General features: G+C 67.1%; 94 protein-coding genes (1 of these 94 only partly in view). 53 read left to right on the forward strand and 41 right to left on the reverse strand.

Annotated features, from left to right (window positions below; genetic code table 11):
• The first annotated feature begins 246 nt into the window (after positions 1–246).
• The 4 genes from ACM0PB_RS05625 to gnd all read left to right on the forward strand — a co-directional run bounded on the left by ACM0PB_RS05625 (position 247) and on the right by gnd (position 5,421).
• Positions 247–2,424 carry a carboxy terminal-processing peptidase gene (locus ACM0PB_RS05625; protein ID WP_005419368.1) on the forward strand — a complete coding sequence of 726 codons (2,178 nt, stop codon included), beginning with the start codon at positions 247–249 and terminating at the stop codon, positions 2,422–2,424.
• Between the two features lie 234 nt (positions 2,425–2,658).
• On the forward strand, positions 2,659–3,249 hold the full coding sequence (locus tag ACM0PB_RS05630; RefSeq protein WP_164230294.1) for a DUF2242 domain-containing protein: 591 nt from the start codon (positions 2,659–2,661) through the stop codon (positions 3,247–3,249).
• Between the two features lie 17 nt (positions 3,250–3,266).
• Positions 3,267–4,505 carry a hypothetical protein gene (locus ACM0PB_RS05635; protein WP_134955848.1) on the forward strand — a complete coding sequence of 413 codons (1,239 nt, stop codon included), beginning with the start codon at positions 3,267–3,269 and terminating at the stop codon, positions 4,503–4,505.
• A 10-nt stretch (positions 4,506–4,515) separates the two neighbouring features.
• Complete coding sequence (gnd, locus tag ACM0PB_RS05640; RefSeq protein ID WP_164230296.1) at positions 4,516–5,421, forward strand: phosphogluconate dehydrogenase (NAD(+)-dependent, decarboxylating); 906 nt, start codon at positions 4,516–4,518, stop codon at positions 5,419–5,421.
• Between the two features lie 184 nt (positions 5,422–5,605).
• Here the strand turns inward: gnd and ACM0PB_RS05645 are convergent, their stop codons facing one another.
• Positions 5,606–6,649 carry an oxidoreductase gene (locus tag ACM0PB_RS05645; RefSeq protein ID WP_065196480.1) on the reverse strand — a complete coding sequence of 348 codons (1,044 nt, stop codon included), beginning with the start codon at positions 6,647–6,649 and terminating at the stop codon, positions 5,606–5,608.
• Between the two features lie 171 nt (positions 6,650–6,820).
• Between ACM0PB_RS05645 and ACM0PB_RS05650 the strand changes: the two genes are divergently transcribed.
• The 4 genes from ACM0PB_RS05650 (at position 6,821) to ACM0PB_RS05665 (ending at position 11,208) form a co-directional block, all read left to right on the forward strand.
• Entirely contained in the window at positions 6,821–7,207 is a 387-nt protein-coding gene (locus ACM0PB_RS05650) for a BON domain-containing protein (protein WP_053498227.1), read from the forward strand.
• A gap of 230 nt (positions 7,208–7,437) precedes the next feature.
• Positions 7,438–9,255 (forward strand): sensor histidine kinase, encoded by a 1,818-nt coding sequence (locus ACM0PB_RS05655; protein ID WP_005419357.1) that lies wholly within the window; start codon positions 7,438–7,440, stop codon positions 9,253–9,255.
• Positions 9,252–9,692: a response regulator gene (locus ACM0PB_RS05660; RefSeq protein WP_005411057.1), complete on the forward strand. Its 441-nt coding sequence runs from the start codon at positions 9,252–9,254 to the stop codon at positions 9,690–9,692. The genes ACM0PB_RS05655 and ACM0PB_RS05660 overlap by 4 nt, the downstream gene beginning before the upstream one ends.
• Positions 9,693–9,696: 4 nt before the next feature.
• Positions 9,697–11,208, forward strand: a complete 1,512-nt coding sequence (locus tag ACM0PB_RS05665) for an ATP-binding response regulator (protein ID WP_005419354.1) — start codon at positions 9,697–9,699, stop codon at positions 11,206–11,208.
• Positions 11,209–11,282: 74 nt separating this feature from the next.
• Here the strand turns inward: ACM0PB_RS05665 and ACM0PB_RS05670 are convergent, their stop codons facing one another.
• The gene (locus tag ACM0PB_RS05670; protein WP_065178043.1) at positions 11,283–12,026 is read right to left on the reverse strand and encodes a proteasome-type protease; all 744 of its coding nucleotides are present in this window, start codon (positions 12,024–12,026) and stop codon (positions 11,283–11,285) included.
• 89 nt (positions 12,027–12,115) lie between these two features.
• On the opposite strand from ACM0PB_RS05670, the gene folK reads away from it, so the two are divergent.
• Complete coding sequence (gene folK / locus ACM0PB_RS05675) at positions 12,116–12,601, forward strand: 2-amino-4-hydroxy-6-hydroxymethyldihydropteridine diphosphokinase (protein WP_005419350.1); 486 nt, start codon at positions 12,116–12,118, stop codon at positions 12,599–12,601.
• Positions 12,602–12,666: 65 nt separating this feature from the next.
• On the opposite strand, the gene ACM0PB_RS05680 is transcribed toward folK, so the two are convergent.
• Positions 12,667–13,404, reverse strand: a complete 738-nt coding sequence (locus tag ACM0PB_RS05680; protein WP_005419347.1) for a pteridine reductase — start codon at positions 13,402–13,404, stop codon at positions 12,667–12,669.
• A 59-nt stretch (positions 13,405–13,463) separates the two neighbouring features.
• Between ACM0PB_RS05680 and ACM0PB_RS05685 the strand changes: the two genes are divergently transcribed.
• Positions 13,464–14,648, forward strand: a complete 1,185-nt coding sequence (locus ACM0PB_RS05685; protein ID WP_005419345.1) for a class I SAM-dependent methyltransferase — start codon at positions 13,464–13,466, stop codon at positions 14,646–14,648.
• On the forward strand, positions 14,645–15,037 hold the full coding sequence (locus ACM0PB_RS05690) for a VanZ family protein (protein WP_065178046.1): 393 nt from the start codon (positions 14,645–14,647) through the stop codon (positions 15,035–15,037). Before ACM0PB_RS05685 ends, ACM0PB_RS05690 begins: the two co-directional genes overlap by 4 nt.
• Positions 15,038–15,155: 118 nt before the next feature.
• On the opposite strand, the gene ACM0PB_RS05695 is transcribed toward ACM0PB_RS05690, so the two are convergent.
• The 3 genes from ACM0PB_RS05695 to ACM0PB_RS05705 all read right to left on the reverse strand — a co-directional run bounded on the left by ACM0PB_RS05695 (position 15,156) and on the right by ACM0PB_RS05705 (position 21,448).
• Positions 15,156–17,513 carry a family 20 glycosylhydrolase gene (locus ACM0PB_RS05695; RefSeq protein ID WP_139727674.1) on the reverse strand — a complete coding sequence of 786 codons (2,358 nt, stop codon included), beginning with the start codon at positions 17,511–17,513 and terminating at the stop codon, positions 15,156–15,158.
• 111 nt (positions 17,514–17,624) lie between these two features.
• The gene (locus ACM0PB_RS05700; RefSeq protein ID WP_134956066.1) at positions 17,625–20,288 is read right to left on the reverse strand and encodes a TonB-dependent receptor; all 2,664 of its coding nucleotides are present in this window, start codon (positions 20,286–20,288) and stop codon (positions 17,625–17,627) included.
• A gap of 143 nt (positions 20,289–20,431) precedes the next feature.
• Positions 20,432–21,448 carry a glucokinase family protein gene (locus tag ACM0PB_RS05705; protein WP_139727670.1) on the reverse strand — a complete coding sequence of 339 codons (1,017 nt, stop codon included), beginning with the start codon at positions 21,446–21,448 and terminating at the stop codon, positions 20,432–20,434.
• Positions 21,449–21,823: 375 nt separating this feature from the next.
• On the opposite strand from ACM0PB_RS05705, the gene ACM0PB_RS05710 reads away from it, so the two are divergent.
• The 6 genes from ACM0PB_RS05710 to ACM0PB_RS05735 all read left to right on the forward strand — a co-directional run bounded on the left by ACM0PB_RS05710 (position 21,824) and on the right by ACM0PB_RS05735 (position 30,799).
• The gene (locus ACM0PB_RS05710) at positions 21,824–23,116 is read left to right on the forward strand and encodes a sugar MFS transporter (protein WP_005419333.1); all 1,293 of its coding nucleotides are present in this window, start codon (positions 21,824–21,826) and stop codon (positions 23,114–23,116) included.
• A gap of 39 nt (positions 23,117–23,155) precedes the next feature.
• Positions 23,156–24,223 carry a LacI family DNA-binding transcriptional regulator gene (locus ACM0PB_RS05715; protein WP_005411045.1) on the forward strand — a complete coding sequence of 356 codons (1,068 nt, stop codon included), beginning with the start codon at positions 23,156–23,158 and terminating at the stop codon, positions 24,221–24,223.
• A gap of 7 nt (positions 24,224–24,230) precedes the next feature.
• Positions 24,231–25,259 (forward strand): SIS domain-containing protein, encoded by a 1,029-nt coding sequence (locus ACM0PB_RS05720; protein ID WP_005419331.1) that lies wholly within the window; start codon positions 24,231–24,233, stop codon positions 25,257–25,259.
• Positions 25,259–26,407, forward strand: a complete 1,149-nt coding sequence (gene nagA, locus ACM0PB_RS05725; RefSeq protein WP_134956164.1) for an N-acetylglucosamine-6-phosphate deacetylase — start codon at positions 25,259–25,261, stop codon at positions 26,405–26,407. Before ACM0PB_RS05720 ends, nagA begins: the two co-directional genes overlap by 1 nt.
• The gene (locus ACM0PB_RS05730) at positions 26,407–27,474 is read left to right on the forward strand and encodes an acyltransferase family protein (RefSeq protein WP_065196476.1); all 1,068 of its coding nucleotides are present in this window, start codon (positions 26,407–26,409) and stop codon (positions 27,472–27,474) included. Before nagA ends, ACM0PB_RS05730 begins: the two co-directional genes overlap by 1 nt.
• A 298-nt stretch (positions 27,475–27,772) precedes the next feature.
• Entirely contained in the window at positions 27,773–30,799 is a 3,027-nt protein-coding gene (locus tag ACM0PB_RS05735) for an autotransporter family protein (RefSeq protein ID WP_065196475.1), read from the forward strand.
• A 102-nt stretch (positions 30,800–30,901) separates the two neighbouring features.
• Here the strand turns inward: ACM0PB_RS05735 and ACM0PB_RS05740 are convergent, their stop codons facing one another.
• Positions 30,902–31,336 carry a hypothetical protein gene (locus tag ACM0PB_RS05740; RefSeq protein WP_065178053.1) on the reverse strand — a complete coding sequence of 145 codons (435 nt, stop codon included), beginning with the start codon at positions 31,334–31,336 and terminating at the stop codon, positions 30,902–30,904.
• Between the two features lie 415 nt (positions 31,337–31,751).
• On the opposite strand from ACM0PB_RS05740, the gene ACM0PB_RS05745 reads away from it, so the two are divergent.
• The 6 genes from ACM0PB_RS05745 to ACM0PB_RS05770 all read left to right on the forward strand — a co-directional run bounded on the left by ACM0PB_RS05745 (position 31,752) and on the right by ACM0PB_RS05770 (position 35,479).
• Positions 31,752–32,795 (forward strand): S41 family peptidase, encoded by a 1,044-nt coding sequence (locus tag ACM0PB_RS05745; RefSeq protein WP_065196474.1) that lies wholly within the window; start codon positions 31,752–31,754, stop codon positions 32,793–32,795.
• Positions 32,792–33,130: a hypothetical protein gene (locus tag ACM0PB_RS05750; protein WP_065178055.1), complete on the forward strand. Its 339-nt coding sequence runs from the start codon at positions 32,792–32,794 to the stop codon at positions 33,128–33,130. Before ACM0PB_RS05745 ends, ACM0PB_RS05750 begins: the two co-directional genes overlap by 4 nt.
• A gap of 49 nt (positions 33,131–33,179) precedes the next feature.
• Positions 33,180–33,482, forward strand: coding sequence for a type II toxin-antitoxin system HigB family toxin (locus tag ACM0PB_RS05755; protein ID WP_065178056.1), 303 nt, complete (start codon positions 33,180–33,182; stop codon positions 33,480–33,482).
• A complete protein-coding gene (locus ACM0PB_RS05760) occupies positions 33,479–33,838 on the forward strand; it encodes a helix-turn-helix domain-containing protein (protein ID WP_061479618.1) in 360 nt (119 codons plus the stop codon). Before ACM0PB_RS05755 ends, ACM0PB_RS05760 begins: the two co-directional genes overlap by 4 nt.
• Before the next feature lie 78 nt (positions 33,839–33,916).
• A complete protein-coding gene (locus ACM0PB_RS05765; protein ID WP_005419309.1) occupies positions 33,917–34,351 on the forward strand; it encodes an SseB family protein in 435 nt (144 codons plus the stop codon).
• Positions 34,352–34,495: 144 nt separating this feature from the next.
• Positions 34,496–35,479, forward strand: a complete 984-nt coding sequence (locus ACM0PB_RS05770) for an RHS repeat-associated core domain-containing protein (RefSeq protein ID WP_081280455.1) — start codon at positions 34,496–34,498, stop codon at positions 35,477–35,479.
• Between the two features lie 222 nt (positions 35,480–35,701).
• On the opposite strand, the gene ACM0PB_RS05775 is transcribed toward ACM0PB_RS05770, so the two are convergent.
• Both ACM0PB_RS05775 and ACM0PB_RS05780 read right to left on the reverse strand, forming a co-directional pair.
• Positions 35,702–36,934: a multifunctional CCA addition/repair protein gene (locus ACM0PB_RS05775; protein ID WP_065196472.1), complete on the reverse strand. Its 1,233-nt coding sequence runs from the start codon at positions 36,932–36,934 to the stop codon at positions 35,702–35,704.
• Between the two features lie 192 nt (positions 36,935–37,126).
• A complete protein-coding gene (locus tag ACM0PB_RS05780; protein WP_139728147.1) occupies positions 37,127–39,112 on the reverse strand; it encodes a transglycosylase SLT domain-containing protein in 1,986 nt (661 codons plus the stop codon).
• 150 nt (positions 39,113–39,262) lie between these two features.
• On the opposite strand from ACM0PB_RS05780, the gene ACM0PB_RS05785 reads away from it, so the two are divergent.
• Positions 39,263–39,670: an ExbD/TolR family protein gene (locus ACM0PB_RS05785; protein ID WP_065178060.1), complete on the forward strand. Its 408-nt coding sequence runs from the start codon at positions 39,263–39,265 to the stop codon at positions 39,668–39,670.
• 9 nt (positions 39,671–39,679) lie between these two features.
• On the opposite strand, the gene ACM0PB_RS05790 is transcribed toward ACM0PB_RS05785, so the two are convergent.
• Positions 39,680–40,021, reverse strand: coding sequence for a hypothetical protein (locus tag ACM0PB_RS05790; RefSeq protein WP_154351422.1), 342 nt, complete (start codon positions 40,019–40,021; stop codon positions 39,680–39,682).
• A gap of 411 nt (positions 40,022–40,432) precedes the next feature.
• Between ACM0PB_RS05790 and ACM0PB_RS05795 the strand changes: the two genes are divergently transcribed.
• Entirely contained in the window at positions 40,433–43,243 is a 2,811-nt protein-coding gene (locus ACM0PB_RS05795) for a TonB-dependent receptor (RefSeq protein ID WP_414603824.1), read from the forward strand.
• A gap of 133 nt (positions 43,244–43,376) precedes the next feature.
• Here ACM0PB_RS05795 and fhuE read toward each other — a convergent pair whose 3' ends face one another.
• The 3 genes from fhuE to ACM0PB_RS05810 form a co-directional block, all read right to left on the reverse strand.
• On the reverse strand, positions 43,377–45,539 hold the full coding sequence (gene fhuE, locus ACM0PB_RS05800; RefSeq protein ID WP_414604679.1) for a ferric-rhodotorulic acid/ferric-coprogen receptor FhuE: 2,163 nt from the start codon (positions 45,537–45,539) through the stop codon (positions 43,377–43,379).
• 176 nt (positions 45,540–45,715) lie between these two features.
• Positions 45,716–46,267: a M23 family metallopeptidase gene (locus ACM0PB_RS05805; protein WP_065185389.1), complete on the reverse strand. Its 552-nt coding sequence runs from the start codon at positions 46,265–46,267 to the stop codon at positions 45,716–45,718.
• A gap of 77 nt (positions 46,268–46,344) precedes the next feature.
• Positions 46,345–46,827, reverse strand: a complete 483-nt coding sequence (locus ACM0PB_RS05810; protein WP_065185388.1) for an Lrp/AsnC family transcriptional regulator — start codon at positions 46,825–46,827, stop codon at positions 46,345–46,347.
• Positions 46,828–46,899: 72 nt separating this feature from the next.
• Here ACM0PB_RS05810 and ACM0PB_RS05815 point away from each other — a divergent pair, with 72 nt between their 5' ends.
• Positions 46,900–47,775 (forward strand): EamA family transporter, encoded by an 876-nt coding sequence (locus ACM0PB_RS05815; RefSeq protein ID WP_065185387.1) that lies wholly within the window; start codon positions 46,900–46,902, stop codon positions 47,773–47,775.
• An 82-nt stretch (positions 47,776–47,857) separates the two neighbouring features.
• On the opposite strand, the gene ACM0PB_RS05820 is transcribed toward ACM0PB_RS05815, so the two are convergent.
• The 4 genes from ACM0PB_RS05820 to ACM0PB_RS05835 form a co-directional block, all read right to left on the reverse strand.
• Positions 47,858–48,595, reverse strand: a complete 738-nt coding sequence (locus tag ACM0PB_RS05820) for an endonuclease/exonuclease/phosphatase family protein (protein ID WP_005419292.1) — start codon at positions 48,593–48,595, stop codon at positions 47,858–47,860.
• 53 nt (positions 48,596–48,648) lie between these two features.
• Positions 48,649–49,485 (reverse strand): thiol:disulfide interchange protein DsbA/DsbL, encoded by an 837-nt coding sequence (locus tag ACM0PB_RS05825; RefSeq protein WP_053500287.1) that lies wholly within the window; start codon positions 49,483–49,485, stop codon positions 48,649–48,651.
• Between the two features lie 106 nt (positions 49,486–49,591).
• A complete protein-coding gene (locus ACM0PB_RS05830) occupies positions 49,592–50,242 on the reverse strand; it encodes a thiol:disulfide interchange protein DsbA/DsbL (protein WP_005419285.1) in 651 nt (216 codons plus the stop codon).
• A 106-nt stretch (positions 50,243–50,348) separates the two neighbouring features.
• Positions 50,349–51,149, reverse strand: a complete 801-nt coding sequence (locus ACM0PB_RS05835) for a c-type cytochrome (RefSeq protein WP_065185386.1) — start codon at positions 51,147–51,149, stop codon at positions 50,349–50,351.
• 156 nt (positions 51,150–51,305) lie between these two features.
• Here ACM0PB_RS05835 and yihA point away from each other — a divergent pair, with 156 nt between their 5' ends.
• Positions 51,306–51,908 (forward strand): ribosome biogenesis GTP-binding protein YihA/YsxC, encoded by a 603-nt coding sequence (gene yihA / locus ACM0PB_RS05840; RefSeq protein WP_049414655.1) that lies wholly within the window; start codon positions 51,306–51,308, stop codon positions 51,906–51,908.
• A gap of 73 nt (positions 51,909–51,981) precedes the next feature.
• Here the strand turns inward: yihA and ACM0PB_RS05845 are convergent, their stop codons facing one another.
• The 3 genes from ACM0PB_RS05845 to ACM0PB_RS05855 form a co-directional block, all read right to left on the reverse strand.
• A complete protein-coding gene (locus ACM0PB_RS05845) occupies positions 51,982–52,953 on the reverse strand; it encodes an MBL fold metallo-hydrolase (protein ID WP_164093298.1) in 972 nt (323 codons plus the stop codon).
• Positions 52,954–53,600: 647 nt separating this feature from the next.
• Positions 53,601–54,425 (reverse strand): helix-turn-helix transcriptional regulator, encoded by an 825-nt coding sequence (locus ACM0PB_RS05850; RefSeq protein ID WP_065185384.1) that lies wholly within the window; start codon positions 54,423–54,425, stop codon positions 53,601–53,603.
• Entirely contained in the window at positions 54,422–55,126 is a 705-nt protein-coding gene (locus tag ACM0PB_RS05855) for a VIT1/CCC1 transporter family protein (RefSeq protein WP_005419279.1), read from the reverse strand. Before ACM0PB_RS05855 ends, ACM0PB_RS05850 begins: the two co-directional genes overlap by 4 nt.
• A gap of 152 nt (positions 55,127–55,278) precedes the next feature.
• On the opposite strand from ACM0PB_RS05855, the gene ACM0PB_RS05860 reads away from it, so the two are divergent.
• Positions 55,279–56,643 (forward strand): glutamate--cysteine ligase, encoded by a 1,365-nt coding sequence (locus tag ACM0PB_RS05860; protein WP_139727650.1) that lies wholly within the window; start codon positions 55,279–55,281, stop codon positions 56,641–56,643.
• Positions 56,644–56,765: 122 nt separating this feature from the next.
• On the opposite strand, the gene ACM0PB_RS05865 is transcribed toward ACM0PB_RS05860, so the two are convergent.
• The gene (locus ACM0PB_RS05865) at positions 56,766–57,824 is read right to left on the reverse strand and encodes an NAD(P)-dependent alcohol dehydrogenase (protein ID WP_061479602.1); all 1,059 of its coding nucleotides are present in this window, start codon (positions 57,822–57,824) and stop codon (positions 56,766–56,768) included.
• A gap of 107 nt (positions 57,825–57,931) precedes the next feature.
• On the opposite strand from ACM0PB_RS05865, the gene ACM0PB_RS05870 reads away from it, so the two are divergent.
• Positions 57,932–58,816 (forward strand): LysR family transcriptional regulator, encoded by an 885-nt coding sequence (locus tag ACM0PB_RS05870; RefSeq protein ID WP_065185382.1) that lies wholly within the window; start codon positions 57,932–57,934, stop codon positions 58,814–58,816.
• Between the two features lie 126 nt (positions 58,817–58,942).
• Here ACM0PB_RS05870 and ACM0PB_RS05875 read toward each other — a convergent pair whose 3' ends face one another.
• Positions 58,943–59,377 (reverse strand): VOC family protein, encoded by a 435-nt coding sequence (locus ACM0PB_RS05875; RefSeq protein ID WP_065185381.1) that lies wholly within the window; start codon positions 59,375–59,377, stop codon positions 58,943–58,945.
• Positions 59,378–59,473: 96 nt separating this feature from the next.
• On the opposite strand from ACM0PB_RS05875, the gene ACM0PB_RS05880 reads away from it, so the two are divergent.
• Positions 59,474–60,151 carry an SMI1/KNR4 family protein gene (locus ACM0PB_RS05880; protein ID WP_065196465.1) on the forward strand — a complete coding sequence of 226 codons (678 nt, stop codon included), beginning with the start codon at positions 59,474–59,476 and terminating at the stop codon, positions 60,149–60,151.
• A gap of 49 nt (positions 60,152–60,200) precedes the next feature.
• On the opposite strand, the gene ACM0PB_RS05885 is transcribed toward ACM0PB_RS05880, so the two are convergent.
• Positions 60,201–61,304 carry an alkene reductase gene (locus tag ACM0PB_RS05885; RefSeq protein WP_414604007.1) on the reverse strand — a complete coding sequence of 368 codons (1,104 nt, stop codon included), beginning with the start codon at positions 61,302–61,304 and terminating at the stop codon, positions 60,201–60,203.
• 129 nt (positions 61,305–61,433) lie between these two features.
• Between ACM0PB_RS05885 and ACM0PB_RS05890 the strand changes: the two genes are divergently transcribed.
• The 6 genes from ACM0PB_RS05890 (at position 61,434) to ACM0PB_RS05915 (ending at position 66,693) form a co-directional block, all read left to right on the forward strand.
• On the forward strand, positions 61,434–62,339 hold the full coding sequence (locus ACM0PB_RS05890; RefSeq protein ID WP_065185379.1) for a LysR family transcriptional regulator: 906 nt from the start codon (positions 61,434–61,436) through the stop codon (positions 62,337–62,339).
• Between the two features lie 70 nt (positions 62,340–62,409).
• The gene (frmR, locus tag ACM0PB_RS05895) at positions 62,410–62,685 is read left to right on the forward strand and encodes a formaldehyde-responsive transcriptional repressor FrmR (RefSeq protein ID WP_005411009.1); all 276 of its coding nucleotides are present in this window, start codon (positions 62,410–62,412) and stop codon (positions 62,683–62,685) included.
• Positions 62,686–62,743: 58 nt separating this feature from the next.
• Positions 62,744–63,853, forward strand: coding sequence for an S-(hydroxymethyl)glutathione dehydrogenase/class III alcohol dehydrogenase (locus tag ACM0PB_RS05900; protein WP_053500575.1), 1,110 nt, complete (start codon positions 62,744–62,746; stop codon positions 63,851–63,853).
• Between the two features lie 8 nt (positions 63,854–63,861).
• A complete protein-coding gene (locus ACM0PB_RS05905) occupies positions 63,862–64,206 on the forward strand; it encodes a YqcC family protein (protein WP_005419244.1) in 345 nt (114 codons plus the stop codon).
• Positions 64,207–64,228: 22 nt separating this feature from the next.
• Entirely contained in the window at positions 64,229–65,059 is an 831-nt protein-coding gene (gene fghA / locus ACM0PB_RS05910) for an S-formylglutathione hydrolase (RefSeq protein WP_005419242.1), read from the forward strand.
• Between the two features lie 188 nt (positions 65,060–65,247).
• Positions 65,248–66,693 (forward strand): GGDEF domain-containing protein, encoded by a 1,446-nt coding sequence (locus ACM0PB_RS05915; protein WP_065196463.1) that lies wholly within the window; start codon positions 65,248–65,250, stop codon positions 66,691–66,693.
• A 114-nt stretch (positions 66,694–66,807) separates the two neighbouring features.
• Here ACM0PB_RS05915 and ACM0PB_RS05920 read toward each other — a convergent pair whose 3' ends face one another.
• The 5 genes from ACM0PB_RS05920 to ACM0PB_RS05940 form a co-directional block, all read right to left on the reverse strand.
• Complete coding sequence (locus ACM0PB_RS05920; RefSeq protein ID WP_006469105.1) at positions 66,808–67,146, reverse strand: hypothetical protein; 339 nt, start codon at positions 67,144–67,146, stop codon at positions 66,808–66,810.
• A gap of 77 nt (positions 67,147–67,223) precedes the next feature.
• Entirely contained in the window at positions 67,224–68,165 is a 942-nt protein-coding gene (locus ACM0PB_RS05925; RefSeq protein ID WP_005419233.1) for a DegV family protein, read from the reverse strand.
• A 95-nt stretch (positions 68,166–68,260) separates the two neighbouring features.
• Positions 68,261–68,893, reverse strand: coding sequence for a 2-hydroxychromene-2-carboxylate isomerase (locus tag ACM0PB_RS05930; RefSeq protein WP_065185376.1), 633 nt, complete (start codon positions 68,891–68,893; stop codon positions 68,261–68,263).
• A 25-nt stretch (positions 68,894–68,918) separates the two neighbouring features.
• Positions 68,919–70,181, reverse strand: coding sequence for an amidohydrolase family protein (locus ACM0PB_RS05935; RefSeq protein ID WP_065196462.1), 1,263 nt, complete (start codon positions 70,179–70,181; stop codon positions 68,919–68,921).
• A complete protein-coding gene (locus ACM0PB_RS05940) occupies positions 70,181–71,590 on the reverse strand; it encodes an amidohydrolase (RefSeq protein ID WP_065185374.1) in 1,410 nt (469 codons plus the stop codon). The genes ACM0PB_RS05935 and ACM0PB_RS05940 overlap by 1 nt, the downstream gene beginning before the upstream one ends.
• Before the next feature lie 253 nt (positions 71,591–71,843).
• On the opposite strand from ACM0PB_RS05940, the gene ACM0PB_RS05945 reads away from it, so the two are divergent.
• From ACM0PB_RS05945 to ACM0PB_RS05955, 3 genes are all read left to right on the forward strand, one after another.
• Positions 71,844–75,437, forward strand: a complete 3,594-nt coding sequence (locus ACM0PB_RS05945; RefSeq protein ID WP_414604680.1) for an autotransporter domain-containing protein — start codon at positions 71,844–71,846, stop codon at positions 75,435–75,437.
• Positions 75,438–75,562: 125 nt separating this feature from the next.
• Positions 75,563–76,339, forward strand: a complete 777-nt coding sequence (locus ACM0PB_RS05950; protein WP_049415280.1) for an AMP nucleosidase — start codon at positions 75,563–75,565, stop codon at positions 76,337–76,339.
• Positions 76,340–76,382: 43 nt separating this feature from the next.
• The gene (locus ACM0PB_RS05955) at positions 76,383–76,922 is read left to right on the forward strand and encodes a DUF924 family protein (protein ID WP_005419210.1); all 540 of its coding nucleotides are present in this window, start codon (positions 76,383–76,385) and stop codon (positions 76,920–76,922) included.
• A 122-nt stretch (positions 76,923–77,044) separates the two neighbouring features.
• On the opposite strand, the gene grxD is transcribed toward ACM0PB_RS05955, so the two are convergent.
• Positions 77,045–77,971 carry a Grx4 family monothiol glutaredoxin gene (gene grxD / locus ACM0PB_RS05960; protein WP_065185372.1) on the reverse strand — a complete coding sequence of 309 codons (927 nt, stop codon included), beginning with the start codon at positions 77,969–77,971 and terminating at the stop codon, positions 77,045–77,047.
• Between the two features lie 59 nt (positions 77,972–78,030).
• Here grxD and ACM0PB_RS05965 point away from each other — a divergent pair, with 59 nt between their 5' ends.
• The gene (locus tag ACM0PB_RS05965) at positions 78,031–78,810 is read left to right on the forward strand and encodes a polysaccharide deacetylase family protein (protein ID WP_065196458.1); all 780 of its coding nucleotides are present in this window, start codon (positions 78,031–78,033) and stop codon (positions 78,808–78,810) included.
• A gap of 124 nt (positions 78,811–78,934) precedes the next feature.
• On the opposite strand, the gene ACM0PB_RS05970 is transcribed toward ACM0PB_RS05965, so the two are convergent.
• Genes ACM0PB_RS05970 through ACM0PB_RS05980 form a run of 3 tightly spaced genes read right to left on the reverse strand, consistent with a single transcriptional unit; the run spans position 78,935 to position 81,554 of the window.
• Positions 78,935–79,654, reverse strand: coding sequence for a methyltransferase domain-containing protein (locus ACM0PB_RS05970; RefSeq protein ID WP_005419203.1), 720 nt, complete (start codon positions 79,652–79,654; stop codon positions 78,935–78,937).
• Positions 79,655–79,658: 4 nt separating this feature from the next.
• On the reverse strand, positions 79,659–80,276 hold the full coding sequence (locus ACM0PB_RS05975; protein WP_005419202.1) for an SGNH/GDSL hydrolase family protein: 618 nt from the start codon (positions 80,274–80,276) through the stop codon (positions 79,659–79,661).
• A gap of 3 nt (positions 80,277–80,279) precedes the next feature.
• Positions 80,280–81,554, reverse strand: a complete 1,275-nt coding sequence (locus ACM0PB_RS05980; protein ID WP_065185367.1) for a pyridoxal phosphate-dependent aminotransferase — start codon at positions 81,552–81,554, stop codon at positions 80,280–80,282.
• Between the two features lie 114 nt (positions 81,555–81,668).
• Here ACM0PB_RS05980 and rsgA point away from each other — a divergent pair, with 114 nt between their 5' ends.
• Together rsgA and ACM0PB_RS05990 are read left to right on the forward strand one after the other, a co-directional pair.
• The gene (gene rsgA, locus ACM0PB_RS05985) at positions 81,669–82,778 is read left to right on the forward strand and encodes a ribosome small subunit-dependent GTPase A (RefSeq protein ID WP_065196455.1); all 1,110 of its coding nucleotides are present in this window, start codon (positions 81,669–81,671) and stop codon (positions 82,776–82,778) included.
• A gap of 183 nt (positions 82,779–82,961) precedes the next feature.
• Positions 82,962–84,215, forward strand: coding sequence for a flavohemoglobin expression-modulating QEGLA motif protein (locus ACM0PB_RS05990; protein ID WP_065185365.1), 1,254 nt, complete (start codon positions 82,962–82,964; stop codon positions 84,213–84,215).
• 446 nt (positions 84,216–84,661) lie between these two features.
• On the opposite strand, the gene ACM0PB_RS05995 is transcribed toward ACM0PB_RS05990, so the two are convergent.
• The 4 genes from ACM0PB_RS05995 to ACM0PB_RS06010 all read right to left on the reverse strand — a co-directional run bounded on the left by ACM0PB_RS05995 (position 84,662) and on the right by ACM0PB_RS06010 (position 90,470).
• Positions 84,662–86,959 (reverse strand): TonB-dependent receptor, encoded by a 2,298-nt coding sequence (locus tag ACM0PB_RS05995; protein WP_414604775.1) that lies wholly within the window; start codon positions 86,957–86,959, stop codon positions 84,662–84,664.
• Positions 86,960–87,161: 202 nt separating this feature from the next.
• The gene (gene phbB / locus ACM0PB_RS06000; RefSeq protein ID WP_005419193.1) at positions 87,162–87,902 is read right to left on the reverse strand and encodes an acetoacetyl-CoA reductase; all 741 of its coding nucleotides are present in this window, start codon (positions 87,900–87,902) and stop codon (positions 87,162–87,164) included.
• Between the two features lie 24 nt (positions 87,903–87,926).
• Positions 87,927–89,255, reverse strand: coding sequence for a CitMHS family transporter (locus ACM0PB_RS06005; RefSeq protein WP_235649184.1), 1,329 nt, complete (start codon positions 89,253–89,255; stop codon positions 87,927–87,929).
• Positions 89,256–89,330: 75 nt separating this feature from the next.
• Positions 89,331–90,470: an OprO/OprP family phosphate-selective porin gene (locus ACM0PB_RS06010; protein ID WP_065196452.1), complete on the reverse strand. Its 1,140-nt coding sequence runs from the start codon at positions 90,468–90,470 to the stop codon at positions 89,331–89,333.
• A 242-nt stretch (positions 90,471–90,712) separates the two neighbouring features.
• Here ACM0PB_RS06010 and ACM0PB_RS06015 point away from each other — a divergent pair, with 242 nt between their 5' ends.
• The 4 genes from ACM0PB_RS06015 to ACM0PB_RS06030 are packed head-to-tail and all read left to right on the forward strand — an operon-like array spanning position 90,713 to position 94,517.
• Positions 90,713–91,402 (forward strand): response regulator transcription factor, encoded by a 690-nt coding sequence (locus ACM0PB_RS06015; RefSeq protein WP_005419188.1) that lies wholly within the window; start codon positions 90,713–90,715, stop codon positions 91,400–91,402.
• On the forward strand, positions 91,395–92,786 hold the full coding sequence (locus ACM0PB_RS06020; RefSeq protein ID WP_414604776.1) for a sensor histidine kinase N-terminal domain-containing protein: 1,392 nt from the start codon (positions 91,395–91,397) through the stop codon (positions 92,784–92,786). The genes ACM0PB_RS06015 and ACM0PB_RS06020 overlap by 8 nt, the downstream gene beginning before the upstream one ends.
• On the forward strand, positions 92,783–93,838 hold the full coding sequence (locus tag ACM0PB_RS06025) for an ABC transporter substrate-binding protein (RefSeq protein WP_095377943.1): 1,056 nt from the start codon (positions 92,783–92,785) through the stop codon (positions 93,836–93,838). The genes ACM0PB_RS06020 and ACM0PB_RS06025 overlap by 4 nt, the downstream gene beginning before the upstream one ends.
• Before the next feature lie 28 nt (positions 93,839–93,866).
• The gene (locus ACM0PB_RS06030; RefSeq protein WP_065185360.1) at positions 93,867–94,517 is read left to right on the forward strand and encodes a response regulator; all 651 of its coding nucleotides are present in this window, start codon (positions 93,867–93,869) and stop codon (positions 94,515–94,517) included.
• 558 nt (positions 94,518–95,075) lie between these two features.
• Here ACM0PB_RS06030 and ACM0PB_RS06035 read toward each other — a convergent pair.
• Both ACM0PB_RS06035 and ACM0PB_RS06040 read right to left on the reverse strand, forming a co-directional pair.
• Positions 95,076–97,718, reverse strand: coding sequence for a hybrid sensor histidine kinase/response regulator (locus ACM0PB_RS06035; protein WP_414604777.1), 2,643 nt, complete (start codon positions 97,716–97,718; stop codon positions 95,076–95,078).
• Positions 97,719–97,784: 66 nt separating this feature from the next.
• Positions 97,785–98,954 carry an OprO/OprP family phosphate-selective porin gene (locus ACM0PB_RS06040; protein WP_005419152.1) on the reverse strand — a complete coding sequence of 390 codons (1,170 nt, stop codon included), beginning with the start codon at positions 98,952–98,954 and terminating at the stop codon, positions 97,785–97,787.
• A 332-nt stretch (positions 98,955–99,286) separates the two neighbouring features.
• Here ACM0PB_RS06040 and ACM0PB_RS06045 point away from each other — a divergent pair, with 332 nt between their 5' ends.
• Positions 99,287–100,630, forward strand: a complete 1,344-nt coding sequence (locus ACM0PB_RS06045) for a dicarboxylate/amino acid:cation symporter (protein ID WP_005419151.1) — start codon at positions 99,287–99,289, stop codon at positions 100,628–100,630.
• Positions 100,631–100,860: 230 nt separating this feature from the next.
• Entirely contained in the window at positions 100,861–103,152 is a 2,292-nt protein-coding gene (locus ACM0PB_RS06050; RefSeq protein ID WP_005419150.1) for an NADP-dependent malic enzyme, read from the forward strand.
• A 546-nt stretch (positions 103,153–103,698) separates the two neighbouring features.
• Here ACM0PB_RS06050 and ACM0PB_RS06055 read toward each other — a convergent pair.
• Together ACM0PB_RS06055 and ACM0PB_RS06060 are read right to left on the reverse strand one after the other, a co-directional pair.
• Positions 103,699–104,442 carry a basic secretory protein-like protein gene (locus ACM0PB_RS06055; protein ID WP_053499096.1) on the reverse strand — a complete coding sequence of 248 codons (744 nt, stop codon included), beginning with the start codon at positions 104,440–104,442 and terminating at the stop codon, positions 103,699–103,701.
• A complete protein-coding gene (locus ACM0PB_RS06060) occupies positions 104,439–107,783 on the reverse strand; it encodes a GH92 family glycosyl hydrolase (RefSeq protein WP_414604778.1) in 3,345 nt (1,114 codons plus the stop codon). Before ACM0PB_RS06060 ends, ACM0PB_RS06055 begins: the two co-directional genes overlap by 4 nt.
• Before the next feature lie 418 nt (positions 107,784–108,201).
• On the opposite strand from ACM0PB_RS06060, the gene ACM0PB_RS06065 reads away from it, so the two are divergent.
• The 4 genes from ACM0PB_RS06065 (at position 108,202) to ACM0PB_RS06080 (ending at position 111,429) form a co-directional block, all read left to right on the forward strand.
• The gene (locus tag ACM0PB_RS06065) at positions 108,202–108,399 is read left to right on the forward strand and encodes a zinc-finger domain-containing protein (RefSeq protein ID WP_005410967.1); all 198 of its coding nucleotides are present in this window, start codon (positions 108,202–108,204) and stop codon (positions 108,397–108,399) included.
• A gap of 15 nt (positions 108,400–108,414) precedes the next feature.
• Positions 108,415–109,530 (forward strand): glycosyltransferase, encoded by a 1,116-nt coding sequence (locus tag ACM0PB_RS06070; protein WP_164093540.1) that lies wholly within the window; start codon positions 108,415–108,417, stop codon positions 109,528–109,530.
• Positions 109,511–110,842, forward strand: a complete 1,332-nt coding sequence (locus tag ACM0PB_RS06075) for an O-antigen ligase family protein (protein ID WP_164093539.1) — start codon at positions 109,511–109,513, stop codon at positions 110,840–110,842. Before ACM0PB_RS06070 ends, ACM0PB_RS06075 begins: the two co-directional genes overlap by 20 nt.
• Positions 110,843–110,979: 137 nt before the next feature.
• The gene (locus ACM0PB_RS06080; protein WP_065178338.1) at positions 110,980–111,429 is read left to right on the forward strand and encodes an REP-associated tyrosine transposase; all 450 of its coding nucleotides are present in this window, start codon (positions 110,980–110,982) and stop codon (positions 111,427–111,429) included.
• A gap of 108 nt (positions 111,430–111,537) precedes the next feature.
• Here ACM0PB_RS06080 and ACM0PB_RS06085 read toward each other — a convergent pair whose 3' ends face one another.
• The gene (locus ACM0PB_RS06085; protein WP_065185354.1) at positions 111,538–112,455 is read right to left on the reverse strand and encodes an LpxL/LpxP family Kdo(2)-lipid IV(A) lauroyl/palmitoleoyl acyltransferase; all 918 of its coding nucleotides are present in this window, start codon (positions 112,453–112,455) and stop codon (positions 111,538–111,540) included.
• Positions 112,456–112,515: 60 nt separating this feature from the next.
• Here ACM0PB_RS06085 and waaA point away from each other — a divergent pair, with 60 nt between their 5' ends.
• A protein-coding gene (gene waaA / locus ACM0PB_RS06090) for a lipid IV(A) 3-deoxy-D-manno-octulosonic acid transferase (protein WP_065178339.1) crosses the window boundary here: on the forward strand, positions 112,516–112,952 show its 5' portion. 862 nt of this gene lie beyond the right edge of the window; the window shows 437 of its 1,299 coding nt (coding positions 1–437); it begins with the start codon at positions 112,516–112,518; its stop codon lies off the right edge, out of view.

Raw genomic sequence — 112,952 nt, forward strand, 5'->3', positions numbered from 1 at the left:
GGGGGGGCGCCCGTTGGGCCCCCACACCTCTGCCTGCGGTAGAGCCGAGCCCATGCTCGGCTGCTTGCTGCCGGCCAGCCGAGCATGGGCTCGGCTCTACATGCATTCACAATTTGCTACACCGGCCCCGCTAGGCTGGTTTTCCACCGAGCGCGGCCGGGTGACAAACCCGGCAACTTTCGGCACTGTCGGGGTGTCTGAACACCCTGCAGTCTCCCCCTTGGCAAGGCGCCTTCGAGCACGTCAATGAAATTCAAAGCCCCCGCATTCCTGATGGCCCTGGCGCTGGTCGCGCCGCTGGCGCTGGCGGCCAAGGCCGACTCGCCTGCATTGCCCGCTGCGGCGACTGCCGATCAGGTGACCACCTCCAAGCTGGTGTATGGCCTGTTGTCCGACAGTCGTTACGCCTACCGCCCGCGTGCGCTGGACGAGGCCACCTCCAAGGACGTGTTCAAGCGCTATCTGGAGACGCTGGACGGCGCCAAGCAGTATTTCACCCAGGCCGACGTGGCGCGCTTCGCGCCCTTCGAAGCCAACATCTCCTCGGCCATCCGTGGCGGCGAACTGGAACCGGCGTTCCAGGTGTTCGCGGTCTACAAGCAGCGTGTCGGCGAACGTGTGGCCTTTGCGCGCAAGCTGCTCAAGCAGGAGCCGGACTTCACCACCGACGAGCGCTTCGAGTACGACCGCAAGAAGGTGCCGTGGGCGGCCAGCAGCGCCGAGCTGGATGAGCTGTGGCGCAAGTCGGTGAAGAACGACTGGCTGCGCCTGAAGCTGGCAGGCAAGAAGCCGGACGATATCCGCAAGACGCTGGACAAGCGCTACGCGACGCTGGAAAAGTCGGTCAACGAGCTGAAGGGCGAAGACGTCTTCCAGTTCTTCATGAATTCGTACACCAGCGCGGTTGATCCGCACACCGATTACTTCACCCCGCGCACGGCCGAGAACTTCAACCAGGCGATGTCGCTGTCGCTGGAAGGCATCGGTGCGCAGCTGCAGCGCCAGGACGACGTGGTGGTGATCCGCGAGATCATCGCCGGCGGCCCGGCTGCGGTGGACGGCACGCTGAAGCCGGGTGACCGCATCGTTGGCGTTGGCCAGGGCAAGTCTGGCCAGGTCGAGGACGTGATCGGCTGGCGCATCGACGATGTGGTCGCCAAGATCCGCGGCGCCAAGGACACCCAGGTCAAGCTGGAGTTCATTCCGGCTGCCGAAGGTGCCGATGGCAAGCACCACACCCTGGTGCTGACCCGGCAGAAGGTGCGCCTGGCCGAACAGGCCGCCAAGGGCGAGACCATGACCATTCCGGCCGCCAACGGCGAGCCGGCACGGAAGATTGGTGTGATCAAGCTGCCGACCTTCTACCAGGATTTCGAAGGCCGCCGCCGCAACGCCGCCGACTATGCCTCGGCCACCCGCGACGTGGCCAAGCTGCTGGCTGGTTTCAAGAACGACAAGCTGGACGGCGTGGTGCTGGACCTGCGCAACAACGGCGGCGGTTCGCTGGATGAAGCCATCGAACTGACCGGCCTGTTCATCGAGCAGGGCCCGGTGGTGCAGGTGCGCGAGTCCGGTGGCCGCGTCACCGTCAACAGCGACCGCAACCAGGGCGTGGCGTGGGATGGCCCGCTGGCGGTGCTGATCAACCGCGGTTCGGCTTCGGCCTCGGAGATCTTCGCTGGTGCGATCCAGGATTATGGTCGTGGCCTGGTGATCGGTGAAACCAGCTTCGGCAAGGGCACCGTGCAGAACATCGTCGACCTCGACCGCTGGCCGAGTGGCGAGACCCAGCGCTTCGGCCAGGTCAAGCTGACCATCGCCCAGTTCTTCCGCATCAGCGGCAGCAGCACCCAGCACAAGGGCGTGGTGCCGGACCTGGCCTTCCCGGCCAGCGTCGATGCCACCGAGTTCGGCGAGAGCACCTACGATAACGCCCTGCCGTGGACCCGCATCGCCGCCGTGCCGCACACCCAGTACGGCAACTTCGCGCCGCTGCTGCCGAAGCTGGAGGCCCGCCACGACGCGCGAATCGCCACCGACAAGGAATTCCAGTGGTGGAACGAGGACGTGCAGCAGTTCCGGACCGAGGCGGCGAAGAAGTACATCTCGCTCAACGAGGCCACCCGTCGCGCCGAACGCGAGCGCCAGGACGCCCAGCGCAAGGAACGCCAGCTGCAGCGCAAGGAGCTGGGCCTGGCCCTGGACCCGCTGGCCGATGACAGCAGTGATGATGGCCTGACCGGCAACGAGCGCGACATCGTGAAGGATGCCGCCCGCGAAAAGGCCGCCGAAAAGCGTCCGGACCCGCTGCTGCGCGAGTCGGCCTCGATCCTGGCCGACGCGGTGAACCTGCTGGCCAATGACCGTCCGCTGTCGGCCCAGGTGCTGCCGCAGTCCACCGGCGCGGGGCGTTGGGCGGACTGAGCCGGAGACGGCGCGCGACATTCGCAGGGGCCGGCATTGCCGGCCCCTTCTTGTTTGGGAAGCCCATTCCCGGTCGCGCCGGGCCATGTCCGGACCAGTGAAGTGCCGCAAACGACTTGATCCCCTCCGTCCCCTTTTACGTGCATGAACCGGGAGCAACGTGGGGGGCCATATCGACCTGCCGCACACGGGGGCGGGACTACCCTTGGTGCTTCCGTTCTCGCAGGAGTACCCATGCGGGCCTCCCGTCTTTCCAGCGCTGCCGTGGCGTGCGCCAGCGCCTTGATCCTTTCGGCCTGTGGTGGCCGCGCCGCCGACAGCACCGTGCTGCGCGAGTCTTTCGATTCCGGCGATACCTTCTCGCGCACCGTTGAGGGACGCCCCGGCGAAGCCTGCGAGGCCGCGCGCCGCACGCTGCTCAGCCAAGGCTATGCCATCGCCCGTTCCGATGATGCACAGGTGGAGGGCAGCAAGAACTTCCAGCCGCGCGAGGATGACCATGAGCAGCTGGTGCTGCGCATCTCGTGCGCCCCGCGCGGCAGCCAGACGCTGGTATTCGTCAGTGCCGTGCAGGACCGCTACGCGCTGAAGAAGAGCCCGACCTCGGCCAGTGTCGGCGTGGGTGCGCTGGGCTCGGTGTCGCTGCCGTTCGGCAGCAACGACGACTCGCTGGTGAAGGTGGCCAGCAGCACGGTCACGGATGCCGAGTTCTATCGTCGCTTCTTCCAGCGCCTGCAGCAGTATCTGCCGGCCGCGGCGGGCACGCCATCGCCATCGCCGGCCGCGGCGCCGGAACCCGCACCGGCGGTTACGGACCAGGGCTGAGAGTGCGCGGCAGGTGGCTGATTGCAGCCCTGCTGCTGGCGCCCGCGTGGGTCGTGGCAGCGCCATCCCCGGACTGTACGCAGGGCCTGCTGCAGCGGTTGGGGTGGCGCTTCGAAGAAGCGTCCCTCACCGCGCCGCAGGTGCGCGGTGGTCCCGTATGTACGCGTGCCTCGCTGGCTGATTCACAAGCGGCCGGCGACCTGCAGGTGCGGTGGCCGACGGCGTTGCCCGCTGCTGCTCGGCACGCACTTCTGCAGCAGCTGCTGGATGACCCCGCCACCGTCTGCGCCTATGCCTTTGAGCTGGGGGCGGCCACGCGGCGCGCGACTTCGGCATTGCAGGGCAATCCCACGTTCCGCTTCTCCGGCCCGCAGCTGGGATGGATCGGCTTCGGATTGCAGGGCGCACCGGCACAGGGTTGGCAGCGTACACGCAGTTTCGGTCGTGGCTTCGTGCCCCGCGCGGGCAACAGCCATGCGCTGGAGGCGTTCTACAGCGGTGCCGTGCGTGCCGAATGCGGTGTCGGCCGCCAGGTCGCACAGCTGGCCACCCAGCGCGAGCTGTATGGCGATGCTGCGTTCGACACAGGGTTCGCAGCGGAGGAACTGTCGATCGGCACCTTCCTCGCGCTGCACGACACCGACAGCATCCTGCTCGGCGCGCATGCGGGCGACTTCTTCGCCGATGGCAAGGCGGTGCGCACCTCGGCGATGGGGCGGCAGGCGTTCGTGGGCGTGCCCGGTTTCATCGAACATGTGTACGACAAAGGCACGCTGGACGACCTGAGCAACCAGGCCGAGAACTTCGTGGTGGTCGAGGTGGGCGAGGGCGCTGCGCAGGCGCTGGCACTGCACGCTGGCCTGGCCTGGTACGACCAGCGCAATGCCGAGCTCTGGAAACTGGCGCAGGACATCCCGCGCATCGGCCAGCGCTATTTCGAGCGCCTGCTGTTCGAGCGCGATCCACAGCTGCGCGCGCGCCTGGCACCGCGCTACCACGCGGCTCTGGTGCGCATGGATCAGCTGCTGGACGATCCGTTCTACCAGCAGTTCGTGATCTACGTGCATCCGCGCGGTATACGTCCTATCGGCTACCACATCGTCCGCCTGCTCGATCGCAACCCGAGAACGCCGTTTTCGATCGACCTGGCGGTGCACAATCTGCATACCACGCTCTACCGGCGTTGGCGCGAGGCGCAGCTGCGCCACTGCGCGGCTACCGGCAGGCCAGGCAGCCTGACCCTAGACCCCAACTGAAGGTGAAACAATGGATATTGCAATGATCGGCCTCGGCCGCATGGGCGCCAACATGGCCCAGCGCCTGCATCGCGGCGGCCACCGCGTGGTCGGCTACGACCCGGGCGAAAGTGCGCGCCAGCGTGCTGCAGAGGCCGGCCTGGAGGTGGTTGATTCGCTGGCCGCCGCCGTGGCCGCGCTGCCGGTGCCGCGCGTGGTGTGGCTGATGGTGCCGGCGGGTGAAACCGTCGACCAGACGCTGGGACAGCTGACCCCGCACCTGGCCGAGGGTGACATCGTCATCGACGGCGGCAACTCCAACTACCAGGACTCGATCCGTCGCGCCAAGGCGCTGGCGGAGGACGATCTGGGCTACGTCGACTGTGGCACCAGCGGCGGCGTGTGGGGCCTGCAGGAAGGCTACAGCCTGATGGTCGGTGGCGAAGCGCCGGTGGTGGAGCAGATCGCACCGCTGCTGCGCACGCTGGCACCGGCTGAAGATCGTGGCTGGGCGCGTGTTGGTCCATCCGGCGCCGGCCATTTCACCAAGATGGTCCACAACGGCATCGAGTACGGGATGATGCAGGCCTATGCCGAAGGCTTCGCGCTGATGGAGCGCAAGCAGGAGATGGCGCTGGACCTGGCCCAGGTAGCCGAGGTGTGGCGTCACGGCAGCGTGGTGCGCTCGTGGCTGCTGGACCTGAGCGCCGAAGCCCTCAAGCGCAATCCGTCGCTGGATGGCATCGCGCCATACGTGGAGGATTCCGGCGAAGGCCGCTGGACCGTGGCCGAAGCCATCGCACTGGACGTGCCGGCACCGGTGATCACGTTGTCGCTGCTGGAACGCCTGCGTTCGCGGGAATCCAATTCGTTCACCGACCGCCTGCTGTCGGCGATGCGCAATGAATTCGGCGGCCACGCCATCAAGAAGTCGTAAGCACTGCGGTGGGGTCAGAGCCCTTCGGCGTTGCCGAAGGGATCCGACCCCGGGCAGATCAGGGTGGGATCCCTTTCCGCAGGAAAGGGTTCTGACCCCATACAGCCAGTCGAGCATGGCTCGACTCTACAAAAGCCGTCTCCGATCGTTGCCACGTCATCCACGCATGGCGTGGATCTACTGGTCAGTGCAACGCGATCCGCCGCCCTTCGCGCGCGCTGTCCATGCCGGCCTGCAGCAGCCGCATCAACTGCAATGCCTGCATCGGGCTGACCGTCGCTTCGCCGTCGCCGTGCATCGCCGCTGCGAACTGCGCATACAACCGACGATAGTCGCCGGGCAGGTTGTCGACGGTGCTGCGCAGAACATTGTCTTCTGCATCACAGTGCACCAGTTCGCCATGCCGGGGATCGATGCCCCATCCGGGCGCACCCGGCGCTACGCCGCGGCGCAGCTGGGCCTCCTGCACATCCAGGCCGTACTTGATCCAGCTGGCCTTGCTGCCATGCACGCTGAAGTGCGGGGCAGGGGCAGCCACCAGCGAACCGGCATGCACGATGGCGCGATGCCGTGGGTAGTGCAGTACGGCGTGGAAGTAGTCGATGCCGGCGCCACCTTGGCGCTGCACGGCCAGATCCGCATCGATGGCGTCGGGCCAGCCGAACAGCACCAGCATCTGGTCCAGCAGGTGCGGGCCGAGGTCGTACCACAGGCCACTGCCTGGCCCGTCCTGTTCGCGCCAACGGTCGCGCACCTGCGGCCGGTAGCGGTCGAAATGCGCATGGCATTCGGCCACCTCGCCCAGCGTGCCTTCGGACAGCAGCGCCTGCAGCGTGAGGAAGTCGGCATCGAAGCGCCGGTTCTGGAACACGGTGGCGATGCGGCCGGCGTCGCGTGCTGCGGCCAGTACTGTTTCCGCTTCGGCCACATCCAGCGCAAAGGGTTTGTCGACCAGCACGTGCTTGCCGGCGGCCAGCGCGGCCATCGCCAGCGGCGCGTGCTGTTCGTTCGGCGTGGCGATCACCACCGCATCCACCGCTGGATCGTCGAACACGTCCTGTGGCGTTGCACGCACGTGTACGTTGCTGAACGTGCGCAGCAACGTGTCGCGCTGCGAGCTGACGATGCTGTGCAGGACAAGGCCGGGCGTGTGCTGGATCAGAGGGGCATGGAAGACGCGGCCGGCGAGGCCGTAGCCGATCAGGGCCAGGTGCAGGTCGGGGCGCATGGCAGAGCTCCGGCAGGGGGGAAGGGCAGGGTAAACGACAGATGCGGACAGCCCAAAACTGAACCGTTGCCGTTGGAAACGCTTCGATTCACGGCGGCATGACCACGACGCCACGCCTGCTCCACGTGCGCTTGTCCAGACTGGCAGCACATCCCGAAGGAGAACGACACGATGAGCAATACCACTCGCACGCTGATTGCTTCTGCCCTGACGCTGGGCCTGGCACTGTCCTCCTCGGCCGCATTCGCCAAGGACCCGGCCGCGAAGAGCCCGCCGACCACCAGCGCACATCCGGCTACCCACGCGGATCGCCATGATTCCAACGAACCGGTGACCGACAGCTGGATCACCACCAAGGTGAAGGCGGACCTGCTGACCAGCAGCAACGTCCCGGGCACCGAGATCAAGGTGGAAACGGTGAACGGCGTGGTCAGCCTGAGCGGCACCGTGGCCACCCAGGCCGAGAAGGACAAGGCGGTCACCACCGCCAAGGGCATCAAGGGCGTGACCCGCGTCGATGCCGCCGCATTGAAGGTCAGCGCTGCCGCCAAGCGCTGAACCGGTTGGGCGCCCCGCGTGGGGCGCCCGCTGACCTGTAGACCCGAGCCATGCTCGGCTGGCACTCCAAGGCAGCCGAGCATGGGCTTGGCCCTACAGGTCTGATTGCCAACCCGTTCAGCCGACCGCGCTGGAAATTCCAGAGTTGTGACCGCCTGCGCTATATTGCCGGTTCCGCCGCAACCGGGCTCGACCCGGCCAACGCGTCGCGGCAGAGCTGACGAGGAACTATGGCGCTGGTTTTCAGTGACGACATCTGGGACCGCTGGCGGTTGCCGGCCTTGGCGCTGGCCGCCGCCGCGATCATCGTGGTGCCGTGGTTGACCCTGCGTAAACTGCAGCAGGACAGCGAACAAGCGATGGCCTGGGTCAACCACACCCAGGCCGTGGGCGTGGCACTGCAGCAACTGCAGGCCGATGTGCGCGATGTCGAATCGGCCGCGTTGACCCTGTCCAAGGGCGTGGATGCCCCCGGCCTGCGCGAACGCATGGCCCGGGCCGATGAAATTCCCGGGCGCCTGGCCGAACTGGGCCGGATGACCCGCGACAATCCCGACCAGCTGATCCGCATCGGTCGGATCGAATCGATGCTGGAAGGCCGCATGGCACTTGCCCGCGAGTTGGCCAGGTCCGAACCGAACAGCGACCAGCGCGAGCTGGTGCAGGACCTGAGTACGCGCTATCCCATCCGCGGGCTGGTGGAAGAACTGCAGGCCAGCGAGCAGAAGCTGCTGGCGCTGCGCGCCGAGCAGGCGGCACGCCAGCGCAAGCAGACCGAACTGGTGTCGTGGAGTTCGCTGGTGATCCAGCTGGCGCTGCTCGGCCTGGTGCTGTGGCTGCTGCAGCGGCAGATCGGCCGTCGCCTGCATGCGGAGCGGCAATCGCTGCGCTCGGCTGCACGTGCGGCGTCGGTGCTGCAGACCGTGCGCGAACCGATCGTGCTGCTCGACCGCGACCTGCGCGTGCAGCTGCACAATCCAGCATTCGCTGAGCTGTACGGCCTGCAGGACGAGCGCGCCGACGGCCTGCTGCTGGAAAACGTTGGCGACAACGCATGGCAGGACCCGGTGGTCCGGCAGCGCCTGGCCGACGTACTGTCGCGCGGTCGCGAACTGTGGGACTTCGAGCACGAGCAGCGCACCGCCGACGGCATGGTGCGCTACATGCTGCTCAACGCGCGGCGCATGCCGCTGCCCGACAGCGATGACGAGGTGGTGCTGCTGACCATCAGCGACGTCACCATGCAGCGCGCAGTGCAGCTGCGCGTCGAAGAGCTGAACCGCCAGCTGGAAGGCAAGGTTGCGCAGGTGTCCGAGGTCAACCGCGAGCTGGAGGCCTTCAGCTATTCGGTCTCGCATGACCTGCGTGCACCGCTGCGCCACGTGGCAGGATTCTCCGACAAGCTGTCGCGCCACCTCGGCGACCAGGCTGATGACAAGAGCCGCCACTATCTGGACGTGATTTCCAGTTCGGCCCGGCGCATGGCAGCGTTGATCGACGACCTGCTGGTCTACTCGCGACTTGGCCGTGCGGCGATGCGGCAGCAGGCGGTGGACATGCAGTCGCTGGTGGCCGACACCCGCGCCATGCTCGATTCCAATCTGCAGGCCGAGGCCGAGAACAGCGGCCATGCGCACCAGGTGGAGTGGAGCATCGCGCCGCTGCCGATCGTGGTGGGCGACGAAAACATGATCCGCCAGGTCTGGCTCAACCTGCTCGGCAACGCAGTGAAGTACTCGGGCAACCGCGAACCGGCGAAGATCCGCGTTGACTACCAGCAGCAGCCCGACGGCGGCCATCAGTTCACGGTCAGCGACAATGGTGCAGGCTTTGACATGGCCTACGCCGGCAAGCTGTTCGGTGTGTTCCAGCGCCTGCACAAGGCCAGTGACTACCCGGGGACCGGCATCGGCCTGGCCAGCGTGCGCCGCGTGCTGACCCGCCATGGTGGCCGTATCTGGGCCGAGGCCGAACCGGACGTCGGCGCTGCTTTCCACTTCTACCTGCCCCCCGCGACCGACGCGGACAAACAAGGTCCCTCTGCATGACGACTCTGCGCACCATTCTTCTCGCCGAAGACAGCCCGGCGGATGCCGAAATGGCGATCGACGCCCTGGAAGAAGCGCGTCTGGCCAATCCCATCGTGCACGTCGAGGACGGCGTGGAAGTGATGGACTACCTGCTGCGCCGCGGCGCCTTCGCCAACCGCGAGGAAGGCTTGCCGGCGGTGCTGCTGCTGGACATCAAGATGCCGCGCATGGATGGCCTGGAAGTGCTGCGGCAGATCCGCGAGCACGAAGAACTCAAGCGCCTGCCGGTGGTGATCCTGTCGTCTTCGCGCGAGGAAAGTGACCTGGCCCGCAGCTGGGACATGGGCGTGAACGCCTACGTGGTCAAGCCGGTGGACGTGGACCAGTTCTTCGGCGCGGTGCAGACGCTGGGCAAGTTCTGGGCATTGATCAACCAGGCACCGGAACTCGAGTGAGCCCATGCCCCTGACCGGTCCCGCCCTGGGGGCGCTGCGCATCCTGCTGGTGGAAGACTCACCGGAAGATGCCGAGCTGATGTCCGAACAGATGCTCGACGCGGGCCTGGAGGCCCGCTTCGAGCGTGTGGAGAGCGAGGCGGAACTGCGCCAGGCACTGGCTGTGTTCCAGCCGGACATCGTGCTGTCCGACCTGAGCATGCCGGGGTTCTCCGGTGACGACGCGCTGCGTATCGTGCGCGAGACCTCACCGGAGGTGCCCTTCATCTTCGTCTCCGGCACGATGGGTGAGGAGAATGCGGTAGCGGCGCTGCAGAAGGGCGCCAACGACTACATCATCAAGCACCAGCCTGCGCGCCTGCCTTCGGCGGTCGCGCGTGCGATCCGCGATGCACGCAGTGCGGTCGAGCGCGCACGCGTGGAAACCGAACTGATGCGTGCGCAGCGCCTGGAAAGCCTGTCCCTGCTTGCCGCCGGGCTCAGCCACGACCTGCGCAACATCCTGCAGCCGTTGCTGATCATGCCGGACCTGCTGAAGGCCCGCACCGAGGATCCGCAGCTGCACCACCTGGCCGACGTCATCGCCGAGTGTGGCCGCCGCGGCCATGAGATGGCCGAGTCGATGCTGTCGTTCGTGCGTGGTTCGCGCAAGCCGAGCGAGCGCATCGAGATCGACGGCCTGTTCGACGCGGTGGCGCTGCTGTTGCGCAGCAACGTGCCCGATGCCGTGCGCCTGGAACTGCAGGTGCTGGACGAAGGCCTGGTGGTCGACGCCAACTACACCGAACTGCAGCAGGTAATGCTGAACCTGGCGCTCAACGCGATCCAGGCGATGCCCAACGGTGGCCGCCTGAGCCTGACCGCCAGCCATGCCGGGCAGCGCGATGGCGTGGACTGGATGCAGATCTGCGTGTCCGACGAAGGCATCGGCATGGATGCGGACACGCTGTCGCACCTGTTCAATCCGTTCTTCACCACCAAGGCCGATGGCACCGGCCTGGGTCTGATTTCCTGCAAGCGCATCGTCGAAGGCGCCGGCGGCAGCATCCATGTCAGCAGCCAGCCGGGGCAGGGCACCTGCTTCGAGCTGCGCTTGCCGATGCACGAAGCCAGCGACGGCAGCGAGCCGATCGAGCAGCTGGTGGCCCTGGGCAGTGGCCAGTCGATCCTGGTGGTCGACGGCGAAGCTACGCGCCTGTCGCTGCTCGGCAACGCGCTGTCCAGCCAGGGGTATCAGCTGCAGCTGGCCTCCGATGGCCCGGCGGCGCTGCGCTGGATGCAGCAGGAGGCGATGCCGGCGCTGGTGATTGCAGACGCCGGCTCAAAGCTGCTGCCGGCCAGCCAGCTGCTGGGCGAGATGGCTGCGCTGGGCTATCGCGGCCCGGCGCTGGTGCTGGAGGATGCGGCGGTGGCGGTGCCTGCCGATGCCTTCCCGGCCGGCGTGGACGTCCATGTACTGCGCAAGCCGCTGCAGATGCAACAGGTGTTCCGCGCAGTGGCCGAGGCGCTGGGCTGACAAAGGGTAGTGCCGGCCGCTGGCCGGCATCCCCGTGCGGTGGGATCATTGCGGTTGCCGGCCAGCGGCCTGCACTACCGGTCCAGCGTTTCCCAGGGGAACCGCGGCAGGGCGTCCACCGCCTGTTCCAGGCGCCGTGACCAGTTCTGGTGGATATCGGCGTACAGCGCTGAATCCGCGCCCAGCCGCAGTTGCTGGCCGATGCGCAGTTCACCGTCGCGCAGCAGCGCCAGGTCGATCGGCAGGCCTACCGACAGATTGGAACGGATGGTGGAGTCCAACGAGACGATCGCCGTGCGGGCGGCATCCTCCAGGCGCGTGGCGGGGCTGAGGATGCGGTCGAGGATCGGCTTGCCGTACTTGGATTCACCGATCTGCAGGTAGGGCGTCTCCGGTGAGGCGGCGATGGCGTTGCCGAGCGGGTAGATCATGTACAGCCCAGGCCGCTCACCGGCAATCTGGCCGCCGAAGATCAGCGTGGCCTGGGTATTGACCCCATCGTGGCCATGTTCACTGTGGCTGCTGTGCACCTGGCTGTCCACCAGCAACTGGCCAACGTACGCGGCGGCCTCGAAAAGGTGAGTCATGTCGCGCAGGTTGGGTGAGCGCCGTTCGTCGGCATCGCGCCCCAGGCGCGACACCAGCAACTGGGTGGTGGCCAGGTTGCCAGCCGCCATCAGCACGTAGGCTGCCTGGCCGGGATATTCGAACACGTGCAGCTTGCGATGCACGCGTACATCGTCCAGCGAGGCATTGGTCCGGGTGTCGGCAGCGAAGACCAGGCCCTCGTCCACCTCGATTCCAACGCAATAGGTCATGTCGGTGCCCTATCATGTGCGTCCCGGATTGTAGGCAGGCCGCCGTGACGACGGCATGTCCACGCCCCCATCGCTGCCACCTGAACCGCATGACGACCGTGCTCCTGAGCCTGGGCAGCAATGTCCAGCCCCGCCGCTACCTCCACGCCGCGGTGGCGGCCCTGCGCGAGCGCTTCGGCGCGCTGCAGGTCTCGCCGGCCTACCGTACCGCCGCGGTCGGCTTCGACGGCCCGGCCTTCCTCAACAACGCGGTGGCGATCGAGACGGACTTGCCGCTGCAGGAACTGGACGACTGGCTGCATGCGCTGGAAGACGCGCACGGCCGCGACCGCAGCGGGCCGCGCTTCTCCGACCGCACCCTGGATATCGACGTGGTGTTCTACGGCGACCTGGTGGTGGAAGGTCCCGGCCACCTGCGCATTCCCCGTCCCGAACTGAAGCATGCCTTCGTGCTGAAGCCGCTGGCCGACATCGCGCCAGACTTCATCGATCCGGTCAGCGGGCTGGACCTGGCCACGCTGTGGCGCGCGCACGCGCAGTTTGGCGAGGCGTTCGAGGTGGTTGACCTTGAGTGATGGGGTCAGATCCCTTTTCCCGGCGGGAAAAGGGATCTGACCCTGTTGTGGATCCCGGCAGCGCCTCAACTTACCGTGCGCCCGCCATCCACGCGCAATGTGTGGCCGGTGACGAAGCTGGCTTCGGCCACCAGCCAGTACACCGCTTCGGCAATCTCCTCGACCGTACCGATCCGCGCCAAAGGCGTGCGCGCCAGCAGCGCCTCGCGGGCGAAATCGTCCTTGCCCTGTTCGGGCCACAGGATCGCGCCGGGCGCCACCGCATTGACCCGCACTTTCGGCGCCAGCTCCAGCGCCAACGAACGGGTGGCCATCTCCAGCGCGGCCTTGGCCATCGTGTAGGCGATGTGGTCGCGCATCGGATCGGTGCCGTGCAGGTCGGTCAGGTTGACGATGCAGCCCTGCTGGCGGCGCAGGTAGGGCGCGGCCGCCTGTGACAGCAGCAGTGGCGCGCGCGCATTGACCGCATACAGCTCGTCCATCGCCTCGGCCGTGACCTGGCCGAGCGGGGTGGCATAGAAGTTGGAGGCGTTGTTGACCAGCGCGTCCAGGCGGCCGAAGTGGGTAACGGCCTGTTCCACCAGGTCGGGCAGGGCGTCGGCGTCACGCAGGTCGGCCTGCAGCGCAAGCACGCTGCCCGGCCGCACATTGTCGAAATCGAACGCGGCCTGCTGCAGTTCGGCGCTGGAGGTGTTGGCATGCAGTACCACCGACCAGCCACAGGCGTGGAACTGGCGGGCGATGGCCGCACCGATCCGGCGCGCGCTGCCGGTGATCAGGACCACGGGGTGGGTATCGCTCATCGAGGGTCCTCCAAGGCTCGGCTATCCTGTGCACCATTGTCACCGCATTCGAAGACGCCATGCAGCCCACCTTCCCCCTGCCCGAAGCCGATGCCCTGGCCCACAGCGACCAGCTGGCGGCCGCCCTGCGTGCCGAAATCCTTGCGCAGGGCGGGGCGATGCCGTTCTCGCGCTTCATGGAGCTGTGCCTGTACACCCCCGGCTGGGGCTACTACAGCGCCGGCGCCAGCAAGTTCGGTGGCAGCGGCGACTTCACCACCGCACCCGAGCTCGGCAGCCTGTTCGCCGGCAGCGTGGCCAATGCGCTGGCGCCGGTGTTCGCGCAGCTGGGCGCGCAGGCCCGCATGCTGGAACTGGGGGGCGGTACCGGCGCATTCGCCGAGGCCGTGCTGCTGCGCCTGGCCGAACTGGACGCGCTGCCGTCGCGCTACGCCATCCTCGAACCCAGCGCCGACCTGCGCGAGCGCCAGCAGCAGCGCCTGCAGCAGAACCTGCCGGCCGAGTTGGCCGCGCGCGTGGACTGGATCGACCGCCCGTTCGAGGAGGAGTGGGAGGGCGTGGTGTTCGCCAACGAGGTGATCGACGCGCTGCCGACCCCGCGCTTCCTGATCCGGGACGGCGAGGTCTACGAGGAAACCGTCGAGCTTGATGGCGAAGGCAACTTCATCCGTGGCGCGCAGCCCGCTGACATCCTGCTCAACGGTGCGGTGCGCCACATCGAGCGTTACCTGGAAAAGCCCTTTGCCGACGGTTACCGCTCCGAGGTGCTGCCGCAGCTGCCGTACTGGCTGCAGGCAGTGGCTGGCGGCCTGCAGCGTGGTGCGATGCTGTTTGTCGATTACGGCTACAGCCGCAGCGAGTTCTACCAGCACGACCGCGACGATGGCACGGTCCGCGCGTTCTACCGCCACCACGTGCATAACGACGTGCATCGTTGGCCCGGCCTGCAGGACATCACCGCGTCGGTGGATTTCACCGCGATGGCCGAGGCGGGCATGCACGGTGGTTTCGAATTGGCGGGGTACTGCAGCCAGGCCAGTTTCCTGCTCGGCAACGGCCTGGACCAGGTGCTGCTGCTGGCCGAAGAGCGTACGGATGAGGTCGGCCGCATCCAGCTGCGTGACCAGGTGAAGAAGCTGACCCTGCCGACCGAGATGGGCGAGCGCTTCCAGGCCATCGGCCTGCAGCGTGGTGTCGATTTCGAGCCGGCGTTCGAACTGGGCGACCTGAGCTGGCGCCTGTGAGCAATGCGTTGCCGCTGATCAAGCCGCTGCGGCGGCAGCGGCTGTGGACCGCGCTTTGGACATTGGCGGTGTTGCTGGTGATCGTGGTCTGCCTGATCCCACCACCGCCGATCCCGCTGCCGGAAAACAGCGACAAGGGCGAGCACTTCCTCGCCTACTTCATCCTGGCCGGCAGCGCGGTGCAGCTGTTCCGGCCGGGGCGCCCGCTGCTGTGGGTGGGCGTGGGGCTGGTGCTGATGGGCGTCGGCATCGAGTTCGCGCAGGGTGCGCTGACCAGCAACCGCACTGCTGACCCGATGGATGCGCTGGCCAACACGATCGGCGTGCTGGCCGGCATGGCCACGGCGCTGACCCCGTTGCGCGATCTGCTGATGCGCTGGCGGGGCTGAGGTTCCTGTAGAGCCGAGCCCGTGCTCGGCTCCCTCCCGAAAGGCAGCCGAGCATGGGCTCGGCTCTACAGTAGATCCACGCCATGCGTGGATGGATTGCGCCAGGACAGGCTTGCGGTTACTTCTTCAGCGTGACCTCATCCAGCACCCACATCGCCGGGCGCGTATCGCCGGTGAAGTTGATGCACAGGTCACCCGTGCCCTGCGTGCCCTTCGGCAGCGCCGCACGCAGGGTCACGAAGCCACCGGCATCGGGCGTGGCCGGCAGCGGTACCTGAGCCAGCACCTTGCCCGTGCAATCACCGCGGCGGATCAGCATTTCGCCATGTGCGCTCCGGGCCTTTTCGAAGCGACGCTTGGGTTCATCGTGGGCCAGCTGGAAGTAGTACGGAATGCGGCCCGCGCGGACCTCCACGCTGCCGATGCCGTCCAGCTGCGCCTGCGGCCAGCGCCAGCATGGCTGGAAGATGTCGACGTTGAACACCGCACGCGTTCCCTCGCGCGGGCCGTCGTCTTCCAGGCGCAGCACCAGCCCCTTCTTGCCCACGCAGCTGAGCAGCGCATCGCTGCGGCGGCTGAGCAGCGACTGCGCGGTGAACGTGGCGATGGTCGGCTTCGCGGCCAGCATCTGGCCCTGGTAGAACGCGGCGGCCTGCACGGTGGTCGGCAGCGTCGCGGTCAGCGGCTGCTGGTACAACGGCGACTGCCCGGTCACCGGCTGGCCATCGGTGCTGTAGCGCACTTCATAGCCCAGCGGGTTGGCCAGCGATAGGGTCACGGAGTTTTTCGCGCGATCATCGGTGTAGTCCACGCCCACTTCGAACGGGGTCTGCGCGTAGGCCAGGCCCCAGGCACGGTAGCGCTGCAGCTGCGCGGGCAGGCGCGCGAGGAAATCGCGGAAGTCGCGATGTTCCGGCGTACTCCAGCCGGTCTCGGCCACGGCGGCCAGGCGCGGGAACAGGTTGTGCTGCAGGCGCGCGTAGGTGCGCGTGTGCTCGGTAAACATGTTGGCCTGCAGGCCGAGAATGTGCTGGCGCTTGTCGGCCGCCAGCTCGGCCGGCACCGGCTCGAAGTTGTACAGCTTGCCGAGGTTGACCTGGGTCGGGCGGCCCGGCGGTTCATTCGGCGAGGCCGTCTGCAGGTAATCCAGGTACAGGTACCCCACCGGCGACATGACCACGTCATGGCCGGCACTGGCTGCAGCCAGGCCACCTTCGGTGCCCTGCCACGACATCACCGTGGCCTGCGGTGGTAGGCCGCCTTCGAGGATTTCGTCCCAGCCGATCAGGCGCCGGTCGTGCTGCTCCAGGAAGGTCTCCAGGCGCTTGATGATGTGGCTCTGCATGGCCATTTCATCCTTGATGCCCAGCGCACGCATGCGCTGCTGCACCTGTTTCGAGGCTTCCCACTGGTCCTTGACCGCCTCGTCGCCGCCGACGTGCACGTACTTCGCAGGGAACAGCGCGATCACTTCTTCCAGTACGTTCTCGAGGAAGGTGACGGTGCTGTCCTCCACGTTGAACAGGTTCGGGAACACGCCCCATTCGCTGATCGGCTTCAGCGGGGTGTTGATCGAACCCAGTTCCGGGTACGCGGCGATCGCCGCGGTGGCATGGCCGGGCACATCGATTTCTGGAATCACCTGGATATGCAGCCTGGCGGCATAGGCGATCACTTCGCGGATCTGCTCCTGCGTGTAGAAGCCGCAGTAAGGATGCTCCTTGCCACTGGCCAGATCGATGCCACTGTCGCCGGCCGGCAGGCGGCAGCTGCCCACCTCGGTCAGCTTCGGGTAGCGCTTGATCTCCATGCGCCAGCCCTGGTCATCGGTGAGGTGCCAATGGAAGGTATTGAGCTTGTGCGCGGCCATGGCATCGAGCACATGCTTGATCTCGTCCAGGCTCTGGAAGTGCCGCGCCGAGTCGAGCATGAAACCGCGCCAGCCGAAGCGCGGCGCGTCCTGGATCTGCACCGCCGGCAGCACGCCGTTGCTGCCACCCGTGGCCAGCTGGGCAAGCGTGGTTGCGCCGTAGAACAGGCCGGTTTCGTTGCCGGCCTGCACCAGCACGCCCTGCGCGGTGCTTTCCAGCGTGTAGCTCTCACCACTGTCGCGGAAGGTCGGGATGATCTGGAAGCGGATGCTGCCCGACGTGCCTGCCGCCTTGCCTTGGGCCGGCGTAAGGCGCGGACCGCCGCTGCGGGCCAGCAGGTCGGCGAACTGGGTGGCGACGCGCTGCGCGGCTTCGCCTTCGGCGTGCAGCGCGGTATCGGCGCGTACGGTGATGCCGCTACCCAGGCCGGGCTGCACCGTGGCCGGGGCGGGAATCAGCATCAGGCTGCCGGCACGCAGCTGCGGACCCGGTGCTTCAGCGGCCGGCGTGGGATCGGCGGCGAGTGCGGGCAGTGCCGGCAACAGGGCGAGCAGGCTGCCCAGCAGCACTGCGCTGCGCATCCGGGCGCGGGAAGGCTTGACCATCGGAACGACTCCTTGGAACGGTGCGATGAACGCTATACATGAAAAACGCCGGGCCCGGAATGACCCAGGCCCGGCGTGCGTGCACGACTCGGCGATGTTGCTGCCGCTGGATCAGTACTTGAAGCGGAAGTTGAGGTAGTACTGGCGACCGTTGCTGTAGAACGAGGTCGGGATGGCCGCGGTCTGGTAGTACTTGTAGGTCGGGTTGTTGAGGTTCAGGCCATCCAGGCTGATGCTCAGCCAATCGGTGGCCTTGTAGCTCAGCGATGCCGACAGCGTGCCGAAATCATCCTGGTAATACGGGTTGGTGCCCGACAGGCTGATCAGGAACGAGGAACGGCGGGTGTAGCTGACCCGGGCGCCAAAACGCTCGTTCTCGAAGTAGGCACCCACGTTGTAGGTGTTCTTCGAGGTGCCCAGCAGGTTGTGCGAACCATCCGACCAGGTGTGCGAGGTGGTGCCGTTGGCGTAGGTGTAGTTGGCATTGATGCCGAAGTACTCGCCGATCGGCTGCTCGTAGGCCACTTCCACGCCGGTGACCTTGCCGTCGGCATTGATCGGGGTGGAGATCTGGTAGGTCTCAAGCTGGTTGGTCAGTTCGCTGTAGAGCTGGCGCGAGACCACGTCGAAGGCGATGTAGTCCTTCAGCTTCATGTGGTACGCACCCACCGACAGCAGGCCGCGCGGCATGAAGTACCACTCCAGGTTGGCATCCAGGTTGGTCGACAGGGTCGGCTTGAGGTTCGGATTGCCGCCGCCGCCGGTGCGGTTCAGGTCCGAGCCGTACGAGGACGCGCCCAGTGCCGAGTAGTCCGGCAGGGTCTGGGTCTGCGAGGCGGCGACACGCAGCACCAGCGAGTCGTCCAGGTCGAACTTGATGTTGGCGCTGGGCAGGACACGGTTGCGCTTGTTCTGGAAGGCCAGGCGCTCCCACATGCCGAACAGGCTGCTGACATCGGCATCGGCGGCCTTGCTGACGGCGTTGTAGGTGTCGATGTCCTGCTTGATGTTGACGTAGCGCAGGCCGACGTTGCCGCTCCACCAGTCGCCGCGGAAATTGGCCTGCACGTAGCCGGCGAAGTTCTTTTCCTTCACCTTCCACTCGGCGCCATAGTTGTGGCGACCGGTCGGGCCATCATTGCCGGCCAGCCAGGTGGAATTGTTGGTCACCGCGTCCTTCAGCGCGCCCGGGGTGAAGTACCAGAGGTTGCGCGGGAAGGTGCCGCCGATGTCGCCGGCAAAGCCGCTGGGGTAGTTGGCCGTGGCACCGTTCTTCAGCGCGCTCCAGATGTCACCCGGGGTTGCACCTTCCGGCGACAGCGCTTCGCGCTTGTGGTCGGCGAAACGCAGGCCGAAGTCGATCGAGCTCAGTACGCCGCCATCGTTGAAGTACTGGTTGAAGTCGAGCGTGGCCCACTTCTCCTTGTCTTCGGCGGTGACCTGCTGGTTGCCCCAGGTGCCGAAGCTGGTCACGCCGTTGGGCGAGAGGTCGCCGCCGACGTTCCAGTCGATCGGCGAGCCATTGCCGTGGGTGGCCCAGCTGGCGCCGCCGCCGTTGGCCAGGGTGACCTCGGCGATGTACTGGCGCGGCGTCTCACCGGTGCCCTTGGTGCTGCCGGCCTGGAACGTGGCGGTCAGGCTGTCGCTGATCTGCCAGTCGGCATCGAAGGTGACATAGCTCGACTTGGCCTTCGACTCGCGGTAGATCATGTCGTACACCGCATAGTCGGTGCCCGGCACGCCCCTGTAGCTGGCGTTGGTCAGCACGCCGTCCTTGACCACATAGCCCGGATCCGGCGCCTGCGACTTGGCGAAGCTGTTGCCGAACATCATGAAGTTGCGGTTGTAGTTGTTGGCCTTCAGCTCGGAGCTGAAACCATTCAGGCCCAGGGTGAGGCTGTCGCTCGGCTTGAACTGCAACGAGACCAGGCCGCCCTTGCGCTCGCGGGTCTGCTCAAACAGGGTCGAACCCAGCAGGCCCGGCACATTGACGCCGATCAGGTCCGGATTGGTCTTGGCGACCGGATCGCCGGCGCCGATCTTGAAGAAGCCGCCCGGGATTTCCTGTGCTTCACGGCGCAGCTCGCGCTTCTGGCTGAAGCCCTGCACCATCACGCCGAAGGTGCCTTCCTCGTTCTTGTAGTTGAACAGTGCCGAGTACTGCGGGTCGTTCGACTTGGCCTGGTCCGAGCGCACCATGCCGATCGAGCCTTCCGCGGTGAACGGCTTGGAGAACTCCAGCGGCTTGCGGGTGATGATGTTGACGGTACCGGTGGTACCGCCGTCCTGCAGCTTGGCCTGCGAGGACTTGTTCACTTCCACCGAGCTGACCAGTTCCGACGGCAGCAGCGAGTAGCTGACGCTGCGGCCGACGTTGTTGCCCTGGCTGAGCACGAACCAGTCGGCCGAGCCGACGGTGTGGCCGTTGATCAGGGTCTGGGTCAGGCTCGGGCTGGTGCCGCGCAGGCTGACACGGTCGGCTTCATCGAAGCCACCTTCGTCGGCGCTGGACGAGCTGATGTTCACGCCGGGCAGGCGCTGCAGGGTATCGGCAACGTTGTGCGCGGGCAGCTTGCCCACGTCTTCGGCGGTGACCACTTCCACGCGCGCATTGGCTTCGCGCTTGGTGTCCAGCGACTTCTCCATCGAGCCACGGATGCCGGTAACGGTCACGGTGTCCAGATCGGTGGCGGTCGGGGCCGCCTGCTGCGCGTGCGCACTGAAGGCGATGCAGCTGACGATGGCGGCCGAAAGCAGGGTCTTGCGGGTGTTCATGATGTCTCTCCTCATCACTCGATTGGGTGCCGGCGGCGGTGTTCGGTTACGGTTGCGATGACATGCGCGGGGCGGCGGCGAAGTCCCGTGCGTTGGCGTGCCACGTACTGCGTGCTGCGATTGCGTTGAAGCCTGTTGCGGTGTCAGGCGGCCGACTGCTGCAGGTACCAGCTGGCAGCGCCAACCACGCCCAGCTGGCCGTGCTCGACGACCTTTACCGGGATGCGTGCCAGCGCTTCGCCCATCGGCCCCTTCTGCAGGTAGCGTTCGACGAAGGTGCTGGCGTGCAGGTATTCGCGGATCTGCGGCAGGATGCCGCCGGCCAGGTAGACACCACCGTGGGCGCCGTAGAACAGCGCCATGTCGCCGATGGTGCTGCCGAGCAGGCCACAGAACACATCCAGCGCCTGGCGCGCATGCGCATCGGTATCGGCCATGGCCGCAGCGGTGACTGCGTCGGGGCTTGCCAGGGTCGGCGCCTGCCCCTGCAGCGCGCACACCGCACGGTACAGGTTCATCAGGCCGGGGCCGGAGATCGCATGCTCGATCGACACGTGCGCGCGGTCGCGCTGCATGTGGCGGACGATGGCCATTTCCAGTTCGGTGCTGGCCGCCAGGGTCGGCTGGCCGGCTTCGGTGGGCAGGACCACCGGGCCGTGCGCGGTGGGGATCCACAGCGCTGCACCGAGGCCGGTGCCGGGGCCGACCACCAGGGTCGGGCCACGCGCGGCGGTCTCCGGCCCGCACAGGTGCAACACGCCACTGGCGTCCACCTGCGCGGCGGCGTAGGCCACCGCTTCGAAATCGTTGACGATGTAGACCCGCTGCAGGCCGACCTCGGCTTCCACCTGGCGCGCCGACAGCGGCCACGGCAGGTTGGCGGTGATCACCGTGCCGTCTTCGCGGGCATAGCCGGCGCTGGCGACCACGCAATGCGTGGGCCGCGGGCCTTCGCCCAGGAAGTCGGACAGGATCGCGCTGAGGCCGGCATGGTCGGCATTGCGGTACTTGCGGTACTCCAGCACCTGCACCGGATGGGTGGCGTCACCGCTGGCCTGGACCCGGGCCACGCGCACATGGGTGCCACCGACGTCGGCGGCCAGGAACGAGGGCGCGACGCGGGACAGGACATGCGACGGGGCGGGGTGGCTGGCGATCACGCGGGCTCCTGCTGCAGGTGGGCCGGCCCGGGGATCGGGGGCGGCGATTGGGGCGGAGTCTGTAACCGCGCTGACAACGATGTCAACGAGTTCGTGACACTTTCGTTGCTGCGTCGCAACGAATGCGGCGCGCAGTAAACGTTTACACGGTGTGAGTGCGGGTTTCACGTGGGAACCATTGGTGCACGGGGCTCTAGGCCTGCCGCGCATTCAGCGGGGCGTACCGCGGCGGACTTGCGCAGTGCAGCACGAGGTTCAGGCAGGCGTGCATGGAAGTTGACAAACCGCCGTTGTCCATCGAAAGAATGTGACAACGTTGTTCCCAGCCACTCTCCGACGCCGCGTTCTGCGGCCGTCGCCGCAGGAGCCCTCCTGATGTCCGCCGTCCCCGCTGCAAGCGCGCGCCCGAACGTGGCCACCTCCATCGCCATCGTTGGCGTGTTGTTCTTCCTGATCGGCTTCTTCACCTGGCTCAACGGCCCGCTGATCACCTTCGTCAAGTTGGCCTTCGAACTCAGCGAGGTCGGTGCCTTCCTGGTGCTGATGGTGTTCTACCTGTCCTATTTCTTCCTGGCCCTGCCGGCGTCCTGGATCCTTCGCCGCACCGGCATGAAGAAGGGCCTGAGCCTGAGCCTGCTGGTGATGGCCGGGGGGGCCGCGCTGTTCGGTGAATTCGCCACCCAGCGCTGGTACCCGGGCGCGCTCGGCGGTCTGTTCGTGATCGGCAGCGGCCTCGCCCTGCTGCAGACCGCGATCAACCCCTACATCTCGATCCTCGGCCCGATTGAAACGGCGGCACGCCGCATCGCGCTGATGGGCATCTGCAACAAGATCGCCGGCATGCTGGCGCCGGTGCTGATCGGCACCCTGGTGCTGCACGGCATCGGCGATCTGGACAAGCAGGTGCAGGCCGCCGACGCGGTCACCAAGGTCGCGCTGCTCAACGAATTCGCCGCCAAGATCCATGCGCCGTACCTGGCGATGGCCGCGCTGCTGGTGGTGCTGGCGGTGGCCGTGCTGTTCTCGCCTCTGCCGGAGATCAAGTCCTCCGAAGCCAATGCAACGCCGTCAGGTGCACCGGGAACGGCCGAGCGCCGCAGCATCTTCCAGTTCCCGCATCTGTGGCTGGGCGTGCTGTGCCTGTTCGTGTACGTAGGCGTGGAAGTCATGGCCGGTGATGCGATCGGAACCTACGGTCACGGTTTCGGCTTGCCGCTGGACCAGACCAAGATGTTCACCTCGCTGACGCTGGGTGCGATGTTGGCCGGCTACGTGGTCGGCCTGCTGGCGATCCCCGGCCTGGTCTCGCAGTCGCGCTACCTGACCATTTCGGCAGTGATGGGCGTGGTGTTCTGCCTGGGCGCCTGGGCCACCCACGGCTACGTCTCGGTGGCCTTCGTGGCCCTGCTGGGCTTCGCCAACGCCATGATGTGGCCGGCCATCTTCCCGCTGGCGATCCGCGGCCTGGGCCGCTTCACCGAGACCGGCTCGGCCCTGCTGGTGATGGGCATCGCCGGCGGCGCGATCATTCCGCAGCTGTTCGCCGTGCTCAAGCAGCACATCGACTTCCAGCTGGTGTTCGTGCTGCTGATGGTGCCGTGCTACCTGTACATCCTGTTCTACTCGGTGATCGGCCATCGTGCCGGCCTGCCGCAGGACAAGGCCTGATCGGCGATGATGGACTGCAGCCAACCCCAGGGAAAACCCATGCGCAGAGCGACCATCAAGGACGTTGCGGAGAAGGCCAAGGTCTCGCTGAAGACGGTCTCGCGGGTGATCAACAATGAGCCCTCGGTGATGCAGGCCACCCGTGCGCGGGTGCTGCGTGCCATCGCCGAGCTCGACTACGAGCCCGATCCGTCCGCGCGCAACCTGCGCAGCGGCACTACCTTCGTGATCGGGCTGGTCTACGACAACCCGAACCCGTACCACATCATCGGCGTGCAGAACGGCGTGCTGGCCGCGTGCCGCGAGACCGGTTTCGGCCTGCAGATCCATCCCTGTGATTCGAGCTCGCCGTTGCTGGCCGATGAACTGGCCGACTGGGTGCAGCGCTCGCGGCTGGCCGGGCTGGTGTTGACCGCACCGATGTCCGAGCGCCGAGACCTGATCCAGGCGCTGACCGCGCGTGGCATCAAGCTGGTGCGCATCATCGCCGCCACCGAAGACCCGGCCGACGGCGCCTGCGTGTTCGTCGACGACCGCGAGGCGGCCTACGAGATCACCGAGCACCTGATCCAGCTCGGTCACCAGCGCATCGGTTTCCTCTGGGGCGGCAGCTCGCACCGCTCCTCGGGCGAACGCTATGCCGGCTACGAAGCGGCGCTGAAGGACTACGGCATGACCGTGGACAAGCACCTGGTGGTGCAGGGCGATTACACCTTCGACGATGGTTTCCGTGGGGCGCGCCGCCTGCTGGCGCTGCGCGAACCGCCCACCGCCATCTTCGGTTCCAACGACGAAATCGCTGCCGGCGTGCTGGCCGCCGCCAAGTCGGCCGGCATGAACGTGCCCTACGACCTGTCCATCGCCGGTTTCGAGGACAGCCCGTTCTCGCGCCAGTCGTGGCCACCGCTGACCACCGCCAAGCAGGCCACCGAGGACATCGCCCGCCACGCCGCGCGCCTGCTGATCGCACAACTGCGCAGCGACGCCTACGACGATGCGCCGGCACCGCTGCACAACCAGGGCTTCGTGCCGCAGCTGGTGGTGCGCGGCTCGACCGCGCCGATGCGCCCGGCCGGCGCACGCCCCCTTCCTTCCGATCCTGCCTGAGCCCGCCATGTCGCTGTCAGACCCCACGTCCACCCTGATGTTCGCCGAGGCCGCCGAAGCGGCCGACGTGGTTGCCCGCCAGTTCTCGCGCAACCACGCCACCCTGGAAACCCTGGCCGCCAGCCTGCGCGCGGCGCCGCCGCCGTTCGTGGTCACCTGTGCACGCGGCAGCTCCGACCATGCCGCCACCTACGGCAAGTACCTGCTGGAAACCCAGCTGGGCCTGGTGGTTGCGTCGGCCTCGCCGTCGGTGGGGTCGGTCTATGCCGCACCGCTGCAGCTGCGCGGTGCGCTGTTCATCGTCATTTCGCAGTCGGGCAAGAGCCCGGACCTGCTGCGCAACGCCGAGGCGGCCAAGGCCGCTGGCGCACGCGTGATCGCGCTGGTCAACGTCGAGGATTCGCCGCTGGCGCAGCTGGCCGACACGGTCATTCCGCTGCATGCCGGTGCCGAAAAGAGCGTGGCGGCGACCAAGAGCTACCTGGCCTCGCTGGCTGCACTGCTGCAGCTGGCCGCCTACTGGAAGCAGGACAGCAGCCTGCGCAACGCGCTGGACCTGCTGCCGGACGCGATGCGTGAAGCCTGGCAGTGCGACTGGAGTGCGGTGACCGAAGGCCTGGTCGAGGCCACCAACCTGTTCGTGCTCGGCCGTGGCCTGGGCTTGGGCGCGGCGCAGGAAGCGGCGCTGAAGTTCAAGGAAACCTGCAGCCTGCACGCCGAAGCCTACAGCTCGGCCGAAGTGAAGCATGGCCCGATGGCGCTGGTCGACCGCGGCTTCCCGGTGCTGGCCTTCGCCCAGCCCGACGAAACCGGCGCCGGCACCCGCGCGGTGGTCGAGGAATTTTCTGCACGGGGCGCGCAGGTGTGGCTGGCCGGGGCCGGCGGCAACCTGCCGGTGGCGGCCGCACCGCACCCGCTGTGCGCACCGCTGCTGACCGTGCAGAGCTTCTACCGCGCGATCAATGCGCTGGCGCTGCGTCGTGGCTTCAACCCGGATCTGCCGCCGCATCTGAACAAGGTTACGGAGACGGTGTGATGGCAACGGTGCTGCGCAACGCCCGCATTCTCGCCGGCGATGATTTCCGCGATGACCTGGCGGTGGTGATCGAAAACGGGCAGATCACCGCTCTGTTGCCCGACGCCGCACCACAGCTTGGCCATGCTGCCGAGCAGGTGGACCTGGGCGGCGGCTGGCTGCTGCCCGGCTTCATCGACGTGCAGGTCAATGGCGGTGGCGGCGCGTTGTTCAACAACACGCCCGATGTTGCCTCGCTGCGTACCATCGCGCAGGCTCACCGCCGCTTCGGTACCACCGCGATGCTGCCCACGCTGATCAGCGATGACGTGGCGGTGATGCGCGAAGCCATCGGTGCGATGCGCGAGGCGATCGCGCAGGGCGTGCCGGGCGTGATCGGCATCCATCTCGAAGGGCCCTACATCGCGCCGACGCGCAAGGGCACGCACGATGCCAGCAAGTTCCGCGTGCCGGACGAAGAAGAGATCGCGCTGGCCGCGTCGCTGGACAACGGGGTGACCCTGCTGACCCTGGCACCGGAGCGCGTGCCGCTGGAGACCATCCGCGCGCTGGTCGAACGTGGCGTGATCGTGGCCGCCGGCCACACCGCAGGCACCTACGAAGAGATCCGCGCCGGCCTGGATGCCGGCGTGCGTGGCTTCACCCACCTGTACAACGCGATGTCACCGCTGCAGGGCCGCGAGCCTGGCGCGGTGGGCGCTGCGCTGGAAGACCGCGACAGCTGGATCGGCATCATCGTCGATGGCGTGCATGTGCATCCGGCCAGCCTGCGGGTGGCGCTGGCGGCCAAGCCGCGCGGTCGCCTGCTGCTGGTGACCGATGCGATGCCGCCGGTCGGTGCCGACGATCCCAGCTACGTGCTGTACGGCGAAACCATCACCGCCATCGACGGCGTGGTGCGCAATGCCGCCGGTTCGCTGGCGGGCTCGGCGCTGGACATGGCCACGGCGGTGCGCAACACCGTGCAGCTGCTCGGCCAGCCGCTGGCCGAAGCCGCGCGCATGGCTTCGACCTACCCGGCGCAGTTCCTCAATGTCGACGACCGCCTGGGCCACATCGCCGAGGGCTACCAGGCCGACCTGGTGCTGCTGGATGACGCCCTGCAGGTACGTGGCACCTGGATTGCCGGACAGTACGAGGCCGCCTGATGAACAGTACGCCGCCACGCCGTCTGGGCTCGATCGATGCCCTGCGCGGCATCACCGTGGCGGCGATGCTGCTGGTCAACAATCCAGGCGACTGGAGTGCAGTGTTCGCGCCGCTGCGCCATTCGGAATGGCATGGCTGCACGCCTACCGATCTGGTGTTCCCGTTCTTCCTGTTCCTGGTGGGCGTGTCGATGGCCTTCAGCGTGGCACCGCGCGCGCTGGATGCCGCTGCGCGTCCTGCACTGGCGCGCGGTGTGCTGGAGCGCGCGCTGCGCATCCTGGTGGCCGGTGCGCTGCTGCACCTGCTGATCTGGTGGGCGTTGGATACCCATCACTTCCGCATCTGGGGCGTGCTGCAACGCATCGCGGTGTGTGCGGCGTTGGTGGGCGTGCTGGCGGTCTACGCGCGGCCGCGCGTGCAGGCCGGCATGCTTGTTGGACTGTTGGTGGGGTACACGGTGCTGCTGCTGGGCGTCGGTGACCTGGCGCCGTGGACCAACCCGGCCAGCCGCCTGGACACCACGCTGTTCGCACCGTGGATCTATCAATGGCATGCCGATACCCGCCTCGGCCATGACCCGGAAGGATTGCTGAGCACGCTGGGTGCACTGGCCAGTACCGTGCTCGGCCTGTTGGCCGGTGGCCTGCTGCGCAGCGGGCGTTCGACGGCACTGGCCGGGCTGGCCGTGGCGACCGCCGTGCTGGGCCTGTTGCTGGCCGGGGTGCTGCCGTTGAACAAGCAGCTGTGGACGCCCAGTTACGTGCTGTGGACCGGTGGCCTGGCCGCGCTGGCGCTGTGGCTGGGCCACGTGCTGATAGACCTGAAGGGATGGCCGGCGCTGGGCCGGCGCTTCGGCGTCAATGCGATCACCGCGTATCTGGGGGCCTCGGTGATGTCGGTGGCGTTGATGGCCAGCGGTGCCTGGAGCTGGATCTGGCAGCAGCTGGCCGCCGCGATGCCGCAGGCGCTCGAGCTGGCATCGATGCTGCAGGCGCTGGCGTTCGTCGCACTCTGGTGGGGCGTGGCATGGTGGCTGGACCGGCGGAAGATCTACCTGAAGATCTGACCCCATCCGCCAACGCCATCCACGCATGGCGTGGATCTACCAGGTGCCACGATTGAATCGATTGGCGATGCAGGATCAGTAGATCCACGCCATGCGTGGATGCTTTGCGCGTGATTCCGGATGCCGGAAAAATGAACGATTTCAGCCACATCACATTGGCGTGAGGGCCCGGCGATTTCATATCCGAAGTGTGATTTCCCGCACGCAAGTTCACCTATCGAAACGGTTCACATGACGGCAGACTGCACACGCAGCAGCGTGCATTTGCAGTTCCTGATTCCCTGTCCAGGAGGACTGTATGACCCGTGCCGTCCCGCGCGCTTTCCGTCCGCGCCGCCTCACCGTTTCCATGCTTCAGGCACTGGCAGTCCCGTCCATGGTGCTGTTGACCGCCAGCGCCGCCTGGGCCGGCTGCAGCACCGTCGCTCCGGTCGCCGGCCAGACGGTCACCTGCGACGCCAACGCGCCGAATCCGCAGACGGTGCCCATCTCGGCCAGCGGCGAAGCGGGCATCACCGTCAACGTCGCCAGCGGTGCCCAGTTGCAGCAGAGCGGTGGGGCGTCGGCCGTTACCCTGGTCGGTGCAAGTGGTCACTTGTTGACCAACCAGGGCGCGATCAGTTCGGTGGGGGGCGTGGCGGTCCAGCTCGGTGGCGGCAGCCGTGTCGAGAATTCGGGCAGCATCAGCACCGGCAACAACACCGCGCTGCAGTTCGTCGGTGCGGGCGACAGCGTGCTGGTCAACCGCGGAACGATCAGTGGGCGTACCGGCGTACAGTTCGATTCAGGCAACGACCGCCTGGACATGCAGGCCGGCAGCATCAGCGGCGGTGTCCTGCAAGGGGATGGCAACGACGTGCTGCTGCTGGGCAATGGCACCATCGACAGCGTCGACCAGGGCAGTGGCGATGACCAGATGACCGTCACCGGCGGCACCGTCACCGGCCTGGTAGCGCAGGGCAGTGGCCGCGATGATTTCGTCATGAGTGGCGGCACGATCGGCGCGCTGCAGCAGGGCGACAACATCGATACCTTCCGCATGAGCGGTGGTCGCATCATCGGCGCGTTCGAGGATGGCGACCAAGCCTGGATGACCGCTGGCCGCATCGGCCGCGTCAACATGAAGCTGGACAAGAACCTGTGGGACCAGTCCGGCGGCACCGTGGATGGCAACGTGGTGACCGGCTTCGACACCGACACCATCATCATTTCGGGCACGGCCTACATCGGCGGCAACATCAGCGTCAGCGGCGGCAACGACAGCGTGACCATCACCGACGGCACCGTGCGAGGGCAGGTACTGCTCAGCACCGGCGATGACACCTTCAACTGGAACGGCGGTGGCATCGTCTACGGTGCGATCGACATGGGCCCGGACAACGACGTGGCCAACCTCAGCAACCTCAACCAGGGCAACCTGGGTGCGGTGCCGCTGTTCGACGGGGGCAGTGGCATCGACCAGCTCAACCTGAGCAACGTCAAGACCGCAGGCGTGGGCCGCTTCCAGAACTGGGAGGCGATCAGCCTGGCCAACAGCACGGAGCTGAGCTTCGATGGCGACCTGGTGCTGGGCGACAGCGCAACCGGCACCGGTACGCTCACGGTGGACGACACCAGCACCGTCTACGCGGGCAGTGGCGGCCATGCCATCCGCCCGTTCAACAGTGCTGTACTGGTGGAGATGGTCAATGCCGGGCGCATCGACCTGACCGGTACCGGCGCCGGCGACGTGTTCACCGTGCGTGGCAACTACCGCGGTGACGGTGGTGGCCTGTACCTGCGCACCGTGCTGGGCGCGGACAACTCACCCAGCGATCGCTTGGTGATCGATGGCGGTACCGCCACCGGAACCACCGGCATCGGCGTGCTGAATGCCGGTGGCAGCGGCGCGGCCACGCTGGCCGATGGCATCCTGGTGGTGCAGGCCTTGAATGGTGGCCGCACCGCGCCGGGCGCGTTCTCGCTGTTCGCACCGGTCGCGGCCGGTGCCTACGAGTACTTCCTGTTCAAGGGCGGTGTCAGTGCCGGTACCAGCGAGAACTGGTACCTGCGTTCGACGCTGGTGAGCGGGCCGACGCCGGCACCCAACGGTGGTGGCAGTGCCACCCCGCCGCCGCCGACGCCGCCGGTGGCACCACCGCCTCCCATTACCCCGGCGCCGCCACCGCCGCCCGAAGGCGCCACCGATCCGGACCTGACCGCGGGCGAGACCGCGCCGCCACCACCGCCACCGGAACCCGCGCCGGTGGCGCCACCCAGCGATCCGGCCGTGCCGGATGTGCCCATGGCCGGCGGTGCATTGCCCGGTACCGGTGCACCGCCGACGCCGGGTGCACGCCCGGCCGAAGGCGCGGTGGTACCGCTGTACCGCGTGGAAACCGCCGCCTATGCCGTGGTGCCGCCGCTGCTGCGCGAGACCTCGCTGGCCAGCCTCGGTACCTTCCACGAGCGGCAGGGCGAACAGCGCCTGCTGTACAACCAGGGCGCATTCCGCACCGCCTGGGGCCGCCTGGTGGGGCAGAGCAGCGAGATCCATTGGAAGGGCGATGCGCAGCCCGGCTTTGATGGCGATGTAATGGGCCTGCAGGCCGGCCTCGACGTGTGGGCCGCGGCGTCGGACAACCACCGCAACCAGATCGGCGTGTTCGTCGGCCGCACCCGCGCGCAGGGCAAGACCACCGGCCTGGCACTGGGCTGGGAGAACGTACAGGTGGGCCAGAACCGCCTGGACGACAAGCACGTGGGCCTGTACTGGACGTTCACCGACAGCAGCGGTGGCTACATCGACGCCGTGGCGATGCAGAGCCGCTACGACGGCCGCGTGCGTTCCTCGCGCGGGCTCGGCTTCGGCCTGAGCGGCGACGGCACCAGCGTGTCGGTGGAGGCCGGCAAGCCGCTGCTGCACGTCGGGCAGTCCGCATGGTGGCTGGAACCGCAGGTGCAGGTGATCTGGCAGCGCACTTCGCTGGATGACCGTCGCGATGAAGTATCGAGCGTGCGCTTCGACAACGACAACGCCTGGACCGGCCGTGTGGGCCTGCGTTTGGCCGGCGATTACCAGCTGGCCGACAACGGCTGGCAGCCGTATTTCAAGCTCAACTACTGGCACGGGCGTTCCGGCGAAGACCGCATCCGTTTCGACGGCGACGTGATCGTCAATTCGCAGCGCTCGCGCGCGCTCGAAGCCGGTGTAGGTGTGGTAGGGCGCTTCAACCGCACCATCAGCGCCTATGCCGTGGCTGACTACACGCGGGAGCTGGGCGGCGACCGCAACGAGAAGCGCCGCGTCATCGAAGGCAACATCGGCCTGCGCGCGGACTGGTAGCGCGCGGTGCAGATGTCCGACCCGCTCTGGTAGGTGCCGACCTTGGTCGGCACGAATCCCACCGGCGCCATGACCTCCGCGCAGCCGAGCATAGGCTCGGCTCTACAACAGCGGTGCGCAAGCATCCGGTTCCACCAGCGCCCCGGCACGATCGGCCAACACCACCACCGCATGTAGCAACCCTTCCTCCACCTGCGGTGGACACTGTGCCTGCGCGTCATCCATGTCGCGCGCCGATTGTGCGGCCAGCAACACACCACCGCAGGCGGACAATGCGGCAAGACAGCGCGTCGCCTCGGCCAGTTCCCGACCGCGTGCCTCGCTGAGTTGCCGCTCGCGCCACGCCTGGCCGTCGGCTCCGTGGCTGTGTGCGATGCCGCGCAACCGGGCGAAGAACGCCGACGGCGGCGCCTGTTCGTGGGCTTCGGTGAGCGCATCTTCCAGCGCTTCGGCGGCCGTAGTGGACAGCTGCAGGCCGGGCAGGGCAGCGCCGAGCAGAGCTTGCAGGCGTGGATAGGTGGGGTAGGGCGAGTTCATGGCAGCAACCTCACAAGGCAAGGCCACCTGCGGGATGCAAGGTGGCGGGCGGTGCGGGTTGGCGTGCCGGTGAAGCTCTTCACGAGGAATGACGCCGGCGGATCCGGGGATCCCCACGCACCGCCCGCCGCAGAACGACGGACGGTGCATTGTTCGGGCCGGCAACGACGTTGCAAGCCCGCTCGTGAAAAGCTTCATTCAGGACGCCAATCCCGGTCAGCGCAGGAAGCGCCGACGGAGGCCACCTTGGCGCGTTGTGCGCCGCGATGACATGGGCAAAGTTGCAATGTGGTGACTGCACGCAAGCCGCCTTGCTGCAACCCGCGACCGGGCCGGATACGACAGTTCGCGCGTGGCGCAAGCGATCATGCCCCGGTTATGCTGCGGTCCTGACTCAACGACAAGGAAGCGTCGCATGCAGGTTCGCAAGGGAGTGCGTCGCATCGGCACGCTGATGTTCGTGTTGCTGGCGACCGGCGCCATGGCCGATACGCCAAGCACGGTCGAGGTGCCCTCGCCGGAGACCCTGGCCGAGATCCTCAGCCTGCTTGAACGCCAGGCGCTGTATCGCGATCGGGTGGACTGGCCCGCCATCCGCATCCGCCTGCAATCGGCGCAGGGCGATCCCGCGCAACGGCTGGCCGTTCTGCGCGAAGCCATTGCGCTCAGCACCGGCCACCATGGTGCATGGACCACGACCCAGCGCCAGCGTGAATCCCTTGTGCGCGCGCAGCAGGCCGGTGCCGCCGCCGTGGACCGGGCCAAGGCCGTCGATGCGGTGGATGCGCGCATCGGCTGGGTGGTCATCGAGGGCTATGCCCCTATGCCCGGCGCGACGCCGCAGGAGAAATTCCGCCAGGACATCCAGCGCGCCGCGCGGTGGCAGCAGGTAATCCGTAGCAAGGACGACGGCATGCGCTGTGGCTGGATCGTCGACCTGCGTGACAACAGCGGTGGCAACATGTGGCCGATGCTGCTGGGCATGGCACCGTTGCTGCGCACCTCGGTGGTGAACAACGAAGATGTGGGAGCGTTCGAAGCCGCACAGGGGCCGGAGCGCTGGACGTTGACCGCGACCGCTGTACAGCGTGCAGGCAAGTCGGTGCTGGACTTCGGCCAGTCCGGCTATGTGCTGCGGCAGCCCGGCGCGCCGGTGGCGGTGCTGTTCGGGCCGCGCACCGGCAGTTCGGGCGAGGCCTCGGTGCTGGCGTGGCGTGGTCGTCTGCAGACGCGGAGTTTCGGTCAGCCTACTGCGGGTCTCTCCACTGGCAATGTCGTGCACACGCTTGCCGATGGCAGTCGCCTGCTGTTGACCACCAGCGTGATGCGGGACCGCAATGATCGTGGTGATGGCTTGAAGATCGAGCCCGACCAGCGCGTCAAGGGGGACGCCGCCACCGTGGCCGCCGCCCAAGCCTGGCTGCTGGCCCAGCCCGCCTGCCAAGGCACCCGGTCATGATCCTGATCGGCCAACAGGAACGGGTGCTGATCGTCGGCCCCACCGAAGCCCACCACTGCCTGCGCTGCCAGACCGAAACCGAATTCGCCCCGCAGCTGCGCTACAAAATGGCGCGCATCGACCTGCTGTTCGGCTTCACCTACCAGCGCCGCTACGAACTGGCCTGTACCCGTTGCGAGCACGGCTGGGTGCTGGATACCGAGGCCATGGACCAGCAGCTGGGTGGGGTGCCGATCCCGTGGCGGCACCGCTTCGGCCTGCCGTTGATGCTGGTGGTGGTGGCCGGGCTGGCTGCGCTGGGCTGGCTGTGGCGGCACGGATACATCGGCCGCTGATGAAGATGAAACGGTTGCTTATGTCCCATATTGGGACTAGGATGTCCGAATGAAAGTGGTTGCTTTGGCGACGCTGAAACGATTCTGGGAACGTCACCCTGATTCGGAAGCAGCGCTGAGGTCCTGGTATGACGAAGTGAGGCACGCCGTCTGGGACACACCGCATGACGTACGCCAACGTTACGCAAGCGCAAGTTTCGTGGCCAATAGTCGTGTGGTGTTCAACATAAAGGGCAACAGCTACCGGCTCATCGTCGCTGTGGGTTACAGGTTTCAAGTGGTCTACATCAAGTTCATTGGCACCCACGCCGAGTACGACCGGATCGATGCCGACACTGTGGAGCTTCTATGAACATCCATCCCATCCGTACGGAAAGCGACTACGAAAACGCGCTGCGCGAGATTTCGTTCTATGTCGACAACGAGCCGGAGCTGGGCAGCGAGGATGGCGATCGATTTGAAATTCTCGTAACGCTGGTTGAAGCCTACGAAGCGAAGCACTACCCGATCGAGCCGCCAGATCCTATCGATGCAATCCGCTTCCGCATGGAGCAGGGCGGTCTGACCGTGAAGGATCTGGTGCCCTCCATCGGCCAGCTCAACCGTGTCTATGAAGTGTTGAATCGCAAGCGCGGTCTGACTCTTGAAATGATCCGGAAGCTTCACCGCAACCTGGGCATTCCCGCAGAAAGTCTCATCGGCCGCTGAAGCCCCTACCGATACGCTGCCGTGCCTCACTCCCGGCCTGTTAAAGTTGCAGCCTGCAACCACGTACCGGAACCGACCATGGACCACGACACCCCGTTCGAACCCCTCAACGACCTCGAGGTGCGCCTGCTGCAGGCCCAGGACGGTACGCTGACCGCAGCGCAGTTCCTCGACGGCCTGCTGACTTCGACGGCGTTCGTGCTGCTGGACAAGGCCATTGGTGAGGATGGCGCCTGGGACGAAAGCATCTCGCCGCTGGTGCTGACCAGCGAGAGCGGCGAGCCGATGTTCGCGGTGTTCACTGCCCCCGAGCGCGCGGGCCTGTGGCACGAGCAGCTGCCGCAGTTTGCGCATGCCATGCCGATCGCGGTGCACGCGCTGCTGGCCGGTATCGGCGACGGCGTCGGCCTGGTCCTGAACCCGGGCCTGGACGTGGGCATGGAGATGATTCCCGATGCCGTGGCCCAGCTGAAGCAGCGTGCGGCGGCGATTACCCGCGGCATGGCGCATTGAGAGTGATTCTATAGAAATCGAGGCATCCTCCTTGCTTCCTGCTGTTAACAACTGGAATGACATTGAAGTGGGGAATGCAAGCGCGGGCATTTGTGATGTTTTCATGTTTCAAGAGTAAGTACGCTGGTCAAGGAGAGAGTAGCAATGCGGTCGATGGTTATTGGTCTTGTTGTCGCTATTTGCTCTGCAACTTATGCTCTTGAGTCCAAAGCGGATACTGTTACGTATATTCATACTGACGCTCTGGGGTCAGTAGTTGCCGAGTCAGATGAGACTGGCCGGGTGACAAAGCGCTATAGCTATGAACCGTACGGGGCGCCGATTGGAACTAACATTGAAGATGGCGTCGGTTACGCCGGGCACGTGAGTGATTCGGCGACTGGGCTGAGCTATATGCAACAGCGCTATTACGATCCGGACTTGGGACGTTTCTTGTCAGTGGATCCAGTCACAATGTACGGGAATGGTGACTGGAGGCATTTCAATGCCTACGCGTATGGATTCAACTCGCCCTACACATTCAAAGATCCTGATGGCCGTTGTCCGATCTGCCCAGCGCTGTTTGGCGCCGCCGGTGGCATGGCAGTAGATTATGGGATTCAGAAATACATGAATCCCGGAAAGCCAATCAACAAGACGGAGCTGGCGATCGCTGGTGTTGCTGGCGTCATAACTGGTGGCACTGGCGGGCTGGCTGTCGGAGCCCTCGCGAGAGGAACGATTTCGATCGGTCAGGTCGTAGCAATTCAAGCGACGGTGGGTGCCGCGACTGGTGTTGCGGGTACGGCTGCACAGGGCGCAATCGAAGGAACACCAGTGACAAGCGCTCAACTGGGCCTATCGGCTGTCGGCGGGAGTGTTGGCAGTTTGGCGGGCAGCGGAATTGGAAAGCTCGCTGGAGACTTTTCGCAGGCGTCTACTCGAGGGGCGGTGAGTAATATGATGAAGGCGCCAGTGAGTTCACCTGCTGGCATCGGTGCACATATTGCAGAGGCGACTGCGAGTGCCGGCGCAATTGGAGCAAAGCAAGGGGCGGTACAGGGTGCATTGTCTAATGCGGGCCAACGCGGTGCTGATGCCGCAGTTGGAACCGGACAGAAAATCGCCGAGGACAGGTTGAAGCGATGAAATTTTTTAATCGATCTCTCCTTGTGTACGAGCTTGGGCTTTTAGTCGTATTCATACTGGTCGCATTCTTCATCACCCGGTTCAATCCGGTGGAGACGCTCCGGCTGGGTGGATGGCTGTTCCTCTTGATGCAACCCATCATGTTGGGTGCTCATGCTGTCGACCACTTCTCGCGCAAGCGTCGTCGATAGACGGGTGATAGGTGCCGGCCAGTAGCCGGCATCACCAGGTGCTTCGGCGGGCGGCGGCGATGGCTTTCACCCGCGCCTTGGCCAGCGCTTCGCCGATGGCCGGGCCCTTCAGATGGGTGGTATCCAGATCCCGCGCCTGCACTGACAACGCCGCCTGGTGCAGTCGCTTGAGCGTTTCGCCCTGCGGGTAGTCGGCGTCCTCGAAGCCGAGACGGCCACGCTTGTCGGCTTCGCAGCACAGTGCGATGCGCGCCACGCGCTCCGGCCGGCGCAGCGCATCACAGCGGCCCAGCAGTTCCAGCACGGTGGCATCGCGCAGTTCGTCGATGCGGTGCACGTTCAAGTGCTCGCGACACACCGCTTCAGCCAGCTGCTGGTGCTCGGCTGGAATCTTCAACCGCGCACACAGTGCCTTCAGCGGCTTGATGCCGCGCTGCTCGTGCATGATGTGGCGCGGCCATTCCTCCGGCGGGGTCAGGCCCTTGCCGAGGTCGTGGGTGAGCGCGGCGAAGCCGACCAGGTCATCGCCGGGGGCCAGCTTCGCGGCCATGTCGCTGACCATTTCCTGGTGGATGCCGGTATCGACTTCCGGGTGGAATTCAGCACGCTGCGGCACGCCGTACAGCGCTTCCAGCTCGGGCAGGATCGGGCCCAGGGCATGCGCATCGTGCAGCGTGCGCAGGAAGGCGGAGGGCCGCTCACTGACCAGCGCCTTGCGCAGTTCCTGCCAGACGCGCTCCGGCACCAGCGCGTCCAGCTCGCCACTGGCGGCGACCTCGCGCATCAGCGCCATGGTCTCTTCGGCGACGGTAAAGCCCAGCGGTGCGAAGCGCGCCATGAAACGGGCCGCGCGCAGCACGCGCAATGGATCTTCGACGAACGCAGGACCGACATGGCGCAGCACGCGTTGCTCGATATCGCGCACACCGCCGTAGGGATCGACCAGCGTGCCGGTGTCTTCGTCGCAGGCAATCGCGTTGATGGTGAAGTCGCGGCGCTGCAGGTCTTCTTCCAGCGTTACGGCCGGATCAGCATCCACCACGAAGCCGCGATAGCCGCGGCCGGATTTGCGCTCGGTGCGCGCCAGTGCGTATTCCTCACCCGTGTTCGGGTGCAGGAACACCGGGAAGTCACGGCCAACCGCAGTGTAGCCCTGCGCTTCCATCTGCGCGGGCGTGGCGCCAACCACCACCCAGTCATGGTCGCCGGCAGGGCGCTGCAGCAGGCGGTCGCGCACGGCGCCGCCGACAAGATAGATCTTCATGGGGGAATGATCGCACGGCCGGCGCAGATGTTCCGGTAGTGCCGGCCGCTGGCCGGCAGCTTCGGAATGGCTGCGGGCCAGCGGCCGGCACTACCAATACAGAGGCATCACGGCAGGCCGCGCCACCCCGAAGCAGCACCCAGGCGGTGCATATTCCGATCGAGGCCAGCAGCCGGCAGTACCGTGTTGCGGTCAATCGCCGCCCTGCTCGGCGTTGGCGGCGCAGCTGAAGTTCTTGCGCTTGTCGACCAGGCGGCCCATCAGGCGGTCGCTCAGTGGCAGGGCATCACCATTGAGGCGCCAGTCGTAGATCACGCTGAAGGCCAGCACGCGGGCGACGTACTCGCGGGTTTCCTTGTAGCTGATGGTCTCGATCCACAGGTCCGGATCGAAGCCCGGGCGCTGGCCCTGCCAGCGTGCGGTCGGGGTCGGGCCGGCGTTGTAGGCGGCGATGGTCACGTACGGCAGACCGTCGTACTTGTTCATCAGCTGGCGCAGGTAGGCGGTGCCGATGGCAATGTTGGTGTCCGGGTCGTACAGGCTGTCGGCGCCGCCGTAGCCGGTCAGGCCGATCGACTTGGCCACGCTGGCACCGGTGGCCGGCAGCACCTGCATCAGGCCCATGGCATTGGCAGGCGAGCGCGCACGGGGAGTGAAGGTACTCTCGGCGCGGATCTCCGCGGCCACCCAGGCCGGGTCGATCGCGTTGCGTGCCGATTCGCGGCGGATGGTGGCGTCGTGATGCAGCGGGAAGCGCAGGTCGTACAGGCGCTGTTCCTGCGGCTGCTTGCCGAGCGCGAACACGGCGCGGTCGAACCAGCCATTGTCCTGCGCCACGCGCACGGCGAGGCGGCGCTGGGTGTCATCGAAGCGCGACAGCGCGCTGTTCCATTCGGCCACGGCCCAGCCAGCGCGGTCGATCTGGTACAGCGCCATCGCGCGCTGGATGGCCGGGTCGCGCGCGATCACCGCCTGTGCCTGTGCGCTGTCGTTCGGCTTCCACGGGCACAGGGTGTAGCCCTGCTGCAGCTTGTCGGCGGCGAGGAAGCCGTGGAAGGTCGGCGCGCGCGCGGCCTCGCGGAACAGCGGCTGCGCCTGCTGGGCCTGGCCGGTCTTCTCCAGCATGCGGCCTTCGAAGTAGCGCCAGCGCGGGTCGCTGCGCTGCTTGCTGCCCATCTTGCGAATGGCGGTCAGCGCCGCCGGCCAGTCGCCGCGCGACATCGCTTCGCGCACGCGCCACTCGTGCAGGCGTTCGTCATAGGCCGACTCCGGCACCGCGTTGAGGCGGCGTGCCGAATCGGGCAGATAGGAGGCCACTGTCCACAGCGCGATCTGGTACAGCACCTGGCCCTGCTGGTCGGCACTCAGGCCGAGCGTCTGGGCGTACTGCGGCAGCTGCTGCTCGGTGGCGCCGGGGTCGGCCTTGGCCAGCTTGGCCAGGCCATCGGTGGCGATGCGCCGGCTGCGCTCGTTGCGTGGCCAGTTCAGGGCGCTGGCATTGGGCTTGTCGACAAAGGCGGCGTAATTGTTCGCCAGCGCCAGGTCGGCGGCAGGCAGGCCGCGTGCAGCGCTGCGCATCACCGCCGGTTGCTGGGCATCGGCGGCGGCATCGATGCGTTCCCAGCGCAGGGCGTCGCTCAGGCCACCCTGTGCCTGCAGCACGGCAAAAACGGCATCACAGCCGTCCGGCAGCGACTTGCCGTTCTTGCGCCACAGATCCTGCGCTTCACTGATCCACTGCGGATCGACCTTGCCCGTCACCTGGCGCGCGGTCAGCTGCGCACAGCGCAGGCCGGTGTTTTCGGTGGGCGCCCAGTTTGCCAGCAGGGTCGGCCAGTCCTGGCGGCGTGCGAGCGAGGGCAGCCACACGCTGCGGAAGGTGGTGGCCACGGCCTGGCCGTCGTAGCGCTTGAGGAAGGCCTGCGCCTGCGCGGTATCGACGGTATCGATGTTGCGGCGCAGGTTGGCGTACTCCAGCCAGCCATAGGCCGGGTGACGGCTGAGCGCAGCGGCCTGGCCAGGATCGAACTGGCCGCGTTCGGCGGCTGCGATCGCGGCTTTCAGCTGCGCGTTCTGGGCATCGAGGGACTGGGCATTGGCGCAGCCGATCAGCAGCGTGGTGGCCAAGGGCAGCAGGGACAGGGCGGTCGAAGTGCGTCGGGTCATGGCGGGCAGCATAGCGGGCAATGGCTGAATTCAGTTTCGCATTGCGTGCACGCCGGGCGTCGGCAACGACAGCTGAATGAATCCGCGCAGGCCCTGCCGCACGGGGTTGCAGGCGTCGTAACGTCGGCCTTGGGCGAACGGCCCGGCTGCAGGGAGCGGCACATGGCGTTCAGTAGCGCAGGAAGAAGCGGCCCGCTGGCGGACATCAATGTCACGCCACTGGTGGATGTGATGCTGGTGCTGTTGATCATCTTCATTGTGACCGCGCCCATCGTGGCCCGGCCGATTGCGGTGCAGTTGCCGCAGGCCACCGATCGGGTGGTCGACCGTCCCGAACCGCCGCCTCCGATCGAGCTGCGCCTGGATGCCTCGAACCAGCTGAGCTGGGATGGCCAGCCGATGGTCATCGACGATCTGCAGGCGCGCCTGCAGGCGCAGGTGGACGAAAATGTCGGCAACCTGCCGGAGCTGCGCATCGCCACCGATCCGTCGGCCGAGTACGAAGGCATGGCGAGGATTCTGGCCGCGGCCGAGGCGACCGGTATGGAGCGGATTGCCTTCGTGCGATAGAGCGTTGCCTCACTGCCGCTCATGCGGTGATTGCTGCATGAGCGGCGCTTGCCCTGCTGACAGTGTCGCGTCCAGGATCCGCAGAAAAGCCATCTCAATCTGCGCCGGAACCGGGGTCGGATGTGCTCGCCACCTTCCGATCTCAGGGTCATGTTCAACGTCGAAAGCGGTCAACTCGGCTCTCTCGAAATCCACCACAACCGTCAACCCCTCTCCTGAGGCCGAGGCCGCATCGCTGGGAGAGAGGCAGTTGTTGCACTCGATCACGCCGCCTGCCCTCGATTCACCTGCCAGAGGAAGAAGCAGCGTGATCACCATCATGACGCTCGGCACGGCAGTTAGTGCTTTCATGATCGATCCTCTCGCGAATGGCTGGAGATGCGAGTCTGCACCGGGTCGATCAACCGGGCCTTCTGAATGAAGGAATTTCAAACTATTCCTGAAATGGTTCGGCAAAGGCACTTTCATGCGCGCGGCAGTTTCCGGCGCGCGCTGTCGCGGCCAGCATCAAAGCGAAGGCGGAGGAACATTACCGTCCGGTTCTAAACGGCACTCATCTGACGTAAATGTCATGCAATTGCGTCAATTTCGCGTGAAAGAGTGTCGATCGTCACGCCGTGATTTTTACCGCTTGTTTACAAAGGAGACGCTGCCGCCATGCAGGGGGGGTGCGGCAGCCCATGTCCCGACATTCCTTTGGAGAGAGAGCGAATGAATCACCTGCACCACCGCCCTTTGGCGGTTGCCGTCGCGCTGTGCGTGATGACCCTGGCACCGTTGGGTGCCGCTGCACAATCCACCACCAACCTGGATGCGGTGGAAGTCACCGGTACCCGCATCAAGCGCGCTGAGGTGGAGGGCCAGGTGCCGATCCAGACGCTGACGCGCGGCGATATCGAACGCACCGGCCTGACCTCGATCGGCGAAGTGCTGCAGCAGCTCACCGGTTCCGGTTCGGCGCTCAACGCCAAGTTCAACTCATCCGGCAACTTCGGTTTCCCGCCCGATGGCAGTGGCGTGGGTGCCGGTTCGGCGCAGGTCGATCTGCGCCACCTGGGTGCCAAGCGCGTGCTGGTGCTGGTTGACGGCATCCGCTGGGTCAACGAGTCGTCCGCATCGGGTGTCGGTGCGGCCACCGACCTCAACACCATTCCGCTGGCCATCGTCGAACGCATCGAGGTGCTGGAAGACGGCGCGTCGTCGCTGTACGGCTCCGATGCCATCGCCGGCGTGGTCAACATCATCACCCGCCGCGACTTCGATGGCGGGCAGGTGACCCTGAACTATGGTGAGTACAGCAAGGGCGACGGCACCCAGAAGGGCGTGGACCTGGCGTGGGGCAAGAGCGGCGACCGCTTCAGCCTGTTCCTGGGCGCCAGCTGGACCAAGCAGGACCCGGTATTCGCCAAGGATCGCGAGCAGTCGCGCTTCCCGATTCCGGGCACCGGCCTGGCCTTCGGCAGCGGCGGCATTCCACAGGGCCGCTTCGCCTTCGTCGACCCCAACACCGGTGCCGAGCAGGACATCGTGCCCAACAGCGGCGTGCCCAACCCGCGTTACGACGGCAGCGCCGGCTGCAACCGCAGCGATGACTACCACTGCTTCACCAGCGCCGACCGCTTCAACTTCGCCGAATACAACATGGTGCTCACGCCGTCCGAGCGCAAAGGCCTGTTCGGTCAGTTCCGCTTCGACATCACTGACAACGTGCAGTGGTACATCAAGGCACTGGGCAACCGCCGCGAGTCGACCAACCAGGCCGGCCCCGAGCCGCTGTTCTTTGGTCCCGATGGCGCCACCGGCAATCCGTTGGCCGACAACATCGTGGTCTCGCGCCTGAATCCGTACAACCCGTTCGGCTTCGACCTGGTGTCCTCGGGCAACATGAGCCTGATCGGCCGTCGCCCGGTGGAAGGCGGTGCGCGCGTGTTCAAGCAGGAGGTCAACACGACCTACGTGGCCACCGGCCTGGTCGGCAACTTCCAGGCGGCCGACCGTAGCTGGTATTGGGACGTCAACGGCATGTACAGCAAGAACAAGGCCGAACAGACCAACTACGGCAGCTACAACATCTACAACGTCAACATGGCGCTGGGTGACCCGGCGGTGTGCGCGGCAACCCCGGGCTGCGTGCCGTTGAACATCTTCGGTGGCGTCGGTTCGATCACCCCGGACATGCTGAAGTGGATCCAGCCGGTGGTGCACGACCGCAGCCAGAACGAGCTGAGCCTGTTCACCGCCAACCTGTCCAGCGAGCTGTTCTCGCTGCCGGCCGGCCCGGTGTCCTTCGCCACCGGTTTCGAGTACCGCAAGTACGAGGGCTGGTACCAGCCGGATCCGCTGACGGTGATCGGCCACTACAACGGCGTGCCGTCGCAGCCGACCTCCGGTTCCTACGACGTCAACGAGGCCTACCTGGAGTTGAGCGTGCCGATCTTCGCCGACTCCTCGTTCGGCAAGAAGCTGGACCTGAGCCTGGCCGGCCGCTATTCGGACTACTCCACTTTCGGTGGCGAGTTCACGCCCAAGTACGGCCTGCGCTGGCAGGTGACCGATGACTTCGTGCTGCGCACCACGTACGCCGAGGGTTTCCGCGCACCGTCCATTGGCGAACTGTACGGCTCGGCCGCACGTGCCGACCTGCAGCTGTTCGATCCGTGCTCGGTGGGCCTGGGCGGTACGCCGCCGCGTGGCAGTGCCGCCAATTGTGCCGCGCTGGGCGTGCCGGCCGGCTTCCAGCAGGCCAACTCGCAGATCTCGGTGACCACCGGCGGCAATCGTGATCTGGAACCGGAGCGCTCGCGCAGCTTCAGCACCGGCTTCGTGTGGAGCCCGTGGTTCGGCAACAACGCGTCGTGGTCGGAGCGCTTCGATGTGGAGGTGACCTTCTACCGCCACGCCATCGATGGTGCGATCCAGGCCATCAACGCGCAGACCCAGCTGGACCTGTGCGTGGACACGCTTGACCCGGTGTACTGCGATGGCATCACCCGCGCCAGCACGGGTGCGGTCAGCAGCTTCAACAACCGCCTGACCAATCTGGGCTCGATCAAGACCGACGGCTGGGACGTGGACCTGTTCTGGACGTTGCCGCAGACCTCCTTCGGCCAGTTCAAGCTGGCCTGGAAGAACACGTTCGTCGGTCGTTACGAAGCCACCGGCGCGGCCGGGCAGAAGCAGCCGCAGAAGCCGGGCGTGGAAGTGGCCGACAGCTCCATTCCGGAGTGGACCAGCAACGCCAGCATCGCCTGGACGATGGATCGCTGGAGTGCGAACTGGACGGTGCGGCACATCTCCGAACTGACCGAGAACTGCGGCGATGCCGTGGCATTCCCGGTGTGCAGCAACCAGGCAGCCGGCACCAACACGCTCTCGGCCACCACCTTCCACGACATGCAGGTGGGCTACAAGATCGACTGGATGAAGGGGCTGCAGCTGACCGCGGGCCTGAACAATGTGTTCGACAAGGATCCGCCGATCTGCCTGTCGTGCTCGTTGAACGGGTATGACGCTTCGACCTACGACATCCCGCGCGGTCGTTACTGGTACCTGCGCGCGGACCTGCGGTTCTGATGTGAGGGGGGGCAGCGCCGGTCAGTTCCGGCGCTGCCTTGCGGATGTAGCGCCGAGTCCGCGCTCGGCTGATTCTCTGAGCCGAGCATGGGCTCGGCTCTACAGGTGCGGGGCGGTCGTACCCCGCGTCTGATCAGAACGCCCAGGTGAACGTCAGCGAGCCATTGCGGCCATCGCCGTAGGCACCGTAGCCGGTGATCTGCGAGTAGTACTTCTTGTCCAGCAGATTGTTGAGGTTGGCCTGCACGCTCCATTCCGGCGACAGGCGGTAACGCACGAAGGCGCTGACCAGGGCGTAGCCGCTCTGTTCGATGCGGCCGTAAGCCGGCACCGCGTAGTAGATGCGGTTCTGCCAGTTGGCGCCGCCGCCGACGGTCAGTGCCTGCAGCGACTGCGGGGTGTAGCTGGTGAACAGTTTCAGCGCGGTCTGCGGCAGGTTGGTGTTGATGTCGGCGCCGTTGATGTCCTTGGCCACGTAGCGCGAAGCACCGAAGGTAGCGTTCCAGCCGGGCGTCAGTTCGCCGTTCACTTCGAACTCGAAGCCACGGCTGACGGTGCCGCGCGCGGCCACGTAGGCCGTTTCGCCGCCGGTGCCGCCGATGACCGGCTCGCCGGTGGACTGGCCGACGTTGTCCTGCTCGATGCGGAACACCGCCACCGAGGCATTCAGTCGGTTGTCGAACCAGGCACCCTTCACGCCCACTTCGTAGCTCTTGCCATCGACCGGATCGAGGTAGCTGCCGTTGCGGTCCTTCAGCGTCTGCGGCTGGAAGATTTCGGTGTAGCTGGCGTAGGTCGAGTACGTGCCGTTGATGTCGAACACCAGCCCGGCGTACGGCGTGGTGACCTTGTGCGTGCGGTCGGCGCCTTCGCCCTCGCTCTTCCAGTCGGTGTAGCGGGCGCCGATGATCAGCTTCAGCGGATCGGCCAGCGACAGGCGCGCGGCCGCGTAGCCGGCCTTCTGGGTGATGGTGCCCTCGCTGGCCAGTGCCAGCGGGTTCCAGTTCGGCTCGCTGATGTTGCCGGTCCAGTTCAGATAGCTTGCGAACGGATCCCAGGTCTGGCCGGCACCGCCGACCTGGTAGTCGCCGTAGTTGGCGTACTCGCGCTTGTTGTAGCTCAGGCCTGCCATGAACTGGTGCTCGCGGCCGAACAGCTGGAACGGACCATCAACGTAGCCATCGACGCCGGTGACCTTGCGCTCGGTGTTGTAGAAGCCCGCGGACGGCGAGATGCCCGCGCCGGTGGTCTTGTCGAAGTTCGATGCGCCCGTGGTCCAGTCGTTGTAGGCCGGGTAGAACAGCTTGTCGTCAGCCTTGGTCTCATCGTGCGTGGCACCGACCTTGAACTTCCAGCCATTGCTGAAGGCGTGCTGCAGGGTGGCGAAGGCGCGTTTGCTGGTGGTGTCCCAGTAGGTCCACTTCGGGCTCGCGTTGAACGATTCGTCGTAGCCCGTGCGCGAGCCATCGGAGTACAGCATCGGGAAGCCACCCCAGGTCGCGCCATTGGCGCGCTTCTGCTGGTAGTCGTAGCCCACGCTCAGCTGGGTGTCCGGGGTCAGGTCGGCGTCGATGACGGCGTAGCCCAGCGTCTTGCGCTGGTTATAGCGGTCCATCTGGCCGTCGGTGTCCAGATAGCTGCCGATCACGCGGCCGCGCACGGTGCCGCTGGCGTTGAGTGCGCTGCCCACGTCCACCGTGGTGCGGGTGCGGCCCCAGCTGCCCACGTTCACCGACACGCTGCCGGCCAGCTCGGCGCTGTCGGCGTGCTTGCGGATCAGGTTGACCGATGCGGACGGATTGCCGGCGCCGCTGAGCAGGCCGGTGGCGCCGCGCACCACTTCCACGCGGTCGTACAGCGCCAGGTCCAGGCCGGAATCACCATAGCTCCAGTTTTGCACCATCTGCGTGGGCAGGCCATCGAACTGGTAGGCATCGATGTAGAACCCGCGCGCGTAGAGCTCGGTGCGCTCGCTGTCGGACTGGGTGCTGGTCACGCCGGTGGTGTTGGCCAGCACGTCGATGATGTCGTCCAGGTTCTGATCTTCGATGCGCTGGTGGCTGATGATGCTGATCGACTGAGGGATCTCGCGCGGCGCCAGGTCGAAGCGGGTGCCGGCCGAGGTGCGGCGCACCGAATAGCCTTCGGCGCGTTCGCCCTTGACCACCACCTTGTCGAGGGTGGTCGGATCGGCGGCGGTGTCGGCGAAGGCGGCCGGGGCCACGGCGCAGAGAACGGCGAGCACGGCAACGAACAGCCGTTGCGGCTGCGGGGTACGGAAGGCGGAACGGGTCATGGGGGTCCTGGACGAGCACGCGCGCTCGGCCGGCATCCAGAAGGCGAGGCGCTACGGGTAGGGGGAGGGCGGGCAGGCCGTCCTGGCGCCACCGGAAACGAAAGAAATCGTAATACGAACTATTCCTATTTACAAATAATGAACGAATCGATCCGATGATCCGGGTGTGGGCTGGGTCAGCGCAGCAGCGGGAGTGGATCGCGCGCGCCGTCGGTGCCGTAGATGCCCCAGTGCAGGTGCGGCGGCGTGCCCTTGGCATTGCCGCTGTCGCCGACGTGGCCAAGCAGGTCGCCGGCCTGGACCACCTGGCCGCGCGCCAGGCCCTCGGCCCAGTCGTCCAGATGGGCGTAGTAGTAGCGCTCACGCCCGGGCCCGATCACCCACACCTGGCGGCCACCGAGGCCGCGGTCGCTGACATCCACGACGACGCCGGCGGTGGCACTGCGCACCGGGGTACCGCGCCTGGCGAAGATGTCGATGCCGGCGTGGGAGCGGTCACGGCCGCGTGGGGCGCCGAAGGTATCGGCGATCTGGCGGGGCCGCACACCTTCCACCGGCACCGGAAGCTCGGTGGCCGGAGGCATCCGCGAGAGTGTCCACAGCAGTTTCGGTGCAGCGGCCCATGGGCTGTTCCACAGTGCCATGGCGGCAACGATCGCGATGACCAGCCACAGGCCGCGCAGCAGCCAGCGGCGCAGGCGACGGGCGGGGGAGGGCGATGTGTTCATGGTCTCCGACTGTAGCGCCCAGCCATGCTCGGCGGCTGTTGCTTTGCGGTCAAAGCGCAGTCGAGCATGGCTCAGCGCTACAGAACCGGGTCCAGTGGCACTTCGAAACTGCGCTTCAACGTTCCCAGTGCAACCGAGGTGCGGAAGCGCTCGATGTTGTCATCGCCACCGAACAGCCGCTCGGTGATCGCCTCGTACTCTTCCATCGACGCGGCCGACACCAGCAGCAGGAAATCGCCGTCGCCGGTGATCGAGTAGCACTGCTGCACCGCCGGGTCGTCCTGCACGCGGCGCTTGAACGGCGCCACGCGTTCGCGCTGCTCGCTGACCACGCGCACCTCGACGATGATGGTCAGCGGTCGCCCGACCTTGGCTGCGGCGACTACCGCCACGTTGGCCGCGATCACACCGCTGTCCTGCAGGCGTTTGATGCGGCGCTGCACGGCTGGGGTGGACAGGTGCACGTCCTCGGCGATCTCGCGCTGCGGCAGGGTGTTGTCCCGCTGCAGCAGGCCGAGGATGGCGCGGTCGAAGCTGTCGAGCACGGGGGCGGTAGCCATGGTGAGCAGAAGTTGCACGAACGGGCTGTCAATTGAGCCAAGTGCTCGGCGCGGGCGCAATAGACTTTGCCCATGCAGACCTCACGACTCGCGCCGATGTTGCCGGCGCTGGCGGTGCTTGGCTCGGTCACCTCGCTGGCCATCGGCACCTCCTACGCAAAACACCTGTTCCCGCTGATCGGCGCCCAGGGCACCAGCGCGCTGCGCGTGGGCTTCTCGGCGCTGTTGCTGCTGCTGTTCTGGCGGCCGTGGCGCTGGAAGACCGGCCGCGCGGATGCGATCACCCTCCTGCGCTACGGGCTCACCCTGGGCCTGATGAACCTGCTGTTCTACATGGCCCTGCGCACGATTCCCTTCGGCATCGCGGTGGCCATCGAGTTCACCGGGCCGCTGACGGTGGCGATGCTGTCATCACGGCGCCCGATCGATTTCCTCTGGGTGGGCTGCGCGGCGGTGGGGCTGTTGCTGCTGCTGCCGCTGGGCGGCGGCCGGGCGCTGGATCCGACCGGCGTGCTGTATGCGATGGGCGCAGCGGCGTGTTGGGGGCTTTACATCGTATTCGGCAAGCGTGCCGGACACCTGCACGCCGGGCATTCGGTGTCGCTGGGGCTGCTGGCGGCTTCGCTGGTGGTGGTGCCGGTGGGCGTGGTGCATGCCGGTGCCGCGCTGCTCGACCCGAAGATCCTGGCAGCCGGGCTGCTGGTGGCGCTGGTGTCCAGCGCGATCCCGATGTCACTGGAGATGATGGCGCTCAAGCGCCTGCCAAAGGAGACCTTCGGCATCCTGATCAGCATGGAGCCGGCGGTGGCCGCGCTGTGGGCGATGCTGCTGCTGCACGAACACCTGCACGGGCTGCAGTGGCTGGCGATCGGCTGCACGGTGCTGGCTTCGGTGGGCAGCACGATGACCGCGCGGCGATTGAAGGTGCCGGTGGTCCAGGCCGGGTAGCGGCAGAGAGCGTGCGGACCAACGGTCCGCACCCACCAGAGCGGCGTGCGGACCAGCGGTCCGCACCTACCAGGGGGGCGGTTCAGCGCAGGGCGTCGGCCGGGACGTCGATCTGCATCGCCAGGGCGAGGTGATCGGAGAACGCGGCCGGCACGGCTTCCACGGTGCGGGTCTGCAGGCCACTGCTGACCAGGATGTGGTCGATGGCGCGGTCGGGGCGCCAGCTGGGGAAGGTCGGCACGATGCAGCCGGGCGGTTGCAGTCGGGTCTTCTGGTACAGCACCTGCATTTCCGGGCGTTCGGCCAGACAGTTGAAGTCGCCCATCAGCACCGCGTTGGGGTGGTCGGACAGCAGCTCGGCGATGAAGCCCAGCTGCGACATCCGCGATCCCGCGCCCAATGACAGATGGGCCACCGCCACCGCCAGGCCGTCGGCACCATCGCCGAACTTGGCCAGCAGCACGCCGCGCCCGCCGATGCGGCCGGGCAGGGCGTGGTCCTGCACTTCCACCGGTTCCAGCTTGCTCAGCAGGCCATTGGCGCTGGAGGCGACCCCGCCCATGCGCCGGTTCGGCTGGTGGCTCCAGTAGTTGAAGCCGGCGCGCTGGGCCAGGTAATGGGTCTGGTTGGTGAAGCCCGAGCGCAGGCTGCCCGGGTCGGCCTCCTGCAGGCCGACGATGTCATGTTCGCGCGCCAGGGTGGCGATCGCGTCCAGGCTGCTGCGCTTGCGACCCGCCGGCAGCGCATGTGACCAGCTGCGGGTCACATAGTCGCTGTAACGGCGGGTACTTGAGCCGGCCTGGATGTTGGCCGTCAGCAAGCGCAGGGTCCGTGTACGGGGGGAATTCACGGTCGGGAAATGCTTCTCTTGGATCAGTGAGCCTGGGCCGCACCGCGTTCGCGGGCGATCAGGTGGTCGGCGATGCGCAGCATGTCCGGGAAGCTCTTGCCCTTAACCAGGTACTTGCCGTTGACGATGATCGACGGGGTGCCGCTGATCTGGCTGCGCTGGGCGAACTGCTTGGCCGAGTTGGTCTTGGCGTTCACCGCGAAGCTGCCCATGGTGGCCGCGAACTGCTTCGGATCGACGCCGTAGGCGGCGTAGAACTTGGCGATGTCTTCCACCGAGTCACGGCCGCGCTCGCCCTTCAGGGTCTTCTGCGAGTGGATGGCGGCGTACAGCGCTTCGTGGGTCTTCTCCTGCACGCCCAGGGTCTGCGCGGCGTAGAAGGCACGGGCGTAGTCATCCCAGGTGCCGCCGAACATGGCCGGCACGTAGACGAAGTTCACGTCGCTGGGCAGGCCGGCCTTCCACGGGCCGACCAGCGGCTGGAACGCGGCGCAGGCCGGGCAGACGTAGCCGAAGATCTCGGTCACTTCGATCTTGCCGGCGGCCGGCTGGAACGGCTGGCCGTTCGGGATCACCTGGTAGTCGGCACCTTCCACCGGAGCCGGGCCGGTCAGTGCGGCGGTGGTCGGGGCCGGCGCGGCGGCCGGAGTTGCTTCGGCCGGAGTCTTCTCGCCTTCAGCGGCAGCCGGCGCGGCGCCTTCGCTGCCCGCCGCCGGTGCGGCAGCCGGTTCGGTGGTCGTGGCCGGGGTTGCTGCCGGTTCGGCGGGGGCCGCGGTGGTGTTGGTGCTGCCGTCGTCGGCCTTGCAGGCGGCCAGGATCGGCAGCAGCGCTGCGAGGGCGAGGGCGTAACGGATCTTCATGGAAACGTCTCCAGCATCTGGAAAGGTGGGGCCGGCGGCAGGCGCCGGCCAAGGGGAAATGATGACACGCGGCGGCGACAACGCCGTGTCGGTGGTGGGTGTTGGTTCAGCGGCCGCGGGCGGCGCGCGCCTGCGCGATCAGCGCCGAGGCAATGCGCAGCTGGTCGTCGAAGCTGTTGCCGCGCACCAGGTACTGGCCATTGATGATGATGGCCGGGGTGCCCGGAATCTTGGTGCGCTGGGCGAACGCGCGCGCGGCCTCGACCTTCTTCTGCACGGCATCGCCGCGCAGGGCCTGGATGTAGCGGTCCGGGGTCACGCCGTAGGCCTTGTAGAAGGTGGCGAGCTCATCGGCGGAGACGTTCTGCATCGGCAGCGAACCCTGCTCGTGCAGGGCCTTGAACACGGCGGCATGGCTGCGCTTGGCCACGCCGACTTCGTCGGCGGCGTAGTAGGCCAGTGCCCAGGCATCCCAGGCACCGCCGAAGGCCGCCGGGACCGGGGTGAAGCGCACGTCGGCCGGCAGCTTGGCCGCCCAGGCTTCCAGCTGCGGTTCGAAATGGGCGCAGTGCGGGCAGGTGTAGCCGAAGACTTCGACCACCTCGATCTTGCCGGCCAGCGGCTGGAACGGGCCCGGCTGGGCGATGCGCTCGTAGTCTTTGCCCTCGACCAGCGGGGCATTGGCGGGGGTGGCGGCGCAGGCTGCCAGCGGCAGCAGCACCAGCACGGACAACAGCAGGCGGGAAATCAACCTCATCGACACGCATCTCCGTTGAAAAAAGCAACGCCGGCGCAGCCGCCGGCGTGAAGGAAACATACCGCAGCCGTAGGCCGGCGTCGCGGCCCGGGCCGACCAGTGGTGGTCAGGGGGCGGCAGCCGGTTGTGTTGGCGTGGCCGTGGTGGCCACATCGTCGGCCTTGTTGTGCAGGCCCTGCAGGTAGCTCGACAGCGCCTGCACCTCCTGCTCGCTGAGCTTCTGCGCGACCGTGGCCATGATCTGGAAGTGCGCCTTGTCGGTCTCGTTGGTCTGGCCGGCCTGGTACTCCTGCAGGCGGCGCGCGACATAGCTGGCGTGCTGGCCACCGAGATGCGGATAGGCCGGGCCGGGATTGCCGGCACCGCTGGGGCCATGGCAGGCCATGCAGGCCGGCAGGCCACGCTTGGCATCGCCGCCGCGGTACAGCTGCTGGCCGATCTCGTAGAACTTCATGCCCTTGTAGGGGCCGTCGGCGACCGCCGTGTCATCGGCGATGCCGGCGTTGGCCTTCTGCGTGGCGAAGTAGGCGCCGATATCACGCATGTCCTGCGGGGTGAGGTTCTGCACGAACGGCACCATCGCCACCGCCGCGCCGGAACTGCGCTGGCCGTTGGCGATCAGGGCCATCTGCTGGGCCACGTAGCGTTCGCTCTGGCCGGCAATGGACGGGTACATCTCCACCGTGGAATTGCCGTCGGCACCGTGGCAGGCCGCGCAGGCCGTCGCCTTGGTCTGCCCGGCCTTCGCATCGCCCCAGTGGGTCTTGCTGAAATCCACCTCCAGCGAGGCGGTATTGATCGGCCCATTGTCGGGCAGCGGGGTCAACGTGGTCTGCGCGAACGCAGCAGCGGCAACGACTACAGCAGTGGCAAGGGCGGATACGGCAAGAACGCGAGCGTGGCGCATGCTGAAGCTCCGTATGGACCGGGCCGGGCGGTGGCGGCCGGCATCGCCCGGATTATCAACGCCGTTTCCGCGCACGGTCAACGCAGCAGTGCAGCAAAATGCCCGCAAAGGCCGCCGGCACGGGCGCGCGGCGCCGCAACATGCGATCCTAGGCACATGTCATTGCTCATCGAACGCGCCCGTTACCACCTTTCGGCCCATAACGTGCGGCAGCTGCCGCCCGACGAAGGGGCCGAAGTGGCCTTCGCCGGCCGCTCCAACGCCGGCAAGTCCAGTGCGCTCAACGCGCTGACCCGCCAGAACGCCCTGGCGCGTGTCTCCAAGACCCCCGGCCGTACCCAGCAGCTGGTGTTCTTCCAGGTCACCCCGGAGGCGCATCTGGTCGACCTGCCCGGTTACGGCTACGCCAAGGTGCCGCTGGACCTGCAGGCGCACTGGCAGGCCTTCATCGACAAGTACTTCCGCACCCGCGAGGCCCTGAAGGGGCTGGTGGTGGTGATGGACATCCGTCATCCGCTGAAGGACTACGACCGGCAGATGCTGTCCTATGCCGTGCAGCGTGGCCTGCCGGCGCATGCCCTGCTGACCAAGGCCGACAAGCTCAGCCGCAGCCAGCAGATGCAGTCCTTGCAGAAGGTGCGCAAGGAGCTGCAATCGGCCTACGGTGACAGCGTCAGCGTGCAGGTGTTCTCGGGCGAAGACCGTACCGGCGTGGACGAAGCCCGCGCCGTGATCGGCGGCTGGCTGGGGCTGGAATAAGGTATTGCCGGTCGCCCGGCTGGCAGCCGGGCGCTACCCGATCGGGTGGGTGCCGACCTTGGTCGGCACACCCTCACAACGGCGAATACTCCGCCGGGACCCACGCATAGGCCTGGCCTTCACTGCGGACGTGGCCCAGGCCCGGGAACGGCAGGTGCGCACCGGCCACCCACCAGCCGTTGGCGGTGGCCTGCTGCAGCAGCCCGCGACGGCTGGCGATGGCCGCCTTGCGGTCCGAATCGGCCTCGAACGCGGCCTCCGGGTGCGCGAACTGCACCGCATGGAAGTGCAGCACGTCGCCCCACACCAGCAGTGACTGGCCTTGGCTGTCGAACCGGTAGGAGACGTGGCCGGGGGTATGGCCATGGGTGTCCATCGCCACCGCGCCGCCGGGCAGGGCATCGCCGGGGTTGAACGTGCGCAGGTGGCCACTGGCCTGGTACGGTGCCACCGCGTTGCGCGCCAGCGGGAAGGCGAAGCGCACACCCTTCGGCGCGGAAGCCTCGCTGGCCGGGTTGAGCCAGTAGTCGGCATCGGCCCTGGACAGCCACACCGTGGCATTCGGGTAGGCCGGCTTGCCCTGTGCATCGAGCACCCCGCACAGGTGGTCCGGATGGGCGTGGGTCAGCAGCACCTCGTCCACCTCGGCCGGGTCCACGCCGGAGGCGCGCAGGTTGCCCAGCACCTGGCCCAGGCCGGGGCCGAAGCACTGCGCGGTGCCGGTATCGACCAGGGTCAGGTGGTTGCCCTGGCGCACCAGGAACGCGTTGATTGCGGTCTGCAGGCCCTTCTTGTCTTCCGGTACGTAGCGGCCTTCCAACAGGCGGCTGACCAGTGTCGGCGGCACGTCGACCACTTCCTGCCGGCCCAGCGCGACCACGCCGTCGAACAGGGCGGTGACCTGCAGCGCGCCGACGCGCTGGTGGTAGACGCCGGGCACCTGCTGGGTGGGAGCGGGCGAGGTGGCTTCGGCCAACGCGGCCAGCGGCAGGGAGGACAGGGCCAGCAGCAGGGCGGTGCGTAGGGGCAGATGGCGCAGGGTCATGAGGGTTCTCGGTGGATGATGGGCGGTTCCGTTGGCCTAGCGTGCCGTGACTGGCGTGCGCACGGCGCTCAAACCACTGCGTGGAATGCTCAGGGAAGGGGGTGTTGTCTGCAGGGCTGCGCCCTGCACCCGCTACGAGCCAGAGCAACGGCCGAAGCAAGAGCAACAGCAACAGCGATCTATCCGTGGGATGGCGGGGTGGGTCCGGTTGCGGGAGACGCCGTAAACCCATCCATGGGGGCTTGGCCGCGGCATCCATGCCGCGGACACTCCCGCAACCGGACCCACCCCGCCTTCGACAGTTTTCCGCGAACTGTTGGAGATGCTCTTGGGGTCAGATCCGTTTTCCGCAGGAAAACGGATCTGACCCCAGATCGATTTCGATATCTGACAGAAAAATCGTGTCGACCAAGGTCGACGCCTACCAACAGCCGCGAAGATCTGTCAGAGGTGGGGCGGTGTGGGTGGGCAGGACCGTTGGCGCCATGGATGGCGCCATCGAGCCCCCATGGATGGGTTTACGGCGTGTCCTGCCCACCCACACCGCCCCGCCCTCCCACGGATAGCCGCTGTTGCTGTTGCTTTGGCTGTTGCTTCGGCTCTTGCACTTGCTTTGGCGGGTGCAGGGCGCAGCCCTGCCGAACCCCTCAAATGTCTGTGGGAGCCAGCCCGTACTGCTCGGCAAAGCGCTTGCTGAAACTGGCCGCAGAGCGGTAGCCCGCGCGTGCGGCCACGGTCTTCAGCGGCAGGTCGGTGGTGTAGAGCAGCTGCATGCCATGCGCCAGCCGGGCCTCGGTGAGCAGCTGGCGCAGGCTGGTGTCCTCGGCGGCGAGCCGACGGCGCAGGGTCGCGCCGCTCAGCGCGAACAGCGCTTCCACATCGCGCGATTGCCAGTCGCGAGCGGGTTCGGCGGCGATGCGGTCGCGGATCTGTTCGCCCAGGCTCGGCGCCTGCGGCAGCAGCAGGTTGCCGTGGCCCTGCCGGCACAGGGTCAGTACCAACGAGGCCAGGGCCAGCCGCGCTTCGCTGTAACGGCCGTCCTGCAGAGATTGCCGCCACTGGCGCAGCACCGCGCCATGATCGATCAACGGCAGCCGCGCCATCGCATGACCGGCGGCGGGAAGCTCCCCGCTCCACAGCGTGCGTGCGGCCGCCAGCACTTCGGCACACAGCGGCACGATGGCGCTGAGGTAGCGGCCACTGCGTGGGTCGGGGGTGTTGACCACATCGATGCGGCAGCGCTGGGTCAGCAGCAGGATGTCGCCGGGCATGAACTCCAGCGACTGGTGCGCGGTACGCACTTGCTTGCGTCCTTCCAGCAGGATCGCGAACTGTGGTTGTGGAATCTCCACCGAGCTGGCGCCATGTTCGCGCCGAGCGGTGATGCACGCATAACCTTCGGCGCGTGCGCAGCCGGCCAGGCTGGCCATCTCGGCCAGCAGTGCGGTGGCCGGTGGCAGCATGGCGGTCATGACACGTGGGCACCGAACAGGCGACCGACGCCGGCCGCCGCGGCCATCGCCAATGCGCCCCAGAACATCACCCGGATCGCGCCGCGAACCGGCGGTGCGCCGCCGGCCCTGGCCGCCACTGCGCCGGTCAGGCACAGGCCGAGCAGGGTACTGGCCGTGGTCATCAGTGCGACCCTGTCGACCGGCGCGAGCAGGGCGGTCAGCACCGGCAGCGCCGCGCCACAGGTGAACGCACCGGCCGAGGCCAGCGCTGCCTGCAGCGGGCGGGCGCGCAGGGTATCGGTGATGCCCAGTTCGTCGCGGGCGTGGGCACCCAGCGCATCATGGGCGGTGAGCTGTTCGGCCACCTGCCGTGCCAGCGCAGGCTCCAGGCCGCGGTGGCGGTAGATCGCGGCCAGCTCCTCCAGCTCGCTGTGCGGATTTTCGCGCAGCTCGCGCTTTTCCATTGCCAGGTCTGCGTCCTCGGTGTCGGCCTGGGTCTGTACCGAGACGTACTCGCCGGCGGCCATCGACATCGCGCCGGCCACGGTGCCGGCCACGCCGGTGGCGAGGATGGTGGTAGCGGAGGCGCCGCCGGCGGCCACGCCGACCACCAGGCCGGCCACCGAGACGATGCCATCATTGGCGCCCAGCACGGCGGCACGCAGCCAGCCGACGCGCTCGGAGCGGTGCAGTTCGGGATGTCGTGAATGGCGGCTCATGTCGTTGAGTGTACGAGGGTCAAGAGGGCGTCGGTAGGATGCTGAAACCCGTCACCGTCGCATGACGCAACGAGGTGCCACGCTATAGTGCGCCCTTGCGATGGAAGGCCGCGAGCCCCACATCCCCCGCCACCGTCCAGCGAGCCCTCCCCTTGTCGAGCCCCAGCCACGTCGCCGATACCCCCATTACCGACCGCTCGCAGCTGGTGGAGGTGATCGCCTCCGGCGAGAAGCCTCGCGCGCAGTGGCGCATCGGCACCGAGCACGAGAAGTTCGGGTTCCGCCTGGACGACCTGCGCCCGCCGACCTTCGAGGGGGAGCGCGGCATTGAAGCACTGCTCAACGGCCTGGTCCGCTTCGGCTGGGAGCCGGTACAGGAGAATGGCCGCACCATCGCCCTGCTGCGCGATGGGGCCTCGGTGACGCTGGAACCGGCCGGCCAGCTGGAGCTGTCCGGTGCGGCGCTGGAGACCATCCACCAGACCTGCGTGGAGACCGGCACCCACCTCAACGAAGTGGCGCAGGTGGCCGGCGAACTGCAGCTGGGCTTCCTCGGCATGGGCTTCCAGCCGAAGTGGAAGCGCGATGAAATGCCGTGGATGCCGAAGGGCCGCTACAAGATCATGCGCGCGTACATGCCCAAGGTCGGTTCGCTGGGCCTGGACATGATGACCCGTACCTGCACGGTGCAGGTGAACCTGGACTACGCCACCGAAGCGGACATGGTGAAGAAGTTCCGCGTGTCCCTGGCGCTGCAGCCGATCGCCACCGCGCTGTTCGCCGATTCGCCGTTCACCGAAGGCAAGCCGAACGGCTACCTGAGCTATCGCTCGCACATCTGGACCGACACCGACGCCGACCGCACCGGCATGCTCGACTTCGTGTTCGAGGATGGATTCGGCTACGAGCGCTATGTCGATTACCTGCTCGACGTGCCGATGTACTTCTCCTATCGCGACGGCACCTACCACGACGCCAGCGGGCAGAGTTTCCGCGACTTCATGCAGGGCAAGCTGCCGGTGCTGCCGGGCGCGTTGCCGACCCTGCGCGACTGGTCGGACCACATGACCACCGCGTTTCCGGAAGTGCGCCTGAAGAAGTATCTGGAAATGCGCGGCGCCGATGGTGGCCCGTGGAGCCGCCTGTGTGCGCTGCCGGCGTTCTGGGTGGGCCTGCTGTACGACGACACTGCGCTGGACGCTGCCTGGGACCTGGTGCGTGACTTCACCCTGGCCGAGCGCCATGCGCTGCGTGACGGCGTGCCGAAGCATGCAATGAACCTGCCGTTCCGCAACGGCACGGTGCGCGACCTGGCCCGGGAAGCGGTCAGGATTTCCGTGGAAGGCCTCAAGCGCCGTGCGGCGCGCAATGCCGACGGCCAGGACGAGAGCAAGTTCCTGGACGTGCTGCAGGAGATCGTCGAATCCGGCCTGACCCCGGCCGAGCGCAAGCTGGCGCTGTTCCATGGCCGCTGGCATGGTGACGTCGATCCGGTGTTCCGCGAGTTCGCGTACTGAGTGGATTGCGGTAGTGCCGGCCGCTGGCCGGCAGCCTGGCAGGGTCGCCGGCCAGCGGCCGGCACTACCAGAAGAAAAACCCCGGCATTGCCGGGGTTTTTCATTTCCAGATCCGTCCTGGTTCAGGCCGCGTTCTTCAACGTCGCCATGTCGATCACGAAGCGGTAGCGCACATCGTTCTTCGCCATGCGCTCCCAGGCTTCGTTGACGTTCCTGATGTCGATCATCTCGACGTCGCTGACGATGCCGTGCTCGGCGCAGAAGTCCATCATTTCCTGGGTTTCGGCCATGCCACCGATCGCCGAGCCGGTCAGGTGCTTGCGGCCGAAGATCACGCTGCCGCCGGTCAGCGGCGGGTCCAGTTCGGTCAGCACGCCCACCAGGCACATGGTGGCTTCGCGCTTGAGCAGGCCCATGTACGGATTGGTGTCATGGCTGACCGGGATGGTATTGAGCAGGAAGTCGAAGCTGCCGGCGTGCGCCTTCATCTGCGCCGCATCGCGCGAGACCAGCACCTCATCGGCGCCCAGGCGCTTGGCATCGGCGCCCTTTTCCGGGGTGGTGGTGATCATCACCACGTGCGCGCCGAGTGCCTTGGCGAACTTCACGCCCATGTGGCCGAGGCCGCCGAGGCCGATCACGCCGACCTTCTGGCCCGGGCCGACCTTCCAATGGCGCAGCGGCGACCACGTGGTAATCCCGGCGCACAGCAGCGGTGCGGCCGCCTTCAGGTCGAGGGTATCGGAGACCTTCACCACGAAGCGCTGCTCTACCACCACGTGGTCGGAATAGCCGCCGTAGGTCGGTGCGCCGCTTTCGCGTTCACGGCCGTTGTAGGTCCAGGTCGCGCCCTCGGCACAGTACTGCTCCAGGTCGTGCTGGCAGGCGTCGCAGTGGCGGCAGGAGTCGACCATGCAACCCACGCCGGCGTGGTCGCCGACCTTGAAGCGGGTAACGTTGCTGCCGACCTCGGTGACGCGGCCGATGATCTCGTGGCCCGGCACCATCGGGTAGATCGAGCCACCCCAGTCATCGCGGGCCTGGTGCAGGTCGGAGTGGCAGATGCCGCTGTAGAGGATCTCGATGCGCACATCGTCGGGACCGACCGCACGGCGTTCGAACTCATAGGGGACCAGCGGAGCGGTATGGGAATGGGCGGCGTAACCACGGGCGAGGGACATGGGGAATCCTTGGCAGGGTTTATCGAAAGGCGCTTTACAATACGCCGCGTTCCCAATGGCAAGAAGCGTGGATATCGGCATGATTCATCAAGTGAAACTGCACAATCATGGCCACTGACAACCTTTCCCACCTGGCCGCGTTCGCGGCGGTTGCCCGCCACCGCAGCTTCCGCCGCGCCGGCGCCGAGCTGGCGCTGTCGACCTCGGCGGTGAGCTATGCGATCCGCGCGCTGGAAGAACGACTGGGCGTGGGCCTGTTCCACCGCACCACGCGCAGCGTGGCCCTGACCGAGGCCGGGCAGCGCCTGCTGGAGCGCCTTCAGCCGGCGCTGGGGCAGGTGCATGACGCGCTGGAAGAAATGAACCACTTCCGTGCCGCCCCGGCCGGCCTGCTGCGCATCAACGCCACCCGGGCGGCGGTGGCGACCCAGCTGCGGCCTCGGCTTGCGCGCTTCCTGCACGCTCACCCCGATGTACGCGTCGAGCTGACCGAAAATGATGGGCTGGTCGATATCGTCGCCGAGGGCTACGACGCGGGCGTGCGCCTGCACGAATTCGTGCCCGAGGACATGGTGGCGGTGCCGATGGGGCCGCCTCTGCGTGGGCTGATCGTTGGCTCGCCGGATTACCTGCGGCGACATCCGGCGCCGCAGCATCCGCGCGACCTGGCCGCGCATGAATGCATCCGCTTCCGCTTTGCCAGCGGGCATCTGTACAAATGGCAGTTCGAGCGTAGCGGGCAAGCGCTGGAGATCGACGTGCCGGGCCGGCTGACGTTGAGCGAGCAGGGCACCGTGGTCGGTGCAGTGCTTGATGGCATCGGCCTGGCCTACGTGCTGGAAGACACCGCGCGGCCGTATATCGAATCGAGGCAGATGGTGGCGGTACTGGAAGACTGGAGCGAGCCGTTCGCCGGGTTCGCGCTGTACTACCCGAAGCAGCGGCAGATGCCCGGAGCGCTGCGCGCGTTCGTCGACATGCTGCGGGAGTGACGTGCGGTGGTGCGTATCCACGCATGGCGTGGATCTACTGCCGAACGACAGCCTCCACGCGTTGCTTGAAGCGGATCAGTAGATCCGCGCCATGCGTGGATTGGCGCCCGCGACGCAGCCAGCAATTCATTCGACCAGCGCGTCGTAGCCTTCGCCACTGAACTGGATCAGGCAGAAGCCGTGCCCGAACGGATCGGCCAGCACGGCGATACGGCCCCAGCGGCGCTCGCGCACCGGTTGCTCGAGCATCGCTCCGGCCGCGACCGCACGCATCAACGCGGCATCGATGTCTTCCACCACCCAGTCCAGGTGCAGCGGGGTCCAGTGGCGCTCGTAGTCACGCACATCGCCGTCTTCGGTGGCGGCGCTGCCAGCCTCGTTCTGCAGCAGGTAGAGCGGTGTTGGCCCACCGAGCAGTTCCACCGCGCCGGTACCGAGCCGACGACCGATGCGCAACCCGAACGCGGCCAGGTAGAACGCTTCGGCCGCGGCCAGGTCGGGCACGTCGATGTTGACGATGAAGTTGCGGGCAGTGGCGTTCACGGCAGTGATTTCCAGCATCCGGTGGTTGCAGTCTAGTCTCGCCACCTGCTGCTGCCGGTTCATCTCCTGCGCGGATTCGGGCAAGCTGGGCGGCCTCCATCGACAAGGACATCCATGAGCGTGCTATCCGACATCGAACAGGCCACCGGCCAGGCCTTCCCGCCCCTGTTCAAGCAGTTGCATGCAGCGGGTCGGTTGAGCTGGGGCACTCCCCATCCGGATTGGTCCGAGGTGGTGTTCCCGACGCTGCAGGCGGATCCACCGGTGTTGCTATACGCCCAGGATTACGAGCCGTTGGAACACGATGAGCTGCTGGAGGCGTGGCAGGAGCTGACCGCCGAGGACCACTACAATCCCCTGCGTCCCGACCTGCAGCTCCTGCCGTTTGCGCGGACCGGCGGCGGCGACAGCTACTGCTTCTGGAGCAACGCGCCCGATTCTGCCGAGCCGCCCGTCGTGCTCGTGTGGCATGACGATGATCGTGCCGATGTGCTGGCCGCCAACTACCAGGATTTCCTGTTCCGCAAGATGGTCGAAGCCGTTGCCGACTACCAAGCGCCGTATACGCTGCTGTCGCACGGCGAGCTGGCCGGCAATCTGCAGCGCTGGCTGCAGAGCCACCAGTCGTTCCTGCGCGGCGACCAGTTCGCGGCGTTGCAGCGGTTGTTCGCCCGCGTTGACGATATTGAAGAAGGAAACATCAGCGAAGACGACGCACAGGCCATCGTCGTTGAAGTGATCGGCTTCGAGCGGTTGGACGAGTCGTTCGCTTACGTGCGCGAGGAAGTTTGAGCCAAGGGTCGGAGCCCCACCTGTGGTGGGGATCCGATCCCGTGCGGGATCAGCCTGCGGCCGGGTAATCGAGGTAGCCTGCTTCGCCGCCACCGTAATAGGTGCTGCGGTCGGGCGTGGCCAACGCGATGTTGCGCTGCAGGCGTTCGACCAGATCCGGGTTGGCGATGAACGGCTGGCCGAACGCGGCCAGGTCGATGGTGCCCGCTTCGACCAGCTGCAGGGCGCGTTCGCGGGTCATGCCACCTGCCAGGATGACGGTGCCGCCGTAGGCCTGCCTGAACTGCCGCAGGAACACCTCGCCCAGTACCGACTGGCCCGCCTGCAGGTTGTCGTTGAGATGCACATAGGCCAGGCCGCGCTTGCCCAGTTCCTCGGCCAGGTACAGGTAGGTGGCCTCGTTGTCGGGGTAGAACGGCATGTCGAAGGTGAGGTTGTTCGGCGCCAGGCGCACGCCGATGCGCTGCGCACCGATGCGCTGGGCCATCGCATCGACGGTCTCCAGGATCAAGCGCGCACGATTGGGCAGCGAGCCGCCATGGCGGTCCTCGCGCTGGTTGATGAGTGGGTTGAGGAACTGTTCGAACAGGTAGCCGTTGGCGGCATGCAGTTCGATGCCATCGAAACCGGCGGCGATGGCGTTGTCGGCGCCGCGCGCGAAGTCGTCGACGATGCCGGGGATCTCTTCGGTGGCCAGCGCACGTGCCGGGGTGGGATCGGCGTGGCCGCGGCTGCCGTCGTCCAGATAGACGAACGAGGTGTTCTTCGGTGCACTGGCGACCGGCCGGGTACCGGCGCTTACCGGTTGGCCACCGTCGGGCTGCAGCGAGGAATGCGACATGCGGCCGACGTGCCAGAGCTGGGCGAAGATCGTGCCCTGTGCGGCATGCACCGCCTCGGTGACGAGCTTCCACCCGGCGACCTGCTCGGCCGACCAGATACCCGGCACGTCGATGTAACCCTGGCCCTGCGGCGAGACCGGGGTGCCTTCACTGATGATCAGGCCGGCGCTGGCGCGCTGCCGGTAGTACTGCGCGGTGAGTTCATTGGCCACCGCGCCGGGGTTGCGGGCACGGGTCATCGGGGCCATCACGATGCGGTTGCGCAGGGCGGTGCCTGCCAGATCGAAGGGGCGGAACAGGGCGGCGGTCATGTCGGTCATCTCGGTACGGGGGGAGGCGCCAGCGGCGCGATGCACACAGGATGGAGTTGACATGCAGGCGCATAAAGCGCTTCGATCTCCCTAGATGCGGGACGATTTGTCCCCAATGGAGCGCGATAGATGCTGCCGCTGGAATCATTGAATGGCCTGGTCACGTTCGTTACCACGGCCCGCTCAGGCAGCTTCACCGAGGCTGCCGACGCGCTGGGCATCTCGCGCTCGGCGGTGGGCAAGGCCATCGCCCGGCTGGAAGCGCGGCTGGGCGTGCGCCTGTTCCACCGCACCACGCGGCGCATCGCGCTGACCACCGACGGCGAAGCGTACTACGCATCGTGTGCGGCGGCGCTGGAAGAAATCTCCGCCGCCGAGGCCTGCCTGGGGTCGGCCGGCCTGCCCAGCGGACGGCTGCGCATCGACATGCCATCCTCGTTCGGGCGCCTGGTGGTGCTGCCGGTGCTGCTGCGCCTGTGCCGGCAATACCCGGACCTGCAACTGACGATGACCTTCACCGATCACTTCGTCGATCCGGTCGAAGAGGGCATCGACCTGCTGATCCGCTTCGGCGGATTGCACCAGGCCGAACATCTGGTCGCGCGCCGGCTGGGTCGCCAACGACTGGTCACCTGCGCATCGCCGGAGTACCTGCGGGCGCATGGCGTGCCGAGCAGCGTGGAGGAACTGTCGCAGCACCGCAGCATCGTTGGTTTCCGCCACGGCCAGCCGGTGGCGTGGCGGATCGGCAGGGATGATGCCGAGGGAACGTTCATCCCGAATGCGACCTACCAGCTCAACGATGGTGACGCGGTGATCGATGCGGCCATCGCTGGGCTGGGCATCTGCCAGATGCCCGTTTCACTGGTCCGCCGTCATCTGGAATCCGGCGCGCTGCAATCGGTGCTGGATGCGCACATGCAGCGGCATATCGACATCCATGCGCTGTGGCCACCGACCCGCCACCTGCGGCCGAAGGTGCGCTACGTGGTGGATGAGCTGGCGCGGTTGGCGGGTGAGGGATTGTTCGATTGAGCTGGCCACGATTGAGTTCCTGCTGGCTGCTTGTATACTATCCCCCAGTATAGTTCCTGGGTGGTTCGCCATGCCGCACTCCCCCGAAGAGAAGAAGAAGGTCCTGGCCCGCGTGCGCCGCATCCGCGGCCAGTGCGATGCGCTTGACCGCGCGCTGGAAGCCGGCGCCGACTGCGGGCCGGTGCTGCAGCAGATCGCCGCCATCCGTGGCGCGGTCAACGGCCTGATGTCCGAGGTGATGGAGGCCCATCTGCGCGAGGAATTCGGCCAGCCCGCTGCCTCCGACGAGCAACGCGCCGAACGCGTGCGCGACATGAGCGCGTTGATCCGCTCGTACCTGAAATAAACGACGGCGCAACATGGCGCCGCCCATCCTGTCATTGCCTGTCCCTGGAGAAGCCATCATGAAGTCCCGTGCCGCCGTCGCCTTTGGTCCCGGCCAGCCGCTGCAGATCGTCGAGATCGACGTCGCCCCGCCGAAGAAGGGCGAAGTGCTGGTGAAAATCACCCATACCGGTGTCTGCCACACCGATGCGTTCACCCTGTCCGGCGATGACCCGGAAGGCCTGTTCCCGGTGGTGCTGGGCCATGAAGGCGCCGGCATCGTGGTGGAAGTGGGCGAGGGCGTGACCAGCGTCAAGCCGGGCGACCACGTGATTCCGCTGTATACCGCCGAGTGCGGCGAGTGCCTGTTCTGCAAGAGCGGCAAGACCAACCTGTGCGTATCGGTGCGTGCCACCCAGGGCAAGGGGGTGATGCCCGACGGCACCAGCCGCTTCAGCTACAACGGCGAGCCGCTGTATCACTACATGGGCTGCTCGACCTTCAGCGAATACACCGTTGTGGCCGAAGTCTCGCTGGCGAAGATCAATCCGGACGCCAACCCGGAACACGTCTGCCTGCTCGGCTGCGGTGTCACCACCGGCATCGGCGCGGTGCACAACACCGCCAAGGTGCAGGAAGGCGACAGCGTGGCGGTGTTCGGCCTGGGTGGCATCGGCCTGGCGGTGATCCAGGGTGCGCGCCAGGCCAAGGCCGGCCGCATCATCGCGGTGGACACCAACCCGTCCAAGTTTGAGCTGGCGCGCGAGTTCGGTGCCACCGACTGCATCAACCCGAAGGATTTCGACAAGCCGATCCAGCAGGTCATCGTTGAAATGACCACCTGGGGTGTGGACCACAGCTTCGAGTGCATCGGCAACGTCAACGTGATGCGTGCGGCGCTGGAATGCGCGCACCGTGGCTGGGGCCAGAGCGTGGTGATCGGCGTGGCCGGTGCCGGGCAGGAGATCTCCACCCGCCCGTTCCAGCTGGTGACCGGCCGCAAGTGGATGGGCACTGCCTTCGGTGGCGTGAAGGGCCGCAGCCAGCTGCCGGGCATGGTCGAGGACGCGATGAAGGGCGACATCGAACTGGCCCCGTTCGTCACCCACACCATGGGCCTGGACAAGATCAACGATGCCTTCGACCTGATGCATGAAGGCAAGTCGATCCGTTCGGTGGTCCATTACTGAGCCGCAGCGTGGGCTGGTTCGATGCCTTGCGCAGGCCGCGTGCGGAAGATCCGCGCGCGGCCCTGGTTGATCCGATCGAGCAGGCGTTGCGCGTGCTGGGTTGGGTCGAAGGCGTCGTGGGTCCGCCGCGCGCAGTGGACTCACCCTTCGGCATTGACGAAATGCCGTTCGAGCACTGGCTGGCGCAGGTGTTCCTGCCGCGCCTGCACGAAGCCCGCGCCGATGGCCAATGGCCACCGCGCAGTGACGTGGCGGTCGCAGCGTACCGCAACCTGGACGGCCAGCCTGGTGTCGAACCGCTGCTGCGCCTGCTGTCGCAGCTGGATGAGTTGATCAACACACGTGACGGCTGACGCCGGCACGCAGGAGAGTTCCATGGAACGTATTGAACACCGCGCCTGTTTCGGCGGTTGGCAGGATGTTTACCGCCATCGTTCGACCACGCTGGGCTGCGACATGCAGTTCGCCGTGTACCTGCCGCCGCAGGCGGAAACGCAGAAGCTGCCGGTGCTGTATTGGCTGAGCGGGCTGACCTGCACCGAGCAGAATTTCATCACCAAGGCCGGTGCGCAGCGCTATGCAGCCGAGCACGGCGTAATCATCGTCGCGCCGGATACCAGCCCGCGCGGTGATGACGTGGCCGATGCCGAGGGCTATGACCTGGGCAAGGGGGCGGGGTTCTACCTCAACGCCACCCGTGCACCGTGGGCGAAGCACTACCGCATGCATGACTATGTGGCGCAGGAACTGCCGGCGCTGATCGAGGCGAACTTCCCGGTCACCGGGGCGCGTGGCATCAGCGGCCACTCGATGGGTGGCCATGGTGCGCTGGTGATCGCGCTGCGCAACCCGGGGCGCTACCGCAGTGTGTCGGCGTTCTCGCCGATCGTCGCGCCCAGCCACGTACCGTGGGGGCAGAAGGCGTTCACGGCTTATCTGGGCGACAACCCAGCCGACTGGGCGCAGTGGGACGCGTGTGCGTTGCTGGCGACGGCCAGCGAGCGCCTGCCGTTGCTGGTCGACCAGGGCGAGGCGGACGAGTTCCTGCAGACCCAGCTGCAGCCGCAGCGCCTGCAGGAGGCCTGCGCCGCAGCCGGCCATCCGCTGACCCTGCGCCTGCAGCCGGGCTACGACCACAGCTACTATTTCATCGCCAGCTTCATCGGCGAGCACGTCGCCCACCACGCTCGCGCCCTGCACGCCTGAGGGCTTTCCGGTAGTGCCGGCCGCTGGCCGGCAACCCGCAGCCCTGCAATTCCCTGGGATTGCCGGCCAGCGGACGGCACTACCATGGTGATGCACGCGGAGTGTCGTTTTGCCGCAGTGGATCACGCCGCTGTGGCGTGCCGGCGCGCTATCGTGCGCTCAGACGGCCTTGCGGATCGGGGGGATGCATGCCGGTAGTGCTGGCGCTGCTGTACGTGCTCTGCCATGGGCTGGCCGTGGCGTTCTGGCCGAGCCCGGCGGGCGTGGGCTCTTTCCTGTTCCTGACCGGCGCACCGCTGCTGGCCGCCGCCGCGTGCCTGGTGCGGGCGCAACGTGACCGCGCCGCTCTGGGCTGGCGTTCTACCGCGATGGCACTGCTGCTGTGGGCCGGTGGCATGACGTTCAACATGGTGGATGCGCTGGGCGCCGGCCGGGCTGACTTCACCCCACGCGTCAGCCTGTTGTTGTACGTGCTGTATGGCGTGCCGCTGGTGTTCATCCTGGCCCGGGCACGCCGCGAGCGCCCGAGCATCAGCCTGATCGATGCGGCGATGGCGGCGCTGCTGGGTGTGCTGTTCTTCGTGCACACCGCATCGTTCGCCGCCCGTGTCGAGGTCGACGCCCATGCCATGTCCAACATGCAGCGCATGTTCGACATCCAGAACCTGTGTATCGCCGCGTTCGCCGTGGTGCGATGGCTGGCCGGCGACGTGCCCGAACGGCGCAGGTTCTTCCGTGCACTGGCGTTGTACGCACTGGCCTATCTGCTGGTGGCCTACTACATCAACCACTACACCTCCGATGATGCATTCGGTGCGTTCAACGACCTGCTGATCGACGTACCTTTTCTGCTGATCGCCTGCATGGCGCTGGACACGGCGCCGGACACAGGCACCACGGCACACCCGCGGCTGGCGAGGACGGTGCAGGCCGCCGGTCCGATCATCCTGCCGTTGCTGCTGCTGGTGGTCGGCACGCTGGTGGTCGATCATGCGCGGCCGTTGGCCGTCGCGGGCTTCGTCGTAGCCACCCTTGGTTTCGGCCTGCGCAGCGTCCTGCTGCAGACCGATCTGCTGGAGCGTCAGGCGGCGCTGGATCAACTGGCGCGGCAGGATGGCCTCACCGGCGTGGCCAATCGCCGCGAGTTCGACGCGCGGCTGACCTCCGAGTGGAATCGCGCGCGGCGCAGCGGCACCGAGCTGGGCCTGCTGCTGGTGGATATTGACCACTTCAAGGCCTTCAACGACCGGCACGGCCATCCGGCCGGTGATCGTTGCCTGCAGGCGGTGGCCGGGGTGCTGAAGGGCGTCGCAGGTCGCGGCAGTGACAGCGTTGCGCGTTATGGCGGTGAAGAATTCGCTGTCATCGTGCCTGGAAGCCCACTGTCGGGCGTGCTGGCGCTGGCCGAGCGCCTGCGCGAAGCGGTCGAAGCGCTGCCATTGCCGGAAGGCCCGGTCAGCATCAGCGTCGGCGTGGGCTACCTGCACCCACCGGCGCTGGCCAGTGCCGACCAGCTGCTGGCCGATGCCGATGCCGGCCTGTATGCCGCAAAGCGTGCCGGCCGCAACCGGGTGGTCCTGCATGCGCGCGTGCTGGATGACGAGGGCAACGCGCACGGCACCATGGACTGTTGAGCGGACCAGCCCATGGCGTGCCGCCCATCCAGGGACATCGCACTGGGTAGTGCCGGCCGGTGGCCGGCATCTCCTCGGTTGCCGGCCAGCGGCCGGCACTACCACGGCGTGGCCTCAACGCACGTCGCGCAGTTCCCAGTGGTGGCCGGCCAGCAGGCGCAGGCGCTGCTTGAACACGTCACTGTCGATACGGGTGGTGGCGACCAGGTTGATGCGCAGGTCCTTCTGCTCGCCGGTCACGGTGGCGTCCGGATCGGTCACGCCCCACTGCGGTTCCACCGCATCCGGGTCGGGTTGCTTGGCCTTCCACCGTTCGAACAGCGTGCCGCTGCGCAGGGCGTCCTGCAGCTCTTCGGCGAAACCGGCGGCGCCCTGCGAATGGAAGGACAGGTCAGGGTCGTTGCCGCGGGCCTTGGACGGGTCGGGCAGGCTGATGTGGTACTGCGCAGGCATGAAGTTCTCCTTGAAGTGCGGCTAGGCTGGCACAACCACGGTGGAATCGGTGTGCAGATTCGCGCCGCGTCGGGGCATCACTCGAACCGATGTGGCCCATCGGCAAAGCCCACGGTGACCGCGCCCTTGCCGACATTGACCATGCCGGTCAGGCTCATCACCGATTCGTACACGGTCACGCCATGGCCGGCGCAGACCTCCTTCATCTGTACATAGCCGGGCAGGCTGCGCAGCTCATCCAGCTCACCGCCGTAGCTGACGCATACCGTCGGCGTCATCAGCCCGGCACGTACGCGCTGGCCGACCACCGCGAACAGCTTCTGCACGGCGCTGTCGAAGCCCTTGATCTTGGCGACCGGCCCGGTTTCGCCGCGGTAGCCGTGCAGCACCGGCTTGATGTCCAGTGCGCTGCCCAGCGCCGCACTGAGCAGGCCGACGCTGCGGTCGCCCTTGTGCCGGGCGCGCGCACGCATGTAGTACAGATCACGGGTGACCATGTAGCCGTGCACGTTGCCAGCCAGTTCTTCCAGCCGTTCGCGGATCTGCTGCACGCTGGCACCAGTGTCACGCAGGCGAACCGCCTCCACTGCGGTCACGGCCTGCGCAGCGAACAGGTTCTGGGTATCGAGCACGCGCAGGGCGAACGGCGAGTTGTAGCCCGCTGCCTGCCGCACCGGCTTGTAATCGTTGAGGATGGCGAAGCTGGCCTGCAGCGCATTGTCGTGGATCGGGCTGCGGGTCTTGGTGATGGTCATGCAGAACACGTGGTCGTAATCGATCACCAGCTGCTGCAGGAACAGGTCGCGGATCTGGTTGACACTGAAGGGGATGGTCTCCGCCTCGGCACCGTGCTCGGCCACGTGTGCATGCAGGAAACTCAGCGTGGCCTGCTCATCGCGATGATCGGCCAGAACCGCTTCACCGATTCGTACGGTGATCGGCAGCAGCACGATGTTGTGCTCGGCAATGAAGTCCTGCGGCAGGTCGCAGGCCGAGTCGACGACGATTCCGATGCGCATCCGCGGCTCCCCCTCCAGGGCGGTTGTAGGTTCGGAAACGTGAAATCTATCTCAAATTCTGGCGTGGCGCGCGAGGGAAACGCGCCAGGCCCTGTTCAGCGACTGCGCTGCACGGCCACCGGAAGTTCGGCCAGGCGCTGCCATTCGGGCTGCTGCAGCAGGGCGGGATCGGCCAGCACGGCGGCCATCAACGGATGGGCGTCGTTGCCCCAGAACAGTTCGTCATCGATGGCCAGGGTCGGTACGCCGAACACGCCGGCAGCAATGGCGGCCTCGGTGTTCCTCCGCAGCTGCTCCTTGACCGCGGGGGCCGCGGTGGCGCTGGCGACATCCTCGATCCCCAGCCGCGCAGCCGGTTCGCGCAGGGCCTCGGCGCTATCGGCGGCATTGCCGTCGCGCCAGATCCAGTCGAACAGCACGTCTACCGCCTGCACGCTGCCACCGGCGGCCAGGCACAGCCGCAGGGCAGACAACGGGTTGAACGGGTGGCCCGGCGGGAACCGCAGCGGTGTTCCTTCGGCCTGCGCAGTCCACAGCAGCTGGCGGTACATGAAGCGGCGCTTGGCCGGAATCTCGGCCGGCCCGAGGTTGCCCAGGTGATGCAGCACGGCACCGAAGGCGATCGGCACGGTCTGGATCCGTGCGAACTGGGGCAGCTGCTTCAGCTTCTGCCAGTGCAGGTAGGAATAGGGCGAGACGAAGTCGAAGTACCAGCGCAGGGTGGCCATGCGGGTTTCCTTGGATAACTGGAGGTCAGGGCTGCGCGTTGCGCTGCAGGTAGCGGTCGCGCAGTTCGGTCTGGCGCGAGCGCATCGGCATCGCCCGGCCGCCCAGCCAGACCTGTTCGGCATAGTGCGCCACGTCCAGCGGGTCGCCCTCCCACAGCACCAGGTCGGCACGCTTGCCCGGCTCGATGCTGCCGATCTGGTCGGCCACGCCGAACGCCTGCGCCGGCACCCGGGTCAGGCCGGCCAGGCCGTCGGCCCAGGGCAAACCGTTGGCCACGGCATTGCCGGCCAGCTGGCGCATCTTGCGGGCGTTGTGCGAGGCGTCGCCTCGCTGCACGAACGAGACCGCCACGCCGGAACGCTGCAGGCGTGCCGCATTTTCCAGCGTGGCACCGATCTGGTCGAAGCTGGCCGGCAGGTTGGACAACACATCGACGAACACCGGTACCTGTGCGGCGGCCAGCTCCGGCGCCAGCTGCCAGGCTTCGCTGCCTCCGGCGATGGCGATCTTCACCTTTTCGCGGACGGCCCAGCGCAGCAGCTGGCGGATGTCCGCCGCGCGGTCCACCTCTACCACGATGCGGCCCTGGCCGGCCAGGTAGCGGCCCAGCGTGCGGCGCCCGGCCGGCGTCAGCAGCGCATGCGGTGAGTCCGCGGCAACCTGGCCACGCGCCTCGTCCACCATCTGCTGCAGCAGCATCCATTGCGCCGCACGCGAATGCCCGGTCAGCTCCACTGCGGCCGACCCCAGGCGCAGGAACAGCGCGCGCGGCCCGAGGGGATCGGCGCTGCCGTCCAGCCGCATCACGCCACCCTGGCCTGCAACGAAGCCGCCACCGGTGGCCGCCCCCAGGGCGGTGAAGCCGATGCCGTCCAGGCGCGCCACCGGGATCAGCACCGAGGCCGGGTTGTACGCCAGGGTGACATCGAACTCGGGGCGCAACGGTTGTTCGCCGATCTTCAACGTGCTGTCGACCGTGCTCGCTTCACCGGAGACCTCTTCGATGCCGATCTCGGTGATGCCCCCGAACAGCGCCGGTGTCAGCGGACGGCCATCGGCCTCGACCACGCTGGCCCCGGCCGGGGCGGACAGCCCGCTGCCGACGGCGCGGATGATCCCGCCCTGCACCAGCACATCGGCGTGCTGCAGGCTGCCGCGCGCGCTGGCCGTATGTACGGTCGCGTTGCGCACCAGCAGGTCCTGCGCCTGCACGGATGCGGAGAGGCAGGCCAGCACCATGACCGTAGCGCCGAGCCATGCCCGGCGACGCTTGTTCAACGCGCCCATCAGTGCACCTCCTGGCCAAGCTGGAAGTCGGAACGTGGCGTGGCCGCAGGTGCGCTGCGGTCGTACAGGCGGCGGCCGTCGATGAAGACCTGCTCGGCCAGCGCGTACGAGCTGAAGGGGTTGCCGTTCCACACCACCACGTCGGCCATCTTGCCGGCCTCCAGGGTGCCGGTCTGGCCTTCAATCCCCAGCGCCCTGGCGGCGTTGGCGGTCATCCAGGTGATGGCGTGTTCGGGGGGGATCTCCGGCATGCGTGCGCGGCGCGCGGCGGCGATCACCTTGGCCGCTTCCTGGTTCAGGCGCTGGATGCCTTCGGGGGAGTCGGAATGGACGATGGCGCAGCTGTTCTTCGGCCGATCGACCAGTGCGATGTTCTCCGGAATGCCGTCGAAGGCTTCCATCTTGAAGCCCCACCAGTCGGCCCACAGCGCGCCGCAGACGCCGTCGGCGGCCAGCCGGTCGGCCAGCTTGTAGGCCTCCACGCCGTGGTGGAAGGCGGCCACCTTGAAGCCGAATTCCTTGGCCAGGTCGAGCATGGTGGCCATCTCGTCGGCGCGGTAGCAATGGATATGCACGCGGATGTCGCCCTCGATCGCACCGGCCAGCGTGTCCAGCTTGAGATCGCGCTTGCCGCCGGCATCACCGGCGCTGTCGCCCTTGTCGCTGCCGAACCAGCCCTTGCGCTTGGCCGGCTTCGGTTTGTTCTTGGCGATGTAGTCGGCGGCATCGATGAAGGCGGCGCGGTAACCGGCAACGTTGCCCATCCGCGTGGCCGGAGCGACGCCCTTGCCTCCGCCGTAGACCCGCTTCGGGTTCTCGCCGCAGGCCATTTTCAGCCCCCACGGCGCGCCGGGGAACTTCATCGCCTGGTAGGTGATGGCGGGGACGTTCTTCAGGGTCACACCACGACCACCGACCAGGTTGGCTGAGCCCGGCAGCACCTGCATGCTGGTCACGCCGCCGGCCAGTGCGGTGGCGAAACCCGGGTCCTGCGGCCACACCGAGTGCTCGGCCCAGACGTTGGCGGTGACCGGCGCGGTCATCTCGTTGCCGTCGCTGTGCGCGCCGACGCCCGGGCTGGGGTACACGCCCAGGTGCGAGTGCACGTCGATCAGGCCCGGTGTGACCCACTTGCCCTGCGCATCGATGCGGGTGACACCAGCATCGGCCTGCAACTGGCGGCCGACGGCAACGATGCGGCCCTCGCGCAGCAGCACGTCGGCGTTGTCCAGGCGCTGGCCGGTGCCGGTCAGCACGGTCGCGTTCTGGATCAGCACCGGTGCATCGGGGTGTGCCTGGTAGGTGCTGGGGTAGGGATCGGCGACGAAGCGCGAGGCGCCCACCGCCGGTGCCGTGCTCAATGAAAGCAGCGCCAGTGCCACCCCGGTGCGCAACAACGTCGATGCCATGCAGTTCCCCTCACCAGAAACATGAATCCACGGACGCTAGCCGGGGCCGATGTGGCTTGCCAAGTGACCTTGGACAGGGGCGTGGGGGGGGGGGGGGTAGGAATTTTCTGATGGAGGATTTGTGAAGGAAATATTAACGTTGGATGAAGCAATGGGCTGATTACGTCTTGCGCTGACCTGTATCACCAGCTTACGCACCTGCTCCAACGACGGAGCCGGGCCCGTACCTTTCATGGAATCAAGGACGCAACCGATGACTGCTGCAAAGCTCCGCCGTTCGACCGTTTCGCGCCGTTCCTTCCTGCCCTCGCCGCTGGCGTCGGCCATTGTCGGTTCCTTGCTGGTGGCCACCGCACTGCCGGTCCTGGCCCAGGACAGTGACGACGCCCTGGCCCGTTACCAGCTGCAGCGCAGCCTGCAGTCGGCGTTCGCCGCGCAAGGCGGAGTGAGCGCCTCCGCTCCCGCGATGATCGCTCCCTCGGTAGCGATTCCGGTGGCGGCGCTGGCTCCCAGCGTCAATGCTTCCGCGGAGCCGGTCATGGGCAGGCCCGGCGATGCTGCGAGCTGGCGTACCAGTGAATTCGAACTGGACTGGGGCCTGGCTGCGATCAATGCCGACGTGGCCTATGCGCGCGGGCTGACCGGTGCCGGCATCCGCCTGGGCGTGTTCGACAGTGGCACGGGTCTGGACCATCCGGAATTCGCCGGCAAGGACAACCGCAGCGTCCGCATCGCCGATCTGATGGCTGACGGCACGCGCTGCACCAACACCACCGCAGTGCGTGGGCCGGCGGCCTGCTTCGCCAGTGATGGCGATGACGTCCAGATCAGCTATGTCGGGTACAACGCCAACGTGCCCGACAACATCCGCAGGATCATCGAGTCGGGCCCCTATGTGCAGCCGGGGATGCAGTTCGAGATCCATGGTACGCACGTTGCCGGCACCATCGCGGCGAACCGGGACGGAAGCGGCATGCACGGTGTGTCCTTCGGTTCGGACCTGACCGTTGGCCGGCTGTTCTCCGACAGCATCCGCGAGTGGCAGCGTACGGCGACTGGCTACTCGGTCGTGACGCTGGGCGCGATCGGCCCGAAAGTCAGCGCCTTCCAGGACCTGTATGCCCAGATGAACGCGCAGGGCGTGCGTGCCATCAACCATAGCTGGGGCCTGGTCACGGAACCGACGACAGCGACGGACATGGACGCGATCTACAACGACCCGGACGACCGCCAGTACCTGAACACCTTTGCCGACGGATCGCGTGCGCGCGGGATGATCCAGGTGTGGGCGGCCGGCAATACCAGTTCGCTCATTCCGACGCCGGCGCAGAGCCCCATCGCCGGCCTCTACGCCACGCTGCCGCGCGCATTCGCCGACATCGAGCCGTACTGGTTGAGCGTGGTCAACGTCGGTACCAACCTGACCCTGAGCAATCGCTCCAACAAGTGCGGCCTGAGTGCCAACTGGTGCCTTGCCGCACCGGGTTCGGACATCGTATCGACCGCCTATGGTGATGATTCCAGCCTGGCCGGCAGCGTCGGCATCGACGCCAACGGCAATGTCAGCCTGGACATCCAGCAGCGCGTGCCTACCTATGGCTATGCACTGCTGAGTGGAACCTCCATGGCCGCGCCCCACGTCACCGGCGCGCTGGGCCTGCTGTTTGAACGCTTCCCCTATCTGGACAGCGCTCAGGTGCGCGATGTGCTGCTGACCACGACCACGGATCTGGGTGCGCCCGGCATCGACGACATCTACGGTTGGGGCCTGTTGAACCTGGCCAAGGCCGTCGAGGGTTACGGTTCGCTGCGCGTGGACACCAATGTGGTGATGAACCAGCGTGCCGGTGGCCTGAAAGTGTGGGAAGGCGATGCCTGGGACAACTGGACCAACGACATCGGCGGCCCCGGCAAGCTGACCAAGAGCGGCATCGGCTGGCTGCGCTTGAGCGGCGACAACAGCTTCAACGGTGCGCTGGTGCGCGAGGGCGTGCTGGAACTGGATGGCGTCAATACGCTCACCGGAGCGGTGGACGTGGCCGGCGGTAGCTTCCTGCTCAATGGCACGTTGAAGAACACTGCGCTGAACAGTCAGGGGGGCTCCAGCCATATCAACGCACGCGGTGTGCTGGATGGCTCCGACCTGAACGTCAACGGTGGCGTGGTCATCTTCGACGGTGTGCAGCGCGGCGCCCACACCTCGGTGGCCGCGCAGGGGACGTTCGAATTGAACGGAAGGCTGGAAAACAGCGCGTTGACCAGCCTGGGCAACAGTCGTGTGAATGCAGGCGGGGTACTCGCAGGCTCCGATCTGACCGTCAACGGTGGCGTGCTGTCGTTCAACGGCACGCAGAGCGGTGGTCACACCCTCGTTGGCCGCAACGGCACGCTGAAGGGCATCGGCCAGCTGGGCGATACCACCGTGGCCGGTATCGTTGCACCGGGCAACTCGATCGGCACGCTGACCATCAACGGCGACTACGTGCAGACCGCCACCGGTGTGTACCAGGCCGAGCTGGCCCCGGGCGGGCACAGTGACCAGTTGCGCGTCACCGGTACCGCCACCCTGGGCGGCACCCTGATCGCCCTGCCGGAAGCGGGCACCTATTACCTGGGTGAGCAGTTCAACTTCATCCGTGCCGACGGCGGAATCCGTGGCCAGTTCGCCACCACCGACTTCAGTGCGTTCTCGCCGTTCCTGAAATTCGGGCTGTCCTATGGCACCGGTGGCGCGCGCATTGAAGTCACCCGTGGCAATCCGCTCGCCAGTGCCGCCAGTACCGACAACCAGCGCGCGGTGGCCACTGTGGCCGACCGGCTGGCGGTCAACCAGGGCCTGCCGCGCCCACTGACCCTGCTGTTCCCTCAACAGGTAGGCGCTGCACTGGACGGCCTCAGCGGCGAGCTGCATGCGGCCACCGCGATGGCCCTGGTCGAGGGCAGCCGCTACGTGCGTGATGCCGCACTGTCGCGCCGCGTCGGTGCACGCGCGCCGGGAGCAGACGGCGACGCCGCCACGGGGGTCTGGGTACAGGCCATCGGTGGCAGCACCACGCTGGACGGCAATGGCAACACCGCACGCACCGAAGCCAACAGCAGCGGCCTGCTGGTAGGCGTGGACCGCGAGATCAACGGCTGGCAGGTGGGCATGCTGGCCGGTACCGGCCGTACCGATGCCAAGCAGCAGGAAGGACGCCGTGCGCGTGCCAAGGTCGACAATACGCACCTGGGGGCCTATGCCAGTCACGACTGGGGCGCCTTCGGCCTGCGGGGTGGCCTGGCCTGGAGCGAGCATGAGGTGAAGAGCACCCGCGAGCTGGCCTTCTCCGGTTACAGCGATACGCTGGCGGCACGCTATGACGGCCGCACCCGCCAGGCGTTCGTCGAGGCGAGCTATCGCTTCGGCGGCCCCGAGGCGGGGCTGGAACCTTACCTGCAGCTCGCACGTGTGGAAGTGGACATGAAGCGCGTCAACGAACGCGGCGGCGCGGCTGCACTGCAGGGTGAGGTGGACGATCTCCGTATCACCGTGGCCACGGCCGGCCTGCGTTTTGACAAGGGCCTGAAGGCTTCGTTCCAGCAGGACAGCTGGCTGCACCTGCGCGGTGGCGTCGGGTACCGCCATGCCAGCGGGGATCGCGACCCGGCGGCCCGCTTCGCCTTTGCCACCGGCAGCGACAGCTTCGTGGTCAGCGGTGCCCCGATGGCTGACAGGACGGTGGTGGCCGAACTGGGGCTGTCGGCATGGTTGACCGCACGCCAGCAGCTGGAGCTGGGCTATAGCGGCCAGTATGGCGACGAAAGCCGTGACCACAGTGCCAACCTGCGCTGGTCGGTGCGCTTCTAAGCCGCCGGTTACCGCAGGTAAACCAGGAGGGCGGCCGCAGGGCCGCCCTTCTTCGTTGCCGACCCAGGTGTGGGTTGGCCCGTGCACGCCTACAATGGCGGCCCCCACGCCGTACCGGACCGCCCATGAAGAGCAAGCAGGAAATCGTCGACAACTGGCTGCCGCGCTACACCGGCGTGCCGCTGGACCAGTTCGGCCAGCACATCCTGCTGACCAACTTCGGCGGCTACCTGCACACCTTTTCCGAGCTGACCGGTGCGCCCATCATCGGCCTGGACCGGCCGATGGCCAGTGCCACCATCGACGGCATCACCATGATCAACTTCGGCATGGGCAGCCCCAATGCCGCGATCATCATGGACCTGCTGTCGGCAGTGATGCCCAAGGCGGTACTGTTCCTGGGCAAGTGCGGTGGCCTCAAGCGCAAGAACCAGCTGGGTGACCTGGTGCTGCCGATCGCGGCGATCCGCGGCGAGGGTACGTCGGGCGACTACCTGCCGCCGGAAGTGCCAGCCTTGCCGGCGTTTGCGCTGCAGCGTGCAGTCTCGACCATGATCCGCGACCTCGGCCACGACTACTGGACCGGCACTGTCTACACCACCAACCGCCGGGTCTGGGAGCACGACGAGGCCTTCAAGGAGCGGCTGCGGGCGATGCGCTGCATGGCCATCGACATGGAAACCGCCACCGTGTTCGCAGCCGGTTTCGCCAACCACATTCCCAGTGGCGCGCTGCTGCTGGTCTCGGACCAGCCGATGATCCCCGACGGGGTCAAGACCGAGGCCTCCGATGCCAAGGTCAGCTCCCAGTTCGTGGAAAACCATATCCAGATCGGTATCGAGGCGCTTAAGCTTATCCGGCGCAACGGCAAGTCGGTCCGCCACCTGCGCTTCGACGAATGATGATGATGGCCTGGCGCGGCGCGCCGGCCCTGGGGAGTAGGTGATGGACGTTGCCGCGCAAGTGGTGGATTTCTGGAAAGAAGCGGGCCCTGCGAAGTGGTTCGCCCGCGACGATGCGTTCGACGCGCAGTTCCGCCAGTTGTTCCTGGATGAGCATTTCGCCGCCGCTTCGCGTGGGCGTGAACACTGGCTGGGCAGTGCCGAGGGCGCACTGGCGCTGATGCTGCTGCTGGACCAGTTCCCGCGCAACTGCTTCCGCGGTACTGCCCATTCCTATGCTACCGATGGCCTGGCCCGGCACTACGCCATGCGCGCCATCGAGGAAGGCTTGGACCTGCAGCTGGTGCCGAAGCTGCGCGCCTTCATCTACCTGCCGTTCGAGCACTCCGAGGACCCGTTGGACCAGGACCGTTCGGTGGCGATGTTCGATGTGCTGGGCGACAAGGAATACCTGCAGTACGCCGAGCTGCACCGCGACATCATCCGCCGCTTCGGCCGTTTCCCGCACCGCAACGCCGTGCTGGGGCGCATTCCCTCGCCGGAAGAACTGGACTACCTGGCCGAAGGCGGATTCGCCGGCTGAAAAAAGGGGACGGAGGGGATTAAGTCGTTTGTGGCATAAACGACTTAATCCCCTCCGTCCCCTTTTTTTTCGGGGGCCAGATCCGCTTCCCGCAGGAAAGGGCGCTGACCCCGCGCCGTCAATCAGTACTTCGGCACGCCGTTGTCGACGTCTTCCGACCAGGCGTTGATGCCGCCGGTCACGTTGAACACCTTGGTGAAGCCCAGGGCGCGGAACTGCTCGGCAGCCTGCGCGCTGCGGCCACCGTGGTGGCACATGAAGGCCAGTGCGGTGTCCTTCGGCAGGGCTTCCAGCGCGGCGCGGCCGTTGCCGTCGAAGGTCTTGAACGGTACGCCCACAGCGGCGATTTCACGTTCGTCGGCCGGGCGCACGTCCACCAGGGTGATGTTGCCGGCACGCACCAGGTCGTCGGCATCGCGCACGCTGATTTCCTGCACCGGCTTGGGCGCATTCGGATTGTCGATGGCCAGGCCCTTGCCGCGGATGTCGTCCACCCAGTCGATGGTGATGCCGTTGGCGCGACGGGCGCTGGCCAGGTCGAACTGCACGCGCAGGCCATTGGACTCGGCAGCGATGGCGCCTTCGTCGTGCGGGGCCAGCTGGAAGTTCGGCTGGAAGCCGGCGTCGATGGTCAGCTGCAGGGCCGCGCCCGGGGCGTCGGCCAGCGCGCCCTTGAGCATTTCCACGGCCGCCGGGGTGACGGTGATGCTCGGCGGGGTACGGTCCGGTGCCGGCAGCCCCAGCACGCTGCTCAGCTCGCCGCTGGCGGCCATCTGCAGCACGATGTCGCTGCCGCCGACCAGTTCGCCGTCGATGTACAGCTGCGGGATGGTCGGCCAGTCGCCATAGGCCTTGATGCCTTCACGGATTTCCTGGTCGGCCAGCACGTTGACGTGGGCGAACTCGACACCCAGGTCCTGCAGGGCGCCCACGGCCTTGGCCGAGAAACCGCACTGCGGCATCGACGGCTGGCCCTTCATGAACAGCACGACGCGGTTGGCGTTGAGGATGGATTCGATGCGCGAACGCAGGGCGGGATCGAGGGACATGGACGTCGGGGTTCCGGGAATTCGAACCATCGATTCTACCCCTCATGGCATCATGGGGGATGAGCAACGCAGGAACATTGCATCGCATTCCGACCCGGCCCTGGCGCTGGCTGCCCTGGCTGGTGGCGTCGCAGCTGCTGGTGATCCTGGTCTGGGCCCTGGCGGGCTGGCACTGGGGGGTGCCGCTGATGGTGGCCAGCCACGCACTGTTCTTGGTGCCGGTGTTCCTGCCCAACAGTCGCTTCTATGCGCCGGTGCTGAGCCGGTTGCCGGATGCCGGCAACAGCGTCTGGCTGACCATTGATGACGGTCCTGGCCCGGAAACCCGTGCCGTCCTCGACCTGCTGGACCGCCACCAGGCCCATGCCACCTTTTTCCTGGTGGGCGAGCGCGCGCTGGCGCAGCCGGAACTGGTGCAGGAGATCCTGCGCCGCGGCCACGACCTGGGCAACCACAGCCACAGCCATCCGCAGGCGCGCTTCTGGCGGCTGGGCCCGGCGGCGATGCGCGCCGAGATCGAGGGCTGCCAGCACGCGCTGCAGGCGGTAAGCGGTCGCCCGGTGCGCTGGTACCGCTCGGTGGTGGGCATGACCAATCCGTTCGTGGCGCCGGTGCTGCAGCGGCTGGGCCTGGTCCGGGTCGGCTGGAGCGCGCGCGGCTTCGACGGCATCGGTTGCACGGCGCAGGGGGTGCTCGACCGCCTGCTGCCGGATCTGCGACCGGGGGCCATCGTGCTGCTGCATGAGGGGGCCGCCCACGGCCACAACCTGGCGATCATTGAGGGCGTGCTGAAGGCACTGGACGAGCGCGGGCTGAAAGCGCGGCTGCCGGTCCCGTAACGCCGGCCCTGGTGATGTAGAGCAGCCGGGCATGGGCTCGGCTCTACAAGGGGGCGCTGCTGTAGCGCCCGAGCCGATGCTCGGGCGGCGGTGTGAAGCACCGGAAAAACGTCGCAGCGCGGCTCTACAGCGCGGGGCGTTCGGCCACCAGCAACCAGCTGTTGAATGGCGTGCGCCCATGCAGGGGACGCGGCGCCGTCACCTGCAATCCGGCCTCGGCCAGTGTCGCTTGCAGCACGTGCGGGTCGGGGTAGTGGCGCGGCCGCGTGCCCATCCAGCCGACCAGCCAGGCCAACCGGTCCGCCACCCGCGTGGTGCGGTCGCGACCATCGCCGGTGGCCAGCGGCGTGCGCAGCAGCAGGCGGCCGCCGGCGGCCACCCGCGCGCTGGCCGCACGCAGCAATGCCAGTTGTGGGCCCGCGTCCAGGTACTGCAGCACATCCAGCAACAGGACGTGTCCAGGCTGCGCCGGCAGTGGCGCCTGCACGTCCAGGCAGTCGAAGCGCACAGCGTGCAGGCCGGCGGCGGCACGCTGGGCACGGGTGATCTTGCCGGCATCCACGTCCACGCCGAGGTAGGGGTGGGTGCCGCTGCGCTGGCGCAGCACGTGGGCGAACAGGCCCAGCCCGCACCCCAGGTCCAGTAAGGGTTGCCCGTCGTCGGGCAGATGCTGCAGCACGCCGTCATACAGCGGGTCGCTGCCGAGCTTGCCGCGGGTGTAGTAGTAGTCGCGGCGGCTGCCCCAGGCCCGTGCCGGGCGGAACGCTTCGGCGATCGCGCGGGCCTGCGGGGCGGTCAGCGGTGTGCAGGGCAGGGGCGGGCCGTTCCGTGGCGTACCATCCATCGTGTCAGTCCGTGCCACCGAGCAGGTGTGCGGCGACCGGCAGCGCGCGCGCGCTCCACAGTGCGTACATCCGCGCCGACGGGTGCAGGCCGTCTTCGGCGATCATTGCCGGGTTGTCACCCTGGTCACGGCTGATGTCGGTGATGTCGACGAAGGCCACGTCCTGCTGGGTGCTGATCACCTCGGCCGCTGCGTTGAACTCGTCGGTCTCGATCTCGATGGTGGCCAGGTCGCGGCCGCTGCCGGCACCGAACGGCGTCGCGCCCCAGTCGGGGAAGGACAGCACCAGCACACGCCCGGGGCGGCCCCCGGCAAAGCCGATCGCCCGCTGAAGCAGGGCCTGGAACTGTACGCGGTACTCGTCCAGCGGCCGGCCGCGGTACTGGTTGTTGACGCCGATCAGCAGGCTGACGAAATCGAACGGACCCTGGGGTGCGGCCGCATCGATGCCGGCGTCCAGCTCGTCGGTGGTCCAGCCGGTGGTGGCGATGGTCTGAGGGTCGGCCAGCGCCACATCCTGCGCACGCAGGGCGGCGGCCAGCTGGTGCGGCCAGCGGCCTTCGACGGCAACGGCTTCTCCGACGGTGTACGAGTCGCCCAGCGCCAGGTAGGACAGCGCCACCGCTCAGGCCACCGAACGGCGCGGCTTCAGCGGCACGACCTTGGTCGCGTCCTCGGCACGCCGGGCCAGCACGCGGTCGATGCGGGCGAACACATCGCGCATCACCGAGGCTTCCGGCAACAGGGTCACGCGGAAATGATGGCGGTAGGGCACGTTGAAGCTGGAACCCGGTACCACCAGCACGCCTTCGTTGTTCATCAGGTCCAGCGCGAAGTTGTGGTCGTCAAAGCCCTTGGCAGCGGCACCGACCACGGCCGGGAACGCATACAGCGCACCGGCTGGCGCGACCAGCGACAGGTGCTCGCTGGCTTCGCAGGCGTCGATCACCGCACGGCGGGTTTCATACAGGCGGCCACCCGGGGTGCACAGTTCGGAGATGGTGTCCGGGCCGTTCACTGCGGCCTCGATGGCGTACTGGCCCGGTACGTTGGCGCACAGGCGCAGCGCGCCCAGCAGGTCCAGCGCGGCGCGGAAGTCGCCCAGGCGCGCGTCGTCGCCGCTGAGGTGGGCCCAGCCCACGCGCCAGCCGCAGGCACGGTGCACCTTGCTCAGGCCGCTGAAGGTCAGGCACGGATGGTCGCCGGCCAGCGGCGCGACCGGCTGGAACACCGCATCGTCGTACAGGATCTGGTCGTAGATCTCATCGACCAGCAACAGCAGGTTGTGGCGTCGTGCGATCTCGACCACGCGCTCCAGCAGTTCACGCGGGTAGCTGGCGCCGCTGGGGTTGTTCGGGTTGATCAGCACGATGGCGCGGGTGCGTGACGACACCAGCGTCTCGATCTCGCTCGGGTCCGGCTGGAAGCCGTTTTCGGCGGCGCAGCGGTAGTACACCGGTCGGCCATCGTTGAGGATGGTGGAGGCCGACCACAGCGGGTAGTCCGGCGACGGCACCAGCACCTCATCGCCCGGATTGAGCAGTGCGCGCAGCGACAGGTCGATCAGCTCGCTGACACCGTTGCCGACGAACACGCGGTCCGGGTGTGCATCCGGTGCGCCGCGGCGGACGTAGTAATCGGCGATGGCTTCACGCGCCACCGGCAGGCCCTGCTGGTGGGTGTACGGGTCGGTGCGGCCCATGTCGTCGGCGATCGCGCGCTGCAGGTGCTCGGGTGCGCGGAAACCGAAGTTGCCCGGGTTGCCGATGTTGAGCTTGATCAGCTTGCGGCCCTGCGCCTCCAGCTCCCGCGCTCGCCGGGCCAGTTCTCCGCGGATCTCGTAGCGCACTTCGGAAAGGCGCTCGCGGATGGCCAGGGGCTTGGGCGAAAGGGTGGACATGGGGGCTGGGCCGTCAAAAGGCATGGGGATTCCATCCTACCGGAATTGCTGCAGTGCATGGCAACGGCTCCGCGCCTGCCATTGCTGGGCTGGCCGGGGGCCGTCACAGGTAGAATGGCGGCGATGACCCAGACCCCCGATTTCATCGCCCTGCAGACCATCGGCTGGCCCTGGCCGGGCCCGGCGCAGCAGGCCGACTGGCAGGCCATGATGGCCGCGCACCCGCAGGCCCGCCCGGCGCGGGTGATCGAGCAGCACCGGACCCATTACGTGGTGGCCGATGGCCCGGATGCGGCGATCAAAGCGGAGTCACTGCCGGAATGGCAGCGCCCGCGCTTCCCCAGCCACGAGCGGCCTGCAGTGGGCGACTGGGTGCTGCTGGACGGCATCCGCATCGTTGCGCTGCTGCCGCGTCGCACCGCGATCAAGCGTGGCGCGGCGGGCGAGCACTACCACCAGCAGGTGATCGCAGCGAACATCGATACGGTGTTCATCGTTTGTGGCCTGGATGCCGACTTCAATCCGCGCCGCATCGAGCGCTACCTGCTGCTGGTCGGCGGTGGCGGCGCCGAACCGGTGGTGGTGCTGACCAAGGCCGACCAGACCGAGTACAGCGAGGATGCGCTGGCGGTGCTGGAAGAACTGGAGATGCAGGGCATCGCGTTGCATGCGATCAACGGCCTGGATGCCGACAGTGTGGCGGTGCTGCAACCGTGGCTGGGCCCGGGCCGCACGGTGGTGCTGGTGGGCTCCTCCGGTGCCGGCAAATCCACGCTGACCAACACCCTGCTCGGCGAGCAGCGGATGAAGACCAACGCGGTGCGTGCCAACGATTCGCGCGGCCGCCACACCACCACCCATCGCGCGTTGATGCCGCTTCCGACCGGCGCCTGCCTGATCGACACCCCCGGCATGCGCGAGCTGAAACCGACCGGCGAAGAAACGCTGTCCGAAGGTGGCTTCGCCGACATCGAAGCGCTGGCCACGCAGTGCCGTTTCAACGACTGCAAGCACCAGCAGGAACCGGGCTGTGCTGTCCGCGCAGCGATCGACGCTGGCGAGATCGAAGAGAGCCGGCTGCTGAACTACTTCAAGCTGAAGGAAGAAGTGGCTGCCGCTGCCGCCAAGCTGGCGGTGCGCCAGGCCGAGACCGCGCAGGAACGTGGCGGCAGGAAGGGCAAGGGCCAGCAGTTCCGCCCGGCCGCCAAGCCGCGCCGGCGCTGATGGGTGTCGGGGTCGGATCCCATTGCCTCGCAATGGGCTCCGACCCCTGTATTGAACCCGCGTCTGCCTGCTTCGGGTGGGTGCCAACCTTGGTTGGCACGAATCTGTCCGCAGCCCGCCGTCGGCGCATGCCAACCAAGGTTGGCACCTACCAAAGCAAGGGCAGGGCGCTATAGTCCGCCCATGGAACCGACCGCGACGCTGGACCGTGAGGTGGCCCACCATGCAGCGCTCGATGCGCGCCTGGTCGAGGCCGTGGGAGGCATCCGCCTGCTGGGGCTGACCAGCTGGCCGGCCACGCTGCAGGCCCCGTTCCTGGACAGCGTGGCACGTGGCCAGCCGGTGCTGCCGAAGGTGGATTACCCGAGGCTGGATTTCAGCGAGGAGCGCCGCGCATTGGCTGCGATCGCCGCTGACTGCGATGACAGCCATCCGCTGGGCCACTACGTGCGGCAGTCGGCACAGAGCTGGGACCTGGCCGCGCAGCTGCTTGAGGGGCTGGGCACTGCCGCCGTCGATACCTGTTCGGTGCAGCTGTTCGGCGCGCCCGAGCAGCCGTTGCCAGGCAATGGCCCGAGCACGCGCGAAGCGGCGCGTCACTTCATCCAGATTGCTGCCGAACTCGATCACGAACTGCTGGCGCCGGAAGAGCAGGTGCCGGTCTCGGCCATTGCCCTGCAGCTGCAGCTGCAGAATGACTTGGATGCGTTCTTCGAATCGCGCATCATCCAGGTGCAGCTCGATCCAGAGCTTGTGTCCAAGGCCGCTGCCGGACCGACCCGCATCCGCCTGCGCACCAGTGCGCGCTTCAGTGCCTACGACCGCGCGCAGCTGTTCCACCACGAAGCGCTGGTGCATTCGCTGACCGCCTTGAATGGCCGCGAACAACCGGTGCTGCCCAGCCTGGCGTTGTCCTCGCCGCGGGTGACGGCCACCCAGGAAGGGCTGGCTACCTTCGCCGAACAGATCACCGGCAGCATCGACATCGAACGCCTGAAGCGAATCAGTCTGCGCACTGAAGCGATCGCGATGGCCCGCGAAGGCGCCGACTTCATCGAGGTGTTCCGCTACTTCTGCGATGCCGGGCAGAACGCCGAAGAGAGCTTTGCGTCGGCACAGCGCGTGTTCCGTGGGGTGCCGCCGAGTGGCGGCCTGGCCTTCACCAAGGACACGGTGTACCTGCGCGGCCTGGTGTCGGTGCATACCTTCTTCCGCCACATGCTGGCCGAGGACCGCCTGCAGGTCTGCCGCTGGTTGTTCGCCGGCAAGATGAGCCTGGCCGATGCGATCGCGTTCGCACCGTTGTTCGAGGCGGGGGTGCTGAAGCCACCGCGCTGGCTGCCGCATTGGGTGAGCCGGGCGAATGGGCTGGCCGGCATGCTGGCGTTTTCGCTGTTTGCCAACCGGATACGGATGGACCAGCTGGCGCCGGAATGAAATGCGTTGGCGGGATGATGCGCTGGCGCCTCGATTGATATCGCTGGGCGGCGGTGGCGCACCCTGGCCAGGACACGCCGTAAACCCATCCATGGGGGCTCGATCGGCGCATCCATGCGCCTCACGGTCCTGGCCAGGGTGCGCCACCGCCGCCAGACAGTTTCCCGCGCGGGCGGCAGCACATCAGCGCGCCGAAGGGATTGCGCTTGAAAATCTTGAAAAGCAAAGAGCCGGGCAATGCCCGGCTCTTTGCTCTTGCTCTTCTTTGTCCTCCGCACCGTGGCGCGGGAAACCGTCGAGCAGGGTCGGATGGGCCGGCGCAGGACCGTTGGCGCCATGGATGGCGCCATCGAGCCCCCATGGATGGGTTTACGGCGTGTCCTGCATGGGCCTGCCTACCCACGCCATGCAGGAACAATCAACGCGCCGCAGCGCCCGCTTTTGACTTAGAACTCCGCCGCCACCGTCATGAACAGCTGCCGCGGTGCGCTCGCATGGATCGCATAGCGCGTGCCCTTCGGATCGGTCGGTGCGAACGAGCTCAGCTGGCCGGCGTAGCGCTTGTTGGTCAGGTTGGTCGCATTCAACGACACCCGAACGTTGCGCAGGCCCAGGCCCGGGCCGAAGTCGTAGCCTGCACCGGCGTCGAAGGTGGTCACCCCGGGCACCGACTGGTCGTTGGTGTAGGTGTAGTAGCGCTTGCCGGTGTACTTGGCACGCAGGCTGGCGAAGAAGCCATCGCGGTTCCAGCTGATCTCGCTGGAGGCCATGCGCTGCGGCGTATCCACCGTGATCTTGCCGGCCACCGGCACGATCGCGCCGCCCGAGGTGTAGTCATCCTCGTAGGTGGTCTTGTTCCAGGACAGCGCGTTGTACCACTGCAGGCCGTCGATCGGCTTGAGGATGAAGGTCAGTTCCGCGCCGTGGCTCTTCACCGAACCGACATTGATGAAGCGCGTTACGCACTCCGGACGCGTGCCGACTTCGATGCTGGAACACGGGTTCAGCGACAGCAGGCGGTTGTCGAACTTCACGTTGTAGGCTGCGATCGAGGCCTGGTACTTCTCGCCGAAGGTACGGAAGCCGGCTTCCAGGCTCTTGGACTTCTCCGGCTCCAGGCCGACGCTGGCTGCGAACGATTCCGGCGACACCTGCAACGGGCCACCGCTGCCGCCACCGACGAAGGCGGCGATGTTCTCGGCGTACGAAGCGAACAGTTCATTGTTGGCGTTGAGCTTGAAGCCCAGGCCCACCTGCGGCAGCACCGACTTCTTGGCGGTCAGCGTGCCCGAAGCGATGCTGGTTTCCACGCCCGGCTGGGCGGTGGCGCGCATGCGGGTGTTCGGGCTCTTGATGCCCACGTCCACGGTCAGGCGCTGGTCGAGGAAGCGCATGCGGTCCTGCACGTAGAACTGGCGCGTGCGGATGTCGAAGTCCTGGTTGAACAGCAGGCGGTCCGGGTTCTTCAGGTACAGGTCGTCCAGGAACGGGCCGCTGATGTAGTAGAAGTTGCGCGACGCGTTATGGTCGTTCTGCTCGTACCACAGGCCGGCCTCCAGTTCGTGGATGCCCACCGTCCACGACAGCGCGGCGGTCACACCATCGCGGTTGATCGTGTAGTTGGTGCTGCGGATCGAAATCGGCAGCATCCTGTCGGTGCCCGGGTAGGACGGCTGGCCCGGTGCCCACCAGTGGCCCTGGCCACGGTTGTCGTGGTGGTAGGCCAGCAGCTTCAGGCGACCCTGCTCGCCCAGGCGCAGGTCGGCATCGACCGAATAGAGGTTGTCGTCGCGAAGTGCACGGCTCTGGTAGTACGCATCGTCGATGCTGTTGACGCCGCCGCTGAACCTGCAGCGCGCCTTGTTGTAGGTGCCCGGCGCGCAGTACGCAGCAGCGACGGCGCGGTCCCAGTCCGGTGCGTAGATGTTCCAGTCATAGCCCAGGCCGCGGGCCAGCATGTCCTTGGACAGGTAGGCGTAGTTGGCCTGGCTGGCGCGCGAGGTCGCCACGAACGCACCGAAACGGTGGTCGCCGATATTCCACACGGCCTTGGCGTTGAACTGGCGGGTGGTCTGGTTCTGGTACGGCGCGGCCCACATGTCCTGGTCCTGGTGCACGCCGGACACATAGGCCGAGAAGCCGTTGAGGTCGCCGGTGTCCACGCGCAGGTAGCCACGGCGCTGGTTGTTGTCGCCGACGGTGACGCTGGCGCGGCCACCGAATTCAGTGGACGGGTCCATCGAGAAATACTGGATGGTGCCGCCCAGGTTGCTGGTCGAAGCCACGCCCAGCGAACCGATGCCCTGCGACAGCTCGGCACCGGCCAGGTTCTCGGCAATGATCGCGCGGGCAATGCTCAGGCCGTTGTAGTTGCCGTAGCTGTTGTCACCCAGCGGGATGCCGTCCAGCGTGTAGCCGAGGCGGCTCTTGTCGAAGCCACGCAGGCTGATGGTCTGCGATTCCTCATTGGCACCGAAGGCATCGTTGGACTGCACCGACACGCCCGGCAGGCGGTCGAGGATCTTCTGGCCACTGGTACCCGGCGGCAGCACCTGCTTGTCGACGGTGGTGATGCGCTGCACCTGGCGGGTCTCGCCCTGGCCGATCACGGAGACGGTGTCCAGCGTCTGCGCGCTCAGCGCGGCATCGGTGCTGGCGCCGGTATCGGCGGCGGTGGCGGCATGGGCGCTGGTGGCGGCGGAGAGCGCGATCGCCACGGCGATCGTCAGGTGTCGGGTCTGCATGGTGGTCCGTTGCATGGGGGGTGGTCACCGGCACACGTGCGCGGTGCATGGCCACTATGCGAACGGAACATGAAACCTTCTTTACGAGAAACCAACGAACGACGCAGGCCCCCGTGCGTGTCCTGCAACCCGATAGAAAAAGGGGCCGGATCCCCCTCGCGAACGAAGATTCACCGGCCCCGCGTACTCCGTGGGGGAGGGCTCAACCCATGTACAGGCCACCGTTGACCGGATAGTCGGCACCGGTCACGTACGAGGCTTCATCCGAGGCCAGCCACGCGCACAGGCCGGCCACTTCCTCGGGCCGACCCAGCCGGCGCACCGGCACCGAGGCGGCCAGCCGATCCAGTACATCCGGCGGGAAGCTGCTGATCGCCTGGCTGGCGATGTAACCCGGCGACAGCGTGTTGACGGTGACCCCGCGCGAGGCCACTTCGGCGGCCAGTGCACGGCTGAAACCGTGCATCGCGGCCTTGGCGGTGGCGTAGTTCACCTGGCCGATCTGGCCCTTGTGGGCGCTGACCGAACCGATGTTGATGATGCGGCCCCAGCCGCGCGTGGCCATGCCATCGACCACCTGCTTGGTCAGGTTGAACAGCGCATTGAGGTTGGAGGCGATCACCGCGTTCCAGTCTTCCACCGTCATCTGCCGGAAAAGAAGGTCGCGGCTGCCGCCGGAGTTGTTGACCAGCACGTCCACTTCACCGACTTCTGCGCGGACCTTGGCGAACGCGGCGCTGGTCGAGGCCCAGTCGGTGGCGTTGCCTTCGGAGGCGATGAAGTCGAAGCCCTGTTCGCGCTGCTCGCGCAGCCAGTTGGCCTTGCGCGGCGAGTTCGGCGCGCAGCCGGCAACCACGGTGTGGCCGCTGCGGGCCAGGCTCTGGCAGATGGCAGTGCCGACACTGCCCATTCCACTGGTGACGTAAGCGATTCGAAGCGTCATTGCAGAAGGCTCCTTGGCAAAGGGTCAGGCGGCGAGGGGGTAAAGGCCGAACAGCAGGCTGCCGATCATCAGCAGCATCGAGATGGCGATGGCCCACTTCAGGGTGAACTTCTGGTGGTCGGCGAATTCGACCTTGGCCAGGCCCACCAGCAGGTAGGTGGAGGGCACCAGCGGGCTGAGCAGGTGCACCGGCTGGCCGGCCAGCGAGGCGCGCGCCATTTCCACCGGGGTGATGCCGTAGTTGCCGGCGGCTTCGGACAGGATCGGCAGCACGCCGAAGTAGAACGCGTCGTTGGACATGAAGAAGGTGAACGGCATCGACGCCACGGCGGTGATCACCGCCAGGTACGGGCCCCACGACTCCGGAATCACCGCCAGGAAGCTGTGTGACATCGCCTCGACCATGCCGGTGTTGTTGAGGATGCCGGTGAAGATGCCCGCGGCGAAGATCAGCGACACCACCGACAGCACGTTGCCGGCATGGTTGACCACGCGGCGGCGCTGTTCGGCCAGGTTCGGGTAGTTGATCACCAGGGCGATGGCGAAGCCGACCATGAACAGCACCGGCATCGGCAGCACGCCGATGATCAGCGCGGCCATCAGCGCCACGGTCAGGGCCAGGTTGACCCACAGCAGCTTCGGACGTTTGATGTCCTCGGCGTCTTCCACGGTCGGCAGCGGATTGCTGTCATCGGACACGCTGTTGTCCATCCAGCTGCCGCCCTTGGGCAGGGTCACCACGCCAAGGCGACGGCGTTCCTTCAGCCCCAGGTACCAGGCCAGCAGCAGCACGCCGGCACAGGCGATTACCATCGACGGGATCAGCGGCACGAACACATCGGCCGGGTCCACGTGCAGCGCGGTGGCCGCGCGTGCGGTCGGGCCGCCCCACGGAGTCAGGTTCATCACGCCGCCGGCCAGGATGGTCACGCAGGTCATGTTCAGCGCGTTCATGCCGAGGCGCTGGTACAGCGGCAGCATCGCCGAGACGGTGATCATGTAGGTGGTCGAACCGTCGCCATCGAGCGAGATCAGCATCGCCAGCACCGCAGTGCCCAGCACGATCTTCATCGGGTCGCCCTTGACGAAGCGCAGGATCACCCTTACCAGCGGATCGAACAGGCCGGCGTCGATCATCACCCCGAAGTAGAGGATGGCGAACATCAGCATCACGCCGGTCGGCGCGATCTTCTTGATGCCCTCCAGCATCATCTCGTCGATGCCGGCACCGAAGCCGCCGATCAGCGCGAACAGGATGGGAATGGTGATCAGGGCCACCAGCGGCGACAACCGCTTGCTCATGATCAAGTACATGAATGTAATGACCATGCCAAAGCCGAGGATGCTCAGCATCATCTGCGGACTCCTTGCGAAAACAGGATGTGGGGGAGTGGAAGGGGGCCGGGTGGTTTGCCCGGCACAGCTGGCTTAGAAGTCGTACTGCAGGCGGCCGGTGACCGCGCGCGTGCGGTCCACCGTGACCCCGGCCAGGCGGTCGCGGTTGCGGCTTTCGATCACGTTGAGCATGAAGCGCAGGTTGTCGCGCAGGTACCAGTTGCCACCCAGCGTCCAGGCTTCGGTGCTGCCACGGCGCAGGTCCGGCGCGCCATCGAGGTGCTGCGCGCCCCACATCTGGTCGTAACGCAGCGCCACTTCGAAGGCCCCAGCCTTGTGGCGGATGTCCTTGACCCGTGCGAAGCGGCCGGTCCTGCGGTCGTAGGCACGGCTTTCGCCGGTGACGAACCAGCTGAGCATGCCGTAGGCCGCCATCACGTCGCCGCGCTGGGCGCCATCATCGAAGGTGGCGCCACTGAACTCGCCCTGCCACGACAACGGGCCGCGCACCTGCGCGTATTCCAGCGACCACTTGTTGACGTCGGTATCGCGGCCGGCGGAGAAGTCGACCAGGGTCAGGCGGCTGTTGTCGGACAGGTGGCCGGCCGGGCGCGGGCGGATACGCAGGCCGGGCACGCCGTTGGCCCCCGGGTTGTCGTAGGCCTCGCGGGCCAGCGAGAGGCCCAGGTGCAGCACGTCACCGTCGCTGGGCGTGGGCGCCCAGGTGACGCGACCACCCGCCGCGCGGCCCTTCACCTGCCAGGCGTCGATGCTCTCCAGGCTGTAGAGGCTGGCCGCCCAGGTGAAATCCCCCGGATTGGCCTGCCAGGACGCACCCAGGCGGTACAGCGGCGCCAGCGTGGTGCCGGCGTTGCCGCGCTCCAGGAAGCTGCCGTAGTTGGAGCTGGTACGGTCATCCAGCGAGAAGTACTGCTTGAACTGGCCGACGGTCAGCTTGCCGGCCTCGCCGAAGCTGCGTGCCAGGTAGACATCCTTGGCCTCGACGCGGTCGCCGGAGAAGTCGGCTTCCAGCTTGTAGTCGACCACGAAGAATTTGCCGGACACGTCCAGCCAGGCGCGACGGATCTCGGTGTCGTCCTTGTTCGGGGTGCCGCGGTTGTCGTTGTCGAAGGTGGCGAAGTCCAGGTGCAGGCGGCCACCGAGGGTGGCGGTGACCGGGCGGTTGTCTTCGGCAGCGAAGGCCGGCGCCGACAGGGCAGCCAGCGCCATCATGGCGGCAGGACGCCGCCAGGCAAACGTGAATTCCACAAACCCTCCCAGGTGCGCGCCAGGCGCGCGGCAATCGTGGGCACCGGACGGTGCGCGGCCGCAGTCTGGGTCGGGCAAGCTGTCATCGTCCTGTCAGCAGTTTGTGCGGTGCAGCGTAAATCCGGCCGCTGCGCTCACTGGGCCACACCCGGCGAGCGCGGCGGCGGCATGCGGTAGCATTCGGTTCCCCTCCCACCCGTGTGCCCATGCGCCTGCTGCTGGTCGAAGACAACCCGGATCTGGCCGATGCGATCATCCGCCGGATGCGCCGCAGCGGGCACGCCGTGGACTGGCAGGCCGATGGCCTGGCCGCCGCCAGCGTGCTGCGTTACCAGAGCTTCGACCTGGTGGTGCTGGACATCGGCCTGCCCAAGCTCGATGGCCTGCGCGTGCTGGCCGGCATGCGCGAGCGCGGTGACAGCACGCCGGTGCTGATGCTGACCGCGCGCGATGGCATCGAGGATCGCGTGCAGGCGCTGGATGTCGGTGCCGACGATTACCTGGGCAAGCCATTCGATTTCCGCGAGTTCGAAGCGCGCTGCCGCGTGCTGCTGCGGCGTGCGCGTGGCCAGGCCAGCGAAGTGGTGCAGATCGGCGGCTTCCAGTTCGACAACGCTGCGCACCGGGTCAGCCTCGACGGCGAACCGATCGAACTGCCCAACCGCGAGTACCGCCTGCTGGAGATCCTGGTCGGGCGCCTCGGCCAAGTGGTCGGCAAGGATGAGATCGGCAACGGCCTGTTCGGTTTCGATGACGAAGCGGGCCCGAATGCCATCGAGTTGTATGTTGGCCGCCTGAGAAAGAAGCTGGCGGGCGCACCGCTGCGCATCACCACGGTGCGCGGTGTCGGCTATCTGCTGGAGGCCAGCGATACCCATGCCGACGCCGATGGCTGACGCGCGCGCTGCGACTGCGGCGCCGGGTTCGCTGCGGCGCACGCTGCTGCTCTATCTCGGCGTGCTGCTGGCGGTGTTCGCGGTGGCCCTGCTGTTCGCCGCACGCGATTACGGCCAGCGTGCCGCCAACCGTTCCTACGATCACCTGCTGGTGTCCTCGGCGCTGTCCATCGCCGATTCGGTGGCGCTGGTCGATGGGCAGTGGCAGGTCGATCTGCCGTATGCGGCGCTGGACCTGCTGGCGATGGCGCCGGAGGACCGCGTGTTCTATCGCGTGGCCGACAGCCGCGGCACGCTGATCACCGGCTACGATGACCTGCCGGCAGCGCCGCGCCGGCCCGGTACCCAGCCGCAGCTGTTCGATGCCACCTACAGCGGCGAGACCGTGCGCTTCGTGGTGGTCGGCCGCAGCTTCGCCGCTGCCTCGGCGCAGGGCGAGGTGCAGGTCCAGGTCGGCCAGACCCGGCGTGCGCGTGAAGCGGTCGCGCAGGACATGGTCAATCGCGCGTTGCTGGCGATCGGCGTGCTGTCCGGGCTGCTGCTGGCACTGGTGGCGTTCGGCGTGCATCGCGCATTCCGGCCGCTGGTGCGGGTGGAGCGCGAGCTGTCGCGACGGGAGCCGTCCGACCTGAAGCCGCTGGATGCCCGCGTTCCGCGCGAGATGGACCAGATGGTGGCGGCGCTGAACCGCTTCATGGAACGCCTGTCCAGCAGCAACGAGACACTGCGCGCGTTCATGGCCGAGGCTGCGCACCAGATGCGCACGCCGCTGGCGGCATTGCGCGCACAGGCGCAGCTGGCGCTGGATGATGACGATCCGGAGGACATGCGGCGCAGCCTGCAGGCGATCGAGCGCAACGCCACCCATATGAGCCGGCTGCTGAACCAGCTGCTCAGCGATGCCAGCGTGATCCATCGTTCGCATCTGCAGCGCTTTGCAGCGGTGGACCTGGCCGAGACCGTGCACCAGGCCCTGCATGAAGCGCTGCCGCAGGCCGGTCCGGCGCCGCGCGTGCAGTTGGCGATGACCGCCGAACCGGCATTGGTGCACGGCGATGCGCTGCTGCTGCGCGAGGCGATCAAGAACCTGGTCGACAACGCACTGAAGTACGGCGGTGACGGCGACTTGCTGATTGCCCTTACCGTGGAAGGCGAGCAGGCCGTGCTGACCATCGCCGACCACGGCGCGGGCATCGCCCCGGCCGATGCCGAGCGCGTATTCGAGCGTTTCGCCCGTGGCGAAGGCGCGCCCTCAGGTGGTGCCGGGCTGGGCCTGGCCATCGTCAAGCGCGTGGTCGACAGCCATGGCGGCCGCATTGACCTGAGCAACCGCCCGCAGGGCGGGCTGGTCGCCACCATCCGCCTGCCCCGGAGCAGTCCATGATCCGCTTGTTCGCCACGACTGTTGCGCTGCTGCTGGCCCTGCCGGTGTTGGCCGCGCCCGGCGATGTGCGCCGTTTTCCCGCACAGGGAGCGGCCACCGCTCAGCTGCGCATCCACGGCACCACCGATATCGAAGTGTTCGCGGTGGTCATCGCCGACTACCAGCGCCTGCACCCCGGCACCGAGGTGGTGTACGAGGACATCATCACCCAGGACCTGTACGCACGTTACCTGCACGACCGCGGCGGCCCGGCATCACCAGACCTGCTGATCTCCAGCGGCATGGACCTGCAGACCAAACTGGTCAATGACGGTCACGCGCTGCCACACCGTTCGGCGCAGACCGCCGCGCTGCCGGCCTGGGCACAGTGGCGCAACGAGGCGTTCGGCATCAGCTACGAGCCGGTGGTGATGGTCTACAACACCCGCGCGATTCCTTCGGCCAAGGTGCCGCACACGCGCCGCCAGCTGCTGGACCGGCTGCGTGCTGAAGGTGCACCCCTGCGCGGCAGGGTCGGCACCTATGACATCGAGCGCAGCAGCGTCGGCTACCTGTTGGCGACCCAGGACGCGCAGCGCGGCAGCATTGCCGGCGCGCTGCTGGGCGCGCTCGGCGACAACGACGTGGTGCGCGAGGAGCGCACCGGCGTGCTGCTGGACCAGGTGGCCAGTGGCCAGCTGTCGCTGGTCTACAACGTGCTTGGCTCCTACGCGCAGGCGCGCGTTGATGCCGGCGCGCCGCTGGGCATTGTGGAGCCCGAGGACTACACGCTGGTGGTGCTGCGTACCGCAGTGATCCCGCGTACCGGCCCACACCCGGAAGAAGCCCGGCGCTTCCTCGACTACCTGCTGTCGCCACGCGGCCAACAGGTGCTGTCGCGCGAGGCACGGCTGATGCCGATCGTGACCGGCAACGCGCGCGGCGATGATGCGCCGGGCCGCAGCCGCCGCCCGATCCAGCTGGGTCCGGGCCTGCTGGTGTATCTGGACGCGCTCAAGCGTCGCCAGTTTCTCGATGCCTGGCGCAGCAGCGTCGAGCCGGCCGGGCGCTGAGGCGGCGACCTGCCCGTACAATGGCGGTATGAGCGAATACACCATCCTGATCGCCGATGACCACCCGCTGCTGCGTTCGGCGGTGGTGCAGTCCTTGCGGCAGAGCCTGCCGTTGGCACAGGTGCGCGAGGTTGCGAGCGCCGAGGCATTGGCCGAGACGCTCGACGCGCAGCCGGACGTGGACCTGGTGCTGCTCGACCTGACCATGCCTGGCGCGCACGGCTTCTCCGCGCTGCTGCACGTGCGTGGCTCGCATCCCGACATTCCGGTGGTGATCCTCTCCTCCAACGACCATCCGCGGGTGATCCGCCGTGCCCAGCAGTTCGGCGCGGCCGGTTTCATCCCGAAGTCGGCCCCGGCCGAGACCATCGGCGAGGCCGTGCAGGCGGTGCTCGACGGCGGCCTGTGGTTCCCGGCAATGGCCGCCGAGCGCTCGGAGGCCGATGCGCTGCTGGCCAGCCGTCTGGCCCAGCTGACCCCGCAGCAGTTCCGCGTGCTGCTGTGCCTGGCCGATGGCCTGCTCAACAAGCAGATCGCCTATACGCTGGGGTTGGCCGAGAACACGGTGAAAGTGCATGTCACCGCCATCCTGAAAAAACTCGAGTGCCATAGCCGAACGCAGGCAGCGGTGCTGGTGAAGGCGCTGGAGCCCGAGGGCGACGCCGGCATCGGGTTGTAGTTTCCAGCCAACGGCGCAGCCTCTCGTGGGTGGACACGTAGAGCAGTTCATGGGTGAGGCCGGGCAGGTGGACTGCGCAGGGGCCGCTGCAAGTACGTCCATGTAAGCTCGGTCGCCGCATCCATGCGGCTCACGCCCCTGCGCAGCCCACCTGCCCGGCCACGGACAGGTTCCGTGCGCGTCCACCCGCGGAAGAGAAAAGAAGATCAAAAGCAAAGACAGCCTGACAGGCTGCTTTTTGTAGAGCCGAGCCCACGCTCGGCTGCTTTCTGGACGGTCCGTGAAGCCGAGCATGGGCTCGGCTCTACACGAGCAAGCGCAGCGCGCGACCCGCTTTTGATCTTATTTTCTTCTTCGTGGGTGCAGGCCACCGAAATCTGTCGGAGGCCGGTCGGGTTGGGTGCGCGGGGGTGTCAGCCGCATGGATGCGGCTGCCAAGCCTCCAGGGACGGATTCACGGCGTCCCCCGCGCACCCAGCCCGACCGGCCCACCCACGGCTTTTGCTTTCCACGACCAACCAGACACCACCCACGAGGGGCTGCGCCGTTGGCTGGAAACTACCCGCGATGCCGGATCAACAACTGACTCATCAGCGCCCGCAGCGCCGGTGGCTTAACCGGCTTGGCGATCATTCCCCAGCCGCGTTCGACGGCCATCTCACGCAATCCCGCATCGCGCTCGGCAGTGACCAGCACCACCGGCGGGCGGGCCTGCCACAACTCGGCCAACGTCTCGTACAGCACCGGCCCGTGGTGATCGCCCATGCGCACATCCAGCAGCACCAGCTCCGGTACCGCGCCTGTTGCTGCCACCTGCAGCGCCGCCTGTGGACCGTCGGCCAGCGCCACCTCGCAGCCCCAGCGCTCCAGCAGCGCGCGGCTGGCCGCGCAGACGTGTGGATCGTCGTCGATCACCCACACCCGGCGCCCGCGCAGCGGATTGTCCGCGGCCGGTTCCTGCACCAGCACCGGCGCGGGTGCCGTGGCGGGAATCGCGCTGGCTTCACCGAACGGAACGCCTACCGCGAACACACTGCCCTGGCCCAGCTGCGAGCGCAGCCGGATCGGATGCCCGAGCAGGCGACCGATGCGATCGACGATGGCCAGGCCAAGGCCAGCGCCGCGCTGCTGGCCGTCGTGCAGGCGGCGGAACTCCTCGAAGATCTCGCCCTGCAACGCGTCGGGAATGCCGGGGCCCTGGTCGTGCACCTCGATCCACAGCATGCCTTCACGGCGACGGCAGCCGAGCAGCACGCGGCCGCGTTCACTATAGCGCAGCGCGTTGGACAGGAAGTTCTGCAGGATGCGGCGCAACAGGGCTTCATCGCTGACCACCACCGCATCGGTATCGACCCAGTCGACCACCAGGCCACGCGACTGTGCGGCGATGCCGAACTCGCGCGCCAGCGTCTGCAGCAAAGGTCCGAGCCGGAACGCCTGCACACGGGTCGGCAGACTGCCCGACTCCAAGCGCGCTATATCCAGCAGGCTGTTGAGGATCGCGTCCTGCGCCGCCAGCGCGGCATCGATATGATCGGCAGTCTGCTGCTGCGCCGGGTCGCCCAGCTTGCCGCGCAGCACCGAGACGAACATGCGCGCGGCGTTGAGCGGCTGCAGCAGGTCGTGCACCGCCGAGGCGACGAAGCGGGTCTTGTAGCGGTTGGCCTGCTCGGCCTCGCGCCGCGCCTCGTCCAGGTCACGGGTGCGTTCGGCGATGCGGTGTTCCAGCGCATCGGCCAGCGAGCGCAGTTCGCGCGCGGCATTCTTGTAGCTGGTGATGTCGGCGTAGCTGGTGACGAAGCCGCCATCAGGCAGGGGATTGCCGCGGATCTCCAGCACCGTGCCGTCGTCCTTTTCGCTCTCGCGCATGTGCGGGCGGCCACTGCGCAGGTGGTTCAGGCGGCGCTCGATGGCCTCGTCCACCGGGCCGGGACCGAGCAGGCCACGACGGGCATTGAAACGGAACAGTTCCTCGATCGGCCGGCCCACGCGCACCAGGTCTGCCGGGAACCGGAACAGTTCCAGATAGCGCGAATTCCACGCGACCAGGCGCAGGTCGCGGTCGATCACCACCACACCCTGCGGCAGGTGTTCGAGGCTGCGGCTGAGACCACTGTCGGCGTCGGTGGCGGCCTGCAGCAGGCCATCCTGTGCGGTGCGCAGCTCCTGTGCGTGCTGCTTGAGCAGGGTTTCCAGTTCGCGGCGGCTGCGCAGGCGATGCTTGGCCAAGCGCCTGCGCTGCTGCACGAACAGCACCAGGAAGCCCAAGGCCAGCCACGCGGCACCGCCGGTCAGGGCGGCCGCGCGACCGGCAGCAGTAGCGGCGCCGGCGTCGTGCAGCAGGTGCAGGTTCCAGCCCTCGGCGGGCAGCGCCAGGCTTTGCCACAGCATCGGCTGCGGCAGCGCAGGATCCAGCAGCCGCACCATGCGGCCGCCATCGGACAGCACGTCTTCGGTACGTGCACGCAAGGGCTGCAGGGCACGGTCGGCGTACTGACGTGCATCGAGCATTTCGCGGCGCTCACCGGCACGCAGCGGACGCAGCAGCCGGTAGCGCCAGCTGTCCCGGTTGGACAGGAACACGACGTCATGGTCGTCGCTGGCCAGCACCACGTCCGGGCTGCTCAACCATTCCTGTTCCAGCGCGGACAGCTCGACCTTGATCACCACCACGCCGAGCCGTTTGCCGTCATCCTCGATGGCCTGCGAAAGGTAATAGCCGGGCACGCCGGTAGTCATGCCGATGCCGTAGAAGCGGCCACGGCCCTGCGCCAGCGCCTGGCGGTAGTAGGGGCGGTAGCTGTAGTTCTCGCCGACGTTGCTGGTCGGTTGGTCCCAGTTGCTGGCCGCCACCGCCACACCATCGTGGCCGACCAGGGTCAGGGTCGAGGCCCGGGTGACTTCATTGGCACGTTGCAGCTTCAGGTTCAGTCGCCGCCGTTCGCCGGGCGAGGGCGGCACACGCAGTGCGTGCAGCAGATCCGGATCCAGCGCCATGACCTGCGGCAAGGTGCCGAAGCGGTCGATGCGCTGTTGCAGGCCCTGGCCATACAGCTGCAGCTGGCGTTGCACCTGGCTGCTTTCGTCGCCGAGCGCGCGCCGCCAGGCGTAATGGCCAGCGGCGACCGCGCACAGCACGGTGCCACCGACCATCACCAGGATCGTCAGCAACAGCATCCGGTGGCGGCTGAGCCAGTACATGGCGGCAGTCTACGCAGGGCCGGCGGGCGTGGCGTGCACGCCCGCCGGGGTCTGACGTGGAAGGGGTCAGAAGTGCATCTGCGCGCGCAGTTCGAAGATCTCCGGCGTGCTGTGCACGCCACGACGGCTGGCGTCGACCTTCACGTAGTTGGCCTGGAACTTGAAGTGGCTGGTCAGGTACCAGTTCGCACCCAACGTCAGGTCGTGCTGGCGGCCACCCAGGATGTCACCATCGTCGAGGTCCAGGCGGCTGTAACGCGCCACCAGTTCGACCGCACCGTAGTTGTGCGCCGGCTTGATGTTGGCCACCGCGCCGGCGTTGTACGGCCGCGATTCGCCGGTCAGCACCCAGCTGGCCATCGCGTACTGGCCGCTGCCGGTGAAGTCGGGCTTGCCGTCATGGCGGGTGACCGTGGCGCGCAGCGCTTCGGCCTGCAGCGAGAACGGGCCGCGGATCCAGATGCCTTCCAGGCCGGTGCGGCGGATCTGGTCGGCGGTGACCAGCGCGCCGGAATCGACGTAGCGGATGTCGGTCAGGCCGGCTTCCGGGCGCGCGCGCAGGCGGGCGCTGGCCTCGTGGTGCACGTCGCGGCCATCGCTGTAGCCGCGTGGGTTCTCCTGCGAGTAGGCCAGGCCCAGGTGGATAACGTCACCTGGTGCCTTCACCGGCGTCCACACCGCACGCACCGCCTGGGTGGTGCCGGGGTTGTCGCCCTGCAGGTCCTTGCCGCCATAGGCGCCTGCCTGCAGCAGGTACTGCGGGCGCTCCAGCACCCATTCCACACCGGTACGGCGGCCTTCGTAGAAGGCCTGCACCGGCAGCGAGGTTTCCAGGAAGCTGCCGGCACGCGAAGAGGTGTTCGCATCCAGGCCGACCGGGGTCTTCATGTAGCCGAAGCGGAAGCGGCCGACGTCACGGCCGAAGAAGGCCTTGCTCTCGAAGCGCACGAACACGTCCAGCCAGGTATCGGCCTGGAAGTCGTAGTAGACCATCGCGTCGTACACGCCCTTCTTCTTCAGCGTCGCACCGAATTCCTTGCGGCGCACGGCGTCGTCGTCCTCGAGGCCACTGGCCGAGGAAAAGTCGTTGTAGTCGTAGGCGATGTTGGCGGTAGCGGCCAACTCGGTGCCGTCGCCGAAGGTGTACTTGGTCGGCCAGTTGTCGAAATCCGCAGCCGAAGCGAGGGCGGGTAGGGCGGCCAGCGACAGGGCCAGCAAGGTGGGATTCGGGCGCATGTTGGGTGCGGCTCTCTCAGATTGCGTGTGGACAGGACATCAACGGCCGCAGGGGCCGAAACTTTCGCAGGGACATGCCCAGCCGTTCAGCCCGGGCCACCGGCCTTCCCGTTTCTGGGCGGTGCGGCGCCAGTGTAGGCACCTGTGCCACCTGAACCGGGGGGCTAGTACCAATAGGTTATCTGCGCCGGCGTGCCTGGCGCGTACAAAGGCGTCCATTGGTCGCACCCCCTGTGCGTGCAGTACAGGGCCTGCGGTCAGTTTCCACGGTAACGGCTCCCGTGCAGTCCCGGGGCCGTACGTGCCTGAAAACGCCCCTTCCGGAGTCCGCCATGCACATCCCGACCGCAGCACCGGTGCCTGCAAAGCCGTTGCCGATCTATCGCCAGCTGTACTTCCAGGTGATCGTGGCGATCGTCCTGGGTGCCATCCTCGGCCACTACGAACCGCTGGTCGGCGAGAAGATGAAGCCGCTCGGCGATGCCTTCATCAACCTGGTGAAGATGATCATCGCGCCGGTGATCTTCCTCACCATCGTCACCGGCATCGCCAGCATGACCCACCTGCGCACGGTGGGCCGGGTGTTCGCCAAGGCAATGGCGTACTTCCTGTTCTTCTCCACGCTGGCGCTGATTGTCGGCATGATCGTGGCGCACGTGGTGCAGCCCGGCGCGGGCATGAACATCAACCCGGCCGAGCTGGACCAGACCGCAGTGCACAGCTACGTCGAGAAGTCGCATGACCTGACCCTGGTCGGCTTCCTGATGGACATCATCCCGAAGACGCTGCTCAGCGCTTTTGTCGATGGCAACATCCTGCAGGTGCTGTTCGTGGCCGTGCTGTTCGGCATCGCGCTGGCGATGGTGGGCGACAAGGGCAAGCCGGTGCTGAACTTCCTGGAGGCGCTGGTCGCCCCGGTGTTCAAGCTGGTGCACATCCTGATGAAGGCCGCCCCGATCGGTGCCTTCGGTGCGATCGCCTTCACCATCGGCAAGTACGGCGTCGGCTCGCTGATCAACCTGGCCTGGCTGGTGGGCTCGTTCTACCTCACCGCGTTCCTGTTCGTCGCGGTGATCCTGGGCCTGGTCTGCCGCCTGTGCGGCTTCTCGGTGTTCAAGCTGGCGCGCTACCTGAAGGCCGAACTGCTGCTGGTGCTCGGCACCTCCTCGTCGGAGTCGGCGCTGCCGTCGCTGATGGAGAAGATGGAACGCGCCGGCTGCAGCAAGTCGGTGGTGGGCCTGGTGGTCCCGACCGGCTACTCGTTCAACCTGGACGGCACCAACATCTACATGACCCTGGCGGCACTGTTCATCGCCCAGGCCACCAACACCGAACTGACCCTGGGCCACCAGATCGCCCTGCTGCTGGTCGCCATGCTCAGCTCCAAGGGCGCGGCGGGTGTCACCGGCGCCGGTTTCATCACCCTGGCCGCTACCCTGGCCGTGGTGCCGGAGGTGCCGGTGGCTGGCATGGCGCTGATCCTGGGCGTGGACCGGTTCATGAGCGAATGCCGCTCGCTGACCAATTTCATCGGCAATGCGGTGGCCACCGTGGTGGTCTCGCGCTGGGAAGGCGCGCTGGACCGCAACCGCCTGCAGCTGGCGCTGGATGGCCGCGAGAGCGAACTGCCGCCGCCGGTCGATGCGCTGCCCGAGGCGCTGCCGGCCAAGGGCTGATCCAGGTGTGTGGTACCGCGGGGCCGATCACGTCAGTGGTACGGCCCCGCGGCGTTTCAGGGCGTCCCATGGCTGTCATGGGCAGCGCCGAAGCTGGTATCGCGGTACCGTCGCATACGGCACGGAATTGTGCGGTCGCAGCATGGTTGCGACAGGATAGCGACAGGTCCGGACGCTCCAACGGGGGTATCATCCCCTGTCCCTTCTGCCCATTCATGTAACCCACATCGATGTCCAACGAAGATTTCAAACAGGCCGCCCTCGATTACCACCGGATGTCCCCGCCGGGAAAGATCAAGGTTTCCGCTACCAAGCCCATGCTGACCCAGCGCGACCTGTCGCTGGCGTATTCGCCGGGCGTGGCGTACGCCTGTGAAGCGATCAAGGCCGACCCGCAGCAGGCCAGCGAGCTGACCGCCCGCGGCAACCTGGTGGCGGTGATCTCCAACGGCACCGCGGTGCTGGGCCTGGGCAACATCGGCGCGCTGGCCGGCAAGCCGGTGATGGAAGGCAAGGGCGTGCTGTTCCAGAAGTTCGCCGGTATCGATGTGTTCGACATCGAAGTGGATGAGACCGACCCGGACAAGCTGGTCGACATCATCGCCTCGCTGGAACCGACCTTCGGCGGCATCAACCTGGAGGACATCAAGGCGCCGGAATGCTTCGTGGTCGAGCGCAAGCTGCGCGAGCGCATGAAGATCCCGGTGTTCCATGACGACCAGCACGGCACGGCGATCATCGTCGGCGCGGCCGTGCTCAACGCGATGGCGATCACCGGCAAGAAGATCGAGGAAGTGAAGCTGGCGACCACGGGCATGGGCGCGGCCGGCATTTCCTGCGTGAACATGCTGGTGCAGCTGGGCCTGAAGCCGGAGAACATCCTGGCCTTCGATCGCGAGGGCGTGATCCACACCGGTCGTACCGACCTGGACCCGGAAAAGCAGCGCTATGCGCGTGACACCGACAAGCGCACTCTGGCCGAGATCGTCGACGGCGCGGACATTTTCCTGGGCCTGTCGGCACCGGGCATCCTGACCGCCGACATGGTCAAGACCATGGCGCCGGATCCGGTGATCTTCGCGCTGGCCAACCCGACCCCGGAAATCATGCCGGAGGTGGCGCGCGCTGCGCGTCCGGACGCGATCATCGGCACCGGCCGTTCGGACTACCCGAACCAGGTCAACAACGTGCTGTGCTTCCCGTACCTGTTCCGTGGTGCGCTGGACGTGGGCGCCACCGCGATCAACGAGGAAATGAAGATCGCCTGCGTGCGTGCCATCGCTGCACTGGCACGCCGTGCAGCCACCGACATGGGTTCGGCCTACGGCGGCGAGACCCCGAGCTTCGGCCGTGAATACCTGATCCCGCGCCCGTTCGACCGCCGCCTGCTGGTGGAACTGTCGGCCGCCGTGGCCCAGGCCGCGATGGATTCGGGCGTGGCCTCGCGCCCGATCGAGGACATGGGCGCCTACCGCGACAAGCTGGCCCAGTTCGTCTACCGCACCAGCCTGATGATGAAGCCGGTGTACGACCGCGCGCGCAGCGACAAGCAGCGCGTGGTGTACGCCGAGGGCGAAGAGGAAGTGGTGCTGCAGGCGGTGCAGAACGTGGTCGATGACGGCCTGGCGCATCCGATCCTGATCGGCCGCCCGGAAGTGATCGAGTCGCGCATCGAGCGCCTCGGCCTGCGCCTGAAGATCGGCGAGAACGTTGAAGTCACCAACATCAACGACGACCCGCGCTTCAACGAATACTGGCAGTACTACCACGGCCTGACCGGCCGTCGTGGCGTGACCGTGGCCGCGGCGAAGAACCTGATGCGTTCGCGCCCGACCCTGATCGCAGCGGTGATGGTGGCCCGTGGCGAAGCCGATGCGATGCTGACCGGCATCGTCGGCCGCTTCCACAAGAAGCTGGGCTACGTGCGCAGCGTGCTGCCGCTGGAGCCGAAGGTCACCTCGACCTCGGCGATGACCGGCGTGATCAACCAGCAGGGTGTGTTCTTCTTCGTCGATACCCACGTGCAGGAAGATCCGACCGCCGAGCAGCTGTGCGAGGCGACCCTGCAGGCGGCCTATCGCATGAAGCTGTTCGGCATCGAGCCGAAGGTGGCGCTGCTGTCGCACTCCAACTTTGGCAGCCATGATTCGAAGGATGCGCTGAAGATGCGCCAGGTGCGCGAGCTGCTGCTCAAGCGCAACCCGCGCCTGAACGTGGATGGCGAAATGCAGGGCGACACCGCATGGGATGAAGCGCTGCGCCAGAAGCTGCTGCCGGGCTCGACCCTGCAGGGCCGCGCCAACCTGTTCGTGCTGCCGAACCTGGAAGCGGCCAACATCGCTTACAACCTGGTGCGGGTGTTCACCGACGGCGTGGCGATCGGCCCGATCCTGATGGGCGTGAACAAGCCGGTGCACATCCTGACCACCAGCGCGACCTCGCGCCGGATCCTGAACATGACCGCGATTGCGGCGGTCGATGCGCAGATCAGGAAGCAGCTGGAAGCGGAAAAGAAGGCATAAGCCTTCTTTCCCACTTCCGCTGCCCACGCATTCTTCCTCTACCCCCGCCTTCGGCGCGCCCCTTCAACAAGAAGGGGCTCCTGGTCGGAACAAGGATGGCGCTGGCGCGGTTGGACGGCGGCGTAAATGAAAACACCGGGCATTGCCCGGTGTTTTCATTTGCCGCAACGGCCGCCAAACCTGCCACATGCGCTACGCCGCCCGGTCATTTCCCTGCAACGCCGCTGCGGCCCAATACGCCCACGCGGCCCGGCCGTGGGAAGGGACCGGACCGGCCTTCCCACCCTGGGCCCGACCAACTTCCCATCGGCGAGGGTGTCATGCGCAATCGAGTGACGCGGCGGTACTTCCAGCAGCTGTTCGCGCTGTACGCCGGTTTCGTGCAGTCGCGCTGAGGCGTAGACGCCAGGGAGGTAGAGTCGACCGTTGGTCGACTATCGCGCGAAGCGCGGGGTTTTCGGGGGCTGTACGAAAGTCAGTCGACTAACAGTCGACTCTACCCAGTCGACTCTATCCAGTCGCGGCTATACCCAGTTGATCGCCCAGTCAGCGCCGCTTGCCGCGGCGTGCAGGGGCCGGCGGCGGAGCGTCGGAACGCGGCTTGGCGTACTGCGCCCACAGCGCCGGCAGTGCCTTGCCGGTGTGCTTCTGCCACAGCGCCGGTGCATAGCGGCCGTCGCGCAGGGCCTTGTCCAGTGCCAGCACCAGGCCCGGATGTTCGGCGTCGGCCCATTTCAGGAACGCAGCGGTGACACGGTAGCCGCTGTCGAAGTTCTGCCCCTTCTCGACCTTGCCCGGCAGTGCCCAGCCCGCGGCGGCATTGTCCATGCCGTAGCGGTCGCGTGCGTAGTCGGCGATGCCCTCCACCAGCCAACCCGGCACCCGTGCGTCGCCATAGCCCGGATAGCCCTGCACGATGTGCATGGCCTCATGGGTGACCAGGTCGATGTCGTTGGGGTGCTGCGCCAGCCAACCCGGGTTGATGGTGATCGTTGCGGCCTGGTCCTTGTCACCGACGAAGGCGATCCCGGTGTAGGCCGGGTCGATCACGATGCGCACCATCGACGGCGCGGCCGGGTGGAAGTCCGCACGTTCGCGCAGGTAGGCGAAGTAGAACGTATCGATCACCCGCTTTCGCTGCGGCGCGGCCAGGGCGCCACGGGCGTCCTGGTAGTTCAGCGTCACGCCATCGCGGGTCAGCTGCGCATCAAAGGCCTGGGTCTGGCCGAAGCTGGAGAAGGAAAGGGCAACAAGGGCCAGAGGCAGCAGACGGTAGCGCATGGGGCTCATTGTACGGCGCTGGGCGCCAACAGTTCGATCTCCGCCAGCGGCAGCCGGCCCGGTGCGGCCAGGCGCAGCCGATACTCGCTGTAACGACCGGGTTTGGCGATGCGGAACGGTCGGGTCTGGCGGGCAGACTCGAAGGCTTCGCCGCTGCGCTGGTCGAGCACGATCCAGCGGCCGTTGCCGCTGCGCGCTTCCAGCGTCCATTCGCCGCCCTGGATGCGGCCGTCACCGCTGGTGAGCGTGTACATGGTCGGCACGCCGTCGCCCAGGCCGGTCAGTGCGATGGTTGCGCCGCCGCCCAGGCCGACGGTCGTGGCGGCATCGTCGTCGACCAGCGCTGGCAGGGCGCGACCATCGGCCAGCGTCGCCTTGGCGCCACTGCCGAGCAGGTCGTGCAGCAGCTGCGGGCGCTGGCCCCGCGCGGTCAGCGAGCGCGGCACATCGTCCACGCCGCTGCCCCAGCGCGACGGCTGCGGCCCCATCACGAAGTCCAGCGTCGCGCCCTTGGCGATCAGCTCGTGCGGCACCCAGGTCTTCGTCCACGGCTTGCCATTGATCTTCAGCGACTGCACGTAGACGTTCTCGCGTGAGTTGTTGGCCGCGTTCACGGTCAGCACCGCACCGCCCTGCAGTTCCACCCTCGCATGTTCGAACGCCGGTGAACCGATCACGTACTCCGGGGCGCCCATGCGCAGCGGATACAGGCCCAGCGAAGCCAGCACGTACCACGCGGAGGTCTCGCCGTTGTCCTCGTCGCCCGGATAGCCCTGCCCGATCTCGCTGCCCACATACAGCCGCGACAGGATCTCGCGCACGTGCTGCTGGGTCTTCCACGGCTGCCCGGCGTACAGGTACATCCATGGGATGTGGTGCGCCGGCTGGTTGCTGTGTGCGTACATGCCCATGCGCACATCGCGCGCTTCGGTCATCTCGTGGATGGTGCCGCCGTAGGATCCGGCAAACGCGGGGTCGGCGGTTTCCGGCGTGGAGAAGAAGGCATCCAGCTTCGCTGCCAGCTTGTCACGGCCACCATAGAGCGCGGCGAGTCCTTCGCCATCGTGGGCGGCGGTGAAGGCGAAGGTCCAGCCATTGGATTCGGTGTAGTCGTGGCCCCACACGCGCGGGTCGTAGGCCTTGGCGTCCACGCGCCACTGGCCATCGGCGTTGCGGCCCTGGAAGAAGCCGGCGGCCGGATCGAACATCGTCGCGTAGCTGGCGGCGCGATGGCGGAAGTAGTCGGCCTCGGTGCTGTAGCGCTCGCGTGCGGCCGGCGTGGTCGCGCGCTTGGCCAGAGCGTCGGCCATGTTGGCGATGCCGAAGTCATTCAGTGCGCCTTCCATCGTCCACGACATGCCTTCGTGCACGTCCGCGCTGGCGTAGCCACGGAAGGTCGAACGGTCCATGCCCTTGCGGCCGACATGGCGGTCGGGGGGGACCACGGTCGCGTTCTTCAGCGCGGCGGCGTAGGCCTCGGCCGGATCGAAGCCGCCGATGCCCTTCAGCCACGCATCGGCGAAGGCAACGTCCGAACTGGTGCCGACCATCAGGTCGGCGTAGCCCGGCGACGACCAGCGTGCGATCCAGCCACCGGCACGGTACTGCTCGATGAAGCCCTGCACCATCTGCCCGGCATCGTCGGGCGTGAACAGCGCATAGGCTGGCCAGGTGGTGCGGAAGGTGTCCCAGAAGCCGTTGTTGACGAACACCTTGCCATCGCGCACGCCGGTGAAGCTGCGGTTCGCGCTGCCTTCGGTGTTGTCGTCGCTGGCGCTGGCCTGGTTGGCGTAGCGCCAGTCAGGCGCGGCCGCGCTGCCGGCATTCTCGTGGCCCGAGTTGGGATACAGGTACAGCCGGTACAGGCTGGAATACAAGGTGGTCTTCTGGTCGTCAGTGGCATCGCCGATGTCGAAGCGGGCCAGGCGCGCGTCCCATGCATCCTGCGCACGGCCCGCCACGCTTTCCAGCGTGTCGGCGGCGGAGATTTCCAGCGCCAGGTTGTGACGCGCCTGTTCCACCGAGATCAGCGAGGTCGCGATGCGCATCGTCACCTGCCGGTCGCTGCCAGCATCGAACTTGATGTAACCGGTCGGGCGGCCGGTGTCGAGGCGTCCGCTGCTGCGCCACGGCTTGTCGAAGCTGGCCACCACGTACATGCGGCTGGCGCCGTTGGACAGGCCACTGCGCGTATCGGTGTAGCCGCTGAGGGTCTGCGTGGCCGTGTCCAGGGTCAGGCCACCACGCGCATCGACATTGTCGAACAGCAGGTTGGCGTCGCCGCCCTCGGGGAACTCGAAGCGGAACAGCGCGGCATGGTCGGTCGGTGCGATGGCAGCAGCGATGCCATTGTCGAAGCGCACGTCGTAGCGGTAGGGGCGCGCGCTTTCATGACGGCGGTCGAACGACAGCGCGCGCTCGCGGCGGTCGGCGTCCGGCACGCCACGGCTGGCCGAGGGCATCACCTGGAAGGTCTGGCGGTCGCCCATCCACGGGCTGGGCTGGTGGCTCAGTGCCAGTGCCTGCAGCTGCGGGCGGTTCTGCGCATCGTTCTGTTCGTTCCAGCGGTACAGCCAGTTCAGTGCGCCGGCGTCGGTCACCGGGGTCCAGAAGTTGAACCCGTGCGGCACCGCCGTGGCCGGGAAATTGTTGCCGCGCGAGAAGGTGCCGTTGGCCTGGGTGCCGCGGGTGGTCAGCACCCAGTCGGAGACGCGCTGCGGCCGCTGCCGCGGTTGGGCATCCAGGCGCACGTCATCAATCCAGCCAGAGACCGGCGCGTCCTCGGCACTGGCTACCTCCAGCTCGATCGCCACCACGCGGCGGCCCTTCAGCGTGGGCACGTCGCCCAGCCGCACTGCCTTGCGGGCCCATTGTTGCGGGTACAGCGTCTTCGATTCGCCCTGCGCGCGTGCGCCGATCGCCACGCCATGCTGGTCGCGTGCCGCACCGGCCGAAACGCGGCTGCCATCGTCCAGCAGCAGGTCCAGCGATACATAGGTCGAGGCGACGGTGTCCTTGCCGACGATTTCCGGCAGCACCAGCCACGACAGCGTGGTATCGGCCTCGATGGGCAGGTCGGCCTTGAACAGTTCGCGCCGCGCGCTGCCGCCTTCGCTGCTGTAGCGCAGCGCATGCAGGCCGCTGTAGCCGGCGTTGCGCTTGGCGGCGTAGGGCGCGGCCGGTCCATTGCCGATCGTGACCTGAAGCGCACCGGTGGCCTGCGCCGGTACAGGTTCGCCCGGTTCGAACGAGGTCTGCAGCCCCTGCGCCCGCGCCGGCATCGCAGTGGTCGCACAGGCCAGGGCCAGGGCGAGCGGAAGCAGGGCGCGGCGCGGATCGGACAGGGTCATGCAAGGGTCTCCCGGAAGGGCTGGCGGCGGGCGAACCCGCATCGGCGGACACCACGGACAGCATCGCTCCGCCCGCCAGGCTGGCAGTGGAAGAGGCGATGCCGGTCCGGTGGGGGCGGGCCATGCGATCGGGTTGGGTTGGGTGGGTCGAGGTGCGACCTGGCCCGATCCTGCAACAGCCGCCGCGCGCTGGCAAGTGCCATTTAGTTCGATCCAAATGCGGGAAATATCGCTGGAGTCGATTCTGGCGAGCGAACCTGCCGGAACGACCGCGAAATCCCCGGAATCGCCGCCGCCCGGCGCGCGGTGGGGAGATGCGAGGCATCGGCGGCGGCGTGCAAAGGCCCGTTGCGGGGCAATGTCGTTGCGGCCCAGATGCTAGAATCACGGGCCTCGCAACCCGTTCACCGAATCCGCCATGAGCCATACCGCCACCGCGCCCGCCAACGCCGAGAAGCGCTACACCGTGCACCGCAGCGATCTGCCGTTGAGCTGCCCGACCCCGGAAATGGCGCTGTGGAACTCGCATCCGCGCGTGTACCTGCCGATCGAAGACGAGCCCAACGGCGAAGCGCAGTGCCCGTACTGCGGTTCCGTGTTCGTGCTGGCCGACTAAACGGCGGCCCCTTCGATGCGCCGATTGACCGTGGTGCAGTTGCTGCCGGCGCTGCACTCCGGTGGTGTCGAGCGCTCGACCCTGGAAATCGCTGCGGCCCTGGTTGCCGCCGGCCATCGCGCGCTGGTGGTGTCTGCCGGTGGCCGCCTGGTGCAGCCGCTGCTGGACAGTGGTGCCGAGCACCTCACCCTGGATATCGGCCGCAAGTCGCTGCTGACCCTGCGCCATCTGCCGACCCTGCGCCGGCTGTTTGCCGAAGTTGGTGCGGACATCGTGCATGCCCGTTCGCGGCTGCCGGCCTGGTTGGGCCTGTACGCGATCCGCGCCATGCCCGCCGTACAGCGCCCGCATTGGGTGACCACCGTGCACGGGTTGAACTCGCCCAGCCGCTACAGCGCGGTGATGACCAGTGGCGAACGCGTGATCTGCGTGTCCAACACCGTGCGCGCCTACGTGCAACGCCATTACCCGACGGTGCCGGAAGAAAAACTGCGGGTCATACCGAGAGGTGTCGACGTCAACCAGTTCCCGCGCGTGGCGCGCGCCGACCGCCGCCCGCGGCTGGCGCTGGCGGCCGACTACCCGTGGCTGGCCCAGGTCGAAGGCCCGCTGCTGCTGCTGCCGGGGCGCGGCACCCGGCTGAAGGGCCACACCCACGCGCTGCAGCTGCTGGCCGACGTGCGTGCCGCCGGCGTGCCTGCCCAGCTGTGGATGCTGGGCACCGACGAACCCGGGCGCGAGGCCTACGTGGCTGACCTGCGCCGCCAGGCCGCGGCACTGGGCGTGGCCGAGGCCGTACAGATCAGCACGCCTACCGTCCGCATCGCCCAGGCCTACGCCGCCAGCGATCTGGTGCTGCAGCTGTCAGACAAGCCGGAAGCCTTTGGCCGCACCGTGGTCGAGGCGCTGTCGGTCGGTCGCCCGGTGCTGGGCTGGGACCACGGTGGCGTCGGCGAACTGCTGCTGCAGCTGCAGCCCAGCGGTGCGGTGCCGCTCGGCGACGCGCGCGCGCTGGGTGAACGTGCGCTGGCCCTGCTGGCGCAGCCGCCGTCCCTGCCGACCCGCATCCCGTTTACCCTGCAGGCCATGCAGCGCGATACCCTCCGCCTCTATGCCGATTTCGCCGGCTGACCCCGCTGCCATCGTGCGCGACGACCGTGCCGGGCGCTGGGCGCCCTGGTGGGTGCTGGCGTACGTGGCGATGTGGCCGCTGCCGGGCATTGCCGAAACCGTGCTGGGCCTTGGCGCGGTCTATGCTGCCGCGCGCATGGTGATGCGCCGGCTGCAGCGCCGTCCGCACCTGTTGAGCACGGCGGCGTGGGCGCTGACCTCGATCCTGTTCCTCGGCTACTGGCTGCCGCAGGCGTTTTCGGCCATCGATGCGATCGACCCTTCGGCCTCGTGGACCAAGGCGGCCGCCGGACTGCGCTACCTGCCCTTCATGTGGCTGGTGGCGATCGCGGTGGCCACGCCGGAACGGCGGCGCTTGACCTTCGGTGGCCTGGCGCTGATCACCGGCGTGTGGACGCTGGACGCGCTGGTGCAGGCGCTGGCTGGCACCAGCCCGTGGTTCTGGTCGCTGGAACACCTGAAGCTGGCCGTGAGTGGCCACGCGTTGTGCCCGGCCGACGAAGCCGCACTGGCCGACCGCCTCAGTGGCGCGCTTGGGCCCTGCAATCTGAAATTCGGCCAGGTGCTGGCCAGCCTGTCACCGTTCCTGCTGCTGCCGATGGCGCAGCGTTTCGGCAATGCAGGGTGGCTGCTGGCCGCTGCAACACTGGGGTGCGTGCTGCTGCTGGCAGGTTCGCGCGCCTCGTGGATCACCTTTGTGCTGGTGCTGGCCTACAGCGGCGTGCGCCAGTTCGGCTGGAAGCGGCTGCTGCTGCTGGCCCTGGTGGCAGCGCTGGGTACGGCCGCACTGACAGCGGGCGTGCCGCAGCTGCGCGAGCGTGTCGCGCGCACGGCGCAGGCATGGAACGAAGACGGGCAGGGCGTTGACGAGGCGCTTTCGGGGCGCGCGCGCATCTGGACCGCAGCGGTGTGCATGATCGAGGAGCATCCGGTCAACGGTGTCGGTGCGCGCGGCTTCCGCGATGCGTATCCGGCCTGCGTGTCAGATGAGGGTCCCGCCGTGTGGGGCAGCCAACCGGCGTTGCACGCCCACCAGATCGTGCTGGAAATCCTTGCCGAGACCGGCGTTCTGGGCCTGCTGTTGTGGTTGGCGGCGGTGGCGCAGGCCTGGCGGGCCTGGCGCTATGCCCCGGCGGCTGCGCGTGATCGCGCCCGACCGGCGATGCTGGCGCTGGCGGTTACGGTGTTCCCGCTCAATACGCACCTGGCGTTCTATTCCGCGTTCTGGGGTGGCCTGACGGTGCTGCTGGCAGCCCTGTTCGCCGGCAGCCTGCTGGCGCGCGACGCAGATGATTCCCCGCCGGTGAAGTGACCGCGCATCCGCGCATGGTAGGGATCAACCATGGAGTCGATCAGTAGATCCACGCCATGCGTGGATGAGGCTTTCCCGACCTGAACACGGTGACATCTCCACTATCGGTGTCCCGGCAGTTCGCGCACGCTGGAGGCATGGCCAGCCCCAGACTTCGCTACGGTCGGTATTCCCGATCCGGCAACGTTTATTCATTGACCACAGCAACCCTCGGCCGCGAACCGTTGTTCGCCGATGCGGCAAACGTGGCGATCCTTATCGACACCCTGCGCTTCGTAGAGCGCAAGGGCTTCAGCCACAGCCTCGCCTGGGTGGTCATGCCCGACCATCTGCACTGGCTGATGGAGCTGCGCGGAGGAACCCTGGCCGAGTGTATGGCCCTGCTCAAATCACGCAGCAGCCGACTGCTGAACCGGCGATTGGAGCGACGAGGGGCGCTGTGGCAGCACGGTTACCACGATCATGCCGTACGCAGCGATGAATCCCTTCATGAGAAGGCGATGTACATCCTGGCCAATCCGGTCTGTGCGGGCCTGGCCGGCACGTTGGGTGAGTACCCGCACGCATGGTGCCGTTGGCCGTTGTAGGTGCCGGCACCCGGATGTAGAGCATCCACGCATGGCGTGGATCTACTTCAGAATGCTCCGCGTCATCAAATTCACGCCATGCGTGGACGAAACCCTCCCGCCCCACCTTTATTTGTAGAAATCACTCCGGCCGCCGGGCTGGCGCTTGAAGCGGCGGTGGATCCACAGGTACTGGTCGGGAGCCTCGCGCACCATCGCTTCGATGGCCTGGTTGACCCGCGTGGTATCGGCTTCCACATCCTCGCTGGGGAAGTTCTCCAGCGGCGCGCCGATCTTCAGGAAGTACTTTCCGCCTTCGCGCCGGTGGAAGTACGGAATCACCGCACAGCCGGTCATGCGCGCCAGCTGATGGGTGGCGGTGATGGTCGAAGCGGTGTGGCCGAAGAATGGCACGAACACGGTGTCCTTGCCCCGCATGTCCTGGTCTGGCGCGTACCAGAGGAAGCCGCCCTTCTTCAGGTGGCGCACGGTCGCGCGGATGTCCTCGTTGGCGAACATCGCCTTGGCATAGCGCAGGCGGCCGAACTTCACCGCCCACTCGTACACCGGGTTCTTGTGCTTGCGGTACATGCCGGAAAGATCGACGTAGTCGCACAGCAGGCGGCCGCACATTTCCAGGGTCATGAAGTGGCCGGAGACCAGCAGGACGCCGCGGCCTTCGGCCTGCATCCGCCGCAGGTGTTCCAGGCCTTCGATCCGTACCTGCGGGCGGATGCTGTCGATGCTGCCCCACCAGGCGCGGATGCACTCGAACACGCCGACGCCCAGCGCATCGAAACTGTCGCGCACCAGGCGCTGCCGCCACGCCTCGTCCTTCTCGGGGAAGCACAGCTGCAGATTGACCTCGGCGGCGCGGCGGCGGCTGCCGAGCAGGCGCCAGGTGATCCAGCCGACGCCCCGGCCCAGCGCGCGCTGCAGCATCCACGGCAGGCGGGCGATGGCGAAGGCGCCGAACATGGCGGCGAACATCGGCCAGTTGCGCGGATCGCGCAGCGACGGGCGGACGGCGGTGGAGGCATCTGACATGGGGCCATTCTACCAAGGCGGCCGCGTGTCTTTCCCGGGGGGCTCCCGTATCCTTGCCGCATGCGTAAAGACCCTGTCGAATGGATCCTGCGCGGCCTGTACTCGGTCGTGCTCTACATCCTGCTGCCGATCACCGTGTACCACCTGGTCTGGCGCGGCTTCCGGGTCCGTGAGTACTTCCGGCGCTGGGACGAACGCTACGCCTCCTATCCGCAGCCGACCGGCCAGCCACGGGTGTGGCTGCACGCGGTCTCGGTGGGCGAGGTCAATGCCGCCGCGCCGCTGGTCAACGCCCTGCGCCAGCAGCGCCCGGACATCCGCTGGGTCATCACCACCATCACTCCGACCGGCTCCGAGCGCGTGCGTGCGCTCTGGGGCGACGCGCTGGACCATGTCTACCTGCCGTACGACGTGCCGGGCAGCGTCAATCGCTTCCTCGGCCATTTCCAGCCCAGCCTGGCGCTGATCCTGGAAACCGAGTTGTGGCCGAACATGCT

Origin of the sequence: Stenotrophomonas sp. AR029 (assembly GCF_047520695.2) — a bacterium.
Lineage (GTDB): Bacteria > Pseudomonadota > Gammaproteobacteria > Xanthomonadales > Xanthomonadaceae > Stenotrophomonas > Stenotrophomonas sepilia.

What these genes read in the sequence shown, in the direction of transcription:
- ACM0PB_RS06010 (WP_065196452.1), bottom strand. Translation starts at nt 90,470, where the DNA reads ATGATGGCGCTGGCTGCCCTGTCGGCGCCGGCCTTCGCTGCCGAAGAC.
- ACM0PB_RS06060 (WP_414604778.1), bottom strand. Translation starts at nt 107,783, where the DNA reads ATGACCCTGTCCGATCCGCGCCGCGCCCTGCTTCCGCTCGCCCTGGCC.
- rsgA (WP_065196455.1), top strand. Translation starts at nt 81,669, where the DNA reads ATGGCGGCGATGACCCAGACCCCCGATTTCATCGCCCTGCAGACCATC.
- ACM0PB_RS05970 (WP_005419203.1), bottom strand. Translation starts at nt 79,654, where the DNA reads ATGGATGGTACGCCACGGAACGGCCCGCCCCTGCCCTGCACACCGCTG.
- ACM0PB_RS05995 (WP_414604775.1), bottom strand. Translation starts at nt 86,959, where the DNA reads ATGCAGACCCGACACCTGACGATCGCCGTGGCGATCGCGCTCTCCGCC.
- ACM0PB_RS05760 (WP_061479618.1), top strand. Translation starts at nt 33,479, where the DNA reads ATGAACATCCATCCCATCCGTACGGAAAGCGACTACGAAAACGCGCTG.
- ACM0PB_RS06055 (WP_053499096.1), bottom strand. Translation starts at nt 104,442, where the DNA reads ATGAGCCCCATGCGCTACCGTCTGCTGCCTCTGGCCCTTGTTGCCCTT.
- ACM0PB_RS05790 (WP_154351422.1), bottom strand. Translation starts at nt 40,021, where the DNA reads ATGAAAGCACTAACTGCCGTGCCGAGCGTCATGATGGTGATCACGCTG.
- ACM0PB_RS05715 (WP_005411045.1), top strand. Translation starts at nt 23,156, where the DNA reads ATGCGCAGAGCGACCATCAAGGACGTTGCGGAGAAGGCCAAGGTCTCG.
- ACM0PB_RS05925 (WP_005419233.1), bottom strand. Translation starts at nt 68,165, where the DNA reads ATGCGCATCGGAATCGTCGTCGACTCGGCCTGCGACCTGCCGCAGGAC.
- ACM0PB_RS05700 (WP_134956066.1), bottom strand. Translation starts at nt 20,288, where the DNA reads ATGAACACCCGCAAGACCCTGCTTTCGGCCGCCATCGTCAGCTGCATC.
- fhuE (WP_414604679.1), bottom strand. Translation starts at nt 45,539, where the DNA reads ATGACCCGTTCCGCCTTCCGTACCCCGCAGCCGCAACGGCTGTTCGTT.
- ACM0PB_RS05685 (WP_005419345.1), top strand. Translation starts at nt 13,464, where the DNA reads ATGCAGCCCACCTTCCCCCTGCCCGAAGCCGATGCCCTGGCCCACAGC.
- ACM0PB_RS05785 (WP_065178060.1), top strand. Translation starts at nt 39,263, where the DNA reads ATGGCGTTCAGTAGCGCAGGAAGAAGCGGCCCGCTGGCGGACATCAAT.
- ACM0PB_RS05900 (WP_053500575.1), top strand. Translation starts at nt 62,744, where the DNA reads ATGAAGTCCCGTGCCGCCGTCGCCTTTGGTCCCGGCCAGCCGCTGCAG.
- ACM0PB_RS05870 (WP_065185382.1), top strand. Translation starts at nt 57,932, where the DNA reads ATGGCCACTGACAACCTTTCCCACCTGGCCGCGTTCGCGGCGGTTGCC.
- nagA (WP_134956164.1), top strand. Translation starts at nt 25,259, where the DNA reads ATGGCAACGGTGCTGCGCAACGCCCGCATTCTCGCCGGCGATGATTTC.
- ACM0PB_RS05965 (WP_065196458.1), top strand. Translation starts at nt 78,031, where the DNA reads ATGAGCAACGCAGGAACATTGCATCGCATTCCGACCCGGCCCTGGCGC.
- ACM0PB_RS05745 (WP_065196474.1), top strand. Translation starts at nt 31,752, where the DNA reads ATGCAGGTTCGCAAGGGAGTGCGTCGCATCGGCACGCTGATGTTCGTG.
- ACM0PB_RS05645 (WP_065196480.1), bottom strand. Translation starts at nt 6,649, where the DNA reads ATGCGCCCCGACCTGCACCTGGCCCTGATCGGCTACGGCCTCGCCGGC.
- ACM0PB_RS05950 (WP_049415280.1), top strand. Translation starts at nt 75,563, where the DNA reads ATGAAGAGCAAGCAGGAAATCGTCGACAACTGGCTGCCGCGCTACACC.
- ACM0PB_RS05755 (WP_065178056.1), top strand. Translation starts at nt 33,180, where the DNA reads ATGAAAGTGGTTGCTTTGGCGACGCTGAAACGATTCTGGGAACGTCAC.
- ACM0PB_RS05625 (WP_005419368.1), top strand. Translation starts at nt 247, where the DNA reads ATGAAATTCAAAGCCCCCGCATTCCTGATGGCCCTGGCGCTGGTCGCG.
- ACM0PB_RS05890 (WP_065185379.1), top strand. Translation starts at nt 61,434, where the DNA reads ATGCTGCCGCTGGAATCATTGAATGGCCTGGTCACGTTCGTTACCACG.
- ACM0PB_RS06085 (WP_065185354.1), bottom strand. Translation starts at nt 112,455, where the DNA reads ATGTCAGATGCCTCCACCGCCGTCCGCCCGTCGCTGCGCGATCCGCGC.
- ACM0PB_RS05750 (WP_065178055.1), top strand. Translation starts at nt 32,792, where the DNA reads ATGATCCTGATCGGCCAACAGGAACGGGTGCTGATCGTCGGCCCCACC.
- ACM0PB_RS05680 (WP_005419347.1), bottom strand. Translation starts at nt 13,404, where the DNA reads ATGAGCGATACCCACCCCGTGGTCCTGATCACCGGCAGCGCGCGCCGG.
- yihA (WP_049414655.1), top strand. Translation starts at nt 51,306, where the DNA reads ATGTCATTGCTCATCGAACGCGCCCGTTACCACCTTTCGGCCCATAAC.
- ACM0PB_RS05845 (WP_164093298.1), bottom strand. Translation starts at nt 52,953, where the DNA reads ATGACCCTGCGCCATCTGCCCCTACGCACCGCCCTGCTGCTGGCCCTG.
- grxD (WP_065185372.1), bottom strand. Translation starts at nt 77,971, where the DNA reads ATGTCCCTCGATCCCGCCCTGCGTTCGCGCATCGAATCCATCCTCAAC.
- ACM0PB_RS05875 (WP_065185381.1), bottom strand. Translation starts at nt 59,377, where the DNA reads ATGCTGGAAATCACTGCCGTGAACGCCACTGCCCGCAACTTCATCGTC.
- frmR (WP_005411009.1), top strand. Translation starts at nt 62,410, where the DNA reads ATGCCGCACTCCCCCGAAGAGAAGAAGAAGGTCCTGGCCCGCGTGCGC.
- ACM0PB_RS05835 (WP_065185386.1), bottom strand. Translation starts at nt 51,149, where the DNA reads ATGCGCCACGCTCGCGTTCTTGCCGTATCCGCCCTTGCCACTGCTGTA.
- ACM0PB_RS05815 (WP_065185387.1), top strand. Translation starts at nt 46,900, where the DNA reads ATGCAGACCTCACGACTCGCGCCGATGTTGCCGGCGCTGGCGGTGCTT.
- ACM0PB_RS05880 (WP_065196465.1), top strand. Translation starts at nt 59,474, where the DNA reads ATGAGCGTGCTATCCGACATCGAACAGGCCACCGGCCAGGCCTTCCCG.
- ACM0PB_RS05935 (WP_065196462.1), bottom strand. Translation starts at nt 70,181, where the DNA reads ATGGGCGCGTTGAACAAGCGTCGCCGGGCATGGCTCGGCGCTACGGTC.
- ACM0PB_RS05915 (WP_065196463.1), top strand. Translation starts at nt 65,248, where the DNA reads ATGCCGGTAGTGCTGGCGCTGCTGTACGTGCTCTGCCATGGGCTGGCC.
- ACM0PB_RS05655 (WP_005419357.1), top strand. Translation starts at nt 7,438, where the DNA reads ATGGCGCTGGTTTTCAGTGACGACATCTGGGACCGCTGGCGGTTGCCG.
- ACM0PB_RS05980 (WP_065185367.1), bottom strand. Translation starts at nt 81,554, where the DNA reads ATGTCCACCCTTTCGCCCAAGCCCCTGGCCATCCGCGAGCGCCTTTCC.
- ACM0PB_RS05780 (WP_139728147.1), bottom strand. Translation starts at nt 39,112, where the DNA reads ATGCTGCCCGCCATGACCCGACGCACTTCGACCGCCCTGTCCCTGCTG.
- ACM0PB_RS06030 (WP_065185360.1), top strand. Translation starts at nt 93,867, where the DNA reads ATGAGCGAATACACCATCCTGATCGCCGATGACCACCCGCTGCTGCGT.
- ACM0PB_RS06070 (WP_164093540.1), top strand. Translation starts at nt 108,415, where the DNA reads ATGCGCCGATTGACCGTGGTGCAGTTGCTGCCGGCGCTGCACTCCGGT.
- ACM0PB_RS06065 (WP_005410967.1), top strand. Translation starts at nt 108,202, where the DNA reads ATGAGCCATACCGCCACCGCGCCCGCCAACGCCGAGAAGCGCTACACC.
- ACM0PB_RS05710 (WP_005419333.1), top strand. Translation starts at nt 21,824, where the DNA reads ATGTCCGCCGTCCCCGCTGCAAGCGCGCGCCCGAACGTGGCCACCTCC.
- ACM0PB_RS06040 (WP_005419152.1), bottom strand. Translation starts at nt 98,954, where the DNA reads ATGCGCCCGAATCCCACCTTGCTGGCCCTGTCGCTGGCCGCCCTACCC.
- ACM0PB_RS06035 (WP_414604777.1), bottom strand. Translation starts at nt 97,718, where the DNA reads ATGTACTGGCTCAGCCGCCACCGGATGCTGTTGCTGACGATCCTGGTG.
- ACM0PB_RS05795 (WP_414603824.1), top strand. Translation starts at nt 40,433, where the DNA reads ATGACCCTGGCACCGTTGGGTGCCGCTGCACAATCCACCACCAACCTG.
- ACM0PB_RS05720 (WP_005419331.1), top strand. Translation starts at nt 24,231, where the DNA reads ATGTCGCTGTCAGACCCCACGTCCACCCTGATGTTCGCCGAGGCCGCC.
- ACM0PB_RS05810 (WP_065185388.1), bottom strand. Translation starts at nt 46,827, where the DNA reads ATGGCTACCGCCCCCGTGCTCGACAGCTTCGACCGCGCCATCCTCGGC.
- ACM0PB_RS05670 (WP_065178043.1), bottom strand. Translation starts at nt 12,026, where the DNA reads ATGACCTATTGCGTTGGAATCGAGGTGGACGAGGGCCTGGTCTTCGCT.
- ACM0PB_RS05945 (WP_414604680.1), top strand. Translation starts at nt 71,844, where the DNA reads ATGACTGCTGCAAAGCTCCGCCGTTCGACCGTTTCGCGCCGTTCCTTC.
- ACM0PB_RS05825 (WP_053500287.1), bottom strand. Translation starts at nt 49,485, where the DNA reads ATGAAGATCCGTTACGCCCTCGCCCTCGCAGCGCTGCTGCCGATCCTG.
- ACM0PB_RS05730 (WP_065196476.1), top strand. Translation starts at nt 26,407, where the DNA reads ATGAACAGTACGCCGCCACGCCGTCTGGGCTCGATCGATGCCCTGCGC.
- ACM0PB_RS05955 (WP_005419210.1), top strand. Translation starts at nt 76,383, where the DNA reads ATGGACGTTGCCGCGCAAGTGGTGGATTTCTGGAAAGAAGCGGGCCCT.
- ACM0PB_RS05865 (WP_061479602.1), bottom strand. Translation starts at nt 57,824, where the DNA reads ATGTCCCTCGCCCGTGGTTACGCCGCCCATTCCCATACCGCTCCGCTG.
- ACM0PB_RS06005 (WP_235649184.1), bottom strand. Translation starts at nt 89,255, where the DNA reads ATGCTGAGCATCCTCGGCTTTGGCATGGTCATTACATTCATGTACTTG.
- phbB (WP_005419193.1), bottom strand. Translation starts at nt 87,902, where the DNA reads ATGACGCTTCGAATCGCTTACGTCACCAGTGGAATGGGCAGTGTCGGC.
- ACM0PB_RS06050 (WP_005419150.1), top strand. Translation starts at nt 100,861, where the DNA reads ATGTCCAACGAAGATTTCAAACAGGCCGCCCTCGATTACCACCGGATG.
- ACM0PB_RS05770 (WP_081280455.1), top strand. Translation starts at nt 34,496, where the DNA reads ATGCGGTCGATGGTTATTGGTCTTGTTGTCGCTATTTGCTCTGCAACT.
- ACM0PB_RS05940 (WP_065185374.1), bottom strand. Translation starts at nt 71,590, where the DNA reads ATGGCATCGACGTTGTTGCGCACCGGGGTGGCACTGGCGCTGCTTTCA.
- ACM0PB_RS06045 (WP_005419151.1), top strand. Translation starts at nt 99,287, where the DNA reads ATGCACATCCCGACCGCAGCACCGGTGCCTGCAAAGCCGTTGCCGATC.
- ACM0PB_RS05805 (WP_065185389.1), bottom strand. Translation starts at nt 46,267, where the DNA reads ATGAACACATCGCCCTCCCCCGCCCGTCGCCTGCGCCGCTGGCTGCTG.
- gnd (WP_164230296.1), top strand. Translation starts at nt 4,516, where the DNA reads ATGGATATTGCAATGATCGGCCTCGGCCGCATGGGCGCCAACATGGCC.
- ACM0PB_RS06075 (WP_164093539.1), top strand. Translation starts at nt 109,511, where the DNA reads ATGCCGATTTCGCCGGCTGACCCCGCTGCCATCGTGCGCGACGACCGT.
- ACM0PB_RS05830 (WP_005419285.1), bottom strand. Translation starts at nt 50,242, where the DNA reads ATGAGGTTGATTTCCCGCCTGCTGTTGTCCGTGCTGGTGCTGCTGCCG.
- ACM0PB_RS06020 (WP_414604776.1), top strand. Translation starts at nt 91,395, where the DNA reads ATGGCTGACGCGCGCGCTGCGACTGCGGCGCCGGGTTCGCTGCGGCGC.
- fghA (WP_005419242.1), top strand. Translation starts at nt 64,229, where the DNA reads ATGGAACGTATTGAACACCGCGCCTGTTTCGGCGGTTGGCAGGATGTT.
- ACM0PB_RS05650 (WP_053498227.1), top strand. Translation starts at nt 6,821, where the DNA reads ATGAGCAATACCACTCGCACGCTGATTGCTTCTGCCCTGACGCTGGGC.
- ACM0PB_RS05765 (WP_005419309.1), top strand. Translation starts at nt 33,917, where the DNA reads ATGGACCACGACACCCCGTTCGAACCCCTCAACGACCTCGAGGTGCGC.
- ACM0PB_RS05885 (WP_414604007.1), bottom strand. Translation starts at nt 61,304, where the DNA reads ATGACCGCCGCCCTGTTCCGCCCCTTCGATCTGGCAGGCACCGCCCTG.
- ACM0PB_RS05740 (WP_065178053.1), bottom strand. Translation starts at nt 31,336, where the DNA reads ATGAACTCGCCCTACCCCACCTATCCACGCCTGCAAGCTCTGCTCGGC.
- ACM0PB_RS05855 (WP_005419279.1), bottom strand. Translation starts at nt 55,126, where the DNA reads ATGAGCCGCCATTCACGACATCCCGAACTGCACCGCTCCGAGCGCGTC.
- ACM0PB_RS05930 (WP_065185376.1), bottom strand. Translation starts at nt 68,893, where the DNA reads ATGGCCACCCTGCGCTGGTACTTCGACTTCGTCTCGCCCTATTCCTAC.
- ACM0PB_RS05850 (WP_065185384.1), bottom strand. Translation starts at nt 54,425, where the DNA reads ATGACCGCCATGCTGCCACCGGCCACCGCACTGCTGGCCGAGATGGCC.
- ACM0PB_RS05920 (WP_006469105.1), bottom strand. Translation starts at nt 67,146, where the DNA reads ATGCCTGCGCAGTACCACATCAGCCTGCCCGACCCGTCCAAGGCCCGC.
- ACM0PB_RS06025 (WP_095377943.1), top strand. Translation starts at nt 92,783, where the DNA reads ATGATCCGCTTGTTCGCCACGACTGTTGCGCTGCTGCTGGCCCTGCCG.
- folK (WP_005419350.1), top strand. Translation starts at nt 12,116, where the DNA reads ATGACGACCGTGCTCCTGAGCCTGGGCAGCAATGTCCAGCCCCGCCGC.
- ACM0PB_RS05665 (WP_005419354.1), top strand. Translation starts at nt 9,697, where the DNA reads ATGCCCCTGACCGGTCCCGCCCTGGGGGCGCTGCGCATCCTGCTGGTG.
- ACM0PB_RS06080 (WP_065178338.1), top strand. Translation starts at nt 110,980, where the DNA reads ATGGCCAGCCCCAGACTTCGCTACGGTCGGTATTCCCGATCCGGCAAC.
- ACM0PB_RS05990 (WP_065185365.1), top strand. Translation starts at nt 82,962, where the DNA reads ATGGAACCGACCGCGACGCTGGACCGTGAGGTGGCCCACCATGCAGCG.
- ACM0PB_RS06015 (WP_005419188.1), top strand. Translation starts at nt 90,713, where the DNA reads ATGCGCCTGCTGCTGGTCGAAGACAACCCGGATCTGGCCGATGCGATC.
- ACM0PB_RS05660 (WP_005411057.1), top strand. Translation starts at nt 9,252, where the DNA reads ATGACGACTCTGCGCACCATTCTTCTCGCCGAAGACAGCCCGGCGGAT.
- ACM0PB_RS05775 (WP_065196472.1), bottom strand. Translation starts at nt 36,934, where the DNA reads ATGAAGATCTATCTTGTCGGCGGCGCCGTGCGCGACCGCCTGCTGCAG.
- ACM0PB_RS05630 (WP_164230294.1), top strand. Translation starts at nt 2,659, where the DNA reads ATGCGGGCCTCCCGTCTTTCCAGCGCTGCCGTGGCGTGCGCCAGCGCC.
- ACM0PB_RS05695 (WP_139727674.1), bottom strand. Translation starts at nt 17,513, where the DNA reads ATGGTCAAGCCTTCCCGCGCCCGGATGCGCAGCGCAGTGCTGCTGGGC.
- ACM0PB_RS05735 (WP_065196475.1), top strand. Translation starts at nt 27,773, where the DNA reads ATGACCCGTGCCGTCCCGCGCGCTTTCCGTCCGCGCCGCCTCACCGTT.